Genomic DNA, 115343 nt, shown 5'->3' with positions numbered 1-115343 from the left:
TCGGCTCATCGTCAGCATCGAGGTCGGCGGCGTCCACGTCAGCGAAGACGGCGGCGAGACGTGGATCGACCGCAGGGAGAACATCGAAGACGACGTCCACCACGTCCTGCCGTTGACCGCGGACTGCTGGCTGGCGGCGACCGGTTACTTCGACCTCGAGCTCGAGCACGTCGGTCTCCAGACCGGGCTCGGCCACGCGACGGGCTGGGGCGGGCTGTACCGGACGACCGACGCCGGAAAGACCTGGAAGCGCCTGGATCCGGGCAACGAGTACTCCTACATCCGGCGGGCGTTTACCCACGACGGAACGGTGTTTTTCAGCGGCGCGAACGGCGCGCCGCCGGCCTGGGAGAACGACGACCACGAGGCGGCGCTGTTCGAGTCGACGAACTTCGGGCGCACGTTCGAACGCGTCTCCTATCCGGGCGAGCCGAACGAAGTGATCGAGGACTGGGTGGTCGACGACGACGGCACCGTCCTCTGTGGGGGCGGGCTGTTCGACATCCCGGATCCGCGCCTGGACGTCGACGGGCGGATACTGCGTCGCGATCACGACGGGGAGTACGAGACGGTCGGAACGGTGCCCTCGAGCGTCGGCCGAATCGAACTGGTGTGACGGGGTCGTCGCGACCGTCGTCGGACGCGGACGGAACTGCTTCCGTGGCCGACGACGAAAGAGGGGCTGGATTTATCACCGTTGGATCGGTACCAAACCCCATGAAAATCGGCGAACGAGTGATTCGGTCCAGCGGACGAGCGAACGGTCCCACCGGGCGGGCGTTCGCGGAGGGACCGCACCGATGACGGACGTCCTCGAGATGAGCGAGGCGATCTCGCGGACGGTCGAGGACGGACAGCGCATCTACCTCGGCGGGTTCACTCACCTGATTCCGTTCGCGGCCGGCCACGAGATCATTCGACAGGGGTACGAGGGGCTAAACCTGATTCGGGCGACTCCCGATCTGATCTACGATCAGCTGATCGCAGCGGGCTGTGCGAGCGCGGTGACGTTCTCGTACGCGGGGAATCCGGGCGTCGGAAGTCTCCGGGCGTTCCGCCGCGCGGTCGAAGACGGCGAGCCGAACGAGGTCGACCTCGAGGAGTACTCCCACTTCGGGCTCGTCTCGCGCCTCGAGGCGGGGGCGAAGGACCTTCCGTTCGTTCCGCTCCGGAGCTACGTCGGCTCGGACTATCCTGAGCACAACGACGCCATTCGGTTCGTCGAGAACCCCTACGACGACGGGATCGACGAGATTGCGGTCGTCCCGCCGTTGAAACCCGACGTCGCGATCGTCCGAGCCCAGCGAGCGGACGAGGACGGAAACGCCCACCTGTGGGGGATCACCGGCGAGATCGTGGAGGCGGCGTTCGCAGCCGACACGGTCGTGTTGTGCGTCGAGGAGATCGTCGACCGATCGGTGATCCGAAGCGACCCCAACAGGACCCACATTCCGGGCACCGTCGTCGACTGCGTCGTCGAGGAACCGTACGGCTCGCACCCGTCGTACGCCCAGGGGTACTACGACCGGGACAACGACGCCTACCTCGAGTGGGACGAGATCAGCGAGACGCACGAGTCGACCCAGGAGTGGCTCGCGGAGTGGGTCCACGGCGTCGACGGTCGCGCGGAGTACCTCGAGAAGCTCGGAACGAGGCGGCTGCTCGATCTGCAGCCGAGAAGTAACCTCTCCGTGCCGATCGACATGGGGGACTACTAAATGAGGGCGTACACCGACACCGAACTGATGATCTCGCGGGCCGCACAGGAACTCGAAAACGGCGACACGACGCTCGTGGGCGTCGGCGTCCCTAACCTCGCCTGCAACCTGGCGAAACGGACGCACGCGCCGGACCTCGAGATGATCTACGAGTCGGGGACCATCGGATCCGATCCCTCGCGGTTGCCGCTTTCGATCGGCGATCCGGTCCTCGCAACGAACGCACGGAGCGTCGTTCCGATGACCAAGGGGTTCGGCTACTACCTGCAGGCCGGCCGCATCGACGTCGGCTTCCTCGGCGGCGCTCAGATCGACCGCTGGGGGAACATCAACTCGACGGTCATCGGGGAGTACGACGACCCCGCGGTTCGGCTCCCCGGCAGCGGCGGTGCCTGCGAGATCGCGAGCAACACCGATCGGACGATCATCATCGCCCCACACAGCGAGCGCCGGTTCCCCGCGGAGGTCGACTTCGTGACGAGTCCGGGCTACGTCGGCGGTCGGGAAAATCGCGAGTCGCTGGGACTTCGGGGCGGTCCCGAGGCCGTCATCACCGACAAGGCCGTCATGCGCTTCGACGACGACGGCGAGATGATCGTCGCCTCCCTCCACCCGAACGTCTCGAAGACGGACGTCCGGAACGCGACCGGCTGGGACGTTCAGTTCTCCGCGGACCTTGGCGAAACGCGGACGCCGACCGACGACGAGATCGACCTGATCAGAAACGACCTCGATCCGGACGGCATCTACACGGGCGGGGACGGCGACTGATCGGCCGGTCCGACCGGCCTCCTTCCGCGACCGTCTCTCGAGACCGGATGACGAACGACGAAATCTACCGAAACGTCGACACGGGCTCGAGCACCGACGGCGACCGGCCGAAAGACACAATCGTTATAAATATGGGAAGTGATACCAGGACATGGTTCAGCGCATCGACGCGTTCGCACACATTACGCCGCCGGAGTTTTACGAGGAGATGAGCGAGGTTCACTCGACGCCCGCGCTTCACAACCTCTACTTCGAGCCGATCTGGAACGTCGACCGGCGACTCGAGGACATGGACGACCACGGCATCGACAAGCAGGTTCTCTCGCTCGCGAATCCGCCGATCTGGCGGGGGATCGACCCCGAGGACGCGCTCCCGCTGACGCGACTCGCGAACGACCTCGTCAGGGAGATCGCGGACGAGCACCCGGATCGGTTCGTCCCCACGGCGACGATCCCGTTTACGACCGACGCGTACGTGGAGGAACTCGAGCGCTGTCTCGGCGACCTCGACATGCGCGGCGTCCAGATCTTCTCGAACGTCGACGGCCGACCCGTCGACTCGCCGGGGCACATGGCGCTGTACGAGACGGCGGCGAACGCGGGCGCGCCGGTGTGGCTCCACCCGCAGCTCCACGAGTGGTACGACTGGCTCTCGGAGTACGAGGTCCACCGGACGATCGGCTGGCCGTTCGACACGACGGCCGCGATGATGCGGATGGTGTTCGGCGGCGCGTTCGAGGAGAACCCGGACCTCGACGTCATCGTTCACCACCTCGGCGGGATGGTTCCGTTTTTCATCGGACGCATCACGACGTTCTTCGAGGCCCGCGTGAACAACCCGGACATGTACCCGGAGTTCGAGGCACCGGAGTTCTCGACGACCGTTCGTGAGCAGTTCCAGAACTTCTACGGTGATACCGTGATCGGCGGCGAGCTCGCGCCGTTCGAGTGCGGTCGGAGCTTCTTCGGCGACGACGGCGTCGTCTTCGCGACGGACTACCCGTTCGGTCCCGAGGGCGGCCGTCGGTTCATGAAACAGGCCGTCGACGTCGTCGAAACCGTCGAGGACGAGGACGCTCACGAGGCGATCTCGAGCGCCAACATTCGGGCGCTGCTGTAATCTCCGGGAAACGACCGAGTAGACGGGATCGACCGTCGCGCTTCGAACCGAGCGGTGAGGGGGCGGCCGACCGGGTTTTCGGGCGAACAACGTTCGAGACGGCTCTCGCCGGCTCTGTAACCGCTCGAGCGCAACGACCGCCACTCTGCAAGCGGAAGAGACGGTGCGTATAAGTAGTTCTGTCCGGAATCACGGTATAGGTGTAACGTGTGAGCGAGCCACAAACGGAGACGCAGGTGCTGATCGCCGGCGGCGGCCCGACCGGGCTCTCGGCGGCCGCCGAACTCAACGAACACGGAATCGATACCCTGATCGTCGAACCGCGAACGTACGTCAGCCACACCAATCCGCGAGCGAAGCTGACGAACGTGCGGTCGATGGAACACTTCCGGCGATGGGGGGTCGCAGACGACATCCGCGAGGCGGCGAACCTTCCCGTCGACTGGTCACGGGAGGTGGTCTTTTGCACCAGTCTGTTCGGCGACGAGCTCGCCCGGTTCGACAACGTCTTCGGACAGAAAGAGTCCGAACAGTACGCCGAAACCGCCCAACAGATTCCGCAGTACCTCGTCGAAGACACGCTCCGGGAGTCCGTCCGCGAGATGCCGTCAGTGACGCTCGAGACGGGGTGGCGCGTCGAGTCCCTCGAGCAGGACGAAGACGGCGTTCGCGCGACGGTCGAAAGCTGTATCGAGCGACAGACCATCTCCGAGGGGGACCGCCGCGAGATCAGCGCGAACTACTTGCTGGGCTGCGACGGTGCCCGGAGCACCGTCCGCGAGCAGATCGGCTCCTCGTTCGAGGGCGACGTCAACCCGCGCAACAACCTCGGCGTCGTGTTCCGCGCTCCCGACCTCGCCGAGCGCCACCACCTCGGGCCGGCGGTTCACTACTGGACGCTGAACAGCGAGATCCAGGGCTTCATGGGCCGGCTGGACCTCGAGGACAAGTGGTGGCTGATCGCCGTCGGCGTCGACGATCCGAACGCCGTCGACCCGCGGGAGATCATCACGAAGATGGTCGGCGACGAAGTCGACGCGAAGGTGCTCACGACCGACCCCTGGTCGGCCAGAATGCTGCTCGTGGACGAATCCCGTAACGGACGGGTGTTTCTCGTCGGCGACGCGGCTCACCTCAACCCGCCCTGGGGCGGCCACGGCTACAACACCGGCGTCGGCGACGCGGTCGACGTCGGCTGGAAGGTCGCGGCGGTGCTGAACGGGTGGGGCGGATCCGAGCTGCTCGAGACGTACGAGGCCGAGCGTCGCGACGTCCACGCGGACGTCATCGACGTCTCCACGGAGAACATGCAGTCGTCGCCGGCCGACCTGATTTCCGACGAACTCGATGACGACGACAACGTCGACGAGGACGCCTACGAGAAAATCGGCCAGGAGATCTACGAGAAGAAGAAACTCGAGTTCCACAGCCTCGGACTCGTCCTCGGCTACCGGTACGACGACTCGCCGATCGTACTCGACGGCGAGACGCCGCCGCCGAAGTCGGGGACCGTGGAGTACTACCCGACGAGCTATCCCGGCTCGCGGCTTCCCCACGCCTGGCTGAACGACGGCAGGTCGATCTACGACCTGCTCGGCAGCGACCTCACGCTCGTCCGATTCGACCGGAACGTCGACGTCGCGCCCTTCATCGCGGGCGCAGAGCGGGCTGGCGTCCCGCTCGAGGTGGTCGACGTCGACGCCGACGAGGTGGCACACGAGTACAAGAAACCGCTTGTGCTCGTGCGGCCGGACCAGCACGTCGCATGGTGGGGCGACCGGTGTCCGGACGATCCCGCGGCCGTCCTCGAGCGGGTCAGCGGGCAACGAGTCGACCGGTCGTAACACGGAGTTCTGCGGAGGAACGGGTTCGCGCACGTTCTGCGAACGCGCGAGACGAATCCGACGAAGGCGAGACAAATGATTTATCTCGAGTCTCGCACTGTGTCGCGTATGGTCGTGTACTTCGAGGACGTCGAGGTCGGCTACGAGGCCGAGCTGGGAACCTACGAGATGTCGAAGGCGGAGATCGTCGAGTTCGCCGAGCGGTACGATCCGCTCCCGATCCACACCGACGACGAGGTGGCGAGTCAGTCCAGTCACGGGGGCGTGATCGCGAGCGGCTTCCACACGTTCGCCGCGGCGAACCGGCTCGTCACGGATCAGTTCAAGTCGAACCTGGCGGTCGTCGCCGGCCTCGGGATCGACGACCTGCGGTGGCACAACCCGGTGAGACCGGACGACGTGCTCACCGTTCGGATGGAGATCCTCGAGAAGCGACGCTCCGAGGGCGATCCGAGCCGGGGGATCTTCCGACTCGAGGTGACCGCCGAGAACCAGCGCGGCGAGGACGTCGTCTCGTTCGTCGATACGGGAATGGTTCGGGTTCGGGATTCGGACCCAGCGCAGTAGCGGGACGACCGGACGACGTGATGGAACGACGAGTTCGTGACCGCGACGAAACAGCTATGGACCTCGATGAGGTACGACAACATATGTCACTCGATGACGTCGAGGCCGACCTCGAGATCGATCCCGAAGAGACCGCCGTGATCGTCGTCGACATGGAAAACGACTTCGTCGCGGAAGGCGCTCCGCTCGAGACGCCGATGGGACGGGCGTTCGCCGACGAACTCGAGGCGTTCCTCGAGGGCTGTCGCGACGCCGGCTCGCAGATCATCTACACGACGCACGTCCACCGGGAGTCCGGCTGCGACATGGGGACGATGGCCGACATCTGGGCGCCGATCGAACAGCGCGCGGGGCTCGTCGACGAGACGGAGGGCGTCGAGATCTACGACCAGATCGCCCCGCAGGACGATGACATCCTGATCAAGAAACACCGCTACAGCGGCTTCTACGGGACGGACCTGGACATCATTCTCCGAAACTCCGGCATCGAGAACGTGGTCATCACCGGCGTCACCACCGAAAACTGCTGTGCGATGACCGCCCGGGAGGCGCAGTTCCGGGATTACCGCGTCGTCTTCCTCGCGGACCTGACCGGGACGTTCGACTACCCCGACCAGGGATTCGGCGAACGCAGCGCCCAGGAGATTCACGAGACGGTCTGTACGATCATAGGGACGAGCGTCGGAACGCTGGCGACGGCCGACGACGTGCTCGAGGCGTTCGGGACGCGGGCGGTCGCATCGGACGATTGATACGGTTTACTGTCCGTCAGTTCCGGCGCACCTGCGACCCGGGCGGCGGGCGCACCGGCACATCGTGACAGTAATCCGTATGAGGAGGACAACGACGGTCCGGCCGTCTCCGGCGAACCGCTTGGGTATCTTTATTCCGGACCCGGACGAACGACGGCGTAATGGTACGAGCAACGACGGACGGTCGAGTCCGGACGCTGACGTTGGATCGCCCGGAGTCGAAGAACGCGCTTACGCCCGACGCCGCGATCGAGACCGCCGAGGCCATCGAGGACGCCGTCGCCGCCGACGTGCGAGCGATCGTGCTCACGGGCGAGGGAGACGCCTTCAGCGCGGGCGGGGACGTCGAGGCGATGGACGAACGCGACGAGACGCCCCGCGAGTCCTACGAGCGGATGTCAGAGACGATGAACGCGGTGATCGAGACGATCCTGAACGCACCGGTTCCGGTCGTCGCGAAGGTCAACGGCGACGCCATCGGGGCCGGGACGAACCTCGTCGCCGCCTGCGACTTCGCCATCGCGAGTCGCGAGGCTCGCTTCGGCGAGGTGTTCGTCAACGTGGGGTTGATCCCCGACAGCGGCGGCACGGTGATCCTCCCGCGACTCGTCGGCCTCCGGACGGCCAAGGAGCTCGCGATGACCGGACGGATCTTCGACGCCGAGGAGGCCGAACGGCTGGATCTGATCAACAGGGCCGTCGGTCCCGACGACCTCGAAGACGAGGTCGACTCGCTGCTGGCGACGCTCGGAAACAGGCCGACGGAGACGCTCGCGCTGACCAAGCGGGGCTTTCACGGGAACGTCCACCGATCGCTCGACGAGGGCCTCGAGTACGAGGCGCTGTTGCAGTCGCTCGCTTACGGCACCGACGCCCACGATGAGGGCGTCGCCGCGTTCCTCGAGAAACGGGATCCCGAGTTCCGGTAGCGCCGCCACGAACCTCCAGGCATCGAGAATTCCCAGCCGATGGTATTCGGGAGAACCGTTATGTGACTCATGAGCCAGGTATCTGTCATGGAATCGAACGAATCCGTCGCGTGCGACCGCTGGGACAACGGCGACTGCACAGGAACGCCGTTCTGTCCGCCCCGCTGTCCCAGATTCGTCGACGGGGAGGGCGAGCCGATGCTCGTCGAGCCGGCGCGCGAGGACGACTACTACCCGCTCGTGAAGATGTACGACGAGATGGGCGCACAGGAACAGACGATGGGCATTCCGCCGCTAACCAGGAACAAAGTCGAAGAGTGGATCCAGCGGCTCTACCGACGGGGGTGGAATCTGGTCGCGAAACACGACGACCGCGTGGTCGGACACGTCGGCGTGACGCCGACGGACTCCGACGAGCCGCAGTTCGTGATCTTCGTCGCGCCCGGCTACCAGAACCGCGGTATCGGCTCGGAGCTGATGAAACACGTGATCGCTTACGCCTCGGACCGCGGCTACGACGCCCTCACGCTCGACGTCGCCCGGGAGAACCGTCGGGCGATCACCGTGTACAAGAACGTCGAGTTCGAGGTGACGGACTCGAAGGCCGGCGAGGTCGAGATGGCGCTCTCGCTCGAGAAATCGATCGCCGAGGAATCGAAGCTCCCGCCCGGAAAGCGGGATCAGTGCGCCTGATCGCGCGGCCGAACGCGGTCCCGTTCCGTCGGCGACTCCGTCGAGCGCGTTCCGATCGCTCGCGTCCTACCTCCCCTCCCACTCGGGTTCTCTGTCCTCGAAGAACGCGTCGATCCCCTCGTTTTTGTCCTCGGTGGCGAACAGCTGCGAGAACAGCTCCGCCTCGTACTCGATGCCGGACTCGAGGGGCATCGTCGCGCTCGCCGTGACGGCCTTCTTCGCGAACTCGAGGGCGATCGGGCTCTTGGTGGCCATCGCCTCGGCAAGGTCGTAGACGCGGTCGTCGAGTTCCTCGTCGTCGTCGCAAACCTCGTCGACGAGGCCGATGTCGGCCGCCTCGCCGGCGTCGATCAGTTCGCCGGAGAGGATCAACCGCAGCGCCTGGCCCTCGCCGACGAGCCGGGGGAGCCGTTGCGTGCCGCCCCCGCCGGGGATGAGTCCGAGGTTGATCTCGGGCTGGCCCAGCTTCGCGCGTTCGTGGGCGATCCGGACGTCACACGCCTGTGCGAGTTCGCAGCCGCCGCCGAGAGCGTGGCCGTTGAGCCGGCCGATCACCGGCTGCGGGAGATCGGCAACCAGTTCGTAGACGCGGGGCCGTTTGCTGACCTCGCGCTGTTCGATCGCGTTTCGCTCGCGCAGTTCGGAGACGTCCGCGCCGGCGACGAACGCCTTGGCCTCGTCGGCTCCCGTCAGTACGACGACGCGGACGTCGCTGTCCTCGATCGCGCGCATGGTCGCTTTGAGCTCCGAGCGGACGGTTGCGTTGAGCGCGTTGCGGGCATCGGGTCGATCGATCGTGACCGTCGCGACGTGCTCGACGCGGTCGCCGACGTCGACGTGGACCGTCTCGAACTCGTCGTCGACGGACTCGAGGTCGGCGCTCATCGGTCACCCTCCACGGCGTCGTCGACGATCTCGCCGTCCTCCCAGACGTAGAATCCCTCGCCGGATTTCTTGCCGAGGTTACCTGCGCGCACCTTCCGCTTGAGCGTCTGCGGCGGTTTGAACCGCTCGCCGAGTTCCTCCCGAAGGTACTCGAGGATCTCGAGTCTGACGTCCAGTCCGACCACGTCGGTCAGCTCGAGCGGGCCCATCGGGTGGTTGTAACCGAGTTCCATCGTGGTGTCGATGTCCCGCGGCGAGGCGACGCCCTCCTCGACCATCCGGATCGCCTCGACGCCGAGGGCGACGCCGAGTCGCGAGGAGGCGAAGCCGGGCGTGTCGGTCACCTCGACGGGAACTTTCTCGATCCCCTCGGTGAACTCGTGGGCGAACGCGACGGTCTCGTCGCTCGTCTGCTCGGCGACGACGATCTCGACCAGCGTCATGATGTGAACCGGGTTGAAAAAGTGCAGGCCGATCACCCGCTCTGGGTGGTCGGCGGCGCTCGCGATTTCCGTGACCGACAGCGAGGAGGTGTTCGACGCGATGACCGCGTCCGCGACCACGTTCTCCTCGACCGTCTCGAGGGTGTCGACCTTGAGCTCCATCCGCTCGGGGATCGCCTCGATGACGAGGTCGGCTCCCGTGACGGCCTCGGCGAGGTCGGTCGTCCCGCTGATCCGCTCGAGGGTTTCGTCGGCTTTCTCGCGGCTCACCTTGTCTCGGGCGACGCCGCCCTCGAGGTTGTCCTCGATCGCGCTCACGCCGTCCTCGACGAGCGACTCGTCGATGTCCCGGATGGTGACGTCGTGGCCACCCATCGCTGAAACCTGTGCGATACCGTGTCCCATCGTTCCGGCACCGAGTACGGTGACGTTCATACCTTCGTCTCTGTGAGCGGTCGATAAAGAGGTTATCATCGAGCGGACCGAGGTCGAAGAAGGTCGAACGGCCCGGTCTGGCTGCCGTTACCGCGGCCGCACTTTGAAGCCGTACCGGATGACGTCCTCCTGTTCGTAGATGCGCCGGATCGTCGCCTCGACGTGGTCGCCGACCTCGACCGAGCCGATCACCTGTGCGGGAACGCTCACCGTCTCGCCGCCCGGGCCGTCGAACGCGACGACGGCGCTCTGGAACGCGCCGTCTCGGGCCTGCTGTTCGACGAACTCCGGTGGCGCGCCGCCCTGCTGGATCGTCGTCACCGCCTCGACCGTCCCCGTTCCGGGCAGGCGGATCGGCTCGTACTCGACGAGACCGCCGCAGCCGTCACACGCGCCGTCGGGCGGGAACGACAGCACCCCGCAGTCGGGACAGACGCCCGCCTCGAGCCGGTGGCGCTGCGGAATCGAGCGCTTCCAGGTCGGGACGCTGACGTACGCGCCGCCGCCGTCGGGTTCGCCGCTCGTGAGTTCGCCGCGCCGGCGCAGGTAGCGGGCGTACGACAGGTCGTCGCCGTCCGCATCCGTCTCGAGGGTCGTCTCGACGCCGTCGTTCTCGACGACGAGCGCCGTGGCTGACGCGCCGCTGCCGTAGCCGGCGATCAGGACCCGCTCCGCGCCGTCGTCGACGGCGGCGGCGAACGAGAGCAGCGCGCTCGCCGCGCCGACGTCGCCGAGGTCGTGGACGGTCGCACAGCGCTGGATGTCGTCCGTCTCGACGCCGAGCGCTCCGGCGGCCCGGTAGGGCAGTTTTCCGTTCGGGGCCTGGACCGCGGCGGCGTCGATCCCGTCGACGTCGACGCCGTCCGCGGCGTCCCCCAGCGTCTCGGAGAACGACGACCGCTCGTAGGCGGTCGCGTCCAGACTCGTCGTCTCGCCGGAGCCGTGCGGGCGGAACCGGGTTCCGGGGTACGGCTCGGAGGCAGTCGCCCGGTCGACGACCGGCGCCGAGCCGTCGGCGGCGAGGACGAGCGCAACGGCGCCCGCACCCGCGGCGTGTTCGATCGCGCTGTCGGGCGCACCACGCGGCGCGTCGCTCGCGACGACCAGCGTGGCGGTGTCGTCCGTCCGCTCGAGGGCGCTCGTCAGCGCGTCGACGCCGGCGAGGGTACTCCCCGTCTGGAGTTCCGTCTCGACGCTTCGGTCGAGTCCGAGCATGCTCGCGAGCCTCGGCGTCGGGTCCTCTTCGTCCATCGGCGGCGTCGTGGTGGCGAGGAGGAGGCCGTCCACGTCGCCGGCGTCGACCGCCGTCGTCTCGAGGGCGATCGTCGCAGCCTCGGCAGCCATCGTCAGCGAGTCCTCGTCGACGCCGGGGACCGCCTTCTGCCGGATGCCCGTTCCGCCGAACGTCCCGAGCGCCTCCGTGAACTCCTCGGCGGAGATGCGGTCGGCCGGAGCGTACGCGCCGACGCCCGCGATGGAACGGTCCGTCATTCCGCCACCTCCCGTTCGAAGACGTGAACGACGGCAGCGCCGCCGCTTCCACCCACGTTGTGGGTCAGCCCGCGCCGGGGATCGTCGAGCTGTCTCTCCCCCGCGTTGCCGGTGAGCTGTTTGAACACCTCGGCGACCTGGCCGGTGCCGGTCGCGCCGATGGGATGGCCCTTGGATTTGAGGCCGCCCGAGGGGTTGACCGGGAGGTCGCCGTCGAGGTCTGTCGTCCCGTTCTCGAGCAGCGTGGGCGCTTCGCCGCGCTCGCAGAGTCCGAGGTCCTCGTAGGCGAGCACCTCCGCGATGGCGAAGCAGTCGTGGACCTCCGCGAAGTCGATCTCCGCCGGGCCGACGTCGGCCATCTCGTAGGCCGCCTCCGCCGCGCGCTCGCTCGCGGGGATCGCCGTGTACGTGTCGCGGTCCGCGAGTCCGACCGGGTCCGACGACGCCCCGACGCCGGCGACGCGGATCCGGTCGCCGTCGTAGTCCTCGAGGAACGCCTCGCTGGCGACGAGAGCGACCGCGGCACCGTCCGAGGTCGGACAGCAGTGATAGAGGTTCAGCGGATCCGCAACGGGGGCCCCACCCTCCGCGTCCTCGAGCGAGCAGGTAAAGCCCAGGTGGGCGTTCGGATTTTTCGCGCCGTTGGCGTGATTCTTTACGGCGACCCGCGAGAACGGTTCGGTGTCGACGTCGTAGCGGTCCATGTAGGCGCTGGCCATCTGGGCGTAGACGCCGGCGAAGGTGGTTCCGGTCAGGCGCTCCCACTCGGTCTCGCCGCTGACGCCCAGCCAGTACTTCGTGAGGTCGCCGCTCATGTCGGTCATCACCTCGAAGCCGCCGGCGACGACGAGGTCGGCCATCCCGCTTCGGACCGCCTGAACGGCCTGTCGAACGGCGTAACCGCCGGCCGCACAGGCGTTCTCGACGCGGGTGCAGGGCACTCCATCCAGACCGACGTGCTCGGTGACCGCGGGCCCGGAGAGGCCGAGCTGGCGGCCGCCGACGCCGAGCGTGCCGATCACGGCTTCGTCGACGTCGTCGGAGTCGATCGTTCCGTCCGTACTTTCGAGCGCCGACTCGTACGCTCGCTGGAACAGCGACCGATAACTCTCGTCGGCGAAGGCACCGAACGGCGTCTGTCCGGCACCGATTACGTACGCTTCCGTCATACCTGGGAGTACGCCGCTGCGAGCAAATAGTTTGGGATATTCGGTGTGACGGGGCGGTGCTCAGTTCGTCGACTGTTCCGCCCGCTTTCGAATGGAACGGCTGACGCCGCGCCACGCGCCGGTTCGGTAACGATAGAGCGTGATCGCCGCCGAGATGTACGTCTCGGTGAGCATGGCGACGTACAGCGCGGCCACGCCGAGCGGGGTGATCACGCCGAGATACGCGACGGGGATCGTGAACACGTAGAGACCGACGAGCGCACCGTAGAACGGCCAGCGGGTGTCGCCGGCCCCGCGGAGCGCGCCGGTCGCGGAGGAGTCGATGCCGAGGCCGATGGTCGCGAGCGCCGCGAGCTGAACGAACGTCGAGGCGTGCGAGAGCGCCTCCGGATCGTCGACGAACACGAGCGCGATCTGGTCGGCAAAGAGGATCACGACCGACGCGAACGCGACGTACGCGACGAACGAAAAGCGGATGATCTCGTCGCCGTAGTTCGTCGCCATCCCCTCCTCGTCGGCACCGAGGTGACGTCCGACGAGGCTGCTCGAGGCGATCGAAAAGCCCCACGAGAGGCTGTTCATCAGGTCGCGGACGCGACGACCGATTTCGTAGGCGGCGACGACGACGGAGCCGAAGAAGCCGGCGATGGCCAGCAGCGGGAACACCGCGACGGCGCGCGAAACCTCCTGAAAGATCAGCGGCGTGCTAACCCGGACCAGCGGCTGCAACAGGGTGGTGTCGATCGTCGGCCCCGAGAGCGTCAGCCTGACCGGCAGGCTCCCGCGGCGCGGATACGGTCGGCCGAGCAGTCCCCACGCCAGTCCGGCGGTGATGAGGACGGTCGCGACGACCGTTCCGATCGCGGCACCGGCGACGCCCATCCCGAATCCGAAGATCAACACCGCGTTGATGAGGATGTTGAGCGCCGCACCCCCCGCCCGGATGACCATCGGCGTGAAGGTGTCGCCGACGCCGGCGAACACCCTGCTCGCGATCTTGTTGTAGAACTCGAACAAAAGCGCCGGCGCGAGCAACGTGAGGTAGATCGTCCCGTACTCGAGGGCGGCTGGCTCGGCGCCGAGCAGGCCGATGAGCGGTTCCGCACCGAACCAGAACAGCGCGATAAACGGCAACGAAAACGCGGTCGCGAGCAGACAGCTCTGGGTGATCGCCCGGTTGGCCATGTCCGACTGGTCGCCGCCGTAGTACTGGGAGACGAGGCTGATCGTTCCGCCGGAGAGACCCAGCGAGAGGCGTTCGACCAGCTGCCAGTACGCGTAAGCGAACGCGAGTCCCGCGATGGCGGGAGCGCCGAGAACGATTCCGACCATCGCGACGTCCGCGGTCTGCTTCGAGGTGCGCGCGAATCCCGTCACCACCCGTGGCCAGGCGAGATCCAGAGTCGCCCGCAGGCGGGACCGCTCGATGACGTTTCCGCGCTCGAGGAGAGTCGCGAGGAAGGACGCGAGAGAGCGAAGCATTGGAATGGATAAAGGACCAAACTGCGGTTTAACGGTTGAGAAAGGGGCAAGCCCGAACCCTTGTCACCGGTGCAGCCGGAAACCGATCCTCACTGGGACCGGATCAACACGCCGAACACCGGGATCGGAGTCGACCCGTCGTGGCCGAATCGCCGCCGACTCTCGCTCGGTCGTCGCCGCGACCCGACTCAGATGCGGATGAAGCCGTCGTCGATGCGATCGTCCTCCTCGAGGATGCCCGTGTCGACCAGGACGTCCTGGCTGCGCTCTAAGTTCTCCGCCGGGATGTCCCCGTCGCGCGGCCAGACGTCGATGTCCCGAACCGTCTCGAGCGACCGCTCCCAGATGTCCTGTCCGTAGTCCGGGAAGACGTCGCCGCCGCCGGCCAGCGACTGCTCGGTCACCTCGACCAGGTCGCCGTCGTAGGTGGCCTCGTACGAGGCGCTGAGTTCGTCGGCCATCGTCCGATAGAGATCGGTGTTCTCGTCGTAGGTCTCCTCGAGCGTGATCCACGCCGAGGCGAGGTTCGACTGGAGACGCTCGTACTCCCAGGGTGCAGCCAGGATCGATCCGATCCCCTCTTCCTCGGCGTTGAGCGCGGCGCTGTAAGGAACGATCGCGGCGTCCACCTCGCCCGCCTCGAGCGCAGCGAGTCGGTCGGTCGCGCCGAGGATGTTGATCAGGTCGACCGCGTCCGATCCGAGCTCCTCGTCGATCATCACCTCGCCGACGACGGTCGACATCGAGTTCGGCGAGTGCGTCGCCGCCCGTCCGCCCTCGAGGTCGTCCCAGGTGTCGACTTCGGGACTCGAAATCATCACGAAGACGTACTCGTCGAGGAAGCCGCTGAACGCGACGACCGGGAAGCCCTCGTTGATCGCACCGACGATGCCTTCGACCGTGAGGTAGCCGAAGTCGATCTCACCGCTGATGAGCGCGGCCACCATCGGCGTGAATCCGTTGAACATCGTCCGCTCGAGCGTCGTTCCCTGCTCCTCGAGACTGGACTGGAACTCGCCGTAGATCGGGAACGCGTACACCGGCTCCGTCGGCGACGGCACGCCGATCTGAATCTCGTCGGGGAAATCCACGTCGTCTGCGCCGTCGTCGGTTTCGCCGTTACCGCCGTCGTCGGTTCCGCCGTTGCCGTCGTCCGTGCCGTCACCGTTTTCGTCGCCCACGCAGCCTGCGAGTCCCACCACGCTGGCACCGATCGCCGATTTGAGCACTGTCCGCCGGTCTGGGTACGTTACCATATCGCACAAATATATCGTCCCTGAATATGAAGGTTTCCACTCGCGTGCGGACAGGTCACCACCGGCAACCGAGTTGGGACGGAGAACGGGAGCGTGAAATCGAAACTCCAGACAAACGAAAACGACCGGTTCCATTTATCACTCCGGCCGCAGTCCTTCGATACGTATGTTCCACGTCGTAGCAGGCGTCGACGACAACGAAGAACGGGCACTCGAGCAAGCCGAGACGATCGCCTCGCTCCCGGCAGCGCCGGACGAGATCACCGTGACCGTCGTACACACGTTCACGTTCAAGGCACCCGACACCTCGATCGACGACATCGAGGCCGTCGCCGCGGTGGCAGAGACCCTCGAGGAACGGGGGATCCAGTGCGAGGTCCACGAGGGGAACGGAGAACCGTCGGAGTATCTCGTCCAGTACGCGGCAGAACAGGGAGCAGACCTCATCTGCGTGGGCGGGAGAAAGCGGACGCCGGCCGGGAAAGCGCTGTTCGGCAGCGTCTCACAGCAGGTGTTACTGGGTTCGGATCGGCCGGTCCTCGTCACGCCGAACCCGTAAGAACACCGACGAGTATTTTTCGTCACTAACGAACGTCACCGCGTCCAGAAGCCGTCCGGATCGAACTCGCGAACGTACTCGAGTTCCGTCGCCGTCGGTTCGGGTGTCGTCTCGACCGAGCCGTCGTCTCCCACGGTTTCCAGGTTCCAGGGAATCGTATCGCGAATCTCCTCGACGGTGACGCCGGGGTGGACCGACCGCAGAGTGAGTTCGCCGTCGCGAAAGCAGAAGACGCCCTTCGTCGTGATGAGGGCGTCGGGACCGCCGCCGCGGAGGCCGCGTTCTTCGCGCCAGTCGCCACCATCGCCGTGGCCGGGACTCGTCCGGTAGGTCACGGACTCCACGAACCGCCGTGATTCGTGGGGCATGATGATGACGGTCCGATCCGAGAGCACCGAGATGTCGCAGGCTCCGCCGCTTCCCGGAAGCCGAATCGTCCGGTCGCCGGCGCGGACCTGCGTCGTGTTGAGGTTGCCGTACCGATCGATCTCCGCGCCGCCGATGAAGCCGACGTCGACGTCGCCTCGCTGGAGGCGTCCCATGATGTCGAGCATGCCGGTGGTACTGACGGACCGATCGAGGTGTGCGAGGTCGCCCATCGTGTAGATGAGTTTCGACGACGGCGCGTCACGGATCGTGCCGTTTTCGAACACCGCGAGCGCGTTCGGCGCGTGCGTGCTGACGGCGACCTGGTAGGCGAGCAACGGAAGCCGCATGCCGACGAACGCGCACTCGTCGTCGCGGATCTCGTTCGCGGCGGTCGTCACCATCAGCTCCCGACTCGTGTACTCAGCGTCCATAGCGCACCTCCGCGGCGACCGTTTTCTCGAGATCACGCAGCTCCGAATCGACTCGATCGACGTACTCCTCGCGATCGACGCCGTAGACCCACTCGTCGGCCCACTCGCTGTACCCCTCCGGCGTCTCCGTCCGATCGTGATACGAGAAGTAGGCCTCGTGATCGCGTCGGTAGTAACCGGTCAGCGGGCTCGGATGTGCGCCCAGCGGACACTCGACGACGGCGTCGACCTGATCCCGGGCGACGACGACGCGGTCGGGGTCGCTCTTGATCGCCGAGGGCTCGACGAGTTCCTCGCAGGTGACCAGCACGCGATCGGCCGCACCGACCGCTTGCTCGGTGACCCCGAGACTTCCCCAGCAGTGTGCGTCGCCGTATCGATCGGCGCGCTGTGCGTGGACGACGGCCCAGTCGGGTTCGATCGCCGGAACGAGCACCTGTTGCTCGCCGGTGAACGGACACTCCGTCTCCCGGAACGGCGACTCCTCCGAGAGGAGGTCGCTTCCGAGCAACGACCGCGTCGGCAGGTAGGAGACGCCGAGCGAGCCGGCGTGCAGCGCCATCGCCAGGCTCAGATTCGAGTGGTCCTCGACGTCGAGCGCGCCGGATTCGACCGCGCGGCGAAAGCAGTAACCGCTTCCCGCGCTCGCGTTGCCGATCCACGCCGCGCGGATCCGATCGACCAGATCGGCACCGACGAGCTGGTCGAACAGCACATCGCTGATCGGCCCGACGAGCGTCAGCTCGTCCCGTTTCCGCCTGATCAGCTCGTGGCCGACCGCGAACGGGATCGCGTGCTCGAGGGCCAGTCCCATCGCGACCGTACTTCCAGGTTCGATGCGTCCGACTGCGTCCGAGAGCGTCGTGGATCTATCGCGTGGCATGTCAACGGTATACTACCCACGTACTGGCCGTCCACTATAAACCGTTTCGTCGCGTTCGCTTGCGGGTAACTCGCAAGCCAGTAAATAATACACACACTGAGGGTGTGTATTCCGGTCGTTTTCAGCCGTGAAGCGACACGAGCACGCCGCCCACGACGACGACGAGTGCCGAGAGAACGAGCGGAAGCGTGACGTTCTCGAGGCGCTTCAGGAAGACGAACGAGAGCACGGCGACGAGCAGCGGGCTCACCTGGATGATCGGAACGACTAACACGACGGGTGCGATCTCGAGTGCGGCGTAGTAGGCGAACAGAAACGCCGTGTTCGCGACGCCCGCGGCCACGTACCACCGAAGCGATCCCGATGCGAGGTCCGTCGCCGTGGGAAGCGCGTTTCGCCACCGGAGGTAGGCGAGAAAGCCGACCGTCGCCGCGACGGTTTTGATCGAGAGGCCGACGAGCACGGACGTCCCGTCGGCGAATCCGATCTTCGCGAAGATCGGCTCGACGCCGTAGAAAACGGCCGCGACGAACGGGAACGCGAGGTCGTACGTTCGTCCCGTGTACTCCATCGACGAGGACGCGGTTTCCCAGGAGATCGCGCCGACGCCGAGGACGATCAGCACGATCCCGACGAAGTGTTCGAACGTCAGCACCTCGCCCAAGACGACGATCGCCGCGAGCGTCGCGTAGATCGGCTGCGACGCGCGAATCGGCTCCGATCGACTCGCACCGACCCGTTCGATGCTCGCGTAGAAGAACGCTCGACCGACGAACGTTCCGACCAGTCCCGCCATCGCGAACGCGCCGATCGCGGTCGGCGTCAGTTCGGCGGTCGGATCCGCGATCACGACGGTGACGGGAACGAGAAGCAGGATGTTGACGAACAAAACGACGACGAGCGCGTCCACCGAGCGACCCGCGTCGGTTCCGACGCGAAGACAGATGACGGCGACCGAGAGCGCGACGGCTGCCGCGATCGCGAGCGATACGCCGACGACGTCGATCACCGGACGCCTCCCGCGGCCAGATCGACGTCGATCATCGGATGACCCCTCGTGCGGCCGTTTTCGGCGTGCCGGCCACGCGCGGAGCTTCGAACCCCACGCAGACGGCTATCCGCCGGCCGCGGCGTCGATACGAGCCGACGACGGTCGACCGCGAGATTCGGCGTCGACGCTCGCGAGCCGAGTTCCCCGGTCGACCCTCGCTCGAGGGGCGAAACGACTGCGGGTTCGCCCGCGGTCACTCGTGCATGCAGGTGACGATCGGGCGCTCGCTGTTGAGCAACACGGACTGGGTGGTGCTTCCGAACAGCGCCTTGCCGACCGGCGACCGTTGTCGACCACCGATGACGAGCATGTGTGCGTCGTGGCTGTCCGCCGTCCGGAGGATCTGCTCGGTCGGCTCGCCGACGCGTCCGTCGGTCGAAAACTCCGTTCCCTCCGGAAGCACCTCCTCCGCGAACTGTCGAGCGACGGTCGCGGCGTCTTCCGCCGCGTTGTCCACGGGATACCCCTCGGCGCTCTGTCCGCCGGTCGAGGGTGAAAACGATCCCTCCGACGGCGTAAACGGATAGCTCGGCGTACCGCTCGTCGGACCGCTCGCCCGCTCTGCGATTCGATCGTACTCTTCCTGTTCCATCACGTGTAACACGACGAGTTCCTCGTCGAACGCCCTCGCTACGTCGTGGGCCGTCTGCACGACCGTCCGCGACGACGGGGTGCCGTCGATTGCTGCGACGATTGCCATACCCGAACGATTCGCACACAGGGTGAAAATTGTTCCGTCTATTACCTTCGGGTAGGAACGCGCTGCGAGAGGAGGCCCACAGATTCGGACCGTTCGGCGGCTCCCACGAGCGATACCGGAGCCGCCGTATCGCGGGTTCGGTCCGTCCGGCTGGTCGAGAATACAACCGGTACTTCTTTCGAGGTGCCCCGAAAAGACGGAGCCATGAATCCGTCGCTCTCACAGGTGTATCTGATGGTGACCGACCTCGAGCGCTCGAGCGAGTTCTACGAGGAAGTGTTCGGGCTGACGGTCGAAGAGCGGGGTTCCCGAAGCGTCGCGTTCGATACCGGCGCCTGCGAACTCAAACTCGAACGGCAGTTCGACGACGAGACGCTCGACGCGTTCGGACTGACTCCCCCGGGCGACGACCGGGGCGACGGGGCGATCACAGTCCTGGAGGTCGACGACGTCGACGCGGTCCACGAACGTGCACAGGAGGCCGAAGCGACGATCCCCTTCGGCCCGGCGGACGTCGACTGGGGTCGCCGGATCCTCCTCGTGGAGGACCCCGACGGCTACGTCTTCGAGGTGTCGCGTCCTCTCGAGTGAGCGACCGTCCGGGATCGGAGACGGGAGGCTGCCACCAGGACGCGAATTGGAGAGAGGATTGCCGAATCACGAGCGTTAAGGACGGCTCACGACCCTGACTCGAGACGAACAGTGGAAGACAGAGGACCGACGCCCGGGACGCGAAACGATGAACGTGAGCGAGGCGGCTGTGGTCGTGAACGCGACCGTGAAGTAGACGGGGAAGAGTGAACCGATGGTCGACGTACTCGGAGTGACGTTCGCGTTGATCGCCGCGCTCTCGCTCGGCGTCACGTCGATCTTCGTTCGTCTCGGCTCGCGAAGCGGCAAGTCAAACGAAATCGTGATCGCGACGTTCGTCGCGAATCTCGCGATCGTCGTCCCGATCACGCTCTACGTCTACTACCCCAACTTCGGGTTGACGCCGCGGGCGATCGTCGCGTTCGCGCTGGCGGGGACGGTCGGGACGTTCTTCGGTCGCGCGCTGTTTTACAGGAGCATCGAGATAATCGGCGCGAGCAGAACCGAGCCGGTGAAAGCCACCCAGCCGCTTCACGCCGCTCTCGTCGCCGCAGTCGTCCTCGGAGAGGCGCTGACGGCGAGGAATCTCTTCGGCATCGTCCTGTTGATCGTCGGACTCGCGCTGGTGTCTCGAGAGATCGTCAACGACGACAGCGGGCCTACCAGCGTCTCCCCCGCCATGCTGATTTTGCCGCTCGGGGCCGCGTTCTTCTTCGGCATCGAGCCGACGTTCGCGAAGATCGGGTTCGACGAGGGGACGCCGGTGCTCGTCGCGCTCGTCGTGAAGACGGTGGCCGGACTGACCGCGATGTTACTCTACCTGCGGATGCGAAACTCACTCCCGTCGTTCTCGCTGCGATCGACGGAACGCAGCGTCCTGAAGTGGTACGTCCTCGCCGGCATTTCGAACACGATCTTTCTCACGTCGTACTACGCGGCGCTCGAGATCGCGCCGGTCATCCTCGTCGTCCCGCTCGTGCAGACGAGCCCGCTCGTCGTCGTCGTGCTCTCGCTGGCGTTTCTCTCGCACTTAGAACGGGTGACGCCGCGACTGATCGCGGCGGCGACGATCATCGTCGCGGGGGCGACGATCGTCACGCTCACGACCTGAATAGAGGTGGGTTACAGCTACCGAACTGAAACAGAGCTCGTACACTCGTCGACGGATATCGTCAGTACCGAATCGACTGATTCGAACAAAAGACAAGCATTATGAAGGTGTGCATTGTTATCTGGACTCATGGTCGGTCAACAGCGGTTAGAACACACGAAACTCCGAGTGTCGAACCTTGATGACGCGGTATCGTTTTATACGGACGTGATGGGAATGGCAGAGATCGAACGAAGTGAAGAAACGGTCTACCTGGGATGTGGACTGGACGAAAATTTCGATCTAGCGGTAACGGAAGGTGGAACAGGGGTTGAACACTTCGCGGTGCGAGTCGACAACAGCGATGAGATCGATCGATACGAGCGGCTCCTTACCGAGGAGGGAATCGAGACGAAACGCGTCGGTGGCGAAGAACCGAATCAGGTCGAAGGAATCCGATTCGAGATACCGATGGGCGTGGATGTGGAACTCGTTCTCGTCGACGACATGGAATACAAACATTCGAACGTCGCACGTGTGCCGGGTCGAACGAGCGTCTGTCCGCTAGATATAGACCACATCACGCTCGGATCACTGGATCCACGAGAGAACGTGACGTTCTTGGACACCGTTCTCGATTTCAACGTGTCGGAGGTGTTGTTGAAAGAGGACGGTAGCTGGCGCGGAGCGTTCACCCGGTGGGGCATGCACCACCACGACGTAGCCGTTCTCGGTCGTCCTGACGGTACCGACTACAACCTGCGTCACATCGCCTGGACGATGTCGAGCATCGACCACATGAAGGACTTCATCGACACCCTCTCGCAGGCCGGCTACCAACTCGAAGTTTCGATTCACAGACACCACGCCGGCAACAATCTCGCGGCGTACTTCTGGGAGCCGGGCGGAAACCGCTTCGAAATCTGTGCGGAGATGGCAACGCTCGATCCAAATACCCCCACGAACTACTGTGAACCCGGCGAAGGATTCACCGCGTGGGGTGGCGTCAACCCGCCGGAGTCGTATCGAAAAGACGGGTCGTAACGTTGAAGAGACCGGTTTCGGACGATTTGTTCACCTCGTCAGATCTTCGCGAGCCGTCCGTTCGTCTGTCAGGGTGATCGACAGCAACGAACCGCTCCCGTGATAAAAATGCTAGTTTACCCAGTGACACGAAAAGAAAGTGGACATACAAACGAATATTTTACAACAGTATGGAGGTAAACAAAACGAACAGGCAATTTACACAGTATACAATCATGTAGTTCTATTCTTCGACGTCCCCAGAGACGCGAACGACAGTTTACCACCTACTGCAGATAACGAGCAATCGTTCCGAGAAGCGCAAAATGCACACGGACGAAACCGTCGGAGGTCAATCGAATGGTCACAGACCACTAGAGATCCAGAAGCTCACGGGCCTGATCTGGGGTTGCGACTTCTCGGCCCAGTTCGCGGGCAATCGTTGCGATTTTATCCACGACCTGCCGGCAGCTTTCGATTGGTTCGTCCCTGTGCGGATAGAGCATCGCTGCATCTTCCATGCCGATTCGAACCGAATCGTATCCGAGCAAGATCGCTTCGACGATCAATGGTAACCAGTTTCGTCCCCCAACGATCGCCCCGAGGAAAGTGTCCTCGTCGGACAAGGGATGAGAATGTTTGTACGTCGTCAGGTACATTGACCCCCACGGATGCGGACTCGTCGGTCCGAAACAGAAGTACGCGTGATGTCCGGTAACGACGTTGATGTAGTACGGTTTCTCGAGTAGTCCCGGTTTCACGGCCCACTCGTTTGCCTGTTCCATCGCGCCGTAGCTATATCCCTGGAGTTCGGGTTTGACGTCGAGATCCTGGAGGTACTCGATCCACTCCCGGAGTACTGACGGATTCATCACGAACGGGGCGTTCGGATCACTCGCATCGCTATCGGGTGCAGTCGTTTCCATGTCGACGTAGTCACCTCCGTATTCTTCAGTCAATGCTCCGATCGACTCCTCGAGGAGAAGTTTTCCGTACGGTGAACCGCCGTGGACGTTCCCACGAACGTTGATACTGATCGCCGGATCGTACTCTTCCCAAATGAGGTCGATCGCCTGCGTCATGTTTTCCGGTCGCTGATCGGGAATGCTCTCTTCGTTTCGAACGTGAAGTGGCACATCGCAGCGCTAGCATCGCAAGCGCCTATTGCCTGCTCGGCGACCTCTTCTGGAGTGTACGCCTGATTCGGATTCGTGTCGCGTTTCAGAAACGAGCCCGTCGGGGCGACCTGAATGACGAAGGGTTTATCCAACGTCTCGATCGGTCCGCTTCGTGACCGTAGTAATCCTTTCCTCCGTAAAAGGTCTCATCTTTATGGGTACATAATAAACAACGGTGAATTATATTGTAAAACTTCCGGCGATATCTCGACGGAGACCAACACCGATGATACCATTCGTCCGAAGGAGCCAATCTAACCCGAACGGTGAGGTGATCGTTCTACTGACCACCGGTCGTCTCGCGTTATTCAATGTGCACTGTCACTCGAGATCGAATTCATCGATAATCACAAAGTCGTCACGGTTGACTCGGTCCTCTTCGTCCATCTCTTCGACATCGACGATCGTGTCTTGCACCTGCTCAATCGCGGCATTCGAGAGCCCGCCTTCCTCTGGCCACGTATTCAGGTTCCGCATCCTCTCGAAGACGTCGATTGCGATCTCTCTGTCGAGATCGCCGTAGGACTCCGGCCGATCGACCGGGATATCCAGGGCCCGATCGACGATGTCGTCCTCGTCGACCTCGTACATATTCGTCTGGGCCTCGTGGAGGGTGTTCACGATGACGTCGTACAACTCTGGATTCTGCTCCCAGTTCTGCCGCATCATCGTCCACAGCTGGAACGGTTCATCTCGCTCGAGGCCTTCCTCTAGGATGGTAAAACCGTCGCGCTCGGCTCGGGCGCCCAGCGTCGCGGACACCGTTGCAGCTACGACCTCACCGGCCTCGATGGCGGCGTACCGGCTGTCCGATCCGAAGATGTAATCGTAATCGACGGCATCCATGCTCCCGAGATTCTCCCGAACCATCAGTTTCACGGAGAACGTGGTGCCGGCCTGGGGATCGTGGAGCGCGATCGTCTCTCCTTCCAGATCCTCCCACGACTCGATTTCGGGAGTAGCCATTAGCGGCTGGGGGTATCCCTGAACGAAGCTCAGCGGACTAACGAGATCCATTCCTTCGTTGAGGGAGTTGATGACGGACAACGGCGCTTGTGGGGCAATGTGTACTTCCTCCTGGAAGAGGCCCGCGATCATCGAAGCGTAGCCGCCATAGTTAGTGAGTTCGACGGTGACTCCGTGCCGGTCCTCCATGAGTTCCTGAAACTCCGGAAAGACCGAAAAGTAATACAGCGGTTGGACGGGTGAAGGGGTACCAATTCCGATGGTGTCCGGTAACTCGGCATCGGAATCGTCGGTCGATCCATCGGCCGTTCCGTTTCCATCGTCGTCGTCCGCTGTATCGTCGTCACCGTTGGTCCCTGTACACCCAGCCAACCCCACAACTGTACCGACACCGGCTGCTTTTAAAAATCGTCGTCGACCCTGCGTGTTACTGTTAAGCATACCCACGTGAATGATGCGATCCATATCACTTAAAGATTCGCTCTTTCGCACAAGAATGTTGATCCTGTTCAGTTTCTTGTTCGTTCGATCGAGGCTGACGTGAAGAGCTACTCGCAGCCGGTATCGCAGTCCGAAGCACTAGCTGGAAAACCACACGAGTGCTCTCTCAACACTGTCCTACACAAGAGCGTATAGATTTCTGTTACAAGGTGTGATAACAAACTTGATCCAGCAGCGGTTACACCTCTCGCAGACTGTTTCTACCGGTCCGCCCCGTAAAACGACGGTCTCATCGAACGATCGAAAAGTCCTCCGCCCCCAAGAGTATCACCTAGACGTTGCCCTCCCCATTGAATCTCGGTCGAGAAGACGGTTGAGCGTTGAGCGCTTCGAAATGGGGCAAAAAGAACGATAGCTAATTGTTACCGATTCACAAAAGATATAAGTAGTCGACGTGGAAATCTGTGTCTCATGAGTACCGCGTTACGGGACCAGATCAAGGTCTCCCTGGAGGGAATTTTCAGCAGATCCCGGATATCGGTGGGACTGTGGGAGTCGATGGTAGGAATTCTCATCGGAATCCTGTTATGGGAGTGGTACGCAACTGATAAACCCGTCTTTTTCTTCCCAGGCTGGTTTGATATTCTCGATGCGCTATCCGTTCAATTTGCCGAAGGCGAGCTCATTCCCAGTTTACAGGGGAGCCTCCAGACGCTTTTTCTGGGGTTTTTCCTGGCCGTAATCGTCGGCGTTCCGCTTGGGTTGTCCATGGGAATGAACGAACGGCTCGCATCGCTACTGAATCCCTACATCAATGCGCTCTACGTCGCACCGATTTCGGCGCTCGTTCCGATTATCATCCTCGTCGGCGGTGCGAGCTTCGAGAGTCGCGTGGCCGTCGTGTTTCTGTTCGCCATCTTCGAAATAACGATCACGACCTACGAAGGCGCACGTACGACACCGAACCGTATCATTGACGTCGCCAAGTCCTTCGGCGCGAGTAGATACTTCATCTTCCGGAGGGTGGTGTTACCATACGATCTTCCCTATATTTTCGCGGGGATGCGACTCGGCGTCGGCCGGGCGGTAAAAGGGATGATCCTCGCGGAACTGCTGATCTCGTGGGCGAACCTGGGTGCGATGATTCGCACCGCACAGAACAATATCAACGTCGCTGGCGTCCTTTCGATCGTACTTCTGCTCATGATTCTGGGGCTAATACTCACCTTCGTCCTGAAGAAAGCGAGTCAGTACCTCACCCCGTGGCAGCCGGAGGTGAACGTGTGAATGGACCGACAGGGATACTTCGATCACGCGATATTTTTCATCGTCGTGATCACGCTGTATACGATCGGAGTGATGCAGACGACGTTTCTACCGACTCCCTGGGAGATTGGGTACGCCCTCGAGGAACAGTTCGAACAGGGGCTGTTGATCCCAGCACTGGAAGCCGCCGTATACGCGATAGCGGTCGGCTACTTCATCGCCGTAATCGTCGGGATTCCCGTCGGCGTCGCGATGGGGATCGACAGGCACGTAAACAGTTTCCTCAATCCGTACGTGAATGCCATCTACGTGGTGCCGTTCAGCGCGCTCGTTCCGGCGCTCGTTATCTGGTTCGGCACCGGCTACCAGGTCCGGGTGCTGGTCGTGTTCTTCTTTGCGGTTTTCCCGATCGTGATGAACAGCCAGGAAGGGGCGAGAACTGCGCCGGAAAACCTCATCGAAGCGGCGCGTTCGTTCGGCGCAGATCGGCTGTATATCATCCGAAACATCGTCTTACCTCACGAGATCAGTTACGTTGTAGCCGGTCTCCGTCTTGGTATCGGCCGCGCTGTCAAGGGACTCGTAATTACGGAACTGTTAATCTCGGCCACCGGTTTCGGACTACTCTTACACCGCTACAGCGCACGGCTGGAGTTTGCAGGCGTGTTCAGCGTCGTCTTGCTGCTCATGACGATGGGGATAGTCTCGGTCTGGACCCTCAAGCAGATCGAGAGTCGAATCGTCCACTGGGAAGCGTAACTGCAGTCATCAAACACGTTCGACTCACAGACAGATCTGGCCGTCGTCCGTAACTAATCGCGATCATCGTTCCTCCGAACAGCTATGTGGGTCGGTGCCAAGTTGCAGATATGCCGACTGAAATTGTCGACGGCGTCTACGACATCACGTGCAAGCACGACGAGTCGTACATGGGAGGGGCGCGTTACCGCGTGTTCCTATTCGACGGAGACGTACCAACGATCATCGACGCCGCGTTTCCGGACACGACGAACCGGCTAATCGATGGCATAGAGAAAACCGGCGTCGTCCCGGAACGACTGCTGATCACCCACGGAGACGGCGATCACATAGGCGGATACAACGCGCTCGTGGATCGGTACGGTGTCGAAACCTGGGTCCCTAACAACCTGTCCGTGAGCACGAGAACGGAGGGGGTCGGACTCGATACAGACCCGGATCACCGATTTTCCGACGGAGAGAGAATCGGACGGTTCGAAGCCGTTCACGTTCCGGGACACACCGAGGATTCGTACGCGTTCGTCGACGAACGCGACGGGATTGCGGTGATGGGCGATGTCGCCATGGGATCGGATCTGCGCGGATTTCCGCCTGGCTACTTCGTCCTTCCGCCGGAGGTGTGGGGCGGCGACGTCAACAGCGCCGAACGAAATCTCGAGAAATTGCTCGAGTACGAGTTTGAGGTGGGACTGGTGTACCACGGGTCGTCCGTTCTCGAAGATGCACGCGATACGTTAGAGGCGTTCGTCAATTTTCCCGGGAAAGTGTACTACGAGACAGTCGTTCGTAACAGGTAGGAACGAGAAGACGAACCATCAATGCCGGCAACGCCGGTGACTTCACCAAAACACGTATTGTGAACTAGCGTGATATTCCGACGATGAAAGCCGTTCGATACCACGAGCAGGGCGAACCGAGCGTGTTGCGCGTCGACGACGTTCCGCAACCGAGCCCCCAGAACGGGGAAGTGCTCGTCGAAGTTCACGCGGCGAGCGTCAATCCGATCGACACGAAGTTTCGGAACGGGTTCTACTCGCCGCCGGAGCTGCCGATGACGACCGGGTCGGACTTCTCCGGGGTCGTCGTCGAGGTCGGGGACGGAGTAGACGAGTTCTCCGCCGGTGATCGAATAATCGGCGACGGCCTCAACAAACGAAGCGGCTACCAGGGGTCGTTCTCGGAGTACGCGATCGCGCCGCTCGAGTCGATCGCACCGATTCCCGACGGCGTGAGTTTCGCCGACGCGGCGGCGCTCGGCCACGCCGGGCTCACGGCGTGGTGTGGAATCGTCGCATACGGCGACGTAACGATCGGCGACACGTGTCTCGTCCACGGAGGCAGCGGCGGCGTCGGACACGTCGCAGTCCAGCTAGCGCGCCAGAGCGGGGCGAAGGTCATCGCGACGGCCGGAACGGATCGCGGCCTCGAGCAACTCGAGGAACTCGACGTGGATCACGCGATCAGTTACGAGCGGAACGATCTCCAGGCGGCAATCGAGGAGGCGGGTGCACCCGACGTGATCCTCGATCCCCTGCTGGGGGAGTATCTCGAACTCGACATCGACGTCGCGGCGCCGAACGCGACGATCGTCGCGATCGAGGGGCGCGAGGTCACGTTCACGAACGCGCCGACGGCGCGGCGAAAGGATCTGGGCCTGTACCAGGTCGGTGCCGCGAGCCTGCCGGACGTCAGCGGGGCACTCGAGCGGCTGGCGATACTCCTCGATCGCGGACTGATCGAGGTCGTCATCAACCGGGAGTTCGAACTCGAGGAGGCGGCCGAGGCCCAGCGGTTTACGATCGAAGAGAACGACTTCGGGAAAGTATTAGTCCGGGTTAGATAGGGGGGAGCTGTTTTCGACGTGGTGAACGAGAACTGAGAGGCGGCCGACGAAACAGATAAGAGTCGTCCGCGTGATGCATTGGTCATGCGTCGTGTACGCTTCGAAACAGACGGAGAGGGACGAGACGGTCGCTTCGAGAACGACGAAATAATCACCGATTCCGAGACGTACGCTACGGACGAGGTGACGATTCTTCCTCCGTGCGAACCCTCGAAGATCATCGCCGCCGGAAAGAACTACCACGATCACATCGAGGAGATGAAAGAGAAGGGGGTCGGTTCCGGAGAGTTGCCCGAGCGTCCGTTTTTCTTCTACAAGCCGCCGAGTAGCGTAATCGGTCACGGTGACGCGATCGAGTACCCGGACGGTGCGGAGGTCGTCCACTACGAGGGAGAGGTCGGCGTAGTAGTTGGCGAACGGTGCCGAAACGTTCCGACCGACGATGCCCTCGACGTTCTCGCCGGTTACACCGCCCTCAACGACGTCTCCCACCGGGATTGGGGACGCAAAGAAGAGCAGTGGGTGCGACACAAGGGCCAGGATACGTTCTGTCCGATCGGACCGTCCCTTCAGACCGACGTCGAGGCTGACGTCGGCTTCGAAACGCACCTGAACGGAGAAAAGCGACAGGACAGCCGAACGTCGAACACCGTCTTTTCTATCGCAGAGTTAGTTTCGGACATCTCCAAGTACATGACGCTCGAGCCGGGTGACGTCATCGCGACCGGCACGCCGAGCGGCGTCGGTCAGCTCTCGCCTGGAGACACCGTCGAAGTGACGGTCGAGGGCGTCGGAACGCTCCGAAACGACGTCCGATAGGCCCGCTGTTATCGGTCGACGTGTCGAGCGCCAATTGACAGTGAGCCGGACGGGCACGTCCGTACAGTGTAGAACACAGTTACTGAGACGGACTGTTGGAAGTCGTTACCGGTTCAACCGCGATTGTCCTGCGGTTGAACCGGTAAATCGTTACAACAGATCGTCTGAGAGGAATCGGCGGCGAGCGCGTACCGTTCTCGAGGCGACGTGAACCGAACCGTCGCGTAATGATCGCGATCGATCCGACACCGATCGCCAGGGCGGGACGCGACTGCAGCGACGGCGAGTGCTCAACTGTCCGCGCCGGATCGCTCGAAAACGAAACCGATCGAATCGGTCAGAAGCCGGCTCGCTCGACGTCCCACCAGATGAGGCGGTCGTAGACCTTCCCCATCAGCCACGGGAGCGTGACGCCGAGGAACATCAACACGAGAACGACGCTGATGACGCCCTCGAGTCGGAACGCCGCACTCCAGTTCTGGATCAGCCCGCCGAGGCCGGTGACGGCGACAATAATCTCGACGAGGACGAGACCACGAACGGCGCGGCCGATCCCCATCCGGAGACCCGCCAGGATGTACGGGATCTCGTAGGGGAGCACGACGTTTTTCATCGTGAACAGCCAGCTCGCGTTGAACGACTCGGCGACCTCGAGCAGTCCTTCCGGCGTCGTTCGAGCTCCCTCGAAGGAGTTGATCACGATCGGGAAGAACGCGAACAGGAAACAGATCGCGACGCGGATGCGGATGCCGGTGCCGAACCAGACGATCAGCGCCGGAACGATCGCCGCGTACGGAACGACGTAGATGGCGTTGACGTACGGGTCGAGCAGTTCCTCGATCGTCCGACTGACGCCCATCAGGATACCCATCGGGATCCCCACGAGCGTCGCGAGGAAGAAGCCGATGAAGATCGCGTACAGCGCGTCCCACACGGCACCGAGGAGCCCTTCTTCGGCGATCTGAACCTGCAGCGCCTCGACGATCATCAAAATCGACGGGATCCGTTCGCTGGGATACCCCAGGTAGGCGAACGCCGAGTACAGCGCCAGCAGGAAGACGCCGAAGCCTGCCTGCAGGATGAGCTGGTGGTTTCTGTCGTCCATCGATAGCGTCAATCGCTGTCTGAGTGGGGATTCGTCTGCGGTTGCCATTATTTCTCAGCCTCCCAGTCGATGATCAGTCTCTCGAGCAGCTGGATCGCCCTGGTGAGGATGATGCTGACCAGCATCAACATCAGGACGATCGAGAGGACGCCGCTCACGCGGAACACGTCCGCCCACGAACGGATGATGCCGCCCAGGTTGACGAACTCGATCAGGATCTCCGCCAGGATCATCCCGTTGACCGCACGGCCCATCCCGAGTCGGAGCCCGGCCGTAATGTACGGCAGGTCGTGCGGGAAGATCACGTGACGGACGGTGTAGTACTTGCTCGCGCCGAACGATTCGGCGACCTGGAGGAGCCCCTCGGGCGTCGTCTTCACCCCCTCGTACGTGTCGATGAGGATCTCGAACACGCAAAAGAGGAAGACGATGAACACGCGCACCTCGAACGTCGGGCCGCCGATGAGGATGAAAATCGGCACCATCGCTGAAATCGGGGCGACGTACATCGCGTTGACGTACGGATTCAACATCACGTCCAGCTTCCGGCTGATCCCCATCGCGAGCCCGAGCGGGACGCCGACGAGCACGGCGAGAATGTAGCCGAGGAACATCGTCGCCATGCTGTTCGTGAACGCGCCGACCAGGTCGTCCTCGCGGTACTGCGTAACCAGCGATTCGAAGATCAGCTCGAGGCCAGGAAACAGATAATCCGGCTGGCCTCGCGCGTACAGATCCCAGATCGTGAGTCCCACGAGCACGGCGAAGAGCCGAATCAGAATCCCTCTGTTGCGTTCGAACCACGTGCCGGCGATCCGTTCTTTCACGCTCGTTCGAGCGCGTTCCCACGTCGATCGAACGGTAGTTAATGACTGTGTTGACATATCATTCCACGATTCGTGCGGCGTCTGTATCCAGGAACTCCGCCCCGCAGGTGGGACAGAGTAGTTCGGTACCACTGTTTCTGAGCTCCCCGTGGTGTGCGTGGAAGAGCTCGCTGCATTCGGGACATTCGGCCCAGAATATTCGTGCCATGATTATTCTATGTATTCTGACAGCGTCATCCGGTCGAGTGCATCCTCTGGGATGTCCAACACTGGCGGATACTGTTCATCAACGGGTTTCGTTGCATCTATTATAATTTTTGATGTTGCGACCTCGCCGCGGACGCTCGGGTCGAGCGTGTTCCCTTTCACCCCGTTGATGACGTCGACGTCCTCGTCAGCCCGCATTCGAGTCGACTGAGCCCAGAGGACGTCCGCCTCGTCGAAGGCGTCGACGTCCTCGTCGACGACGACGACGTGTTTGATGAAATCCGAACTGGCCAGCGCCTGTAACGCGGCGTGTTTGGCCTCGCCCTCGGTGGTCTGCTCTAAGCTCACGTAGCAGCGAAACCGACCACAGCCCGAACTGGGCAGGTGGACTTGCTCGACGCTCGGGACGCGGCCCTGGATGTCGTTGTAGATGCCCCCCTCTTTCGGAACGCCGCCGAGCGTCGCGACGTCTTTGTGGCCGACGAAGACGTGCTGGAAGATCGGGTTCGTTCGACAGACGACGTTTTTGACCTCGACGACCGGTTTGAGACGTTGCGGACCGTAGTAGCCGGGGAACTCGCCGAACGGCGCTTCGATCTCTCTGACCTCGGGGAGGACCTCTGCCTCGACGACGACTTCGGCGTCGGCCGGAACGAGAAACTCGTCACCCCACGTTTTCGACGGCGTCAGCCTGAGCGGTTCCCCGAACATCCCGCCGATCACGTCGTACTCGTCGACCTCGAATCCGGCGAGCGTCAGCGCACCGAGGTAGTAGCCGGGGTGGTGTCCGATCGTGATTGCCATCCGCGTCGGCTCGCCCCGGTCCTCGTTGGTCTTGAAAATCCGGAAGTTGTGTCGCGGGGACATGTGAATCCCCATCTTCTCCCCCCCTTTCACCATGTTACGGAGAAACGCGACGTTGTAGACGCCCGACTCGGGATCTTTCATGGAGGGCGTCATGTTGATGTACGGCGCGGGATCCAGCCGGTGGTGGCGAACGACCGGAAGGTGGGTCAGATCCGGAACCGAATCGTCCATGACGGGCGCGTCGTCGTTGTCGACGACGACGGGCTCCCGCCGGTTCGTCTCGCGACGGGCGTACTCGAGGCTGGTCTCCATTCGCCACTGGTCGGTGGGCAAATCGAGCGCCTGTGCGATCCGCCGTCGGTCCGCAAACAGATTACTGATGAGCTGAAAATCGGTCTCTCGGCCCTCGATGTCGGTCGGGTTCTCGAACAGGACGGCCGGGTACCGGTCCTCGTTCTCCAGGTTCTGGAGGATCGCCGTGACGTCGAACTCCGCGGGATTGACCGGCTTCGAGACGCGTTCGAGTTGATCGTCCGGAAGCGTCTCGAGGTACGATCGTAAATCCTTCATTGAACGACCTCTGGTTCCTCCTCGGCTTTGAGGCCGAGGCGCTCGCGGAGGAGTTGTTCGATCTCCGCGAACCGCTCGTCGTTTTCGATTTCGACGCGGCGCTTCCAGCGCGGACGCTCGAAGGGAATTTCGATGTCCTCGACGATCGAACTCGGCTTCGTACCCATCACGAGGACGCGGTCCGCGAGGAATATCGACTCGCGGATGTCGTGGGTGACGAAGACGACGGTCTTTTTCTCCTGTTCCCACAGCTGGAGAAGTTGCGTCTGCATCTTGTCTTTCGTCTGGGCGTCGAGGGCGCCGAAGGGCTCGTCCATCAGGATAACTTCGGGATCGACACAGAGCGCACGTGCGAGGCCGACGCGCTGTTGCATCCCGCCGGAGAGTTCGGACGGGTAGCTCTCCTCGAAGCCGTCGAGGCCGACGCGGTCGATCCAGGTCCTCGCGCGCTCTCTGCGCGTCGATTTGTCCACGCCGAGGATTTCGAGGCCGAGTTCGACGTTCTCGAGGGTCGTCCGCCAGGGAAAGAGCTCGAAGTTCTGGAACACGAGGGCCGCTTCGGGCGTCGGTTCGGTGATGACGTTGTCGCCGATTCGGATCTCGCCGGCGGAGAGGTCGATGAGTCCGTCCATCATCTTCATCAGCGTCGTCTTCCCACAGCCGGACGGACCGAGAATACAGACGAACTGTTTCTCGGGAATCGAAATGGAAATATCGTCGAGAACGTGAACGGCGTCTTCGCCGCTCCCGTACGTTTTTGACACTCTATCGACTGTGATTGACTTTGGCATAGTTCGAACCGTGATTGTTCAGATGAGGATTTAAACCTTTGGAGATGCTAGCGGACTTATAGAACTGTTATCACGAGAGCGGAGACGGCGGAGCGGAATCCGCCGAACAGCCGCGGTCAGCGGCCGGGTTTCGACGCGTTCGGTTCGATGCGTCTGACCCGACGCGTTCGTTACGGGTACGGTACCAGTTGGAGAGTGCGATCGAAACCCGACCTCGAGAGCCGCGACCGCCTCGGAACGGGGTTCGCCGACGAAGAGAACGATCATCTCCACTGTGGAAACCGCTCGTCGCTCTCGGACCGAACCGCTCGAGGCGATTACGCCGGCGGGTCGTCGACGTGAACGTCGAGAATCGCCGGTCGGCCTTCGTCCATCGCCACGACCGCCTCGTCGAGCGCCCCGATCAGCGCGTTCTCGTCGTCGACGATCGCCGTGTAGGCGTCGACGACCGACGCGGCGGCGGAGAGGTCGGGTGCAGGATCGAACGTCCGTTCGCGCAGACCCTCCGTGGCCACCGATCCGTCGGGATACTGGCTCAGCGTCGCCGACTGTACCGCGCGCCAGCCGGAGTTGTTGTAGATGACGGTGAGGGTCGGCGCGCCCATCGACCGCGAGAGCCACGCCGTCACCGACGGATGCGAGAAGAGATACGAGCCGTCGCCGACCAGCGAGAGGACCCGCGACTCCGGCCGAGCCAGTTTAGCGCCCACGGCGGCCGCGCCGGCCCAGCCCAGGCCGGCACCGCCCTTCCAGAAGTGACCGCCCGCAGTGGTGACGTCGACGTGCTCCAGGATCGCCGTCTGTGAAGTAACGGCGTCCTCGACGAGAATCGTGTCGTCCTCGACGACGTGGTTCAGCGCATCCGAGAGGACCGCGGGCGTGAGCAGATCGTCGGATCGGTGCCCCGCCAGCGTCTCGTCCGCTTCGCGCCGCCGATCGGCGGCCATCGATTCCCACGCCTCCCGTCCGTCCGCGGAGGACTCGAGCTCGGCCGCGAGCGCCGACAGCGTCGCGGCCGGATCGGCCTCGATCCGGAGGTCGATCCTGAAGTTCCACGACGGGTACTGTGCCTTCGTCGCGTTCGTGTCGAACTGGACGACGGGAACGTCGGCTGGCGGGCTACCGCGAGCGGGAATCCACGGGATGTCGATCGCCGCCAGCAGTATCAGGTCCGCCGTCTCGAAGACGTCGTTGGGGACGAACCCGAGGTGAAGCGGGTGATCGCGCGGGAAGCAAACCCGCGTCGGCGCGTGTTCGACGACCCCCGCGCCCGCCGCCTCCGCGAACGCGACCAGCGCGTCGGGATCCGAGTTCTGGCCCGTGATGACGACCGGATTCTCCGCGGCCTCGATGCGCCCTCGCAACTCCGCGAGCATCTCGTCGGTCGGTCTCGAGGGGGCGGCCCGTTCGATCGTCCGCGTCGACGAATCCCGGTCGTCGAACCTGGCCTCGAGCGCCTCGCGCGTCGCGGTGAGGTAGACCGGGCCGTTCGGTTCCGCGGTCGCACGCTCCAGGGCCCGTGCGACGACCGAATCGGGATCGGCCGGCGGCTTGTACTCGCCGACCCAGCGGCAGTACTCGCGGACGATGCCGGGCTGGTCGAAGACGTCCTGCTGGTAGTGGACCACGTGTTCTCGCGAGCCGAGGTAACCGGAATCGGTCGCGGGAGCGAGCCCGGAGATGACGAACACCGGTACGTTCGCCCGGTGGGCGTTGTGCATCGCGCCGCCGAGATTCTGCGTTCCGACGTCGACGTGAACCAGCACCGCCTGTGGCGAGCCGGTCACCGCGGCGTAGCCGTGTGCCGCGCTCATTGCGACGTACTCGTGCGGACAGAGGACGACCTCCGGTAGCGACTCGTCCTCGCCGCGCGCACGAATCCGACTGATCGCCTCGATCAACGGCGTGTGATCCGTCCCGAGGTTCGAAAACAGGTACTCGACGCCGTGATCGGCAAGCGACTCGAGTAACGCTTCGCCGCTGCTCACGAGGTCGGTCTCGTCGATGTCGTCGGCTGGTACGCCTGGAAACTCCATATCTGTGTGTCGAAGCTCTCGTCCATAACGTTTTGTATATCGTCGATCGCCGTCCCACGTCGTTTCGGATACACATGCTGAGGGTGTGTTAGAAGATACGAGCGACCGTGTCGTCAATACGTTCCCACAGCTGGCGTTCACGACAGACGCTCGAGACGCCGACGGGAACCGCGAAAGCGTCTCGACAGGACTTTGAGCATAAAAAAGTATTGATACATGTCGGTAGCTTTATATCTCTCGTGAATAAAGAACGATCCGTATGTCCGTTATCGACTCAGAGCAATTCCCGCTCACGGAAGAGATGGAGGAAGCGTTCGTCGTGGACGTCGACTTCCACTTCCGTGCGCCGGTCGACCGACTGATGCCCTACATGGATAGCGCGGTAGTCAAACGCAACCTCGACATCACGGGATTCCCGCCGACGTCGTGTTACTGGTTCCCCGGGTATTCGACGCCACGCGGTGCCGGCGGCCTCGAGGCGCACGGCAAACTCGAGACCGGCGAGGACATCGTGGAGGTGATGGAAGCGCTCGGGATCGACATGCCGATCCTGACGCCGGGGTACAACAAGCTCCCCGACTCCCAGAACGTCGTGATGAAAAACGAGATCGCGCGAGCGTACAACGACTACCTCCTCGAGGAGGTGCTGCCGACCGACGAGAACATCAAAGCGGTCGGTCTGATGCAACAGTGGGAACCCGAGACGGCCGTCGAGGAGATCAAGCGCGTGGGCGACGAGGAGGACATCGTCGGCATGTACGGCTTTTTCGGACACTACGATCTGCTCGGTCAGCCGAAGTACGATCAGGTGTTCGAGGAACTGGTCGCACGCGACCTGCCGCTTGCGCTTCACGGCGGTGGCACCGCCAACTGGCCGCAGAAGGACCTCATCGGCAACTCGCTTCGCACGTGGTCGGAGGCGTACGGCCTCGTTCACCCGTGTCGCGCGATGATGATGGTCGGCAACATGATCATGACCGGCGTCTTCGACAAGTACCCGGAACTGGAGGTCGTCATGATCGAGGGCGGCGTCAACTGGGTTCCGTTCGTCTCCGAGCGACTCGACGAGATGTACAACGACCACCCGGAGGACATCCAGATGACCGAGCGGATGCACCGGATGGGCCAGGAGTACCTCGACAAACAGCCCAGCGAGTACCTGCGGGACAACTTCTCGTTCTCGAGCCAGCCGATGAACATCCCGGACAAGACGAAGAACTTCGAGGCCATGCTCGACATGACCAACGCGCGGGACTCGCTGATGTTCGCGACCGACTACCCCCACTACACGGTCGAACTCCACAACTGGGTCCTCGAGTCCCCGGCCATCGACGACGAGCTCGCAGAACGAATCCTTCATAAGAACGCGGAGAGCGTCTTCAGAATATGACGGAACACGTCGTCGCATCAGTCGACGAAATCCCGAACGGGAACGGAAAAGCCGTCGAGGTCGACGGGTTGCCGATCGCCATCTTCAACGTCGAAGGCGACTACTACGCGATTTCGAACCGGTGTGTGCACATGGGCGGACCGCTCGGAGAGGGCGTTCTCCACTCCGAGTTGCCGACGGTCGACCCCGATCGGACGTCGGTCCACTGTCCGTGGCACTACTGGGAGTTCGACCTCGAGACCGGACGGAGCGTCGTAAACGACAAGACGGGGCTTCGCACGTTCGACGTATCGGTCGAGGACGGCGAGATCGTCGTCGATCTGTGACGGGAAACGGAGCGTGACGGGGGAAGGTCTGCCGGACGGGCGAGCCGGCGTCGTGGTCTCGATGTGGCTGTTGACCACGATCGCCTACGCCTACATCATCGTTCCGACGAGCGTGTTGCCGCTCATTCAGGAGTCGATGCTGATCGGTCCGCTCGCCGCGAGCGTCATCCTGAGCAGCACACTCGCCGCCCAGTCGATCTCGAACGTACCGGTCGGCGCGGTGCTCGATCGGATGGACAACGTTCGGGTCCTCGGCTGGGCGACGGTCGGACTCCTTATCGCCGGCGTGTGGGGGTGGCACGCCGCCGCCGCGGGCGACTACTGGTCGCTGATCGCGTCTCGAGGACTCGGCGGCGTCGTCACCGTGATCATGTGGACCGTCGGGGTCAACGTGACGACCGGACTCTACCAGCTCGATCGTCGCGCGACCGCGATCGGATTTTTCACGACGAGCGCGCCCGCGGGGTTCGCCCTCGGGCAGTTTTCGGGACCCATCGTCGCCAACGCGTTCGGCTGGCCGAGTACGTTCGCCGTCTACAGCGTGCTCAGCGGCGTCACGTTCGCGCTGGTGCTGATCGCGAGCGCTCGGTGCTCGAGTCCCACGACGCCCGACGCGCCGGTACCGACGGCCGACGAACTGCGCGCCGTGTTGGGCAACCACGACGTGTGGTTGATCTCGGTACTGGCCGGCATCTCGTTTTCGGCGTTTTTCGTCCTCAACAACTGGATGCCGAGCTATCTCGTCGACGAATTCGGCCTCTCGCTGGTACACAGCGGCGCGTTCGTCGCCCTCTTTCCGGCGATGGGGATCGTCTCTCGCTGGGGCGGCGGCTTCCTCTCGGACGCCTGGTTCGCGGGCCGGCGGCGGCCAGTCGTGCTCTGGTCGTTTCTGATCGCGACGCCGACGTTCGTCGTTCTCGGCGTCGTGAGAGAGCCCTCGACCACCGTAGTGACGCTCTGTCTCGCCGGCATCTCGATTCAGCTCGGAATCGGCGTCTTCTTCGCCTACGCCAGGGAGATCGTCGACGCATCCGTCTCCGCGACGGCGGTGTCGATCACCAGCGCGGTCGCCGTCGCCGGCGCCACGATCGGCCCGGTGATCACCGGCGCGCTGTTCGAGGCCTCCGGCTCCTACGCGAGCGTGTTCGCGTACGTAGTGGTCATCTCAACGATCGGAATCGGACTGGCCTACCGAGCGCCGGAGTCGAACGGCGGCTAATCTCCCGCGGCGTCGGGAGCCGACGATATAAGTCCCTTCGACGAAACACTCACGTATGGAACGACCCGGCGATCAGTTTCACTGTCCCCACTGCGACGAACCACACGTCGTCAAAGAGGACGAAGACGGTTTCTCCCCCGGACTCGAGTTCACAAAGCTGTACGTCGAGTGTCCGACGTACGACGGCGTCATCGTCTGGGCGGCCGTCGCCGAGTGATGAGCAACGGCGGTGCGTCCGACTGAGTTGCCGACCGGAACGAACCACCGACGAATCCGTCGAAACCGATCGATTAGTCCGGAATGACACCGATTTCTACATAGGAAAGACTTAAGTATGCATCCTACACCATTAATCTGTGTATGACTCGCAAGAGCAGCAGGCGGACCGTATTAACAGCCGTCGGTGCAGGCCTCACGGTAGGCCTCGCGGGATGTGCCGGCGACGATAACGGTAACGGCAACGGTAATGGGAACGGTGATGGGAACGGCAACGGTGCCGGGAACGGTGATGGGAACGGCAACGGTGACGGCGACGTGCTGCCGGACACACTGCGCATCGGTCACCCGGGTCCGACCCGTCCGACGTACGCCGCGCCGCCGTACTCGTACTTCTTAGAGGAGATGGAATCGCGCGGCGTGACGATCGAGCCGATCACGTTCGACGGCTTCGGCCCGATGATCGCGGGCATGATCTCCGACGACGTCGACATCGGCTACGTGACGCCGCCGTCGCTGACGAACGCGATCGCCGAAGGGTTCCCCGTCAGTTCGTTCATGGAACTCTCCCAGGCGTTCAGCCAGCAAGTCTGTACCGCGCCGGGGATCGACAGCTGGGACGAAATCGAAGGCGAGACGTTTATTCTCCACTCCCCGAGTTCGTTCTCCGCGATGGTCGGCCGTAGCGCGGTCGAGGCCAACCTCGGCGATCCCGAAGCCGTCGACTACCAGTACATCGCCGGAACGCCCAATCGGATCGCCGCCATCGAGGCGGGTGAAGGCGTCGCGACGACCGCGTTCCTCGCCGGCGTCCTCGACGCCGAAGAGGAAGGCATCATCCAGCACTTCTCGAACCCGAACGACGACTTCGACCACATGACGCTCGCGACGTGGGCGACGCTGGACGAGAACCTCCAGCAGAACGAAGAGATGCACCAGGAGATCGTCGACGTGATGCTCGCGTCCTACGAGGACATGTACGAGCGAGACGTTGCGGAGCTCGTCGAGTTCATCGAAACCGCGCCGACGGAGTTCCCCGACTACGGCGAGGACGTCTGGACGGAGACACTCGAGATCGCACGCGAAGACGAGATGTGGAACACGGACCTGAGCGATCATATCACGGACGAGAAGTTCACCACCTCGCTCGAACTGGCCGAGCGCGCCGACCTGATCGAGGAAGTGCCGGACGTCGACGACCTCGTCGACCGCCGATTCCTGTAGGAGCGCCTTTTTCGGGTTATTTTACCGAACCGAGGGAGCTCGACCGAACCGACGTGAACCAATTGACGCTACTCACAACCTATGACAACGTACGAAGTCGTCGACGCCGACGCACACTACTTCGAAACGCTCGATCACATCGCACCGTATCTGGACGAACCGTGGAAGACGAGACTCTCACAGAAGATCGACAGTCCGCAATCATCGATCTATCCGACGAGCAGCGGCGATCGGAACGTCTTCGGTCGAATCTCGCGAGACGAACTCTCGCTGTCGGAGATGACGCCGGAGGACATCCCGATGATCATGGATCACCTCGACGTCGACAAGACGATCATCCTCTCACAGAAGATGCTCTCGTTCGGCCGGATCAAAGGCGACGACGAACGCCCGGAGATCCTCGCTAACGGTTACGTCGATTACATGCTCGACAAGGTCGTCGACCCCGACGAGGGGATCTACACGATGATCCCCGCGCCGTACCAGGATCCCGAGGCCGCGGCCGACCTCATCTACCGGGTCGGCGACGAGGACGGAATCTGCGGCGTCTGTCTCGTCACCCCCGGCGCGGAGCCGCCGATGGGCAACAGAGCGTACGACGTCATCTACGAGGCAGCCGAGAAGGAGGGACTCGCGCTGAACTTCCACGCCGGCGGCGGCGGCCTCGACGAGTTCCACCTCAAGGGCTACGAGAAGTTCCTCGAGACCCACACGCTCGGCTTCCTCATGAACAACATGGCGCAGTTGACGAGCGTCGTGGTCCAGGGCGTCCCCGAGAAGTTCCCCGACCTCGAGATCGCGTTCCAGGAGTCGGGGATCTTCTGGGTGCCGCTCATGATGCGTCGGCTCGACGCCGAATATCTCAAACGGCCGTCGGAGGCGCCGCTGCTCGAGAAGCGCCCGAGCGAGTACATCAAGGAGTTCTACTTCGGAATCCAGCCGCTCGAGGTGCCGGAGAACGAGGCCGAACTCGAGGCCGTCATCGACACCATCGGTGGTGCGAGCCAGCTCATGTACGCCTCCGACTACCCACACTGGGACTACGACCTTCCGGAGGTCATCTCGGAGCGGCCGTTCCTCTCCGACGACGAGAAAGCTCGCATCCTGAGTGGAACCGCAAACGAGGTGTTCGGCCTGTGAGCGGGCGCGTCCGCGTCGGAACGGTCGACGAACTCGGACCCGGCGAGCGAACGATCGTGGAGATAGACGGCGAGGCCGTCGGCGTCCTCAACGTCGAGGGCGACTACTACGCGATCCAGAACACCTGCGAGCACATGGGCGGCCCCGTCTGTTCGGGACGCGTCCAGGGGAAGCTCGTCGCCGAGTTCGTCGAGCCCGGCAAGCGACCGGAGGAGGATTTCTCCGACGACAAGACGATCGCCTGCCCGTGGCACGGCTGGGAGTACGAACTCGAGACGGGCGAGCACATCGGCGACGACAGCATCTCGCTCGAGACGTACGACGTCGTCGTCGAGGACGGCGTCGTCTACGTCGAATAGCGGGGTCAGGGACGGCCGGCGATTCGCGAAACCGGAATCCGTCGACGCGAACTGACCGGGGTCGACGAAACTTCTTATTGGGTGGTCGACGAACCTGGAGCCATGCGCCTGCGAAACAGCACGATCGTCGTGACCGGCGCGAGCAACGGCCTCGGACGAGCGATGGCGACGGCGTACGCCGAGGAAGGCGCTCGAGTCGTCTGTGCGTCCCGATCCGCGGACCGACTCTCGACGATCGCGGACGAACTGAGCGAACGGGAGGGAACGGCAGTCGCGATTCCGACCGACGTCCGGTCCTGGGAGGACGTCCGATCGCTGGTCCGTGAGACGACCGAGCGGGTTGGGGAGATCGACGTCTTCGTCAACAACGCCGGAATCACCCAGTTGAACGTCGCCGGCGAGCCGTCCTACCGTCCGGTGTCGGACGTCCCGGTCGACGCCTGGGACGCGATCCTCGAGACGAACCTTCGCGGGCCGTTTCTCTGTACGAAAGCCGTCCTGCCCGGGATGCTCGAGCGCGACTCCGGCCGGCTGATCCACGTCTCCTCGGGTCACGGTATCCGCGCGCAACCGAACCGGTCGCCGTACGTGGCCTCGAAGTTCGGCCTCGAGGGGCTCCACGAGACGGTGAGTCGAGAACTCGAGGGGACGGGCGTGGACTCGATCGCGCTCCGGCCGCCGGACGGCGGGGTCTACACCGAGCGTAAAGGGGAGAACGACACCTCGCGGGAGACGTACCGCCACGAGAGTCCGACCGTGATAGCGAAAACGGCGGTCCGACTCGCCGCCGGCGAGGGCGAAAACGGCGGCCGGTACGTCGCACGCGCCGACGGTGAGACGTACACGACGTACGCGACGGGAGACGATCCGCGAGAAGAGTGAACACGCGAACGCAAAACGCGATCGGACACCACAGCGCGCCAGAGAACGAGCGGACTGCGGGAACGTAGGACGAACGCGAGTCGACGGAAATAGAGAACCGGCCGGTTACCAGACGTCCTCGAGCGCCGACTCGTACTCGTTGATGCGCTCCTCGGACGGCGACTGGGTGACCGCGGAGACGATGACCATCAGGATAAACTGGGTCACCAGTAGCGGGACGAACGGGTGGAATCCGAACGTGAGGCTGGCCGGTATCGGACCGAACTCGAAGAGCCAGAGACCGATGAATCCGTAGAGGAGTCCGACGTAGACGGCTTCCTTGGTCGACCAGCGCCAGTAGAATGCGGCGGCGAGCGGAACGAACATCATTCCGTAACCGGCGAACGCGAACGTCGCGGTGTCGACGATGGTGTCGGTCGTCAATAGCGCGCCGACGTACGCGAGCCCGAAGATCGTCACGAGGAACACGCGGGCGTACCAGACCGCCTGTTTGTCCGTGACGCCCTCGAAGAACTCGGAGACGACGTCCTCGGTGAAGAACGTACTCATGGTGAGCACCTGACCGTCGATGCTCGACATCATCGCGGCGAGGATACCGGCGAGCGCGATGCCGATGACCCACCACGGCAGGTACTCGAACACCATCGTCGGCAGGATGAAGTCGGGATTGTCGATGTCGGGCATCGCGGCGATCCCCCAGAAGCCGATCATCACGGCCGGGACCCACGCCAGCACGATGGCGATGGGATACAGAAGCGACGTCTGGCGCAGCGTCGTCACCGAACGGGCTGTCATGTACCGGATCACCAGGTGGGGGAACATGAACCCGCCGAGTCCGACGATGATTCCCTGCGAGAACCACATCCGTGGTTCGTACGGCGGGATGCCGGCTCGGTCGAGGAGAACGCCGTCGTTGATCTGTGCGACCGACTCGGTCGCGCTGCCGAATCCGCCGAGGCGAAGCGCGATGTAGGCGAACAGTCCCAGGAGGACGACCAGAAACACCATTCCCTGGAACGTGTTGGTCCAGCCGGTTCCGCGCATCCCGCCTGGGTAGACGTAGAGACCGACGACGACGATCACGATCAGCGCGCCGAGCCAGTACGGTACCAGTCCCTCGGTGAGCGCCTCGAAGACGATGCCGCCGCCCTGGACGCCGACCAGAATGTACGGGATCGTCCAGATGGTGAACATCACCATGAACAGGACGCCGAGGTAGTCGGCTTCCCAGCGGTGGTTGGCGATCTGACCCGGCGTGATGTGTCCGAACCGTTTTCCGATGAGCCAGATCCGGTAGCCGAACGTCATCAACAGGACCGGGAACAGGAACGCAAACAGCGCGACGAAGAATCCCAGCGCGCCTGCACCGGTCTGATACGCGAGACCGGGTGCGCCGATCATGACGACCGCGGTCATGTTCGTCGCGAAGAGGGCAAACAGCAACACGACCGTACCGAACGACCGGTCCGCCATCAGGAAGTCCTCGCGGGACGTGCCCGTCGCGCGGGCTGCCACCATTCCCACGCCGAGGACGACGATCAGGTAGGCGACCGTAATCGCGAGGATGACGATATTCTGCATCGACACCATTACTGATCACCCCCGACCGCTTTCGTTTCCGTCTCCTCTCCCCCCTCAATCGTCGGTTCGTGTTCCTCGGGTGGCTCCGGGGCCATCCGGTACATCGCGTACAGGATCACGACCCCCGAGAGGATCAGGGTGACGTCGTACGCGAGCTGGAGCGGAATCCAGCCGAAGACGAGCGTCGACGTCGACATCAACCCGAGCAGTTCGCTCTGGTGGAGCGGTATCATCACGAGCACTGCTAGTAGCAGTATCGCACGCGGCACTGTTTGTGGGTACCAGAAACTCCCCTTGAACATATAGCGGGAATTGATAGGGACATTAGTTAAAGATTTCCCCTCGAGGAACTGCAAACGCGGCTAGAAGTTCGCAATTGGGTCGAGATGAGTCCGGTCTTCCGAGGGATCACTCGCGCGACTTCTCGAAGCCGGCACCTGGCGCGTCGCCGAGCGTGACCGTGACGTTCTTCAGTTGCGTGTAGTGATCGATCGCCTGCTGGCCCTTTTCGCGACCCAGTCCACTCTCTTTGTACCCGCCGAACGGGGCCTGCGGAAACGTCGCCGGGTAGCCGTTGATCGCGATGCTGCCGGCCTCGAGTTCGTTCGCGACGCGGTGAGCGCGCTCGAGCGTGCTCGTGTAGACGGCGGCGTAGAGGCCGAACTCGGTGTCGTTGGCACGTTCGACGGCCGACGCTTCGTCCGAGAACTCGAACGCCGAAAGTACCGGCCCGAACACCTCCTCGCAGGCAAGCCGCGCGTCGTCGTCTACCCCGTCGAGGACCGTGGGCGCGTAGAAGTAGCCTTCGTCGCGCGGCCGTTCGCCACCGGTCAACAGGCGAGCGCCGTCGTCGACGGCCTCGGCGACCGCGTCGGCGACCGACCGGCGCGCCTCCTCGTGGATGAGCGGTCCCACGTCGGGGTTCTCGACGCCTGGACCGACCGTCATCTCGGAGACGCGAGAAACGAGCCGATCCACGAGGTCGTCGGAGATCGACTCGTGGACGAACACTCGCCGCGGGGCGAAACAGACCTGCCCGGCGTTGATGTACGCTTTCAGCAGGTCGTCGACGACGCCATCCAGCGACGCGTCGGGGAAAACCAGACACGGGTTGTTGCCCCCGAGTTCGAGCCCGACCGGCGTCACGTTGTCCGCGGCCATTTTCATGACGTGCTTGCCCACGGCCTTCGAGCCCGTAAACACCAGCTTGTCGACGCGGTCGTCGAGCGTCAACGCCTCGCCGGTGCGCGGTCCGTCGCCGGGAACCATGTTCAGCACGCCCGGTGGGAGCCCGGCGTCCGTCGCGATGCGGGCGAGTTCGAGCAGCGCGATCGGCGCTTCCGGCGCGGGTTTGGCGACGACGGTGTTGCCGGCCGCGAGCGCCGGTGCGATCGATCGGGCCGCGAGGATCGACGGTGCGTTCCACGGGATGACGTGGCCGGTGACGCCGAGCGGTTCGCGGCGCGTGTAATCCAGCCGATCGCCCGGAACGGGAATCGTCTCGCCCTCGATCTTGTCCGCCATGCCGGCGTAGTACTCGAAGTAATCGATCGCGTCGGTGACGATGCCGCGAGATTCCCGAAGCGGCCGACCGACTTCCGCCGTCTCGATGCGCGCGAGGCGATCGGACTCCGCACGGAGCGCGTCGACGACCGACCGAAGCGTTCGACCGCGTTCGGTGGCGTCGATCCCCCGCCACCCCTCGAGCGACGCGGACGCCGCCTCGATCGCCGCGTTCATCGCGGGTTCGCCGCCTTCGACGACCGTCGCGAGTTCGTCTTCCGTCGCGGGATCGACCACCGAGACGGTCCCGATTCCCTCTATCCACGATCCGTTCACGTACGCCTCGTAGTGCTGGTCGACGTCGGGCTCCATGGTACGGGATAACGGCATCTGGAGTATATATGTTCGCTTCGCGGACGACCGTGGCTCGCGTGTCTCGAACCCTCGAGCGCCGACGTGCCGGCGGTCGGGCCGCTGGAGGTCAGTTCCGGTGCGACCGTGGTCGATCTGCGATCGCACCGGAAAACGGTGACGACAACGCACTCGTACGGACTACTGTAGGTCAGTGCTGGTGGGACCGCAGACGGGTTGCGGTTCCACCGGTAACCCGGTACGAGAGACCGCCTCAGTAGTAGGTGACGCCTCCGTCCACGTTGAGCACCTGGCCGGTGACGCGCTCGCTGTCGTCGCTCGCGAGAAACGCGACCGCGTCGGCGATGTGTTCCGGTTCGATCGTCTCCTCGATCGTCTGTCTCGCCCGGAGCTGTTCCAGGTACTCGTCGCCGGCCTGCTGGGAGGCTTCGGACCAGGTGAACCCGGGCGTGATCGCGTTCACCCGGACCGGAACGGCGCCGAGTTCGGTCGCCATGGCGCGCGTCATGCCGACGATCGCCGCTTTCGAGGCGACGTAGTGGAGAAATCCGGGAACGCCGGTGTGGACCGTCGCCGAGGAAATATTGACGACGCTCGAGCCGGGTTCGAGTCGCGGCAAGGCCGCCTTGCTCGCCAGAAAGGTTCCGGTGACGTTGACCGCCAGCACGTCGTTCCACTCGTCCTCGTCGATCTCGTCGAATCGCTTTTTGTCGTCCACGAGCGGCGCGTAGTACGCCGCATTGTTGACGAGGGTCGCGATTTCGAGGCCGTCCATCGCCGCCTCCATGCTCGCGGCGTCGGTCACGTCGCCGGAGCGGTACTCCGCCGAGCCCCCGGCGTCAGTTATCGCGTCGACGGTTGCCGAGCCGTCGGCGACGTCGACCACGACGACGTGTGCGCCGTCCGCTGCGAGGCGTTTCGATATCTCACGACCGATTCCGCTCGATCCGCCGGTGACGACCGCGGTCCTGTCGGCTGTGGATGCCATGGATGAACGAGGCGTCCAGGGGGTAATATATCCTCGCCGTCCCGCCGCGGCGACTCGAGTCCGATGGCCGTCCGTCCAGGGGTCCGCCGAGTCGACCCGAATCCGTTCGGCAGAACGCCCGGTTAGGAACGCCAGCGGCGGTTTCGAACGCGATTCGGGCCGTCTCCATCAAAAATTCTTTATCCGCTCGGAGTGTACCGTCTTGTGTATGTCTGACACACAATCACAGGAAGCCGTCACGTTTCTGAACGAGACGACGGCGGAGTTCCGAAACGAGATGGGCGAACTCGTCGAGAAGTACTACTCCGACGAGTACTTCGACGAGATCGGCGGTCCGGAGGCGGTCGTCCACCAGGTCGTTCCCGACCTGGCCTGGCGCGAGTGGTTCAACGGGGCGATGATCCCCGCGAGACAGATGCACTACGTGTTCGAGCAGGGCGATCCGTACTACCGCGACCGCGACATCATCGTCGGCCTCTCCGAGCAGATCCGCGACGAGATCAAACACGCGAACACGCTCGCGAACATCTCTCGGCGCTTCGGCGTCGACATGGACTTCGCGCAGTGGGACCAGTGGCTGGACGAGGACGTCGCCGAGGCGCTCGTCGCCCAGCACCAGGCGGCGATGGCCCCCGACTACGAGGGACCGCAGTACTCGGCGGTCGGAATGCAGTGTTCCACCGAGATCATCGCCGTCCACACGCTCCACCGGATGGCCGAGTACATGGAGCCGTCGTACCCCAACGCGGCGGATCAGATGCGAGAGATCGCCAACGACGAAGACGACCACGTCCACGTCGGGCGCATGATCGTCGAACGCTTCTCGACGCCGGAGGACATCCCCGTGCTCCGGGAGATCACCGAGACGAAGCGCGAACGGATCGAGAACATGCTGCGGACGCGATACGAGAGGACGATGGACGAATGACGGACGCACAGCCGCCCGAATCGGCGTCGGAGGACGCCCACAAGCGCATCACCGAGGAGACCCAGATCGACATCTCCCAGCCGCTCGACATCGACGAGATGTTCCTCGAGGCGATGGCAGACACCGACATGTTGCACTTCGAGTACGACGAGGACGACGACGTCATCACCCGCTGCGAGATCGACCCTCGCGTCCTCCGGAGCGCGATGTTCCTGTACTCCTCGATGGAACGAACCCCCCACGATTGGCGATAGCCGTGCGCGCTCGGACGATCGACGTCGCCGTTCGAATCGGCGACGGATTTGCTTAGGTTTATAATGGTAAACGCGCATTCGTACACGTATATGCAAGAGAGCGCTTGCACACCGACCACCGACATCGAGGGGTACGTCCCGTTCCCGGACGATCGCTGTCAGGAGTACGTCGAGGACGGGTACTGGCGAAACCTGACGTTCCACGACGTGCTCGATCGCGTCGCGGACGACGCGCCTGAGCGGACGGCGGTCGTCGGTCCGCACCGGGAGCTGAGCTACGCCGAACTCGTCGAAAACTCGCGCGGACTCGCGACGTATCTCGCCGAGGAGGCGGGCCTCGAGCGAAACGACTTCGTCGTCTTCCAGCTTCCCAACAGCTCGGAGTTCCTCGAGGCGTTTTTCGCCTGTTCGCGGATCGGCGTTATCCCCGTGATGCTCCTGCCGCGCCACCGCGAGGCCGAGGCGCGACACGTCCTCGAGTTGACCGAGGCGAAGGCGGTGTTCGCCGCCGGCGATCGGTATCGGACCGGGTTCGATCACGTCTCGCTGCTCGACGACGTCCGCGACGATTTCGACGACCTCACGCACAGCTTCGCCATCGTCGACGACGAGGAGACGCTGCCGGACGGCTGGACCTCGTTCGACGCGGCCAGGGACGGCGAACTGGCCTCGGACCCGTCGGTCGACCTCGACGAGATCGAGGTCAACCCGTGCAACCCCGGCGTCCTGTTGCTCTCGGGCGGGACGACCGGCATGCCGAAGGGCATTCCGCGAACGTACAACGACTACGTCTTCCAGTGGGAGTACATGGCGGAGGTGTCGGGCATCGAGTCCGACTGGGTGGCGTTCCCGAGCGTACCGATCGGACACAACGCCTCGCTGAACTGCGTCATCGGGGCCGCGATCTGGGCCGGCGCGACCATCGCCGTCGAGCCGGTGCTCAAACCCGACGCGTTGATGTCGCTGATCGAACGCCACGGCGGCAACTACTCGCTCCCGATCCCGACCCAGCTGATCGACATCCTCGAGCATCCAGACCTCGAGGAGTACGACCTCTCGAGCCTCGAGGTGCTGGTCAGCGGCGGCCAAAAGGTGCGACCGAAGGCGGTCTACGAGTTCGTCGACCGGTGGGACATCGGCTTCTGTAACATCTTCGGCATGGCCGAAGGACCGCTCATCTGCACCCGACCCGCGGACGATGTCGACGTCCAGGCCCACACCGTCGGAACGCCGATCGCCCCCCACGCGGACGAGGTACGAATCGTCGACGAGTCGCGCGAAAAAGAGGTTCCACAGGGCGACGCCGGGGAGCTGTCGGTTCGCGGGCCCGGATTCTTCACGGGGTACCTCCGTCACGAGGAGGAAAACGAAGAGAACTTCGACGAGGACGGCTGGTTCTACACGGAGGACGTCCTGGCGTTGAACGAAGACGGCAACTACGAGGTGTACGGCCGGCTCAAGGACACGATTATTCGCGGCGGGGAGAACATCTACGCGCCCGGCCTCGAGGACGAGATCATCGAACACGAGAAGGTCGAGAACGTCGCCGTCATCGGCATTCCGGACGACAGACTCGGCGAGCGCGTCGGCGCGTACGTCGAACTCGTCGACGGCTACGACGACCTCACCGTCGAGGAGATGGGATCGTTCCTCGAAGACCAGGGGATCGCCGTGTTCAAACGTCCCGAACGGATCGAGGTCGTCGAGGAACTGCCGCGTACGGAGGTCGGCAAGATTTCGAAGACGGATCTCAGAGACGACATCGTCGACAAGCTGGAAAACGAGTAACTCCGTCACGAGACGGTCGCTCGGAACGCTCGAGCGGAAATCGGCTTCGACCACCCGAGAATTTTGAGACCCCGAGGCGTCGATCGTTGGAACTCGAGACGGGAGTCGACCTCGAATACTCGAGGGGGGTCGGATCTCAGCGATACGAGACGCGATCGGCAAAACGACGTCCGGTTTACGGAGTTTCGTCGGTGTAGACTTTGAGGTCGGACCGCGGCGTCGCGACGCAGGTGAGAACGTAGCCCTCTTCTTTCTCGCTCGGGGTAAGCATCATCGCGTCCTCCTGTTCGACGTCGCCTTCGATGCGAACGGCACAGATACCGCAGTGACCCATCCGACACTGGTAGGACGGATCGAGCCCGTGTTTCTCGGCGGCGTCGAGAATGCTATCGTTCGACTCTTCGCTCATCGTGAACGTGACGTCCTCGTTGACGAAGTGAACGGTGTGCTCGGTCATCGACTACTACCCTCCGCTTCGTACGTCGTTTCGATCTTCTCGAGTCCGTACTCCTCGTAGAGGTCGACCAGCGAATCGTTGTCCGTCAGGACGTTTACACGGTAAAACGGGAGATCGTGTTGTTCGGAAAACCAGTGTTCGGCTTCCTCGAGCAGCGCTTCTTCGATTCCGTTACCCTGGTACTCGGCACCGACGTGGTGGCCGAAGACGGCCCCGTGCTGGGAAAGTTGAAAGATCGGGTGCGCCCCCATGACACGAACTTCGATGACGCCGAGCAGTCCGTCGACGGACTCGGAGTCCGCGACGAGTACCGTCGCCCGAGAGCTGTCGATCATTCCGCCCAGGAAGTAGTTTCGCCACTGCTCGCCGGCGTCGTCTTTGTGCTGATACCGGTCGTCGACCGTCGAGAGCGTTTCCGAATACTCGTACCAGAGAGCGAGAATGTCGTCTGCGTCTTCCGGACGTGCTTGCCGAATCGTGTATTCGTTCATGAGTAGTACTTGCGTAGAGTGGTCAAATCGCTTTCGGGACGACCGAACCGAACGATTTCCTCAGCCGAGCGTTCGAGGGGTGATAATCCATCGGGGCGGTTCGGTACGCGAAAGCCGACCCGTTCGGTCCCATCGAAGTGGGCAGAGTCACCGGGCTAACCGAGCCTGCGCTTTCGACCATCTGTTCCATATCTGGCGAGCGACCGTTTATAATTTCTGGTGAGCACAGGCCGCCCATCGGCCCCGACGTCCCGTCAGCGGTACGTTTTTGGCCACACCACTCGTTGGCGCACGTATGCGGATCACAACCAACGGGATCGAAGTGGAGTGTCGCGTCGAGGGGCGCGGTCGAACCGTCGTGCTCGTCCACGGACTGGGAAGTACGCTCAACACGTGGGAAGGAGTCGCACGATCGTTGTCGTCGTCGTACCAGGTCGTCAGGTTCGACCTCCGTGGAAGCGGCCGGAGCGACGTTCCCGAGGGACCATACAGCATCGAGACGTGGGTCGACGACGTCGATGGTGTCCTCGACGAACTCGAGGTCGAGACGGCTCACTTCGTCGGCCACTCCCTCGGAAGCATCATCTCCACGAAGTACGCGATCGAACACCCCGATCGCGTCGCGTCGCTGTCGCTCGCCGCGGCCGGGCCCGGCATGCCGGAGGAGAAAGTCGAGGAGACGAAGGAGATCGTCGACGCGATCGAAGCCGACGGCATGGAAGCGCACGCGGATACCGAGGTCGAGGAGTCCCTGTCGACGCACACTCGTGAGACCCGACCCGAACTCGCTGGGCTCTATCGCGATCTGATCCTGCAGAACGATCCGGACGGCTACGTCGCTTCGATGCGCGGACTGATGAACGCCAACCTTCGTGGGGAACTCGAGGACGTCCCCGTTCCGACCCTGCTGCTCGCGGCCGAAAACGACGTGGTCACACCCCCCGTCGCCTCGTTCATCATGGCGGATCGGATTCCGGACGCCCAGGTGACGGTGTTACAGCGTGCGGGACACATGGCGCACCTGGAAGCGCCCGAGGAGCTTTCTCGGAGCGTCCACGACTTCATCGCGAACCTGTAACCCGACGACGCCTCGCAGACGCGTACCGGGTTCGACTGCGTAACCACATTCCATTACCGGACGGTCGTTTCGTCGATTCGACGAACGACTCGCAAAACGCACACAGCCCCGTCTCTTCTCCGCGAGGCTACTACGGAACTGGTCACCCCGAGACGAGCGCGATCGTCTCGAGGTGAACGGTAAGGGTTAAGACGTCGCCACGACGTTTCTCGGACGACATGACGTACGACGGTCCAACAGCGTTGTTTATCGACGGGGAATGGGTTTCCGCAGCCGACGGCGAGACGATCGAGACGGTCGATCCGGCGACCGAAACGACCTACGCGACGGTCGCTTGCGCCGGCGAGTCGGACGTCGACGACGCGGTCGCGGCGGCGGACGGAGCGGCGGAGCGCGACGCGGAGTGGCGGTCGCTCGATCCCGCAGAGCGAGGGCAGTATCTCGCCGCGATGGCGGACGAGATCGAGGAGTTGAAAGACGAGATCGTCCTGGTGGAGTCCCACGACAACGGAAAGACGCCGTTCGAGGCGACCCTCGACGTCGACATGGTAATCGACACCTTCCGATACTACGCCGGCTTCACCGACAAGGTCCACGGCGAGACGATCCCGGTCCCCGGCTCGCGGATCGACTACACGCGACGCGAACCGCTCGGCGTCACCGGCCACATCTCGCCCTGGAACTACCCGTTCCAGCTGGCTGGACGCAGCGTCGCACCCGCGCTCGCGTGCGGAAATACCGTCGTCCTCAAACCCTCGAGCACGACGCCGCTTACGGCGCTGTACTACGCGAAAGCCGCCGAGCGCGTCGGCCTTCCCGACGGGGTTCTCAACGTGATTCCCGGTTCGGGCCGGGAGGCTGGGACGGCGCTCGCGACCCACGAGGACGTCGACCACCTCGCGTTCACCGGGAGCACTGGCGTCGGAAAGTCGATCATGGAGTACGCCGCCGAGGACGTCTCCGGCATCACGCTCGAACTCGGCGGGAAGGGACCGAACGTCGTCTTCGCCGACGCGGACCTCGAGGCGGCGGCGAAGGGGTGTCACTACGGCATCTTCATGAACGCCGGCCAGATGTGCTGGGCTGGTTCGCGACTGCTCGTCCACGAGTCGGTCCACGACGAAGTCGTCGACCGTGTCGTCGAACGGGCCGAAAGCACACCGCTCGGGAGCGGTATCGACGACGACGGCAGGATGGGGCCGCTCGTCAACGAATCCCACCGCGACGACGTCCTCGAGTACGTCGAGACGGGCGTTTCGGAGGGAGCGACCCTCGCCTGCGGGGGCGACGTGCCCGACGACAAACAGACCGGCTACTACGTCGAGCCGACGGTGTTCACGGACGTCTCGAACGACATGACGATCGCACGCGAGGAGATTTTCGGCCCCGTGCTGTCCGTGATTCCCTTCTCGGACCGCGAGGAAGCGATCGAGATCGCGAACGACTCGCCGTACGGACTGATGGCCGGCATCTGGACCAAGAACATCGACGTCGCCCACGACACCGCAGAGCGCCTCGAGTACGGAATGGTCAGCGTCAACGAGTACCCGGTGACGTTCCCGCAGACGCCCTTCGGCGGCTACAAGCAGAGCGGATTCGGCCGCGAGCAGGGTACGGAGGCGATCCGCGAGTACACGCAGGTCAAAAACGTCAACATCAACGTCGATCCGCGGTAATCGCCGCGCTCGTCGGGGTTCGCCGAACACGCGGGATCGTCGATCCGATTCGGTTCCGTCATCCCGATTCACGGACGATTCGACGCACCGATTCGACGGCGAGTACGCGCGGAACGCGAACGATTAAGTGAGTGATCGTTCAATCGACAGCCGTCCATGTACAAGGCAATGTTCATGCTCTCGCGGTCGTCTGACCTCTCACAGGAGGAGTTCGTCGAGTACTGGGAGGAAGAACACGCACCCGTCGCCGAAGAGATCCCGAACCTAAAGCGGTACGCCATCTGTCCGGCGACGAACCCGGAGGACTCGCCCCACGACGGGATCGCGGAACTCGCGTTCGAGTCCGAAGAAGATCTGTACGCCGCACTCGACTCCGAGGAGTTCGGACGCGTCCAGCGCGACGCAGCGGAGTTCAGCGATCCGGACTCGGTCGTCTTCACCATCGTCGAAGAGCGCGTACAGCTGGACGACGCGTAATCCGTCGCCGCATTTTTCCGCCGACCGCGTCGGTCACAGCATCCGAGTCGTCGCGATTTCGTCACCGAGGCGAAACGACGAGCGCCGGATTCCAAAGCTATATCACACTAGATAACCCACTACACGTCAGCATGGCACGAGAAAACGGTAGCCGCGACCTTCGAAAATGGATCGATCAGGTCGACGAGGTCGGTTCGCTGCAGCGGATCGGCGAGGAAGTCGACTGGGACGAGGAGATGGGTGCGATCACCTACGTCTCCCACAAGAAAGAGGGCGCACCTGCGCTGTTGTTCGAGAACATCAAGGACTATCCGGAGGGCTATCGCGTCCTCTTCAACATCTTCTCCTCGAGCACCGAGCGCCTCGCGGTGACGATGAACGAAGACCCAGGCCTCGATGAACGACAGCTGATCCAGAAGGCGCGTTCGAAGCTCACCGCCCGCGAGGAGCCGACGCAGGTCGATCCCGCCGACGCGCCGATCTTCGAGAACACGGACACCGGCGAGGACGTCGACCTCTGGCAGTTCCCGGTCCCGAAGATGTGGCCGGGCGACGGCGGTCGGTTCATCGGCACCGCCGACCTGACGATCACGCGAAACCCCGACACGGGCGAACTCAACATGGGGACGTACCGGCAGATGATCCACAACGAGAACCAGACCGGGCTGTTCACCTCGCCCGGAAAGGACCTTCGCCTGCACCTCCAGAAGCAGTGGGCGAAGGGCGAGCCGCTCGAGGTCGTCGCCGTCTACGGCGTCCAGCCCGAGCTGTTCCTGGCGTCCCAGCTGACGTTCGGCGAGGACGTCTCCGAGCTCGAGATCGCCGGCGGGGTCCGCGGCAGTCCGATCGAGATGGTCGAGGGCGAGATCACGGATCTACCGATCCCGGCCAACGCCGAGATCGCCGTCGAGGGGAAGATGTACCCCGGCGAGACGAAGACGGAGGGGCCGTTCGGGGAGTTCACCGGCTACTACGGCCGTCCCGAGGACGACGCGGAGGTGAACACCGTCGAGGCGATTCACTACCGCGACGATCCGATCCTGACCTGTGCGCTGATGGCGGACTACCCGGGCTGTGACATCAACCTGACCTACAGCGTCGGCCGATCCGCGCGAATCTGGAACGACCTCGAGTCGCTCGGTCTCCCGGGCGTCGAGAGCGTCTACACTCACCCGGCCGGCGCGTCCGGGATGGCGATGACCGTCGTCTCGATCGACCAGCAGTACGCCGGCCACGCGAAGCAGGCGGCGACGCTGGCCGCGCAGTGTCCCGGCGGCGCGTACTTCAGCAAGTTCATCGTCGTCGTCGACGACGACGTGAACCCGGCGGACACCAACCAGGTCATCTGGGCGCTCGCGACCCGCTGGGACGCCGAGCGACACACCGACCTCCTGACGGACACCTGGAGCACGCCGCTCGATCCCTCGCGCAACCCGGCCGACGAGCGACCGTACGGCTCCCAGCTCATCATCGACGCGACGAAAGAACACAAGTACATGGACGAGTTCCCGCCGCGGACCGCCATCCGCGAGGAGATGTACGAGGAGGTCGTCGACCGCTGGGACGAACTCGGCTTCGACTACGAACCGCCGAGTCTGCCGATCTTCTACGGCGAAACGGGCAGTCACGGCGACAGCGACGAAGCGACGAGCGACGAGAGCGGCGACGGCGACGATTTCAGCATGACGATGTAACCTCGCCGACCGCGAGGTTCGATCTCGGCCGACGAGTCGAGCGTCGACGCGATCCGTTTTTCGGAACCGGCGTCGACTCCGCTGTCACAAGTTATAATTAGGTGCCGGCGGAATCTCTACCCGTGCCACAACGTATCGTCATCGGAATGACCGGGGCGACCGGTCAGATCTACGGAATCAGGGCCCTGCAGCTCCTTCGGGAGACGGAGTACGAGGTCCACCTCATCCTCTCGGACGCCGGAAAGATCAACGTCTCACAGGAGGCCGACTACGAGGTCAGCGAGGTCAGCGAGCTCGCCGACGTCGTCCACGACGTCAAGAACATCGGCGCCGAGACGGCGAGCGGTTCGTTCCGAACCGAGGGGATGCTGATCGCTCCCTGTTCGATGAAGACGCTGTCGAACATCGCCCACGGCAGTTCGGGCGACCTCATCACCCGTAGCGCCGACGTCGCGTTGAAGGAACGGCGACCGCTCGTCCTCATGCCGCGAGAGAAGCCGTTCAACAGGATCCACCTGAAAAACATGCTCGAGGTGACCGACGCGGGTGCGATCGTCTTTCCGCCGTTTCCCTCCTTCTACCAGGGACCGACGGACCTGGACGACATGATCACGCGGACGACCGCCAGAGCGCTCTCCCAGCTCTCGGTCGACGTCGAAGTAGACGAGTGGGAGGGGCTGAGTTCGTCACACAGCCCGTGACGGTTCCGCTCGAGAACCGCAGATGCGACGAATCGTCGGTCGGGACGATGCGGCCGGATGGGCCGAACTGTATTCGTCGAAGCAGGACGCCCGGAATGTCGATGATCCACGATATACTGAACGTAGCTCTCGCCGAGATCCTGAACACGTAGTACAGGGACGGATCCGCATATTTTTATACGTCAACGGTGAACATAGAGATGAATCGCAATGAGGCGAAGAACTTTCATTAGAGCGGGTGGTGCAGCGGGTGTCGGTATCGCCCTCGCTGGCTGTACGGGCAATGGTAACGGGAACGGCAACGGAAATGGAGCCGGAAACGGCAACGGCAACGGAGCCGACGACGGCGACCTCGAGATGCCAGATACGATCCGCATCGGGACGCCGTCGCCCGACGCGCCGACGTGGGAGATGAGCTCTCACCCGGGATTACAGTACGCGCTCGAGGACAGGGGACACGACACCGAACTCACGCGCGAGCAGTTCACCGGCTTCACCGGAATGGCCGCGGCGTTCGTCTCCGACGAAGCGGACATGGGCTACATGGGACTCTCGTCGCTGATCAACGCGATCGAGGAGGGATTCCCGCTCGTAGGCTTTGCGGGCTACATCAACGAGTACGTGTTCCCGGTGGTCGTCGCCCCGGAGATCGAAGAGTGGGAGGACCTCCGCGACGGCGACGTCGCGATCCACGACCCGGACTCGATCTCGACGCCGTCGGCACAGATCGCCATCAGGGAGGAACTCGGCTCGATCGACGACGTCAACTACCGGAGCATCCTGGGAACGACGAACCGCCTCTCGGCGCTCGAGGCCGGCGAGGTGCAGGGTGCCGCCGTCTTCGACTCCGGCGCGTACCAGGCCGAAGCGGAAGGGTACGGACGGGTGCTGTCACACCCCACCGAGTACGAGCAACTCAACCAGCAGACGGTCGGGCTGTGGGTGACCCTCGAGGAGAACCTCGACGAAAACGAGGAGGTGTACGGGGAGATCGCCGACTGCCTCGCACAGGGTCACGGCGAACTGTACGAGCGCGACGAAGACGAAGTGCTCGACGATGCCCTCGACAGCGGGATCTACCCGGACTTCGACCGCGATGCCCACCAGCAGTCGTTCGAAATCGTCAAGGAAGCACAGCTCTGGCCGGACGGAATCGACATCACCGAGGAGGAACTCGAGCGGTCGCTGGACGTCCTCGAGGCGACGGGGCTCGTCAGCGAGGATCGGCGGCTCTCGCGCGACGAGGTCTTCGACGACCGATTCGTCTGATCGGCGGATCGGGCTGTGGGGTATCGGCTCGAATAGACTCGGCGATCGATGGACCCTGAACTACCGGTGAACGGACGCATAACGGGCGGAGAGAAACGAGCGAGCGAGTTCGTCGCAGCCACTAGCGACCTCCTCGAGGACGCGCTCGGTTTCCGTCCGTATCCCGGGACGCTGAATCTGAACGACGTCGACTCGCTCGATCCGTTGCCGTCCGAGACGCATCCGGTTCCCGGCGACGATCACTGCGCCGGCATCGTTGCTCGATCCTGTCGGCTCGGTGGAATGCGAGCCGCGGTGATCCGGCCACTCGTTCCGGACTATCCCGAGGAGAAGACGGAACTCGTCGCCCCGGTCCGGGTTCGGTCCCTGTTCGGTCTCGAGGACGGCGACGCCGTTCGTCTCACGAGACCGGACCGCTGCGCCCACGCCGCGGCGACCGGCGAACGCGATGCGGATCGCGATGGACCGGAGCCGGACGTCGACGGACGAGCGGTGGACGCGTTCGACGCGGTCGTCTTCGACCTCGACAACACGCTGGTCACGCTCGACGTCAACTGGTCGGCCGTCCACCGCCGGGTCGAATCGCTCCTCGAGCCGGCGCTCGAAAAACCCCTTTCGGCGTACGACAGACTGGCGGTCTTCGAGCTGGCAGCGAAAACCGGCCGCGAAACGGTCCTCGAGTCGCTGTTACGCGAGGCCGAACTGGCGGGCGCGCGGACGGCGACGGCTCTGCCGGCGCTCGCCGTCGTCGACGAACTCGCGTGTCCCGTCGGCGTCTGTACGGCCAACGCCGAGCGCGCAGCGGAGATCGCGCTCGAACGGTTCGACGTCCGGGACGACGTCGGTGCGATCGTCGGACGCGATACGATCCCCGAGCACAAACCCCACCCCAGGACGCTCGAAACCGTCGCCGAATCGCTCGGCGTCGAGTGCGGTAACGTGTTGTACGTCGGCGACGAGGAGGTCGACGCGACGCTCGCGGTCGATGCCGGTGCGTCCTACGTCCACCCGGATCGGCTGCGAATCGAAACCGGGTGAGCGTTACTCTCCCGAGAACTCGGCGCTTCGCTTTTCCCTGAACGCCGCGATTCCTTCCGCGTGATCCTCGCTCGCGCCGAGGATCGCGTTGGCACGGGCCTCGTTCTCGAGGGCCTGCTCGAACGACGCGTTGACCCCCTCGTGGAGCAGGCGCTTCGAGAGGCCGAGCGCGCGGGTCGGGCCGTCGCGCAGCCTGTCGACGAGTTCGGATACCTTCTCGTCCAGTTCGTCGGCCGGAACCGCGTAGTTCACCAGTCCCAGTTTCTCGGCCTCCGTTCCGTCGACGGGGCGGCCGGTCATAACGAGTTCCTTCGCGACGCAGAGGCTGGTGTTTCGCGTCAGCAGGTACGAACCGCCGCAGTCGATCGCCAGTCCGACGTTCTTGAAGCCCTCGATGAGTTTCGCGTCCTCGGCTGCGACGATCATGTCGCATGCGAGCGCGAGATTCGCACCCGCACCGATGGCGTCGCCCTGAAGACGACAGACGACCGGCTTCTCGACGTCGACGAGCGCCTGGATCGGTCGGTGGATGCCCTCGACGATGTAATCGCGGCGTTCGACCGGCGTGACGTCGTCGTCGAGCAGCGATCCGAGTTTCTTGACGTCGCCGCCGCCACAGAAGACGTCGCCGTTCGCCCGCAGTACGAGGACGCGCACGTCGTCGTCCGCCGCGGCGTCCTCGACGTGCTCGGTGAGCGCGTCGATGACGTCCGCGTTCATCGCGTTTCGTGCGTCCGGTCGGTCGAGTACGAGTTCTGCAACGCCGTCGTCAACGGTGTACTGTACGTCGGACATATCCGCAGTATCGTCCACTCGAGCATTAAACCTGGCGATGAGGCCGTCCCGTCGGCGAAATCCGTTCGATTCGGTGGGAGATGTACGCGGCGAGTCGGAGAGACACGGTCGGAGTGCAGGCGAGCCGTCAGCAGTCGGTTCGATCGGACGCCTTCGTGCGATCCGCGAAAATCGAGGAGCCGGCGATCGGTGTTTAACACACACTAAGTGTGTGTAACACGGGTGGACTCAGGGCGTGTCTTCGGGGTGCAGTTCGAGATCGGACCGGGGTGTCGCGACGCAGGTCAGGACGTACCCCTCTTCTTCCTCGCTCGGGGTGAGCATCATCGCGTCCTCCTGGGAAACCTCTCCGGATGCGTGCATCGCACAGATTCCGCAGTGTCCCATCCGACACTGGTAGGGCATATCCAGCCCGTGTTTCTCCGCGGCGTCGAGGATGCTCTCGTCGCTGTTTTCGGGCATCTCGAACTCGACGTCCTCGGTCGGTATCTCGATCGAGTGCTCCGTCATGCTACAATGACGCCTCGTACGTGTACTCGATTCGTTCCAGGCCGTACTCGTCGTAGACGTCTTTGAGGTAGTCGTTCTGTGCGAGAACGTTCACCCGGTAGAACGGAAGGTTCTTCTCGTCGGTGAACCACTGCTCGGCCGCCTCGAGCAGCGCCTCCTCGATGCCGTTGCCCTGGTACTCCTCTCTGACGTGGTGGCCGAACACCATCCCGTGTTGATTGAGCTGGAAGATCGGGTGTGAACCCATGATCCGAACCTCGATCACGCCGAGCAGTCCGTCGGCCTCGTCGGAATCCGCGACGATGATCGCGGCCTTCGAGGAGTTGACCATCTGGTTCAGGAAGTAGTTTCGCCACTGTTCGCCGGCTTCTTCTTTGTGCGTGTATCGGTCGTCGATTCGCGAAAGTTGGTCGGAGTACTCGTACCAGAGATCGAGAATGTCGTCTGCGTCTTCTTCCTCCGCGAACGTTATTTCGTAGTTCATACAGGAAAGATCCGTATCCGAGTACAAAGTGATTTCGGGACGACGTGCTCGAAATGTTACCGGTTCGAGGGCGATATCATCGCATCGAGAGCGGAGACGGCGGATCGGGGAGACGTCTCGGAGGGTGACGGCGGAGAGGAGTCGCGAGCGCGGCGAGAACGGCGGTGAATCAGACCGAAATGCCGAGCGACTGGAGCTGCTGTTTGCCCGTCTCGGTCATCTTGTCTTTCGTCCAGACCGGGTCCCAGACGATGTCGACGTCGACGCTCTCGACGTCGGAGAGCTCGAGCAGGCGATCCTCGACTTCGTCGACCATGAGCTGTGCGGCGGGACAGCCCATCGCGGTCAGCGTCATGTCGACGTCGACGTGACCGTCGGCGTACTCGATGTCGTAGACGAGCCCGAGGTCGACGATACTGATCGGCAGTTCCGGATCCTGCACGTCCTCGAGTGCGACGCGGCACTTCTCGGCGGTGGATGTAGCTTCACTTTGCGCCATTACCCGCTCGTAAGGCCGTCTCGATAATATACCTTCGGGTCGAACGACGGTCGCACAAGTCGGACGATCAGTCCCACTCGTGGGCTTCGAGCGCCGTCCGGAACTCGTCGGGAATCTCGACGGTCGTCCCCGGCTCGCGGGTCGAGAGACAGACTCGCGTCAACTCGATCTCGAACGCTTCGTACCCGTTCGTCACGTTGTGAGCGAGCGCCCGCACGTCGAACGACTTCGTTCCGATCGAGTCGACGCCGACCTGAACCTCGACGTCGTCGCCGAGTTCGATCGGGCCCCGAAAGTCGCCTTCGGCGTGTGCGATCGGAAACAGCACGCCGAGTTCCTCGTCGAGCTTCGGAATCGGGTACCCCATCTCGTCGAACCACTCCTCTTCGGCGACGTGGACGTAGTTGAACAGTCGGCCGTAAAAGACGCGTCCGGCGTAGTCGATGTCTTCGAACCTGGCCGTCACGGTGTGCGTGAACATCGTCCGTGGGGTTTCGCTGTGCGGTGATGAATGTTCCGGACGACGCCGTCGGACCCACGGAACCGCGAGACCGCCGGTTTGCAACCACGTACTTGACCTCCTCCTCCGCGTTCACGCGGAGGAATCCCACCATGGGATTTCAGGCCGAGTGTAGCGGCCTGTTAGTTTCAAGACGCATACGTTCCACGTGTCACCTGCTGGGTTTCAGCATCTGTGTGGCTGTCTTGTGGCCCGGTCAAACAGGCCCCATCCGTAGCCGAGTCATCGTCACCGGCCTTCTGTGGGGAATCGTCTTCCCGGTCGATTTGGCGGTGACTCTCTCCACTACGGTAGCGGTCTGCAATGTTTATCGCCCCGTTCACATCAGCTTGGTACTCAGCGACCCAACAGCCGTCGTTCGAGCAACGGAACGTCGCCTGTCGTGGCCGGGAGCCGTGTTCTCCGCAGGCGTGGCACGCCTTCGACGTGTTCTGGGGATTCACCGTCTCGACGGGAATCCCCTTCTCGGCGGCTTTGTAGCGAATTTGTGCGTGGAGCTTGGCAAAACCCCATCCGTGCAACCGCCGGTTCATGTACGCGCCGTAGTCCATGTTCTCACGGATGTACGTCAAGTCTTCCAGCACCAACACTGGATCCTCGACAGACTCGGCGTACTCCACGACCTCGCGAGTTACACGGTGGAACACGTCGTCAATCTGGACCCACAGTGCGTCACCGTAGGACGCTACGATTCGCTCGCTGCCACGCTGCTGCAGCCGTCTTGTAGCGGTGAAGTAGGTCTTGCGGAGCCGACGAACGGCTTTGCCGTCGTCGGCCCACAGGTGGGGGCGAACTGGAGAACCGCTCTCATCACGGTGACACACCGTGACGAGACTCGCTTCTCCGATGTCCACACCAATCGGCGTTCGTTCGTCAGCGGACGTCTCGGATTGGACTTCTACGTCGCGGGTGGCAGTGACGTGGAGATACCACGTCCCGTCGCGCTCGAAGAGCCGACTTTCACCCATCTCGGCGTCGTCTGCGTACAACGCTTCGAGCCACTCTCGCTGGTCGGGATTGGCCTGTGCCGGAATCCAGAGGTGGTAGTCTTCGTGGTGTGGAATTTTGACGTACCACTCGAGAGCGTTCTGAGGCTGGTGGTCGAGTTGCAGTCCCTCGTTGGTGAACCGCACCGGGTGGTCGTCATGCAACTCGTCGGCGTCGTAGCTGTTGCCACAGAGTTGTGGAACGTACTTCTTGAGGGCGTTTTTCGCGTAGCCGCTCAGGTCGTACTCGACGACCACGTCGTTCGCCGCTGACTGTGTGTCACAGCCAGCGGCGAACGCCTCCTGAAGTGCCTGCTGGTAAGCGTCCCGCGTCTCACGAAGCTTCTGTCGCTTGTGGGCGTTTGGGTCCACAAGCTTCAGTTCGAGCGTCTTCGTGAGTTTACCCATCGTTGCCGTATAACACCGTTCGGTTGTGATCAGTAAATACGTCAGCCGTCCGGAGTGGAAGTGAAACTGTGGGGAAATCCGGCACTGCAACAGAACGGTGGATTGTCACATTATGCTGTCCGCTCGACCCCCGCCTGTTCGCTCCTCGGTTCCGACAGGTGTCGGAGCACTCCTCACTCACGGGAAAAAGGAGGTATGCGCTCGTCTCTCTATCAACGGTCGCGCAACTACAGCGCTCCTGCATTCTTAGCAAGAACTATATTGATGCAGCCACGAGTAGTAGGTGATATGGGCGTCGTAGAACGTCAGTTAGAGGAGCTCAAAGCTCAGTGTAAAGCCGACGATGACGAGGTCGTGAGCCGCGTCTCCCGCGGTGAGACGATCGAGACCATCGAAGAGATGAGTCCGGGGTACCTCGAGACGCTTGTCGAGTTCATGCTCACCCAGCACGACACGGAGATCATGAGCGCGTGTGCGTACCACCCCGCGGCGACGCAGAAGGCGCCGACGCTGGACGCCAAGATCTCCGGAAGCGCAGTCGTCCAGGACGAGATCGGCCACGCGAACCTGGGATACCGGGTGCTCTCCGACCTCGGTTTCGACAAGGAAGCGCTCATGTACGAGCGCGAGCCGACCGAGTGGCGAAACATGCGGGTCTTCGACGAGCCGTTCGAGAACTTCGCCGAATTCGCCTGCGGCGTCGGGTTTTACGACCGCGCCGGCACGATCCAGATCGGCGACATCGAGGAGAACTGTTCGTTCGGTCCGTGGCGGCGGTACGAACGAAAGGTCGTCGCGGAGGAGGGATTCCACAAGCGCCTCGGCGACATGTGGTTCAAACGCCTCGGCAGCGGCACCCCCGAGCAACAGCAGGCGCTGGAGGACGCCGTCGACAAGATGTTCCCCAAGGCCATCGCCTTCCTCGGCCACCCCGAGAAGGAAGGCAAAGCGATCCAGCAGATTCGCAAGTACAACCTCCGTGAAGGAACGAACTACGAACACCGCCAGGAGTGGCTCAAGCAGGTCTACCAGACGTTCGAGCCCCTCGAGGTCGACATCCCGATCAGCCACGACGAGGACGAAGACGAGTACGACGTCACCTTCGACATGGACTGGAAAGGCGTCTACAGCGAGTGGAAGGAATCGCCGGGACCGGTCGACCACATCCAGACCGTCAAGGGAGTCGCATGAAAGGAAAACGTACGTACGAAGTATTCGCACGGATCAACGCCGGCGAACCGCTCCAGTCGATCGGCAGCGTCGACGCGCCGAGCGACGAGTTCGCAAAGCAGTACGCGAAGATGTTCTACGACGAGGAGGACTGGGAAGTCATGTTCGTCGTCGACCGAAAAAACATCCTGAAAGTCAGCGGCGATCCGGGCCACGAGTACGACGACGTCGGCGAACTCGAAGCCCCGCCCGCCGGATTTACCACGCAGGCAGGTGAGCGATAATGAGCTCCGATACAGCACTCTCGAGTGAAGCGCGCGAAGCGGCGTACGATCTCGCGTTGACCCTCGCCGACACCGAGTTCATCACCGCACACCGGTACTCCGAGTGGGGAATGCTCGGCGCGCCGGACATCGAGGAGGACATCGCGCTCTCGTCGATCATCCAGGACGAACTCGGCCACGCCAGAGCCGCCTACAAGGCCGCCGCCGATCTCGGCGACACGTCGGTCGACGACCTCCTCTACGAGCGGTCGGTCGACGAGTGGCGAAGCCCGTCTGTGCTCGATACGGAACTGGACAACTGGGCCGAGATCATCGCCTCGCTCGCCGTCCTCGACTACGCGACCGTCCTCGTCTTCGAGAACCTGCAGAACAGCTCGGTCGACGAGCTTTCGGGCATCGCGGAGAAGGTTCTCCAGGAGGAGTCCCAGCACATCCAGCACGGGCAGGTTTGGCTGGGCGTCTACGCCGACGAGCAACAGGACGAGTTCCCGAAAGAAGAACTACAGGACGCCCTCGATTCGTTCGTTCCACAGGTCGCCCAGTGGCTCGGACGGGACGAGGGCAGCGAAGCGCTCGTCGACGCCGACGCGTTCGAACGCTCGAACAGCGAACTGCGCGAAGAGTTCCTCTCGGATATCACTTCCCTCCTCGAGTCTAACGGGTACGACGTTCCGGACGTCGATCTCGAGTGGGACGAGTGGGACGATTCGACGCGGCGACAATCACCACCGGAGTCAGCGTTCGAACGGACAGTCGACGAAGTAACGGGCCGCCAGCACAGGTACCTCGCCGGATAATGTCAGAGAATACGACCCGCTCTCGCGTCACGAATCAGCAAACGGACGGCGCCGAGTGCCCATACTGTGGTAGTACCGACACGTCACTCGAAAGCGCGTTCGGCAGCACGATTCTCAAGTCGCAATATCACTGCGACGAATGTATGAACGTGTTCGAACACATCAAGTGGGAGACCTAACGTAGGACGTGGAATAACCAAACATCTTCCGCCACACTTCCGTTAAATGTCGAAAGTGGCGACTCATATTCTGATTTTGGTGCTGATACGGAAAGAGACACATGGGTTCGTAACCATAAATAATCCGTTCTTATACCAGACCAGTCAGTAGTTTAGTACTTATCCCACGGCGTGTCGACGGGATCGATTCGGAATGGGCGAGAGTCTTTCGGCGAACGATGCGCTATTTACAATGTTCAATCATGTGGGCCAGATTTATGTATATGCACCGGCTACTTCCGTCCAATGAACGACGCGGACTGTTGTAAAGTCGGTACCCTTATCGACGACTACGATCTCGATTCACCGCGACCAGCAGACGACTCCCTCGACGACTACCTCCTCTCGCGATGGCTCGGAGACGACGACACGCAATCGGTCGGCTACAGAACGCTCACCGAGTGGTTCAACAAGCGACTCCTGAAACGAGCCTACGATCGATCCGGACGCAACGCGATGGGGAACAGACTCGAGAGCGACTTCGAGGCGCTGACTGACGACGGCCTCGTCAAAATGGACACGATCGACGATCTCGAGGCAGACGGCATCGACGCCGAAGCGCTGCTGGACGATATGATCTCCTGGAGTACGATGCGAAACCACCTCAACGAGTGTCTCGGCGAGGAAAAAGAGAAAAAAGAGGCCTCGACGAACTGGGAGCTAACCAGCGTCGACATCGCCTGCGATCGGACGAAACAGAAAGTCGAGAGCGCCGTCAACTCCCTCATGTCCAAAGGGAAGATCGACGAAGACGAAGACGTCGACGTCGAGATCAAAGTTCAGTTGTGCTGCGGACAGTGTCCGACGCGGGTTCCGTTCGACGTCGCGATGAATCGAGGCTACGTCTGTGCCGACCACCGTTCGGAGGCGGTCGAGGACGAGGCCGTCATCCAGGTCAACGATACGAGCAGCGAGGAGACGTTCTACTGGGCGACCTCGGTCCCGCGCCAGCAGATGCCCTCGTTCGGAGTCTGACGCGCGAGTTTCTTTGCGTTTTACGAGCAGTCCCGCCCGTTCGAGCTGAATTGTGTAACTCGCTCGAGGCTGTACCAGAGAGCCCGCACATTTAAGCTAGTGCGTGGACGACTGAAAGTATGAGCTGGACGCTGCAGATCGATCATATCGCGGGTATCCTGGAGGGGCAAGCGGAGATCGAACGGGGGTTGAACGCCGTCAGAGCCGAAAACTGGCAGGGGAAATCGAGTCTCATCATGGCGATCGAAGCCGCGATGGGGACCGAAAAGCCGTTGACCGAAAACGCTGACGAGGGGGAGGTCGTCCTCGAGTCCGACGACGGAGAGGTCGCCGTCTCTTTTACCGATCAGAACGGAACGATCGTCCGCCACGGAACGCCGTACCTGGAAAACGAGTACGATCGAACCTGTGCGGAACTCTACGCCTTTCTCGACGAATCGAACCCGATTCGGCGTGCGGTTCGAAACGAAGAAAACCTCGAGGAGTTGCTGACGAAGCCCCTCGACCTCGAAAACATCGACAACCAGATCGCCGAGTTGAAAGCCGAGCGAGACGCGGTCGAGTCGGAACTCGCCCGCGCGGAATCGGCCGCCGAAGAGCTGATCGCGGCGGAATCGGAGCTGACGACGCTGCAAGACGAACTGGAATCGCTTGAAGCTCGACGCGCGGAGGTCTCTCAGCCCGAATCGGATGGCACCGGCCGTGAGGAGCTGAGCAACGCCCGGACCCAGCGGGAGAACCTCCGCAGTCAGATCGATCGTATCGAGTCGAGCATCGACCGCATCGAAGGGAGACTCGAGGAGCGCCGAACCGAGCGCGAGGAACTCGAACTTCCCGAGGTCGACGGCGATGCGGAGGACGTCCAGGTACTCAACGAGACGCTTCAGCGTCTCGAAGCCGACGTCGAGTTGCTTCGATCGGTGTACACGGCGAACAAGCGGATCGTCGACGAGAACCGACTCGAGCTACTCGCCGACGTCGAGCGCGGACTGCTCGAGGATTCCTTCGACTGCTGGGTCTGCGAGGGAACGACCGACGAGGAAGCGGTCCAACGCTCGCTCGAGGCGTTACAGGGTCGCATCTCGGAGTTACAGGACGAAGCCAGCGAACTCCGCGAGCGCGTTCGGACCGCCGAACAGGCACAGAAAGACCGACGCCGGGCGAAGCGACGGGCCGAAACGCTCGAGAGCGAGATCGAAGACCTCGAGACGAAGCTCACGGATCGTCGAGAGACGCTCGAACAAACGCGGGAATCGCTCGAGTCGACGGAAGTCCGCATCGAGAAACTCCAGGAGTCGGTCAGCGAGACCGAAGACAAGGTGACGGAACTCGAAAGCGAGATCAAGTACACGAAATCGCGGATTTCGGACGCCGAAGGTCGGATTCAGACGCTCGAGGATCGCGCCGATCAGCGGCCGTCGCTCGAATCGGAGCGCGAGTCGCTCTCCGAGGAGATCACACAGCTCAGATCGCGACGAGACGAGATGAAAGCGAAGACGCGCGAGTCGTTCAGCGAATCGATCGCCGAAATCATCGACCGCTTCGACACCAGCTACGAGAGCGCCAGGCTGACCTCGAACTTCGATCTCGTGGTCGCACGCGACGGCCGCGAGGTCTCGCTCGAGGCGCTCAGCGAGGGCGAAGTCGTTCTGCTGGGAATCGTCGCGGCGCTGGCAGGGTACGACGCCTACGACGTCGACGAGCGCGTGCCGGTCATCCTGATCGACAGCCTCGGCGGACTGACCGATAAGAACCTGAATCTGCTCGTCGAGTACTTGCTCGAACGAACCGAACGGATCGTCTGTACGGCCTACCCAGAGCAGTCCTCGGTCGAGGGCCACGAAATCGATCCCGCTTCGTGGACGGTCGTCTCCGACGATTCGGTCACGGTACAGCCCTGACGACCCGGAGTTCGGACGAAACGGGTTTTTCGAATTCACCTCGAGATCGATCCTGAACCACACGAGACCGCGGCTGCCAACGGGTTCGGAGATTTCGAAATCGAACGTCAGTCGTCGAACGTAATTCCGTATCCCCACTCCTCGAGTTGATCTTCGACCTCGTCGAGGTGGTCGACGCCGACTTTCACGAGCGCCTCGCGGAGGTCCGTCAGCGAAACGTCGTCGTCGAACCTGTCCTCGAGTTCACGGAGTGCGTCGCGTTCGGCCGTCTTCGTTTCCTCGTGGAGAAACAGCGGGACGCGGTCGCGGCCGTCCTGGACGCCGTCCCGGCGGTACTTGTACGGGATCTGAATTCCGCCTCCGGAACTCGATCGGTCGGTTCGCGTCGTCTCGGTCACGTCCTCCGCGTCATCCGCGTCGTTCGAGCGATCGGAGTCGTCGGACGACGACTCCCGGCTCTCGGTGGATTCGACCGGAGCGGGGTCGTCGGCGAACGGATTCTCACCGGCACCCTCTTTCATGCCGGTCATGCGGAGGCCACCTCGTACTCGAGTTCGCCCGGCTCCGGCGGGTTCGGCGCCTCGAGTCCGACCGTCTGCTCGAGGTGGCGGGCGATCCGATCGAACTGCGCGAGCGTCTCGAGTTCGTAGTCGCGAGTTCGGTCGCGGTGCTCGCGGACGTAGGTGAACGCCGAGCACTGTTGCATCCAGCAGCCCTCCATCAGCGAGGCGCGTTCGCCGATCACCTCGGGGACCGGATACTCGATCTCGTCGAGGATCGTCCGCTGATCGCGGGTGTTCTTGAAGCCGATCGGGATCGCCGCGAGGACGCCGACCTCGACGTCGAGTTGGTCCTCGAGTCCGGCGACGAGCGACTCGAGACCTTCGACTGCGGCTCGTCCTTTCGCGCTCGGTTCGACGGGGATCGCCAGCGACCGGGTGGCGTGGATCGCGTTGTAGAGGTGGGGGCCTTCCGTCGCGGGCGGATCACAGATGAGCACGTCGTACGTTTCCGGAACGCCCGCCTCCCGCAGGACCCGCAGCAACTGCGCGTGCATGCCGAACGCCTCGCCCATCGCTTCGGCCTGATCTTTCTCGCGCTGGAGGTACTCGGTGAGATCCGAGAGCATGTTGTGTTCCGGAACGATGTCGACGCCTTCGACGGATCGAACGAGGTCGTCGAACTCGCCTTTGGGCCGGCGGATCATGTGCCGGACCAGGTTGTCGACCGGCTCCGTCCGCTGGTCGTCGACGCCGAACAGCCGCGACAGGTCGCCGTCCTGGGGGTCGAGCGGAACCACCAGCGGCTTGAGGCCCGCTCGAGCGTGTGCGACGGCCAGATTGGCCGCCGTCGTCGTTTTTCCGACACCGCCCGCCTCGCTGTACGTCGAGTACGCTAACATACGAACTCCATGAAGGTCATCCACCTTGAAAGTTCGTAAGACACATTCAGTGGAGTATATAATTTGTTGTGTCACCGAACAGGATTCATGAATACACACAATGAACACCATCGATGAACACAACTAATGAACACCATTCAGGAATGGGCTTAGTGAGAGAAATTCAGGAACTATGGTCGCGAGTGTGAGTAATGGGATGATCTCATTCACGGATGAACGTGTGTACATAGAGTGATGAGTGTGAATGATGGATGAGTTGGGTAGATGTAGCGAGGCTGATCAACGGCGGAGATTCAGTACGAGCGTTCGAGAACGAGTGGGACCGACGGAGTGCACCGGTGTACTCAATCGAAGACGTTCACGAACGGGAGCAGTGATCGACATCCACGACGGTTCACGAACAACGCTGGAAGTGGCGTGGCCGATTGAACGACGTGGATGAGGACGGTAGACGACAGCACAAACGGCGAATCGATCACGTCCCGATCGACGGCCGCGTACGGGAGCCGCGCTGAGAAGTGACCGAACGACTAGTCGATCAGTCGGCCGACGCCCCTTCGCTTCGGTCGCTCGGCTCACCGCCAGGATCAGGGCGGGGCATCGCCTCGAGTTCGCGAAGCTCCGGATCCTTCTCGAGTCGGTCGTACTGGCGCGTCCAGGAATCTTCTGGAAAGAGACCGTTGCGGTCGAACAGCTCCCTCGCGTCGTCGGTCAGCTGGTAGAACTTGTACGGGTAGCCCCGCGTGCGCTGGCCGACGGGAACGACGCGTTCCTCGACGACGTTCGCGTTCTTCAAGACGGAGAGATGCCCGCGAATGGTGTCCTTCTGGAGGCTCGGATTCGTCCTGGCGAGTTCGTCGACGCTCGGGGCACCTTTCGGATGACCGACGACGTCGGCGACGATGTTCGCACGGCTCTCTTCGGTCACCACTTGCAGGACGTGCCAGGTGTCGTCACCGTCCAGTTCGGTCGGCGGTCGCATACGCGACTCTACGAGCGCGACCCGCATAAACACTCCGATAGCTGAGGACAGTAATAACAAAAGACATCAGGACGAGAGTCGAGCTACTATTCGGACGGTCCGACGAAAGAACAGGTACAAATTCCGGGAGGTCATCGTTGAATCAATGAGCGACGACGGAACCGCTCCGGAGGGCATCGATACCGACGGACTGGCGCTGACCTACGAGGAACACGAACGGCTGAAGTCGCTCCTGCACGGTAACCGGTTCCGGACGATCGCGTACGCCGAACGACGATACCTCGTACTGGGTGCTGGGGGTGACGGAGACGTCGCCGACAGACGAATGCGCGTGTACGACCGCCTCGAGTCGCGCCCGGACGCGACGGCGTTTCGCCTCGAGGATTTCGAGTTGACGCCGGACGAGCTCGCACTCTGGGCGTCGCTGTACGAACACCTCTGTGACCGTGCGACCCACGTCGTACTCGTCGTCGAAGACTACGAGGGCGGCTACGTCTGGGAGATGGGATACCTGTTTCACGAGAACGTCCGCGGAAAAGTCTGGGTTCTCAAACGCACGTACGACGACGAGAAGACGGAGCGAACCCGCTACGACAACGGGATGGCGGCCTCACACCTCCGCTTGCTCGAAAACGCCGATCGAACCCACCGCTGGCGCGACGGCGACGACCTCGAGCGCGCTCTCGAGCGAGTCCCGTAAGCGAGAGGGAGTGGACGAACGTAGTTCTCACCCCCTGCGTACAGCGCGAACAGCCGGAACAGAGCACGGTTGATAGTCGGGAGAAACCAACGAACGTGATCGTTGCCGGGTACTTGCTTTTACTCATCGCCCACGTTCGGCGAGTATGCACAGCGATCACGAGCGGCGACTCAGAGCCGACCTGGTCGAGGCGATCAGCGCGGTGAATCACAGAACCGCGGTCGACGTCGAGGCGGTGAGCGAGTACCTACTCGAGGAAGATCAGATCAATCGTTACCTCGTCGGTCTTCAGGACGAATGTACGCGAGCGTCGTTCTACTGTACGGCGACGAGATCGATCGTGTACAAATCGATCACGGAAGAGCCGCCGTCTACGCTGGCGGGAACGGTACCTGACGTCGCGAATCGGCGACGACTCCGCGACTGGATCGTCGACCAGGAGTGGTCGTGGATCCACCCGCGCTATCGGTGGCTGCTCGATGGGTAGTCACTAAGCCGGGGAGCGCTCGAGGCGGGACCAAGGGCTGCAAGCACGGCCGGTATACGGATCACCGGACAAGATCGTGAGACGACCATGTCAGACACGACGTCGACGTTTAGTCGGAGACGAACGCTCAGGCTCTCCGGACTGATCGCAACCGGTTCGATGGCAGCACTCGCGGGATGCGGCGACGAGGGCCCCGGTGAAGACGGTGCAAACGATGACGACCAGCTCGATCATCCCGACGAAGCCGGCGATTCGAACGGCGGCGGTGGCGGCCCGATCGACGACGAGGATTCGACGGGAGGTGATCCCGAGCACGACGAAGACGAGGAGTGATGTTCCGCCCCGGTGCTCGGGGGCGAATCGCCTGGCGGAGGATGATAAACTGAATACCGCGATACGTTTTCTACTGCTCTCAGCACCACAATATCGGGATGTGAATATCTACAAACCACTAGAATGCATACAGCACACCTGGAAGACTTTGGGGGCGGACAAACCATCAACGTACGAATATTGGCCAGTTTGTCCACTGATTATAGTGATGATGTCGGTAGTACACCCAACTCGATCGATAGCTGCGTTTACCGATCGAGTCAAGTCGGTGAATCGACCGCACCCATGTGCTAGATCGGCTTACGGATCGAGTTTCTCCGCGAGTACCTTTGCGGCGGTGAGGATTGGATCCCAGACAGGACTGAACGGGGGCGCGTACGCCAGATCGAGGTTCTGGAGCTTGGAGACTGTTAACCCGGTTGTCACGGCGGTCGCGACCGTGTCGATTCGCTTTGTACCATCCTGGCCGGCGAGGCTCGCACCCAGTACGCGTTCGGTTTCCCGATCGGCAACCAACGTTACGGTGAGGTCAGTCGCACCAGGATAGTAGTGGGACCGCGTCGGCACTTCAATCGTCACATGAACCGGGTCGAACCCAGCCTCACGGGCGCGGTCTGGATCGGTCACGCCGGTTCGGCCGCACCGAGGTCGAACGCCTTGACGATCGCAGTGCCGGCCGTCCCGCCGGTCGGTGTCGGGTCGTCTGAGACCGTCGAACCGATCGCTCGGCCGGTTCGGTTCGCAGTCAGCGCCAGCGGGACGTGATCGGGTTCGCCAGTCACGACGTTCGTCGCTTCGGCGCAGTCGCCAGCGGCGTAGACGTCCTCAAAGTTGGTGCGTCCGTACTCGTCGGTCGCGATCGCACCCGTCGGACCGAGTTCGATCTCGGCTGCTTCCGCGAGTTCGACGTTGGGTTTGACCCCGACACCGACGATGACGATATCCGCCGGCACCGCTCCTTCGTCCTCAAGTTCGACCGAGTTGATCGCATCGCCGCCGGCGAACTCCTCGACGGCCGTTTCGAGGTGAAGGTCGACGCCCTGCTCGCAGAGGTGGTCCTCGACGACGCGGGCCGTCTCCTCGCCAAACGGCTGGAGGATGTGCGGGAGCATCTCGAAGATGGAAACATCGACGCCGCGTTCGACGAGTGCCTCGGCCATCTCGACGCCGACGTAGCCGCCGCCGACAATCGTCGCCGACTCCGGATCGATCGCGGTCACGTAATCTTCGATCGCGTCCGCCTCGTCCATGCTACGGAGGGTGAACACGCCCCCCAGGTCGATCCCGTCGAACGGCGGTTCGATCGCACGAGCGCCAGTCGCGAGCAGAAGATCGCCGTAGGGCTGATCGAACCGTTCACCGTTCGCCTCGACGGTGACGGTCTTCGCCTGAGGATCGATTGCGACGACCTCGTGGCCCGTTCGGAGGTCGACGTCGCGCTCTTGGCGGAACTCCTCTGGCGTCACGGCGACGAGATCCTCGAGGTTCTCGACAGTGCCTTTCACGTAGTAGGGCATCCCGCAGGCCGCATACGAGACCCACTCGCCCTTCTCGAAGACGATGACGTCTCGGTCTGGACCCTCGCGCTTTGCCTTGCTCGCGGCGCTCATTCCAGCCGCGTCTCCGCCAACGATGACGAACGGTGCTGTCATAGGCGACGGTACGACCGGGAGCACATGAAGTATTTCGTGGGTAACCCAATATTGGGAACTGCCAGCTAGAGCTACCGAACGGCGGCCTCGATCGGCGGTTCGGTCCGTTGGCGGACCGGGGTCTCTCGATTGGGGACACTCGCGTTCGACCGCGAAAAACTCGCCAGATTCGTTACTCGAGGGTGACGCGGCCGTCCGGGCGGATCGTCACGTCGTACCCGCAGTAGCGAAACGAGACGCTGCCGCGGCGGATGGCGTCGTCGCGTCCGGTCGGTTCGAACAGCCGATCGAGCGCGCTTGCGTCCACGACGTCGCCAAGCGGGGGTTTCAGTTCGGCTGGGTCGGTCCCCTCCGCCTCGGCGATCCGTTCGACGACGCGCAGGCTCGGTTTCGTCTTCGGTTCCGGCGGGTCGTCGTACGGTTCGGATTCGATCATGTGTCAGACCAGTAGCTGGATATCGGACTCGGCCATGTGCTGGAGTGCGGTCGCCGCGCCGACGCCGGTCGTCACGCCGTCGTAGAAGTCGTCCTCGTCGTATTCCATCAACTCGATCGTCATCTGGCAGGCCTGCAGGTCGACGCCCTGGTCGAGCGAGAGTTCGATCAGTTCCTCGATCGTGGCCGTCCCGTTCTCGTCGATTTTCTTCTCCATCATGCGCGTGGCCATCCGGTCCATGCCGGGGATCGCAGCGACGGCGTTCGGGACTGGCATATTCGGGTTGCCGACGGCGCTCAGTTTGAGGTTCTTCGACTTCTCCTCGTGGAGAATGTCGAGTCCCCAGAACGTGTGGAAGACGACGACGTCCCAGCCGAAGGCAGCAGCTGTACTGCCAAGGATTAGCGGCGGATACGCCATGTCGAAACTCCCCTGCGTGGCGACGATAGTCATCTTCTTCTGGTCGTCGCCCGTTTCTGCGTCAGCGATCGACTCCTCGAGTTCGTCGACGCGCTCGCGCAGCGCCTGCAACTCGGCGGCGTCGAACTCCGTCTCGGGGTCGGAGCCAGGATCAGCGTCGGCGTCCGTCGTCGATTGGTTGTCCGTGCTCATGTTACTCCGTTTTCTTGACGTAGTGGGTGTAGAGGTCCCCGTCCTCGACCTGGTCGAGGAGTTCGACCCCGTCGGTGCCATCCGCCCAACCCTGAATGTCGCTCATGCTGCCTGAATCAGTCGCCACGACTTCTAGCACGTCCCCAGCGTCGAGGTCGTCGATCGCCTGCTTGGTCTTGACGATGGGCATTGGGCAGGACTGGCCTTTCACGTCGAGCGTCTTCGTGGTGTCGTATTCCGAACTCATAGGTTATCTCTGTGCTCTGTATTGGAGCTATCACACAATATCGGACGCTCCCATAAAAGGATGTCGATTATTGCACTGTATACGAACATCCGTCTTTTGTGGGATACCTGTATTTGCGTCTGAAATGTACATACACGCGATATCTAAATTATTCACCCCCCTTAACCCCATAGCTGTATTGTATAGTTTAGGAAATACTATGCGAACGCTTAAGACCGCGGAGCCGATACTGAGCAGTGTACAACATGGACGACATGGACTTTCCAACGCCGGATGTCGAAATCGAATCGATGACCCCGGACGGGTTGAAAGGACGCATCGACGCAGGAGAAGACGTCACGCTACTCGACGCGCGGATGGAGTCGGATTACGAGGAGTGGAAGATCGACGGCGAGAACGTCGAGTCGATCAACGTGCCGTACTTCGAGTTCTTAGACGAGGAGATCGACGAGGACGTCCTCGCACAGATCCCGGAGGATCGGGAAGTGACGGTTCTCTGCGCGAAAGGCGGTGCCAGCGAGTTCGTCGCCGGTTCGCTCAAAGAACGCGGCTACGACGTGAACCACCTCGAAGATGGGATGAACGGCTGGGCGCGTATCTACGAGGCCGTCGAGGTCGAGCGCTACGACGGTGCGGGAACGCTGTACCAGTATCAACGCCCCTCGAGCGGTTGCCTGGGCTATCTCGCCGTCGACGGCGACGAGGCGGCCGTCATCGACCCGCTGCGCGCGTTTACGGACCGTTATCTCGAGGACGCGGCAGAACTCGACGTTGACCTAAAATACGCAATCGACACGCACATCCACGCGGACCACATCTCGGGCCTTCGAAACCTCGCCGAGGAGGGCGTCGAAGGCGTCATCCCCGCAGCCGCTGTCGACCGTGGCGTCACCTACGCCGACGAATTGACGCTGGCCGAGGACGGCGACGAGTTCCAGGTCGGCGACGCAACCATCAAAACCGTCTCCACGCCCGGCCACACCTCCGGGATGACCTCGTACCTGATCGACGGCGAACTACTCGCGACCGGCGACGGGCTGTTCGTCGAAAGCGTTGCCCGCCCGGACTTAGAGGAGGGCGACGAGGGCGCCGAAGACGCCGCCAAACAGCTCTACGAGTCCCTACAGGAGCGCGTGCTCTCGCTGCCCGACGAGACCCTCGTCGGCGGCGCCCACTTCAGCGACTCGGCCGATCCCGCCGAAGACGGGACGTACACGGCACCGATCAGCCAGCTCGAGGAGGAGATGGCCGCCCTGACAATAGACGAAGCCGAGTTCGTCGAGTTGATCCTCTCGGACATGCCGCCCCGTCCGGCCAACTACGAGGAGATCATCGCGACGAACCTCGGTCAACAGGAGACCGGCGACGAAGAAGCGTTCGAACTCGAGCTCGGCCCGAACAACTGCGCTGCCAGCCAGGAGTCGCTGGCAGGTGACTAACTCAACCCACGTTGAATGGTAACTGAACTCTTCGCACCCGCGCTGTACGAGACGCTGTTCCCCGTCGGCATCAGCCGGTACGCAGTCGGCGGGCTGCTCGTCGGCCTCGGGGCCGTCGTTATCTACCTCGGCACCGGTATTCCAGCCGGGGCAAGTACGTTCCTCGAGTCGACGCTATCCTACGTCTCGGATCAGTCGCGGTTCCAGCAGTACGTCAGTTCCCGGGACTGGCGGGTCGTCTTCACCCTCGGGATCATCGCCGGCGCGTTCGTCTACGCGCTGACCTTCCAATCGGGACTGGTCTCGAGCGGGCTCTACGAATCGGGGACAACCGGCGAACTGTACGATGTCGGCGGGTTCTCGCTCTGGCTGACCGACGTCCAGCCATGGCGGCTGTTCCTCGGTGGGATCCTGGTCGGCATCGGCACCCGTATCGGCAAGGGCTGTACCTCGGGCCACGGCGTCTGTGGCGTCGGCTCGGCCTCGAAGACGTCGATCGTCGGTGTGGTAACGTTCCTGATCGTCGCGATCGGGACGGCCCAGGTCGTGATGGCACTGGGGGTGAGTCCGTGATATGAGTCGAAATCGACACCCTCTGTTCATGCCGCTGATCTTCGTCGGCGGACTGATTTTCGGCTTCGGCCTCGGCTTCAGCCACATGGCCCGTCCCGAGGTCGTGCTGAACTTCCTGCAGTTCGAGGACTTCGGGTTGCTGTTCGTGATGGGCGGCGCGGCGGTCGTCACCGGGATCGCCTTCGCGCTGGTGCCCCGACTATTCGACCGCGCACCGCTGACGGGCGACACCTACGGCCGACGGCTGAAATCGTTCGATCGCAACGTCCTGATCGGCGGCGCGATCTTCGGCGTCGGCTGGGGCCTGTCTGGGATCTGTCCCGGCGCGGCCTATGCCAGCCTCGGCGTCGGTAACGTCACGATCCTCTGGGCACTCGCCGGCATGTTCGTCGGCGCCTACATCCAGGGCTACTGGCGGAGCCAGCGCGCCGCGTCGGAGACGGCGGCCGCAGGGGCTGACTAACACTTTTACACGTTTCGACCACCGATGGAACTCGCCACGGTACTCCTGTTTGTCCTCGCCGCGCTCTCGAGTCTGTTCATGGCCGGGCCCATTGGTGCTGGTTCGAGCGGCGATTCATAGATCATTGCCGGTTCACCTCCTGACAACAGGTGATGTACTGGCACCGATGGCAGCCGGCGTCGGGTAGACACGATTTCGGGCGTCGACGACGTTTCTGGCGAACGGATTCGAATCTGAAGGAGTGACTGTTCTCACACGCTCGCGGGGGGTACGAGCATCACGTTCCCGTTCGCCTGGGCGACCAGGTCTTCGGAGACGCTCCCGAGCAGGAGGCGTCGAAGTCGGCTGTGTCCCCGCGAACCCACGAGGATCGTCGTCGGTCGATACTCCTCCTCGGCAGCGAGGATCTCGTCTGCCGGGTCGCCTTGCCGAACGTCCGTCCGGGTCTCGATCCCCCAGCCCTCGAGCTGGTCTGCGACTTCGGCGAGGCGGTCTTCGGGATCGTCGTCGGCGAGACCGGGGTCTTTCGGCGTCTGGACGTGCACGAGGGTCGCCTCTTTCGTCGCCCCACGCAGGTACGAGAAGGAGTCGAACGCGTGGTCGGCGTTCTCCGAGAAGTCCGTCGCGAACAGCATCCGGCGGAACAGGTGTTCCCGGAGCACCTCGGGGTCGTCGGCCTCGCGTTCGATCCGGTTGACCAGCAGCGGCGTCACCGTCGTCCGCGCGAGGTTGCGCGCAGTCGACCCGATCACGCGGTTCTCGAGCGGACTCTGCCCGCGCGAACCAACGATCGTCAACGATGCACCGATCGTCTCGCCGATACCGCGGATCCGTCGGTGTGGCGTTCCCCGAACGACGTGGGCTTCGACGTCGAAGCCAGCGTCCTCGATGACGCGGCTGTAGCGCTCGAGAGCTTGCCGTCGGCGTTCCTCGAAGTCGATCCCGGGCATGCCCGCGTGGACGTTCGACGGGACGACCGTCACGAGGTGGATCTCGTCGATGCCGATTCGACCGATGCACGCGAGGCAGGTTTCGCTCTCGATGGTGGCCTCGCTCGCCGCCGACAGATCAGTGGCTACGACCGCTTTCATACGCGGTCTAGGGACGGACGGCATAATATTGTTTGGGTTGTCCAATACCCCTCTGTGGCGATCGGCACCGCTGGGGCGTACTCGTTCGACGGTCAGCGACGGTAGGACCGAGTCGGTCCCGAGTAGTTCAGTGGTACTGATTACCACTGGCACGGTGCGTCGGCGACGATTGGCAGGTGGACCACCCGGAGATGGCTCGAGCGCGCGCCGCGTCTCGAGACCGACACCGAGTGGCAGCTACGACGGCCCTATATCCAAATAACGTATTCAAATATTTCCGTTGGATAGGCGTGGGATTCTCTGCAGTAATATTGTGCAATGATCCCAAAAGCGTTATACCCGGTCATCGGGTAGATGTAGGTGAGCAACAATCCATGATTCGCACACAACTGCAATCGAACTGGAGGGATGACGTGTGATCGACGCGGCAATGGTTCCCGGACCGGTCCAGGCGATCGGGTTCGTCGCCCTCGTGTTCGTTCAGGCAGTCGCACTCTACGCAGGGTACGGCGTACTGGAGCGAACGATCGGGCCCGCCATCATCGAAAAACTCGGAAACGCATAACATGGAGGTACTGGGACTGAGTGTGGCGTATCTGGTGTTATTCGTTAGCTTCGGCTTTATGGTCGGGGTGTTCTTCGGGTTCTTCGGCATGGGCGGCTCGTTCCTCGTGACGCCCGCGCTGTTGATCCTCGAATACCCGGCACCGGTAGCGATCGGTAGTTCGATGGCGTTCGTCTTCGGGACGGCCGTCATCGCGACGATGAAACACCACGACGTCGGCCAGGTAGATTACAAGTTGGGGGCGCTGATGTTCGTCGGGATCGCCCTCGGGATCGAGGCGGGAAAGATGCTCGTCTACGGACTCGAGGCGATCGGACAGGCCGAGGTCGTCGTCGGCACCGCGTACGTGGTGTTGCTGGCGGTGATCGGCGTGCTGTTCCTTCGGAGCGCGATCAATCAGTCGTCGGACGACGGTGACGAACCGCAGAGTGGCGACGACATTCCGGAGATTGCAAAGAAGATCAAATCCTACAACATCCCACCGATGGTGACGCTGACCGACGGGAGCAAGGCGTCGATGTGGACGATCTCCGGTGTCGGTGGCGGCGTCGGGGTCGTCTCCGGCTTCCTCGGCGTCGGTGGTGGTTTCATCCGTATGCCCGCCATATACTACCTCATCGGCGTGCCACTCGCTGCAGCCGTCGGGACGAGCCTCTTCGGTGCCCTCATGTCCGGTGCCGTCGGGACGTTCACCTACGGGTTAGACGGCGTCGTGGACTTCGGCGTCGTGACGGCGCTGCTTGCTGGCAGCGCCCTCGGTGCCCGGATCGGATCCGGAGCCACGGCCTACGTCGACGAAGACGACGTGACGATCTACTTCGGTATCATGCTGTTGCTCGCGAGTCTCGCCGTCGGTCTCGGCGAACTCGCGAACTGGCTCGCGATGCCGATCCTCGACACCGCGAGTTTCGTCTTGCTCGTCGGTTCGTCGGCGTTCGTCACGACCGTTATCTTCTACTACGGTGCACAGGCAGTTCGAACGAAAGACGTGGGTCCATCGGCGACCGCAGGAGGACACGAGTAACGTGGGTCACAGGCCAGAACTGATGAACACGACCGATCGTTCCCCCGAATCCGACGACGGTGGTCACCCGTGATACTCGTCACTATCGTCGCGATCATCCTCGCTCTCGGCGTCGCCTCCCGCGTGCTCGCCGATCGATTCCGCATCCCGAGCGTGCTCTTCCTGATCTTCGCCGGGATCGCCATCGGCCCCGAAGTCTTCGGAATCGTCTCGAGTGAGACGTTCGGTGGCGGGCTCTCGGCGATGGTCGGCGTCAGCGTGGCGATCATCCTCTTCGAGGGGGGCTATCACCTTCGTCTCGAGAAACTCCGGGAGAGTCCCACCGCCCTCACCAGGCTCGTCACGGTCGGCGCGGTGATCACGTGGCTTGGAACGGCCGCCGCGGTCGTCGCGTTCCTCGAGACCAGCCTCGAGGTCGGCCTGCTGGTCGGCGCGCTGTTGATCGCGACTGGCCCGACGGTGATCGGCCCCATCCTGCAGGTCGTCACCGTCCGCGATCACGTGGCCTCGGTCCTCGAGGGCGAAGGTGTGATCAACGACGTGACCGCGGCGATTCTCGTCGTCGTCGTCTTCGAGGTGCTGATCGCCGGCGACGGGAGTATCACTCACCTCGTGGCCGATTTCGCCTGGCGACTGCTCGTCGGCCTCGCCGTCGGTGGGACCGTCGCAACGGCAATCTGGTTCATCCTCAATCGGGGCAACTCGCGGCCGTGTTCAGCGCCGCTGCACGCACGATTGATCGTCCTCGCAGGGATCGTCGTCGCCTACGGTGGGGCCGAATTCCTGGCCAGCGAGACGGGCATCGCCGCGGCCGCGATGGCCGGCTTCGCCCTCGGGAACGTCGATCTCCCGTACCACGAGGAAGTGATCGACTTCCTCGACGACGTTTCCGTGGTCGTCCTCTCGTTCGTCTTTGTCGCCCTGGCGGCACTGATCGACTTCCAGGACATCATGGCCCTCGGCCTGGCCGGCATCGCCATCGTCGTCGCGATCACGATGGTGCTCCGGCCGGCCGTGATCTACCTTTCCACGACCGGCGCGCGGTTTACGCGCAACGAGCGGCTCTTCCTCAGTGCGGTCGGCCCGCGCGGGATCATCCCCGCCAGCGTCGCCACGCTGTTCGCCGTCGAGTTGCAGGCGCTCGGCCGACCCCAGGAGGCCCAGTTGCTCGCCGGGACGGTCTTTCTCATCATCTTCGCGACGGTCGTTCTCCAGGCCGGCCTCGCACGACAGATCGCGGACGTACTCGAGGTATCACCAATGCGCACGATAATCGTCGGCGGGGGACGGGTCGGCCTGTCTCTCGCAGAACGGCTCGAACAGGACGGAGAGAACGTACTACTGATCGATTTCGATCCCGATGCGGTCGAGAAAGCCCGCAAACGCGGTCTCACCGCGCTTGAGGGCGACGGCACCGATGCCGACGTTCTCGAGCAGGCGGGCGCTGACGACGCGAAGACGGTCATTGCAACCACGCCCGACGACGACGTCAACCTGCTGGTCTGCCAGCTCGCGAAGACGACATACGACGTCGAGAGCGTCGCCTCTCGGGTCAACCAGCCTGACAACGTCGACGCGTTCGAATCGCTCGGCGTCCACGCAATCGACCTCTCGATGGCGACCGCGTGGTCGCTCGAGAACGTCCTCGAGCGTCCGTCGCTGTCGGCGTGGATGAACGAACTCGGCCGCACCGGCGACGTCCAGGAGATCGAGGTGACGGCCACGGACCTCGTCGGGAAGACGATCGCCGACCTCAACGCGGAGATTCCCGACGGTGTCATCGTCGGGTTGCTCACCCACCGGAACGGCGCGACGGAAGTTCCGACAGGCGATCACGAACTCCGGGAGGGTGACCGTGTGACGTTTCTCGGCCAGACCGACGCCGTCGATCGCGCCGTCAAGCGGTTCCACCCACACGACTGAAATGAAAGGCGTACCGATACACCGATGCAGACACTGTTCATATCGCGGTCGCACCCGAAATAACTGCCTGTGTTGGAAGCGTCAGTCAGCGTCCTCGTCGCTCGCCAAACTAGTATTGTACGATACGCACAAATCTTATGCCAGCGCGCCGCTTACGTTCGAGTATGACTAGGCAGTCGTCGATAACCGATCAACTGGAACGTGATATTGCCTGTGAAGGGCTGCTCGAATGCTTACACGGGCTCAAACCACTCGACAGGGATTGCTACCGCGTGATGGTCGAGAGCAACGACCCGCTCACCATCGACGAGGTTGCACACCGGATCGACCGCGAACGCTCGACCGCGTACCGCTCGATCCAGCGGTTGCTGGGACGTGGCCTGCTCGAAAAAGAACAGATCAACTATGATCAGGGCGGCTACTATCACGTCTACTCCCCGACTGATCCCGAGCAGATTGCGACTGGTATGCGACGCCAACTCAATGACTGGTACGCGAAGATGGGCCAGCTCGTCCAGGAGTTCGAGGACAAATACGACTCCATCGACGAACCGACGCCGGATGAGGCGTTCTGACTGACTCCATGTCCAGTCGCGAACGTCCGCCCGAAATTCCTCGGGAACGGCTGGTTGAAACGACGCTCGACCTCGTCTCCTTCGATACGTCGAACCCGCCAGGTGATACCCGCGAAATCGTCGACTGGATCGAATCGGCACTCACCGACCTCGGTCTCGAAACCGAACGGGTGGCGACCGATCCGACGAAACCGAACCTGCTTGCGACGCTCCCCGGCGAACGATCGACGACGCTGCTTTACAGCGGACATCTCGATACGGTCCCGTACGATCCCGACGGCTGGTCGTACGACCCGCTCGGCGAGCGCATCGATAATCGCCTCTACGGGAGAGGGACGACGGACATGAAAGGCGGAGTTGCCGCAATGCTCGAACTCGCCCGCACTTACGTCGTGGCCGACCGACGCCCGCCCGTGACGCTCGCGTTCGCGTTCGTCAGCGACGAAGAAGTGGCCGGCGACGCCGGATTACAGGCGGTACTCGATGCAGGCCGACTCACGGCCGATGCCTGCGTGATCGGCGAACCGACCGGTCCACTGAATGCCCCGTCGATCACCGTCGCCGACAAGGGTAGCCTCTGGTTGACGCTCGAAGCTACCGGTGAGGCGGCCCACGGTTCACGGCCGATGCTCGGCACTAATGCGATTGATACGCTCTGGGACGCCCTCGAGACGATTCGGGCACGACTCACAGACTATCCCATCACAGTCCCCGCGCCGGTCGACCCGATTCTCGAGGAGTCGATCGACTACTACGGAGAGTCAATGAACGAGGACACAGCCCGACGCCTGTTCGATCAGCCGACAATGGCCGACTCTACATTTACCAGACGGTCTATGACTTCACCCAGAGCAAACTCGCAGATCGCCTTGCGAATCGCCCAGCACTTCTGAAAGGCTTCGGAATGACCAGGCCACCGGCTTAACAGAACATCTCGTACGTCTGGTGCCAGTTCAGTGCTCAGACAAAAACCACGCTTGAGGCCGCTGCACGGGGAATACTCTTGGAAGCCCACGATCAGGGCCTCATCACCGACGTATTGCTTCCACCACAACCCGATGAAAACGATATCGAGGAGACTGAAGATCGGTCAACAGCGACACGTGAGTACGTACACGACCATGGCAGCAAGGTCGTTGAACTCGCTCGTCGCCACGGCTTCGTCGAGTTCGACTCTGGAAGGGCAGGAAACAGGATCTAAGAGGATGAACAGATTCTCGATCTGTTCGCCAACGCATGTCTGACACAAGGAAGTGCCCACTCAGAAGGTGAAGCTGGCTGGTTCCTCGACGAGAACGACGTCTGTGATGATTCAACGTTTCTGCGAGTGATCAAGCAGTTCTCGATGCCAGCCGATCAAGACCTTCCACAGCCACTCCAAGAGTACAGTATCGAGGATATCGTCGCCTTCACTGAGGAATTCCGTGAGACTCTGATGGATTCGTTCGACGCTGCAACCGAGAACGTTCTCAGCACGATCCGCCACGAGGATCCGTTCGACGACCGCCACGTGACAGCAGCTATTGACTTTACACACGTCCCGTACCACGTCTGGCCGTGGATCGACAAGGAAAGGCAAATTCCGAAGGCAGACTATTCACCGATGGTCAGCGGGTACAAAGACAATGGCGAAATCAAGCACGGGTATACGTTTGCGACGCTCACGATCGTCGGGAACGATATCCCGATCATCCTGGGTATCGAACCAGTCAAAGAACGCTCTGCGTGGGAACCAGAAGATGCTCCAGCCGATTCGAAGGCGGACGTAGTTGATAGACTACTGGAGACTGCCCAGTAGTACGTCGATCTCGACGAAGTGCTCCTCGATCGAGGATTCTACAGTAACGAGGTATACGCAACGATTCACGACCGCGGGCTTGTGTACATGACGCCAGTGCCAAAGTATGAAGACGATTACGAGGCGATCGGGAAAATCAAGAGCAAAGAAGGAGTTGACGCCGCTGTCAAGCATGATGTCCCGTTCGCTATCAATGGTGAACTCCACCACACCACCGGATTCCTGTACGTGCCAGCAACTGACGAGGGGGCAGACGGCAATTACGCCGTATTCGTGACCAACCGTGACCACGTCGCTCCCGACGAGATCAGGCACGTCACCAACAGCTACAGCCGACGCTGGGACATCGAAAACCAGTACAAGTCGGTGAAGGCATTTCTCCCGAAGACGTCCTCGAAGGACTACCGTGTGCGGTTGTTCAGCTTCACGTTCGCAGCCCTGCTGTATAACCTCTGGCGACTCACAGATTATCTGGTGAAAGTCGGGATGGGCCGTGATATTCGCTCCCCACCGGTCGTGACCGCCAAGACGTTCGTCCGGGCGGTCGGACGATATCTTCGCGAGGGCGGCTGAAGCTGCGATCACGCTCCACAGGCAGCTCGTGGAGAGCCGCAGCACTCGTACTCTCCGCGAGATCTTGCGTGTTGTGTTGTCGTTCACTGTCTATTACCGGTCGTCAGCGAACTACACCTGCCGATCCGGGCGCAAATGACTCAAATCGAGTGACTTGCCGTCCGATCTCGTTTGTAACGGTGGTAGATCCCGAAAACGTGCAGCACGGAACGACCGTGGTACGATGCGCATCCCGGGCTCGCGATCGAATCGACCGGAGGTCGGGCCGGAAAACCCTATAAGTAGCTGTGCTCGAATGACCCACCATGGATTCGATCTCCGCCGTCGTCCTCGCAGCCGGTGAGGGAACGCGGTTGCGGCCACTGACCCGCCATCGGCCGAAACCGTTGCTGCCGGCGGCGACGACCCCGATTCTCGAGCGCGTCTTCGATCAGCTCATCGACGTCGGGGTGACGGACATCACCGTCGTCGTCGGCTACGGAAAGAACCGGGTTCAGGCGTACTTCGGTCCGACGTATCGGAACGTTCCATTGACGTACGCAATCCAGGAGCAACAACTCGGAAGCGGACACGCACTTCTCGAAGCCGAGTCTGCAGTCGACGGAACGATACTGGTCGTCAACGGCGACCAACTCGTCGCGAAACGCATCATCAGCGACGTCCTCGAGGGTCACACCGAAACAGCCACAGCGACGGTCGGGGTTCTCAACAATCGCGACGTCGAGGAGTACGGCGGCGTCCTCCTCGAGAACGGCGACGTCACCGACGTCACCGAAAATCCCGAAACGGACGGAAATCATCGGTTGAACGCCGGTGTGTACGTCTTCGAGCCGGAGATCTTCGACGCGATCCGTTCGGTCGGAGCGCGTGCGGGCGAACAGTCGCTACCGGATGGAATCACGGAGTTACTCCGGTCCGACGCGATCGTTCGCGGCGTCGTCTCGGACGGGCTCTGGGTGGACGCGACGTATCCGTGGGACCTGCTCGACGTCTCGTTCGACCTCTTCGAGAGCGGGCTCGTCGACGGACGTCGACGGGAAAGTGTGGCGACCTCGGCGACGGTTCACGAGTCCGCAGTCGTCCGCGAACCGGTCATCATCGCACCGGACTGTGAAATCGGCCCGGGGGCCGTCGTCGGACCGTACGCGTGTCTGGGAGAGAACGTAACGGTCGAATCGAACGCCGTCGTCGAACGGAGCGTCGTCGACATGGACGCGCGAATCGGCCCGAACGCGACGGTGGTCGAGTCCGTCACCGGCGTCGGAGTCGTCGTCGGAGCCGGGACGACGATTCCTGGCGGACCCGGCGACGTTCGGGTGGGTGACCGCGTCTTTCAGGACGAGCGCCTCGGCGCGTTGCTGGCCGACCGCGTCCACGACAGGGGCGCGAACACGTACGTTCCGGGAACGATCGTCGGGCCCGATTCGAACGTGTCCGCCGGTACGACGGTTCGAGGAACCCTACCCGAGGAAACCGAGGTACGAACGTAATGTGCGGAATCATCGGCTACACCGGAACGGACGAGAGCGTCGTCGACGTTCTCATGACCGGGCTCTCGGGGCTCGAGTACCGGGGCTACGACTCCGCGGGCCTCGCCGTCTCGAACTCGTCGCTCGCGATCCACAAGCGAGAGGGGGAAGTGACCGCGCTCGAAGCCGCAATCGCCGACGAGCGACTCGAGGGAACGTCCGGAATCGGACACACGCGCTGGAGCACACACGGCCCACCGTCGGACGAGAACGCACACCCCCACACCGATTGCGTCGATTCGATCGCGGTCGTTCACAACGGAATCATCGAGAACTACCGGACGCTTCGATCGGAACTCGAGGCCGACGGACACGAGTTCGACAGCGAAACGGACACGGAGGTCATTCCGCACCTGATCAAAGCCGCGCGCGCGGAAGGCGCCGGTTGCGAGGAAGCATTTCGGCAAGCGATCCGACGGCTGGAAGGGAGCTACGCCGTCGCGGCCGTCTTCAGCGGCGGCGAAACGGTCTACGCCGCCCGTCACGAGTCGCCGCTCATCCTGGGAATCGGCGACGAGGGCTACTACCTCGCGAGCGACGCTCCGGCGTTCATCGAGTACACCGACCGCGTCGTCTACCTCGAGGACGGGCAGTTCGCCCGCGTGGATCCGACGGGGTACGTCGTCACGGATCCGCGCGGTGCGGTCGTCGACACGGCCGTGGAGACGATCGAGTGGGATCCCGAAGACGCCGGCAAGAGCGGCTACGACCACTACATGCTCAAGGAAATCCACGAGCAACCGAACGCGATTCGAAAGTGCCTCCGCGAACGCGTCACCGAGATGGACGCGACCGTCTCCGTCTCGGAGTTAGACGAACTGGACCACGACGGGCCGGTGCAGTTCGTCGCTTGCGGAACGTCGTATCACGCGTCGCTGTACGGGGCGCGACTGCTACGCGAGCAGGGAATCCGCGCGCAGTGTTTCCTGGCGAGCGAATACGACACCGAGATGCAACCCGTCGGAGGCGACACGCTCGTAATCGGGGTCACTCAGAGCGGGGAGACGGCGGATACGATGAACGCATTGCGGGCGGCGAACCGTGCCGGTGCGACGACGCTCGCACTCACGAACGGCGTCGGCAGTTCGGCCGCACGGGAGTGCGATTACGTGATGTACATCCGGGCCGGTCCCGAGATCGGCGTCGCCGCGACGAAGACGTTCGCGAGCCAACAGGTATCGCTCGCGCTGCTTACGGGCGTCCTCTCGGGACAGTACTCGAGCCAGGAGATCAGACGACTGCGAGATTTACCCGACCAGCTTCAGCGAGTGCTGGACGAGTCGAACGCACGGACGGTCGCGGAAGCCTACGCGGACGCGGAGGCGTACTTCTTCATCGGACGCGGGTACGACGCGCCAGTTGCTCTCGAGGGCGCGTTGAAGATGAAAGAGATCACGTACAAACACGCCGAAGGGTTCGCCGCCGGCGAGCTCAAACACGGCCCGCTCGCGCTCGTAACCGAGAACACCCCCGTGTTCGCGACGATCACCGGCGACGCGAACGCGTCCAAGACGCTCGGAAACGTCAAAGAAGTCGAGGCGAGGAACGCGCCGGTCGTGGCGGTGACCGATTCGTCCTCCGACGTCGCCCAGTACGCGGATCACGTTCTCGAGGTTCCCGCGGCGGGTCCCCGATTCACGCCGATCCTGGCCAACGTCCAGTTACAGCTGGTATCGTACTGGGTCGCGAACGGGCTCGGTCGGTCGATCGACAAGCCCCGAAATCTGGCGAAAAGCGTCACCGTGGAGTGACCGGATCGATCAGCCGGATCGGGTTTCGAAGCGGCACGTGACGAGCCAGTCAGCCCGTTCCCCGCCGGGCGCGACCTCGAGTCGAACCGGGCGCTCGAGACCGACCGCGAGACCGACCGCGAGAAACGCCGGAATCGGGTGATCGAACCGATCGAGCGATCCGAACGCAGTATTTTCGACGGCGACGGTAACGCGACCACCGGCTGGATCGACGTCCGGGTCCGCGCTCGCGGCGAGTTCGAACTGTTCGACCAGTCCGTCACAGAGTTGCGCGGCGATCGTGGTCGGCGTCGCACCGAGTTCGCCCGGCAATCCCGCTTCGAACTCCGCGAGCAAGGGAGCGCCCGTCGACTCGAGGAGAACGCCGCGTCGCGGCTCCGACAAGACGAACGGTCCGTCGGTCGTCGCTCGACGATCGGCGACGGAGTCGAGGTCGGGATCGCTCGAGGACGGCACGTACAGTCGCGCACGTCCGTCGCCGTCCGGAAGATAGAGACGATCGTCACGCAGCCCGAGTTCGTCGACGATCTGGGCCCCATTGGTCGCGTGTGCGGCGTAGATACGATCGCCGACATCGGCCGAGACGAACCGCCCCGGCGTGAGGAAGTAGGTGACCGCCGCGGCGAACACCCCCGTCATCCCGAGGGTGATCAACACCTCCCGAACCGAGGGGGCGAGAGCGCCCAACGCGAGCGCGAGGAGACCGACGACGGCGAGCGCGGCGGCCGTCTTTCGATACCGGGACCGCCTGGATCGGGCGTAGGCCTCCCGGAGGCGACGGTTCTCCGCTGCGAGTAGCTTCGCCCGCGTCGCGTCGTCGATTTCGTCAGCGGCGTTCGATTCCGTCGGTGACAGATCCGCGTCGGCGTCGGTCGGCTCGATCGTCGTCTCGTTGGTCATAACTCCGTCTCGGAAGGCGTCGTCTCGGTCGTCTCGTGATTCGAATCGGGAACGAGCTCGAGCGCGACGAGTTCGTACCGATGGAGGACGTAGCTCGCGCCGAAAAGCGACAGAAGCGTTACGGCGGCGGCGATCGGAAGCGAGCGGTCGGAGACGCCCCAGGCGATCGCGCCGCTGCCGATAACCGCGCACAGCGCAACGAACACCTCGGGGAAGGAGGCTCGAGCGGCACCGACGCCGACGACACAGAGCGTGACGAAACCGGTTATCACGATCGCGACGTCGATACCGCTCCCGAAGTCACCGGCGACGAGTACGACTAACAGCACGTGGCCGACGGCGAGCGCATAAGGGACGCCGAGGGCGTACCAGACGATGGCCGTCGTGATTCCCGCGAGAGCCCCCGGTGGACCGAACGCGACGGTGAAACAGCCGACGACGACGAGAGCCGCGGCCGTCTCCAGCCGGTCACGCACCCAGGCGAAGATCGACGCGCCGACCGTCGATCCGACGTCCGCACCACCGTCTTCGATCGCATTCCTGCGGTTTTCGTTCGCGTGCTCCCGGCCACTGCCCGAGCGGTCACGGTCTGCGTTCGAGTGACCACGATCGTCACTCGTGCCCCCGTGGTCGTCGCTCGAGTCAGCCCAGTCACTGCTCGAGTTGCCGCGATCGCCGATCATCGCTCACCCTCCGCGACGGCTGCTCGCCGGCGCTCGCGTCCCGCCGCGAGCAGGGTCGCGATCCGATCGTCCGGCGCGACCTCGAGTGCGGTGACGCCGTCGAGTCCATCCAGGTGGCGTCGGAACTCCTCGAAGGCGAGGTACGACTCGTACGCGGCCTCGAGATCGGACAACTCGCCGGGTTCGAACAGGACGGTCGGCGCGAGTAACACCAGCAGTTCTCGATCGCGTTCGCGAGCGATTCGAATCGCGTCGCGCAGTTCCCTCGGACTGGCGTCGTCGGTACACAGGATGAGCCACGGGCTGGATCGTCGATCCTCGAGCGTCGACCGAACGGCCGCCGCAAGCGGATCGCCGTCGGTGCGCTCGCGATACCGTCGCCGATCCGCGTAAAACGGACGGAGGGTTCGACCAAACGCGTCCCGTTCTCCGCCGTCGAGCGTACGGACCGCTTCGGATGCGGGCGTTGGCTCGAACCGCAGTGTGGCACTCGCTGTACCCACCAGCGACGCGGACGGTAATCGCTCCCGTTTCGATCGCGGGGACGAAGCCTCCGGACCGATCGATCGCGACGGTTCGCCGGCGGTCGGCTCGAGGTCGAAGAGTCGGGTTCGAATCCGGCGGTACTGCGCCGGCTCCGTCGAAAGTGACACGCGTTCGGTGATGCCCTCTTCGCCGACCGTGACCAGGGCGAGCGGATCCCCCAGCTCGCGAGCACTCCGGACGATCGTGAGGGCGACGTCACGGAGGTAGTCGAGTTTCGTCTCGTCGGTCGGTCCCGTCCCGAGGGGGTCGCGGTGGTCGACGAGCAACACGGTCGGTCGATCGGTTTCGGATTCGTACTCTCGAACGTGGGGCGTCGACAGACGCGCGGTCGCGTTCCAGTCGATCCTGGCGACCGTGTCGCCGGGGACGTACTCGCGGAGTTCCGCCGGCGTCAGTCCCGATCCGGTCCGGCCGGAGTCGTGTCGCCCCTGTACGACCGACGCACGGTCGCCGCCGGCGCCGACGTGGACGGTTCGGGGACCGCGTGGCTCGACCGTGATCGTCGGCGTCGAACCGGCCGGAATCGATTCGGTGAACCAGCCGTCCGTCGCCGTCACGGTCGCGGGTTCGAACGGCTGTCGGCCGACGACGGGACAGGTGACGGTCACCGTCCTGGTGGCTCGCGTCTCGCCGGGCTCGAGCGCGAATTCGAGTTCGTCGGCGGTGGACTCCGTCGTGTCGGCAACCGTCACGCCGGTCGGCAACCCCGGCGAGAGTTCGAGCGCGAGCGGCGACGGCTCGAGCGAGGCGACGATCGTCACGTCGATCGAGTCGTCCCGACGAACGCTCGCGGTCGTCGGCGACTGCTCGACGGTCAGCGTGTCGTTCACCCCGGTGACGGCTCGAACGAACCGATACTGTCGTCCGACGAGGAACGCGCCGATAGTCGCCGTCGCGCCGAGTAAGATGGGCTGGTCGAACAGAACGGCGAGGGCGGCCAGGAGTACCGCGAGGAGGCCGCTTTCCAACGATCGGCGCGTCGGACGCATATTCCAGATGAGTCACGGGGCCGTGTTGAACTTACTGGTTACGAGCAGCGACGTCCGTCGATCGGACGCGAGTGCCCACAGTCTCCGACCGAAGCCGTCGCTCGGGCGGACGATCCGAGCGCCACTGTCAAACCGGGAATGTTACTTTGCTGTAGCCGTCTGTCATCCGTATGGCTGGTCCCGCGAGCGCGAATCGAGCGTCCCCTCCACCGGTCGCGAGCGCGACAGACGTGACGAAAGTGTTCATCCGCGGCTCCGAGCCCGGCCGAATCGGTCGACTCCTCGGCCGATCGGCTCCGCCCACAGTGACCGCGGTCGACGACGTCTCGATCGAAATCGAAACGGGCGAAATCGTCGGCCTGTCCGGCCCGAGCGGGAGCGGGAAGTCGACGCTGCTCCACCTCCTCGCCGGTCTCGAGGTACCGACGGAGGGAACGGTTCGATTCCAGGGACGCGACGTCGCGTCGCTGTCGAACCGACAGCGAACCCGACTCAGACTCGAGCACGTCGGCATCGTCTTTCAACACTTTCACTTGCTCGAGTCGCTTTCGGCGCGGGCGAACGTCGCGCTGCCGCTGGTCGAACTGGGCGTCGGACGACGGACGCGACGCCAGCGGGCCGAAACGTTGCTCGAGCGCGTCGGCCTCGGGGATCGAACCGGACACCGACCGGGTGAACTCAGCGGGGGCGAACAGCAACGGGTGGCGATCGCACGGGCGCTCGTCACCGATCCGACGCTCGTCGTCGCCGACGAACCGACGGGGGAGCTGGACACCGACACCGGCCGGCGGGTGCTCGAGGAGTTCGAGCGCGCGACCGACGACCGGGCGATCGTGCTGGCCTCCCACGACGAGGAGACGCTGGCGATCTCGGATCGGGTAGTGAAACTCCACGACGGCCGCGTCGTCGACGATCCACGGCCGGACGAGAAAGGCGTCGTCGACCACCGCAGCGGTGAACGGACCGTCGCCGAGTTCCACGAATGAGCATTCGAACGCGTTTGACGCGGATTGTCGGCTTCCTGTCGGTGGGCGTCCGCCGAACGGTCGCTCGAGCGACGGCGACGGATCGACAGCGCGTTCAGTTCACCGTCCTCGGGGTCGCTGCGACGATCGCACTGCTGGTCGTCGTGACCGGAATCGGCGTCGGGCTCGCCACCGGAACGACGGTGTACGACGACGACGTGGACTACTGGATCGTTCCGGAGACGGACGGGGAGCGCTCGCTGCTTGTCGCAACCGACCAGCCGCAGTTCGGATCCGTTCACGAAACCAACGATCGGATTCGGAGCTACGAGGGCGTCGACGTTACGTCGCCGGTGCTGGCGGAAGTGTTGCGGATCGAACGCGACGATCGATCCGAATTCGTCCTCGTCGTCGGCGTCGTCAACGCTCCCGGCCTGGAGAGCGTCGCGGGCGTCTCGACCGACGCGCTTAGCCACGACGACCCGCACTACGCGAACGGAACCTACGACGGCGAGTGGACGGGCGAGGTCGTCCTCTCGAGCGGCGCAGCCGGATTACTCGACGCCGAGCGAGGCGACGAGATCGCGATCGAGGGGGAAGAGCGGTTCGCGGTCCACGACGTCGACGAGGGCTCGAGCGCCGGCGGCAACGTCCCTGTCGCGGTCGTTCAGTTGAGCGAGCTACAGACGCTGACCGGCGCCAGCGAACACGATCAGGCCGACCAGTTCGTCGTGGGGACGACGACGCCGGCGGTGCGGGACGACCTCGAAGGGGTGTATCCGACTTCCGAGGTACTCACGCGCGGCGAACTGACGGCGACGCAGGTCGCGGATTCGGATCTCTCGCTCGCGCTCGCGCTGACCGCACTCGTCGTCGCGATCTCCATCGGGACGCTGTTCGTGCTGACGACGACCGGCCTGGAGATCGTCGCCGACCGAAATCAACTCGCGACCATGTCAACACTCGGAATCACAACCCGAAGTCAGCTCACGCTGACGGGCGTCCAGACGGTGATCGTGACCGCGATCGGCGGGCTCGTCGGCTCGGTCGGTGGGTTGGGAGTGATCCGGGTGGTCAACGAGATCGCGACGAGGACGGTGACGACCGAACCGATCGCCGTCTCTCACTATCTGTTCGTCGTCTACGGGACGGTCGTCGCCCTGGCGGTCGGAATGCTCTCGCTCCCGTACGTCATGCTGTTGACCAGGCACGTGACCGGAGGTGTCCCGGAATGAACGGGATCGGAGGGTGTGCGTGATGGAGGCGGGACGCGCAATCGTTCGATGGCTCGCACGCCTCCGGACGGCCGGAGAAATTACCGTCAGTCAGCTTCGTCATCACAAGCTTCGACTGGGCATGGCGATCGTCGGCATCGCGCTCGCGGTGCTCGCGATGACGCTGCTGGCCGGGGTGGGGATGGGCGTCGTCGAAACCGGCGAACAGCAGTTCGAAACCGCCGACCGCGACCTGTGGGTAACCGCCGGCGAGACGCGAATCACCCCGGTCGGCGGCGGCGGATTCGAAAACACGCTGTACGATTCGCGAAACGTCTCTGCGGCGATCTCCGAGCACGAGGGGGTCAGAAACGCCGTTCCGCTGGCGTTCGAAACGGTCTACGTCGGAACGGGCGACGGCGAGTTCCGAACGTTCGTCGCGACCGGGACGACCGGTGGCGGATCGACCGTCCAGGTTACGGACGGAGAGCTGTTTCCCGGCGATCCCCACTACGCGGACGGAACGTACGAGGGCGACCGAACGAACGAGGTCGTGATCGACGAAGAGACGGCGCGACAACTCGGGGTCGACGTGGGGGATACGATTCACGTCGGCGGCTCGTACGCCGTCGCGCGGGAGAACGAAGTCACCGTCGTTGGCATCTCCCCGACGTTCGAGCGGATGCTCGGCACGCCGACGGTCGTCATGCCGCTGAGTGAGCTTCACCAGGCGACGGGAACGACCCACACCGAGCCGGCAACGTTTATCACGGTCACGCTCGAGGACGACGCCGATCCCGAAACCGTCCAGCAGGATCTCGAGGAGACACACCCCGAATACGAGATCCGGACCAACCAGGAGCAACTGGACGCCGTCCTCCAGGAGCAGGTGCTCGTGCTCGCGGCCGGCGTGACGCTGGTGATTCTCGCCGTCGGTGCGGGAATCGCGCTGACGGCCAACCTGCTCGCGCTCGTCGTCTACCAACAGCGGCGGGCGTTCGCCGTCCTCAGAGCACAGGGGATCTCCGCGACGCTGTTGATCGCGTCCGTCGTCGGTCAGGGAATCGCGATCGGTACGCTGGGCGGGGCACTCGGCGTCGCGCTCAGTTCGCCGTCCGCCCACCTCCTCGACCGACTCGCGAGCGCCGTCGTCGGATTCGACGGACTGGTTCAGCTGTCGCCGACGATTCTCGCCGGCGGATTTCTCATCGCCGTCGGCATCGGCACGCTCTCTGCGGCGCTGACCGGCTGGCGGATCAGCCGAACGCCGCCGCTCGAGTTGCTCTGATTCGAACGGTTGTGTTGGGTCCGGAACGCTTGCGTTCGTCCGACTCGAGCGTCCCTCTCGATCCGCTGACTCGTGCGTCCCTCGAGTGCGCGCGTGGGACGCGAATTCTGGTTCATCGAATCCGTGGTCGGCTGGCTGCGTCGCCACCAGCGGCCTCGAAGAGTGAGTGACTGGACGGGATGTAGTCCCACCGTCTCTAGCGAGCCGCGACGGTCGGCGGGACGTTTCCGTCGATGGGAGACAGATCAGGAGCAGTTGTCGTTACTCGAGGGCACGAGGTAGGGCCGTCACTCGAGACGATCGGGAACCGTTGCCATCACTCACTTGAGGCGTGGAAAAAGCGGGTCGAATCAGACGAGCGGTGAATCGAAAACCAAGCGCGTAGCGCTAGTTCAGTTGCCGGATCGCGATCAGTGCGATCGACAGCAACGCGACGAGCATCGCGGTGACGCCGAATCCGGGGATGGTGTCATCGGCGGTTTCCGGCGGCTCGTCGTCGGTCGAGTCGTCGGTGACCGGTGCGTCGTCGTCAGTTTCCACGGGTTCGTCGTCGGTCACCGGCTCGTCGTCATCAGTCACCGGCACGTCGTCGTCGGTCACCGGCTCGTCGTCGGTGACGTCATCGTCATCGTCGTCGGACGGCGGTGCCGGCGAACCGCCACCGCCGGACGGCGGCGTGTACTCGTCGACCGTAATCGACTTCGAGTCGTCGTCATCGTCGCTCGCGACCGTCGCGGTGAGACTGCCGACATCGCTTCCGGACGTCTCGTAGGTGAACGTGACACCAGTGCTGGCACCCTCGTCGAGCTTGACAGACTCGGTATCTTTCTGTGTCCCATCGATCAGGAACTCGATGGTCTGTTCGTCTCCATCGTCGTCGCCGATATTCGTGATCGTCGCTTCGACGGTCAGGTCGTTACCTTCCGTCACCGAATCGTCAGTCGCGCCCTCGTCGATCGACACGCGGTAGAACGAGTCGCCGGGATCGAGGACGGCGAGCGTACCTCCGTCGCTGTCGTCTGCGCTCACGATGTCGACGTTGTGGATACCGATGTCGTCGAGTTCCTCGGTCGTGAGTTCGACCTCCGCCGAGTCGCCCCCGGCAAGGTAGAGATCACTTTCAGTGGCGTTCGAGTATCCGTTGACCTCGAGGTGGATCGTTTGCGTGTCCTCGAGATCGCCGGTGTTTTCGACCGTCGCCGTCGCGGTGGCCGTTTCACCCTTGTAGATCTCGTCGTCGTCCAGTTCGAAGTCGGTCACTTCGAAGTACGCCGGTTCCTGGACCGTGAAGCCGGTCGAGAGGCCGTCGGGATCGGTCTCCGAAACCATCGCGGCATCGAAATCACCGGCGTCGGTGGTCTCGTACTCGAGAGAGACCGTCGTATCCTCACCGGGATCGAGTTCGACTTCGTCTTCCGTGGCGTTGACCGAGGTGCCGTCGACCTCGAGGGTGATGATCTCCTCGCCGCCCATGTCGCCTTCGTTCTCGACGGTTGCGGAGACCGTTATCGTCTCGCCTTTCAGGACGGTTTGCGGATCGACGTCGACGCTTTGGATGACGTACTCCGCGGGGTCGTTGGGTTCGGTCGATGTGTTCTGTTCGTTGATACCCGAGTTGATATTCAGTGCGCCCTCGGGTTGGTAGACACCGTCGGCGGTGAAGTCGCTGAGACTCCCCGGCCCTTCAGCGAGCGCAACGTCGATGTCGTTCGTCCCCACCACGCCGAGGTTGTCGTCGGAGCCGGCGTGGAAGTTGCTCGTCTGGACGACGCTCTCGTTGCTGTTTTCGGAGTGGATCGCGACTGCGGTACCGTCGTCACCGTCTTCGTCGGGATCGGTGACGATCGTGTTGTAGATGATCGTCGTTCCGTCCTGTCCGGGTTCACCGGTCAGGTCGATGGCGGTCTCGGCCGGTTCGCTCTCGGCCTCGACGACGTTGTTTCGGATCAATGTTCCGTCTCCGGCGACGTTAATCACCGGATCCATTCCATCGGCGACGAAGTCGTTCGATCGAATTTGCGTGTCGTTCGCATCCGTGGCGACGTCGATCGCCGTCGATGCGTCCGTGAACGTCAACCCGCGGACGACAACGTTGTCCGAATCGAGCGTGAAGATCGGGTCTTCGTTACCGGTCTCGTTTGCGACCGTGATATCGTCGCCGACGCCGCGGACGCGAATCGCCTCCTCGATCACGACGTTTTCTTCGAACGTGCCATCACCGACGGAGACCGTATCGCCTCCGGTCGCGCTATCGACGGCATCCGCGATGGAACCGTAATCGATCTCGATCGATTTGGAGTCGGTGTGTAGCGTTTCACCGGAGGTACTGTCGGCGACTTCGAGTTCGGCCGAATCGGTGAAATTACCGGCTCGGGTGTCTTCCAGGCCAAACGTAGCGGAGATAGATTTCGTCTCGCCGTCGTCGATGCTAACGCTGTCGTTCACATCGACCTCGTCGTTGAACGCGTGCTGAACGTCGATGGTTCCCGGTTGGTCGCCGGTATTTGCTATTTCGGCGGTGAGCGTGATCTCGTCGGTACCGACGTCTTCAGTGTAGCTGGTGACATCGAACTCGGCCGGATCCTGCTCCAGAATCTTCGCAGACGCCGAGTCGCTGTCGTCGTCGCTTGCAACCGTGACGACGACGCCGGGTGCGTCACCGACTTCGGTCTCGTACTCGAAGTTGACGTTCGTCTCCTCGTCCGCATCGAGTGCGACGGTCTCGCTGTCCACCACGTCACCGTCGACGCGGAACTCGACGTTCTGTTCACCGTCGGTCGTTCCAGTGTTTTCGATGTTCGCGTCGACCGAGACGTTTCCGTCGCCTTCGACGACGCCGTCGTCATCGACGTTCGTGATCTCGACGTCGAAGTTGACGTCGATCTCGTCGTACAGGTCGATCGTACCGGTGTTCGTCTCGAGCTGGTCGCCGTCTTCGTTACCCGCCACGTGGATCCAGCGGTACTCGCCTTCCTCCCACTCCTCGAGCGTGCCGACGTCGATCGAGGCGGAGTCGTCGTCGACGACGAGCGCGGTCGCGGAGGCGTCCAGAACGGTGGAACCGGCTTCGACCTGATCCTCGTCGAATCCGGTCTGATCGGACGTCGCGGCGACGACGTCGAGGATGCTCACCATGCCGGTTTCGCTGCCAGGTCCGCCGGAGAAGCCGAACAGCTCGAGTTCGTCCTCGACGGAGAACTCGCCGTTGAGATCACCGATGTCCGAGTGAATCGTGACGTTGTCCGTGGAAATGTCCGCGCTGATCTCCTCTTCGATCTCGATCAACGTGCTCTCGTCGAGGAAGGTGTCCTCGTCGTAGAGGACGATTCCGTGCTGAACCGGCTGATCGATTCCGCTCGGTCCCGCCGTGAACTCGACGTCGTCGCCGAGTTCAGCGGCCGACGGATGATCGACCGTGGACGGACCATCCTGAACGACGAAGCTCTCGAGGCCCGCGATCGTCGTCTCGCTCTCGACGGTGAGATCTCCGCCGTCGATCTCGAGACCGTCGGTCGCGAGTATCGCGACGTACTGTCCAGCCTCGTCTCCGGACGCGTCGTACGTCACGACGCCGTCACTGACGTCGGGATCGTTGTCTTCGTGCTGGAAGTCGACGTTCTCGTTGAGCGGATCGAGCGAATCGCCGCCGAACGCGGTCAGGAGATCGACGACGCTGGTTCCCTCGTCGGGATCGACCTGGCCGACGATGAGATTGAGGTCGGTGAGATCGGATTCGTCCCCGTGATACTCGAGCGGAACGGTATCCTGAGAGAAGACGCCGAGGTGATCGTAATTCGCGTCCAGTGTCACTTCGGTCGTGTCGTGTACGAGAACCGATACGTCCTGATTATCGACGACGGTGTTCGCGTTCTCGCTCGTGTAGTCGGCACGGAGCGTGAACGGTGCGTTCTCCGAAACTGAGAGGTCCTCGATTCCCGTCTCGAGGTCGTCGCTCGAGACCGAGGCTGATTGAGCTGGCGGAGGCGCGGCACCCACAACACCAGCCAGCGGTGCCAGTATCAGGATGAGCGTCATCCCTACAGTGACAGCTGACTTAGACATGGTCGGATGACTGTCTCCAGCATAGTTATCTTTTTCCATTTGTCACATCGTAATTCGCTTGAGAATATGGACGAGGAACAGGAAGGCAACGATTGGACCGGTACGTTCACGTAATAGTATTCGCATTCAGCGGGTATGCGACTCCCCGCAACACGCCCGTTCCGCAAATCATGAAAACGAAATCTCGTCGTCGGACGACACGTTTGGTTCTGGTAGCAGCCCTCACCGCCGGACTGGCAGTCGGAACGGCCGTCGTCGTAGCGGACGACTACTCCATCTCGGTCGACGGCGCGATCGATACGCCGACGGAGACCGTGACGTACGACGGGACGCAGTACGAAATATCGGCGCTCGGCACGGTCGAACACGGCGAACCCGTAGCCGCATCGGTGTCGATACCGGCGGATACGAACTACGACGTCAATCTCCTCGATTCGGAAGGCGGCGTCGAGGCGTTCGCGAGCGGAACCGGGTCCGAAGCTGTCACGTTCGAGACCGACGACGTCGATCCGGGATCGTACGCACTCGTGTTGTACGTTGACGGCGCAAATCCGGTCGACGTCCACCCAGTCGTCGTCGACGGCTACGACGTGTCGCTCGAGCACTCGACCGCCGTCTCACAGGGCGACGAGATCGAGATCGGGGTCACCGTTGCCGAGGGCGAGCTCACTCACGATCCGGACGACGTCGAGGTGGCGGTCTGGGACGACGACACGGTCGTCCGGGAGAACGCCGCCCACGATTCCGGCGACGCGTACGCGGCGTCCGTGTCGACGTCGGAGCTCGAGGTCGGATCGACCTACGCCGTCTACGCCGTCGCGCAGGGCGAGGACGACCTCGAGATGGCCAACGAGCCGGAGATCCTGGCGGTGAGCGACGAGAGTACGGTCGAAATCACCGACGCGGACGACGGCGACGACTCGACCAACGGAGACGGACCGGGCGGCGGTCAGGAACCGGGAGGCGATGAGCCGGTCGACGACGAGAAGGGCGCGGACGACGACCTCGAGGATTCCGACGACGACGGCCAGGACGACGAGCCGACGGACGACGAGAGTGACGACAAAACGGAGTCCGATGCTGACGACGACCCGCAGTCGGAGAGCGACGATTCGTCCGACGACGGGATTGCGGACGACGACGGTTCCGACGGCGACGAGACGGCCGACAACGTCGTCCAGCCGAACGAGGACGACTCGAGCGACACCGGCGCGGGCGACGGGACTGCGGGAGACGCCGACACCGTTCCGATGACCGCCGCGTTGATTCTCGCAGTCGCTGTGTTACTGTTCGGGCTCGAGCGACGCGTCTTCCGGTGATCACGCTCGAGTACGTGCGAGATCGAGATCGGACGGTGTGAGGTCATCGGCGACCGAAACGCGAACGGTTCGCCGGTCGTCACCGGTCGAGACATTTACGGTGGTGCCCGCCACCTCTACGAGTAGATGCCGACGCGTCGTCGTCACCAGTTCGTCTACGGACAACTCGCGTGGATGGTCGCGACCGTCCTCGTGTTGACAGTCCTCGGCGCGCTCTCGTACGAGCTGTTTTTCGTCCTCTCGTTGATCGGCGTTTTGATCGTTACCGAGCTGACGGCCCCGGTCAACGTGACGCCCGCCTGGCGACGCCGACTCCGGTGGCTGATCGCGATCGGACTCGCCGGGTTCGCGATCGTCGTCACGCGACGGATTCTCGAGATCCTGCCGCCGGAGGTCGTGCCGATATGAGCGTTCGGAGCTTGATCCGCCGTCGAACCGGGTACGACCTCGAGTGGCCGACGGTGCTTCTGGTCGCGATCACCGGTGCGGTCGTACTGACGGTACTCGTCGGCGCAAGCACGTCCGGCGCAGCATTCGGACTCTACAACCCGGCGTGGGACGGCTCGGGTGAGTTCCGCGACGCGATCGACTCGGATCCCGACACGGAGCTCCTGATGATCGAGGAGACGAATGCGTATCCGACGGACGAATCGGCGGCAGATACCGTCGCGTTCGTCGTCGCACCCGAGGAGTCGTACGGCGGCGAGGCTGCGGATCGACTCCGCGAGTTCGTCGAACGCGGTGGAACGCTGGTCGTCCTCGACAACCTCGAGGCGAACGCCAACCCGCTTCTCGAGGACGTCGGTGCCGAGGCGAGAGTCGACGGGCGACTCGTCCTCGACGAACGCCACAACGAGCGAGGACCGGCGATGCCCATCGCGACGGCCGACGGGAACCACTCGCTGGTCGAGGAAATCGACGAGCTCGCGTTGAACCACGCGACGTCGATCGAACCCGGAAACGCGACGGTGCTGGTCCGCACGAGCGAGTTCTCGTACCTGGGAACGTCGCCCGACGACGAGCCCGACGACGACGCGAACCTGACGCGGTATCCCGTCGCCACGGCGGAACCGGTCGGCGACGGCCATGTCGTCGTCGTCGGCGATCCGAGCGTGACGATCAACGCGATGTTCGCGCAAGCCGACAACGAGGCGTTTCTCGTGGGAACGTACGACGGGGCAGATCGCGTACTGTTGGATCGCTCTCATTCGTCCGGGCTGCCGCCGTTGATCGCTGCGGTGGGGGCAATTCGGTCGATCCTCCCGTTGCAGTTGGTGCTCGGCCTTTGCGCGATCGGTGCCGTCGCCGTCGGGATCAACCCGCGATTCGAAACGGTGCGGTCCGTGATCCGAGCGCGGATCGAATCGCTCGGCGAGACGGAATCCGCTACGGTCGGTGTCGATTCCGTTCTCACGGAAGACGAACTCGCCGCCGCGGTCCGCCAAGCGCATCCGGACTGGGACCAAAGCCGGATCCAGCGCGTGATAGCAGCGTTTAACCGACCGGACTCGAAAGACGGTGACCAATGAGTGAGACGGACCAGGCGTTGGACTCCGATTCTCGAACCCCCACGGACGTCTACGAGGCGATCGAGCGGGAGATCGGAACAGTGCTGGTCGGGAACGAAGCCGCGATCGAACTCCTCACAGTCGCCGTGTTCACGCGCGGACACCTCCTCGTCGAGGGGGTTCCCGGCGTCGCGAAGACGACGCTCGCGAACCTGTTCGCTCGAGCCGCGGGCCTAGAGTACCGTCGAGTCCAGATGACGCCGGACGTCATGCCGGCGGACATCACGGGAACGCACGTCTACCGAGAAAACACGGGCGAGTTCGAACTTCAGAAGGGGCCGGTCTTTACGAACCTGGTCGTCGCGGACGAGATCAACCGCGCGACGCCGAAGACCCAGAGCGCGCTGCTCGAGGCGATGGCGGAGCGGCGCGTCTCGATCGAAGGAGAGACGCTCGCGTTGCCGGAGCCGTTCATGGTGATCGCGACGCAGAATCCAATCGAGATGGAGGGGGTCTTCGAGCTTCCGGAAGCTCAACGCGATCGATTCCAGTTCAAACTCACGATCGACCTTCCGGATCGCGACGAGGAGATCGAATTGCTGGATCGGTTCGACGACGATCCGGAACTCGGTCCCGATAGCGTCGATCGAGTGGTCGATCCCGAGACGCTGGTGTCGGCCCGAGAATTCGTCTCGAACGTCTACGTCGCCAGACCGGTCAAGGAGTACGTCCTCGATCTCGTCGGGGAGACGCGCGATCATCCGGACACGGTTCACGGCGCGTCGCCGCGTGCGAGCCTCACGTTTATGAACGGCGCGAAAGCGCTCGCGGCGATCCGGGGTCGGGAGTACGTTCTTCCGGACGACGTGAAAGCGCTCGCGCCGTCGGTGCTCGCACACCGACTCGTCTTGAGCACCGAAGCTGATCTCGCGGCCGTCGATCGGACGGACGTCGTCGCGGACGTCGTCGACGCGGTCACGGTTCCCGACGCGAGCGACGTGCGGGCCGCGTCCCGCTAGTGGCCCGAATCCGACGATCGTGGTGAACGCAAGGGTTGTCGGGACGAACGCCCCCCTTGCAATTCACGGCAGACCGCTCGAGCGCGAGCAGACACCTTTTTGTCGAGACCGACCAATCACCGAGCGTGCACGGTGTCGTCGTCCGAACGCTCGCGGTCGTTTTCCTCGTCTGCCTCGTCGCAATCACGGCCAGCGGTGCGACCGTCGTCCACGACGAACGAGCGAGTGTCGGCGTCGTCGCAGCCGATACAGACGACGACAACGAGACGATTCGTCACCAGAATCCCGACGAGTACGACGGCGACGGCGGAACCGACGCGACCGAATCCTGGCTGGCGGATCAGCTCGGCGAGCGACTGAGCGACAGCGCGATCGCTCTCGATCGAGGCGAGTACGAGCGGGCGAGCGAGTACGTCGACGAGGAGTACTACGATCGACTCGAGCAGTACGTCGACGTCGCCGGCGAAACGGGTGGTGAGGAGGACGGCGACGGGGCGACGGCCGGACAGTCGTACGAGGAAACGGCCGAGGAGCAGAGCCAGTTCGCTAACCGAACCGAGCAATACTACGAGACGAAATCCGAGTACGAGACGGCACGAGAGGAGGGGGACCGGACGCGTGCTCGCGAACTCGCACGCGAACTCGAGTTGCTCGCCGGCGAGATCAGCGATCTCAACGAAAGCGTCAGCGGCGGATACGACCGACTTACGGCGGAGACGGACCGAGACTTCGATCCTGCGAGCGAGGCGACCGCGAACGTGAGCGCGACCGTCGAACGGGAGCAAGCAGTCATCCGGGAAGCGGAGTTCGTCGAAACCGAACTCGTCCTCGAACCGGACGGGGAGCGCGCGTCGTTTCTGGAGCCCATGACGGGACAGGCGGAGGTACGGACCGCCGACGGAGAGCCCGTGGCGGGGAACGGAGGGCAGCTCGTCGTTCGCGACAGGCCGCTAGAAACGACGTTTCACGGTAATGGAAGCCTCGAGTTCGCGTATCGGCCGGTGCTCGAAGCGCTCTCGACGGAATCCGTCGCGGTCGAGTACCGTCCGGATCCCGGCTCGGAATACCTCGGTTCGCGGGCGTCGATTCCCGTCTCGATCGAGTCCACCGAGGTGCGGATCGAGAATCTCGAGACGGAGTCGTCGATTGGCTACGGCGAGCTGGTCAGGGTAGAAGGCGATTTCGAAACCGACGCGGAGTTGCCGGTCGACGACGTACCCGTGACGGTCACACTCGGCGAGCACGAGCTTGACGAACTCAGCGTCGAAAACGGATCGTTCTCGGGAACGGTACCGGTTCCGGCCACCGTCACCGACGGCGACCGGACGCTTCGAGTTGGGTTTCCCTTCGAAGAGCGAGCCCTGTCGTCGGCCGAAACAGAGCGAACGGTGACCGTCCGGGAGACGGACACCGAGATCTCCCTCGAGGCGGAGCGAACGAACGATTCGAGCGTTCTCCTCGACGGCAGGCTCGAGACGGAAGGCGGGGAAGGAATCGAAGGACAAGAGATCGAGATCCGGACGGACGGACTGTCGATGCAGACGGTGGGAACCGACGAGGACGGCAACTTCACGGGGACCGTTTCGGTCGGAGACGCGGGAGCGGACGAACGAACGATCGTCGCCACCTACGACGGGTCGGGGACGAACCTGGCGAGTACGGAAGCGACGGTGACGATGGACGAGGGAGCGGAACGAAGCGTTCCCGGATCGGCAGCCGCGTGGGCACTGTCCGGACTCGTGGTGACGGCGATCGGACTGGGACTCGCACGTCGGTATCGGAATCGAGATAGCGGTGGCGAGCGCGACACGACGGCTCGCGAACCCGTACGCGAAAGCGCGCCCGTGGAACGATCGCCCCTCGAGGAACGACGATCCGTCGTCGAGTCGTTGCTCGAAAGCGCAGACGACCGCCTCGAAAGCGGGGATCCGGACGCGGCGACGCGACTCTGTTACGCCGCGACCAGAACGATCTGTGAGTCGTCGCTCGAGACTGCCCGACCGGGGACGCTCACCCACTGGGAGTTCTACCGACGATATCGCCAACTCGATGGAGAGGTCGATTCGCTCGAAGAGATCACGCAAGCGTACGAGCGCGCGACTTACACTCCCCGGCGGACGTCCGTCGAAGACGCCGAGCGCGCTCTCGAAACGGCGCGCCGACTGTACAGACGGGAGGTCGCGGGCGAGGGGATCGGGTGATCCGGAGGACCGTTCGGGACACGGTCGGAGGACGTTCGTTTCGGGACGTGCACACACCCCACATATTCATTCCAGCTGCTGGTATTAGTTTTCCAACATTTTTGGATAGATAGAGGTGAAACTCGTCCCTAGCGGGGTTGGGGGACTCGTCACTATCCACACCGACAGTAGCCCCCTCTCGCCCCGCTACTGACACCCAAAGAACACCGGCTCTCGTGCCGGTGTTTCACAGAGAGCAGCGAAAGGGGATTGACGCGATGGTCTACCGTCGTTGGATCGTTTTGACACTGGGTTCGCCGTGACGGCGAGACCGACCGACTTTTATCGTCGTCGATCCGTTGCTCGAGTGAATGGTCGACCGACGGTCACTGTGGTTGCTCCTGCCACGACCGGTCCGTGCGTTGCCCGCCGATCTCGGCTGCACGCTCGTGGTGACGCTACTGGTGAACGTCGCCGTCTTCGCGCCCGTCGTTCGCGAGACGCCGCTTCGGATCCCGCTCGGTCTGCTCTTCGTCCTGTTCATACCGGGGTACGTGTTCATCGCGGCGCTGTTTCCCGAAGCCGGTGAGAGAGCATCCGGCGACGAACGGGCGGGGTCGACGCCGGACGAGAAAGGAGTGTGGGGCGAGCAGGTCGACGAATCGCGAGAGAACGACGTATCGGACGGAGACGGGACCGGGTTGTTTTCCGACGCGCCGTCGCGGTCGGGAATCGACGGCATCGAGCGCGTCGCGCTAGCGTTCGGACTCAGTATCGCGATCACGCCGCTAATCGGTCTCGCGTTGAATTTTACCCCGTGGGGGATTCGGCTCGCGCCCATCATGGTCGCGACGACCGGATTCACGCTCGCCGTGACGGCGATCGCCGCGATTCGTCGGTGGGACCTCCCGCCGGAAGATCGGTTCCGAGTTCCGTACCGGGAGTGGTACGAGAGCGGACGGACGGAACTGCTCGAACCGGAGTCCCGGACCGACGGGCTGTTGAACGCGTTGCTCGTGCTGTCGATCGTGTTGGCCCTCGGAACGGTGACGTTCGCTATCGTCGTCCCGCCACAGGGCGAAGAGTTTTCCGCGGTGTACATTCTCACGGAAGACGACGGCGAACTCGTCGCGGACGGCTATCCGACCGACCTGTCGGCCGGGGAGAGCGCCGAAATCGTTCTCGGCGTCGACAACCACGAACACCGGACCGTCGATTACACCGTCGTCGTCCTCGAGCAGGAGACCGATCAGGTGCCGAACGAGTCGGGCATTGTAGACGAATCCAACGAGAGCGTGCTGAACGAAACGGTCGTGACGAACCAGCGCGAACTCGATCGGTTCGAGACCCGTCTCGAGCACAACGAGTCGTGGCACCACGCACACAGCGTCGAACCGTCGCTCACCGGCGAAAACGTCCGGATCGTCTGGTTGTTGTATCCCGACGGAGGGGTGCCGTCGGAACCCACGATGGAAACAACTGACTACAGCGTCCATCTCTGGGTCAACATCGACGAAAGCGCCGAACAGAACTGATCGCACGTCGAACACGGTCCAGAGATACCGGTGCTCCAGCTTTAGCATCCGGCTATATAATTCGAGATATTGATTCCAATATTAGTGGTAGGTAGTTGATGGACAAGAATCTCGAGACATCGACGCCGATCGTCGACCCAGTGGATCGGCCGGGCAAGGCCGGCGAGAAACGATTGGCAGCGATTACCCCCCCTCCCTCGCGTGCAATCTTCTGTAGACCACGCCCAGTAACTGAAGACACGAAAATCGTGAAAACATCACTCGCTTTCTGAATCGGCCAATTCCACCGAATTCAACACGTTCGCGGAGAACGCCTCAGGGGTAATCTCCCCCGCTTCGAACTCCTCGGCCCACGTCGATCGAACGTACCACGTGGCAAGCGGGTCGCTTCCGTCGGTAACTGTCGATTCGAGTCGATCCGTTTCGAGTCCGTGATCTCGTGCGAGAATGTATCCCCCGGCGATGGTTCCGATTTCGTCGGCGAGTTGTTGGTCGGTAGCCGCCTCGGTGGCGTACACTAACTCGACGGTTCTCTCAGCGGTCTCGAGAGTGACAACCGAGACGTCCACGTCGTCGAGATGCGATCGGAAGAACTCGAGTGCATCGTCGTCCGCACTCGCACCTTGTTCGTTGTCTTCACCGCGTTCATCGCCCCTATTTGCACCCCGTGATCCGTCGTCTTCGTTCGCGGCGCGTTGGTTGTTCTCGCCCGTACATCCAGCGAGAACGATCGTCGATCCGACAGCCACAAGCACGTCACGACGGGATCGGAGCCGAAAGCGAACACGGGAGGGGGACGTGGGTGTATCCATTACTTACTGTAACTCACGAGTTCGGATTACAAACGCGAGTCCGGCGAAGACGGCGAAGATAGTGATGCTAATGCCCAAGCCGGGAATCGTGTCTTCGTCTTCGGCGGAATCGTCAGTCGCTGGATCCGGAGTTTCTGCGTCATCTTCGGCGGAGTCGTCAGTGGTCGGTGCGGGAGTTTCCGAATCATCCTCGACAGAATCGTCAGTGGCTGGATCGTCAGTCACCGTGTCATCCGTTTCTTCATCGTCGTCCGAATCGGAAACGGGCGGAGCGCCTCCGCCGCTACCGCCGCTACCGCCGTTAGTAGGCCCGCCGTTGGTATCGGAGTCGATCTCCAGCGTCAAATCGTCGTGGTCGTGATCGATCGCCTCGCCATCGACATCGGCGAACGTCTCGATCGCCTCGATTCGGAGATCGGTCTCACCGTCGGCGATTCCGGTGACGGTCAGTTCGGCGAGCATCAGTGTTCCCGGTGTCTCGTCGACGTCACCAGTGTACCCGACGACGGTCACCGTATCGCGTTGGTTTTCCTCGGTCTCCGATTCGACGATGAACCGGTCAGTTCCGGAAATATCGAGAGCGACGGCATCTGGATCGTACGAGACCTCGAGTTCGTACGCTCCGACGCCCGTGTCAGCCGGAACATCCGTCACGATCAGGTTTGCGTCAGCACTATCGTCAAACTCCTCTGGATCGTCGAACGTCACCGTCGCGTCTGCGGCGACGCCGCCGGCTGCAACGACTGATGCACAGATTGCAAGTACGCAACACACGGCGAATAGCCTGAGCGCTCGAGTTGACAATCCGGCTTCCAGTGCGGCGTGAACGCGAGTAAGTGAGATCGCCATTTTCAGGCACCTCCAGTCACGTCGTACGATTCATCGCGATTGCCGTCGTGATATTGCTGAATTTTCATCGCGTCGACTGCCGTAATCTCCCCGTCATCGGTCACATCACCGTACTCGAGTGTCGCGTCGCCAGCTGCGAGGTTTGCAGCGATCGTCGCTGCGTCGTCGTCCGTAACGGTTCCGCTGAGCGTAACGTCCCCGATCGGATACCCCTCGAGCGTCACTGACACCGTCTCGTCGAAGTCACCGTCGAGGGTGACGGTGGAAACTCCCGAGCCGTCGCTTCGGGCGAGCCATTCGCCGTCGTGGACGCTGTGACTATCGAGGCTGTGCATCGGGAGGGTCGGTTCGTCTTCGAGTGCGAGGACGGCCGTTCCACCACTGTTGGTCGCGTCGAATTCGACGGTCTGGAGGGTGTTGGTTTCGGCGTCACCGCGGGTGACCGACCGGGAATCGCTGTTTCCGATCACCTCCGCATCGTCCGTCTGGGCGATCACGATCGGAGTGGTCGCCGAGCCGGGGTCGGCGTCGGAGAACGCGACCGATTCGGTCGCATACTCCGCGACTCCCACGGAGTCGATCGTCAGCTCACCGTCGAGGAGCGACAACTCCCCGGTAACGTCGTACTCGAAGCCACCGGGGACGTCTACGACGAGGCTACCTGTCCCAGTCTCGTCGATTTCATTGCCGGAGATTTCGATAGCACCGTCTGCCGTTACCTCGAGCGTTCCGAAGGCGACGGGATCGACGGAGACGCTCTCACGGACGTTATTTTCTTCGTTGTTGAGCGGTCGAACGTCCGCTTCGATCGTCACCTCGTTCGTAGAGCTTACGGTCAGGTCGAAGACGTAGGTTCGGGTTTCTCCGGCCTCGATCATCTCGCCCTCGATGAACAGGGAATCGCCGGTTCGAAACGTGCTATCGTCGACGAATGCACTTCGATCCTCGACGGAGCCATCGACGTGAACCGCGACGCCGTCGACGAACTCCGTCCCTCCCTGGACGGAGCGTCGATCGTCGGGAATCTCGAGACCGTCTCGGAGTGGCACCTCCACAAGCGGGAAGATGAGGTCAGCGTCGTCGTCGTTTGTTACTTCGACTTCGACCGTTTGACCGTCACCCTCGAACGTCGGATCGGCGGGGTCGATTTCGACCGTCAGGTCGGTATCTTGCGCAGCGACGCCGCCGACGGCGACGACTGAAAGGACGCAAGCTGCAATGATTGCGGTCACGAACACGAGCAGCGGTCGCGAGTAGGACATCAGTTCTCACCTCCGATTGCGTCTTCATGGACCTCCTGAGTCGTCTGCACGGCGACGATGACCGTTCCGGAGCCGTCTTCACTGGAGTCAGTGACGCTAACGGTCACATCGTTCAACTCGTCGTTGTCCTCTCTGAGTTGTGCCAGTTCGCCCGTAATCTCTTCGCTCGCCTGTGGATCGTCCGCATCGACGGAGATTTCCGAGACCACGTCAGCGGATCCTTCTAGCGTCACTTCCATCGTTCGATCGGCGTTCTCGTTGGTCAGTTCGGTAAGTGCCGTCAGCGCCATGTTCGTTGCTCGTGGGTAGCCCCAGGAGCCGTCCGTTTCGTAGACGTCGATCAGATAATCTACTCCTGCCTGGACTTCCGCGCCGTATTCAACTTCGTCAGCGGCATCGAGGGCGAGCATCGAGATAGCAGTCGATTTGCTGATGTCTCCCTCGTTATTGTACCACGGTGATTGGTGGTACGGGTCCCACGATCCGTCCTCGTTCTGGTTGTCCGCTAACCACGCGGCACCGTCTTCGACTGCGTTTTCGATCTCCTGACGCTGTTCGTCGTCTTCGTAGGCCTCTGCGTCCAGGACAATCTGGAGGCCGTAGACCGCGAAGGCCGTCGATCGGTGATTCTCGTCGTTCCACGTCGGACTGTCGTCGTCCTGAATCTCGAGCAGTTCGTCCGCTGCGTCGGCGTAGGTTTCGTCGATTAGCTCTGCAGACTCCTCGGAGGTTCGCTCGCTCTCTGCTGCCTCCTCGAGCGAGATTACTGCGAAGCCAATCGCGCTGGCGTCGTCGTTGAGGTAACCGTCCGTGCCGGCCCAGTTATCGTCCGCAGCAAGCCACTCGACCGCGTCGTCGAATTCGACGTCATCGAGCCGCTCCTCGTTTTCTGGACCGTATTTGTCGTCGTTGTCGACCTGCGAGAGTCCGTACAGTGCAAGCACGCTGAAGTAGGACTGGCCAGACTGCCAGGAGCTACCCCACTGGTTCCACGAGCCGTCGTCTTGCTGTTCCCGGATACCACCGGGGGCCAGTCGATCGACACCCTCCTCGATACTACCGTCGATCACCTGTTGACGGTCCGGATCGATGTCACCGTCATCTCGGTCCTCGTAGTACTGATGCGTGTTCAGCGCGCCGAGGAACGCTGAAGTCGTCTGTTCGACACAGCCGTACGGATAGTTGACCAGGTACTCGAGTCCCTGCAGGGTTCGGCCTTCCGGTCCACCTTGGACAGCAATCGAAACGTTGTGGCCTTCACTTACCTCGTCACCGTATACGCCGATTGTAGAGGTGACGGTGTCTTCGGTCCCGTCGTAACTGATGGCCGTCTCGTTGGTCACGGTCTCGGTTACGATCGAGATGTTCGTCCGGGCAGTGGTGTTATCCTCGACGTCCAGCTCGAGGGTGTCTTCGACGGTGAAATCGAGATCGACTGGGTCCTCGCTGGCCTCGACCGCCGTGAGGTCATAGGCAACTACGTTGGTGATTCCTGCGCGTGGACGAACGGTGACCGTCTTCGTCTCAGGATCGTCACCATCGACAAACTCGAGTTCTTCGGGTAACTCGAGGGTCGCGTTGACTTCTGCATTGGTGTTAGCCTCGTAACCAAAGACGGCAGTGAAGTTCTGACCACGGTTGACGTCACTTGGAACGGACGTCCGGTTCTCGTCGACAGTGAGTTCGTACGGTTCGACGGCGAATTCGGTCTCTGACTCACCGGGGAAGAGGTCATCAATGACCTCAACTGTGAGCGTGTAATTGCCCGGACCGAGCGGTTCATCAAACCGGTTTCGCTGCCGTTCACCCGGATCGAGGGCGTCAACGGTGACGCTTTCATTTTCGAACACGGTGTTGTTATCCTCGTCGGTGACGGTTACCGAAGCGACCGTCTCTTCGCTCGTCGCGGTACCGGCGTTCGCCACATAGGACCGGAGTGTGGTGTTTTCACCGTGTGTGACCTCGGAGGCGTGCGTACTAGCGTTGAACTCGGCGTACACCACCTCGATCGTCGCCGCGTCAACGTTGTTCTCGAGCGTCGTTTCGGAGATGTTGTCCGCCGGATCAGCTTCGACACGGAGGTCGAGGTCGCCGATGATACGGTGGTTCTGGACCCACTCACTGAGATCGAAGGTAACGGTCGTCGACTCGTCTTGGCTGAGCTCCTCGTCGATCTCCTTTTCGAGGTCGGTCGTCTGGAACTCTCCCTCGTACGTCGTCCCGTTAGCAATCAACTCGACGGCGAACGAATCGTCGACGGTCCGCGAGCCGAGATTCGTCACCTCCGCGTCGGCGTTCACGCCGTCGCGGATGTTCTGTTCGTCGTCCACATCGAGGTCGATCGCCAGATCCGTATCGTCGCTGATCGAAAGCGATTGGGATGTGGCGTCCGTGTTACCGCTCTCGTCTGTTACTGTGACCTCGAGTTCGTACTCACCGCGATGGGGGACCGAGAACTCGTAGGCCGGCGTGTCAGTGGTGGTACTGAAGACGACCGATCCGTCCTCGTCCGTCAGTACCCACGTGTAGTCGGCGATTCGATGATTGTCGGTCGATTCGCTTGCATCAGCGGTCACCGTCTGATCGACGGCAGCGTTTGCGGGTGCATCGAGACGGGCAACAGGGTCGGTCGTGTCGACGACGTCGACGGTGACGGTCTCTTGTGCGGGGTTCATTTCGCTCTGCAGTTGGACAGTTGCCTCGAATTCGCCGAGTTCGGAGTAGGTGTGCGTGTACGTCGGTTCGTCCGCGTCCGTCACTTGCTCGGGTTGGCCGTCGCCGGTGACGTCCCACGCGTAGCCGAACAAGTGATCGTCATTTTCCGCCCCCTCGACGGTGAACGTGACCTCGGTGACGTTGACCTCTGCAGTCGTCGGTTCGGCCGTCAGCGTAATCGCTTCGCTGACCTGCAGTTCCCGGGTGTAGGTCTCCTCTACCCCACTGGCTTCGAACGTGGCACTCGCCGCGTACCAACCGCTCTCAGCGTACGTGTGCGTTACGAGTGGCGTCTCCGCCGGATCATCGACTACGGTCGTGTTACCGTCGCCGAAGTCCCAGGTGATCGAATCGAACTCGATCTCCTCGTCGCCGTCGAACGCCGCTGCATCGGATGCGTCGAACTCGATCTCGTCGCCCACTTGCCATCCAATCTGTCCTTCTATCTCGAAATACGGCTCGATAACGACATCGTCACGGGGCTCGTCGTCCGTGGACAGATCGATCACGACGTCTTCGGTCGCGGTTACGTCAACGGACTTGATGTTTGGTTCCTCGCCGAATTCAGAGGCCGCCATCACGGCCACTTCCCCGTTGAGTTCGAGACCGCCGTCGCGAGCCAACAGCGGCGTTCCGTTCTCGTCCGTTTTGGTGGTAACCGTTGCGACCCCACCAGTATCCGTGTCCGTGTGTTGATACCCGACAGGGGCGCCTTCGACTGGGTCCCCGTCGTCGACAACGGTCACGTTGACGACGTGGCCAGCTGGGACGGTAACCGTCCCGATGTCGGTGTCCTCGGTAGCGGCGACCTCATCGATTCCGTACATGTCGACGGAGCCGTCACGAGGGAAGACATCAGCAGGTAGGTCGCCTTCCAGTTCCTCGTAGTAATCGACCTCCTCTGCCGTGACGTTCTGGATGCTGACCGTTTCGAAGACCGTTTCCGGCGCCTGATAGTATCCGACGTAATACGGCCGATCGCCTGGTTCCACCTCGACTTCGAACACACCATCCGAGTCGGTCCCCACCGTGGTTGGGTCCTCATCCTCCCCGGCGAATAGGGCTACCGTACTATCGGCCGCTGGGCTCCCGTCAGCGAGAGTGATCTCTCCGGAAATCGTGATCGATTCACTCGGTGATTCAATCCCCGTTGCGCTGCCGGAGACGACCGTGTGTGAGTCAAAGAGAACGTAATACAGTACGTCATCGATGACTTCTGGAGAGCCAACCGTGTCCTCCGGGTGTTCACGGGTGTCTTCTAGGTCACCTGTTTCCGCATCGAATGTGTAGAGCGTTTCACCAAATCCGCTTGCGTACAGTACGCCATCGTGTTCGGTTACTTGATTTATCCCGTGATCATCCGACTGCCACAGTTGTTCGCCATCATCGGCATCCAACGCGACGACAGTACCGCTATCGACTTCGTACAGCGTCCCGTCTTCCACATCGTGAAGATTTCCTTGTTTTTCTAGGACAACATCACCCGTTTCAATGTCGACTCCGTACATCATATTGGGATCATGCTGGCCGGGGCTACTACTCGTGTACACCACCCCATCATCGACCCTCGGCGTCGAAACAGCTGGCCCATCGAGATTCACAGACCAGAGGGAGCCACCAGTATCTACATCGATCGCATACAACGAACTAAACTGTGCATCGTTCGTGAAGATAATCCCGTCGTGATACGTGAGTGATCCCTGAATTTCGTCTCCCGGGTTGGTGAACGACCACTCTTCTTCTCCAGTTTCAACGTCGAACGCGTATACGTTATCCCAGGCCGCTGCATAAACCGTTCCGTCCTCAACGACTGGGGGGGTATGGACGACAGACCCGCCTGTGTCGTACTCGTCCAGTACTTCCCCCGTCTCAGCGTCCGCGACGTGCAAGTTGGCCTCACCTTCGATACCGTAGTACAGGATCCCATCAGCGACCGTGGCACTGACAGGTACGTCCTCCACAGTCGTCCGTGTCTGGACCTCACCAGTCAGGGTATCGTATCCGTACATCTCACCCAGGTCGGTCGTTACGTAGGTGGTACCGTCATCGATAGCCCACGGAGACGGCGATCCGATCGTATTTACCGTCCAGTTTCCGGGTGTGGATTCGTCGGGTAGTATGAACGACCCCAGGATTTTAAAGTCGTCATCTTTCACCCAGAGTACTGTGAGTTCCTGATCCTCAGTCACGTCCGTAATTTCCACAATCGCGTCTCCCTCAGAAACCGATTCTTCGAGTACGACCGCCGTGCCGTCTTCCGTGGAATCAACTAGCCACGTTAGTTGATCCTCCTCGAGTCCAAAATTGCCCTCGAAGCCCATCGCATCCGTATTATCCGGTGTGAGATCGCCGCCGCCGTCGTGAACGACCGTCACCGTATCCGTTTGTGGGTCGTAGTTAAACGCAAGTTCGGGATCGGGGTCAGGTCCGTCGTCGGCTGCACCAGCGCCCGCGAAAATCACGGATATTGCGATTACCGACAGGACGACGATCGCGACCAGTAACGCCGTGCGAAGGTACTCGTTTACCACCCTAACCCTTTTCCCACGTCCGAACCGCACCCCGAATAAACATCTCCCGCAGTGACTTTCGCTACTCATGACACGTAACTAGCTGGGGGGGTAATAAAACCGGAGGATACTGTAGCGATCTGTACGCTGACCGTCCATGTACAATACGTTCGACTACGCAATCCACGACTGGCCAACGGGGAGATCGAACCAATCGAAGTTACCGGGATATCAGTCGACTATCCGTCTTTAGCTAAGCGAGAAACCACGTGACAGCGGCGGCTTATCGAGGCATCTTTTCGAGAGGAATGAGGAGGCGACGAGTGTGCACAACGAAGCCTCCTCATCTCGGATTATGCGTCGGCTC

General features: G+C 62.7%; 106 protein-coding genes and 5 pseudogenes (1 of these 111 running past the window's edge). 65 read left to right on the top strand and 46 right to left on the bottom strand.

Annotated elements, in window-relative coordinates; translation table 11 throughout:
• The 9 genes from EA472_RS03365 to EA472_RS03325 all read left to right on the top strand — a co-directional run.
• Nucleotides 1-616 carry the 3' portion of a WD40/YVTN/BNR-like repeat-containing protein gene (locus EA472_RS03365; RefSeq protein ID WP_124190099.1) on the top strand. Its footprint begins 446 nt before the window's first position, so the window shows 616 of its 1062 coding nt (coding positions 447-1062); the start codon falls outside the window, past its left edge; it ends in the stop codon at nt 614-616.
• Nucleotides 617-800: 184 nt separating this feature from the next.
• Nucleotides 801-1718 (top strand): CoA transferase subunit A, encoded by a 918-nt coding sequence (locus EA472_RS03360; RefSeq protein WP_243637766.1) that lies wholly within the window; start codon nt 801-803, stop codon nt 1716-1718.
• A complete protein-coding gene (locus EA472_RS03355) occupies nt 1719-2489 on the top strand; it encodes a CoA-transferase subunit beta (protein WP_124190098.1) in 771 nt (256 codons plus the stop codon). It abuts the gene before it with no gap.
• A 151-nt stretch (nt 2490-2640) separates the two neighbouring features.
• Nucleotides 2641-3609: an amidohydrolase family protein gene (locus EA472_RS03350; protein WP_124190097.1), complete on the top strand. Its 969-nt coding sequence runs from the start codon at nt 2641-2643 to the stop codon at nt 3607-3609.
• A 209-nt stretch (nt 3610-3818) separates the two neighbouring features.
• Entirely contained in the window at nt 3819-5453 is a 1635-nt protein-coding gene (locus EA472_RS03345) for an FAD-dependent monooxygenase (RefSeq protein WP_124190096.1), read from the top strand.
• Between the two features lie 108 nt (nt 5454-5561).
• Nucleotides 5562-6020 carry a MaoC family dehydratase gene (locus EA472_RS03340; protein WP_165874807.1) on the top strand — a complete coding sequence of 153 codons (459 nt, stop codon included), beginning with the start codon at nt 5562-5564 and terminating at the stop codon, nt 6018-6020.
• Between the two features lie 83 nt (nt 6021-6103).
• Nucleotides 6104-6772 (top strand): cysteine hydrolase family protein, encoded by a 669-nt coding sequence (locus EA472_RS03335; RefSeq protein WP_165874806.1) that lies wholly within the window; start codon nt 6104-6106, stop codon nt 6770-6772.
• Nucleotides 6773-6933: 161 nt separating this feature from the next.
• Nucleotides 6934-7701 (top strand): enoyl-CoA hydratase/isomerase family protein, encoded by a 768-nt coding sequence (locus EA472_RS03330; protein WP_124190093.1) that lies wholly within the window; start codon nt 6934-6936, stop codon nt 7699-7701.
• Nucleotides 7702-7788: 87 nt separating this feature from the next.
• Nucleotides 7789-8394, top strand: a complete 606-nt coding sequence (locus EA472_RS03325; RefSeq protein WP_124190092.1) for a GNAT family N-acetyltransferase — start codon at nt 7789-7791, stop codon at nt 8392-8394.
• A 66-nt stretch (nt 8395-8460) separates the two neighbouring features.
• Here EA472_RS03325 and EA472_RS03320 read toward each other — a convergent pair whose 3' ends face one another.
• The 6 genes from EA472_RS03320 to EA472_RS03295 all read right to left on the bottom strand — a co-directional run bounded on the left by EA472_RS03320 (nt 8461) and on the right by EA472_RS03295 (nt 15555).
• Nucleotides 8461-9279 carry an enoyl-CoA hydratase/isomerase family protein gene (locus EA472_RS03320; RefSeq protein ID WP_124190091.1) on the bottom strand — a complete coding sequence of 273 codons (819 nt, stop codon included), beginning with the start codon at nt 9277-9279 and terminating at the stop codon, nt 8461-8463.
• Nucleotides 9276-10157: a 3-hydroxyacyl-CoA dehydrogenase family protein gene (locus EA472_RS03315; RefSeq protein ID WP_124190090.1), complete on the bottom strand. Its 882-nt coding sequence runs from the start codon at nt 10155-10157 to the stop codon at nt 9276-9278. Before EA472_RS03315 ends, EA472_RS03320 begins: the two co-directional genes overlap by 4 nt.
• An 87-nt stretch (nt 10158-10244) precedes the next feature.
• Nucleotides 10245-11648 (bottom strand): zinc ribbon domain-containing protein, encoded by a 1404-nt coding sequence (locus EA472_RS03310; protein ID WP_124190089.1) that lies wholly within the window; start codon nt 11646-11648, stop codon nt 10245-10247.
• Nucleotides 11645-12817: a thiolase domain-containing protein gene (locus tag EA472_RS03305; protein ID WP_124190088.1), complete on the bottom strand. Its 1173-nt coding sequence runs from the start codon at nt 12815-12817 to the stop codon at nt 11645-11647. Before EA472_RS03305 ends, EA472_RS03310 begins: the two co-directional genes overlap by 4 nt.
• A 60-nt stretch (nt 12818-12877) precedes the next feature.
• Nucleotides 12878-14299 (bottom strand): MATE family efflux transporter, encoded by a 1422-nt coding sequence (locus tag EA472_RS03300; protein WP_124190087.1) that lies wholly within the window; start codon nt 14297-14299, stop codon nt 12878-12880.
• Between the two features lie 188 nt (nt 14300-14487).
• Complete coding sequence (locus tag EA472_RS03295) at nt 14488-15555, bottom strand: ABC transporter substrate-binding protein (RefSeq protein ID WP_165874805.1); 1068 nt, start codon at nt 15553-15555, stop codon at nt 14488-14490.
• Between the two features lie 166 nt (nt 15556-15721).
• On the opposite strand from EA472_RS03295, the gene EA472_RS03290 reads away from it, so the two are divergent.
• Nucleotides 15722-16114 carry a universal stress protein gene (locus EA472_RS03290; RefSeq protein WP_124190085.1) on the top strand — a complete coding sequence of 131 codons (393 nt, stop codon included), beginning with the start codon at nt 15722-15724 and terminating at the stop codon, nt 16112-16114.
• 35 nt (nt 16115-16149) lie between these two features.
• Here EA472_RS03290 and EA472_RS03285 read toward each other — a convergent pair whose 3' ends face one another.
• From EA472_RS03285 to EA472_RS03270, 4 genes are all read right to left on the bottom strand, one after another.
• The gene (locus EA472_RS03285) at nt 16150-16914 is read right to left on the bottom strand and encodes a CoA-transferase subunit beta (protein ID WP_124190084.1); all 765 of its coding nucleotides are present in this window, start codon (nt 16912-16914) and stop codon (nt 16150-16152) included.
• On the bottom strand, nt 16904-17797 hold the full coding sequence (locus tag EA472_RS03280) for a CoA transferase subunit A (protein ID WP_124190083.1): 894 nt from the start codon (nt 17795-17797) through the stop codon (nt 16904-16906). Before EA472_RS03280 ends, EA472_RS03285 begins: the two co-directional genes overlap by 11 nt.
• A 121-nt stretch (nt 17798-17918) precedes the next feature.
• Nucleotides 17919-18806 carry a DMT family transporter gene (locus EA472_RS03275; protein WP_124190082.1) on the bottom strand — a complete coding sequence of 296 codons (888 nt, stop codon included), beginning with the start codon at nt 18804-18806 and terminating at the stop codon, nt 17919-17921.
• Nucleotides 18807-19041: 235 nt separating this feature from the next.
• Complete coding sequence (locus EA472_RS03270; protein WP_124190081.1) at nt 19042-19548, bottom strand: universal stress protein; 507 nt, start codon at nt 19546-19548, stop codon at nt 19042-19044.
• A gap of 204 nt (nt 19549-19752) precedes the next feature.
• Here EA472_RS03270 and EA472_RS03265 point away from each other — a divergent pair, with 204 nt between their 5' ends.
• The 3 genes from EA472_RS03265 (at nt 19753) to EA472_RS03255 (ending at nt 22273) form a co-directional block, all read left to right on the top strand.
• The gene (locus EA472_RS03265) at nt 19753-20139 is read left to right on the top strand and encodes a VOC family protein (RefSeq protein ID WP_124190080.1); all 387 of its coding nucleotides are present in this window, start codon (nt 19753-19755) and stop codon (nt 20137-20139) included.
• 214 nt (nt 20140-20353) lie between these two features.
• On the top strand, nt 20354-21250 hold the full coding sequence (locus EA472_RS03260; RefSeq protein WP_124190079.1) for a DMT family transporter: 897 nt from the start codon (nt 20354-20356) through the stop codon (nt 21248-21250).
• A 129-nt stretch (nt 21251-21379) separates the two neighbouring features.
• Nucleotides 21380-22273 (top strand): VOC family protein, encoded by an 894-nt coding sequence (locus tag EA472_RS03255; RefSeq protein WP_124190078.1) that lies wholly within the window; start codon nt 21380-21382, stop codon nt 22271-22273.
• Between the two features lie 353 nt (nt 22274-22626).
• On the opposite strand, the pseudogene EA472_RS03250 reads toward EA472_RS03255, so the two are convergent.
• Both EA472_RS03250 and EA472_RS03240 read right to left on the bottom strand, forming a co-directional pair.
• Nucleotides 22627-23522: pseudogene (locus EA472_RS03250) on the bottom strand (3-keto-5-aminohexanoate cleavage protein).
• 229 nt (nt 23523-23751) lie between these two features.
• Nucleotides 23752-24861: an ABC transporter substrate-binding protein gene (locus EA472_RS03240; protein ID WP_124190076.1), complete on the bottom strand. Its 1110-nt coding sequence runs from the start codon at nt 24859-24861 to the stop codon at nt 23752-23754.
• Nucleotides 24862-25308: 447 nt separating this feature from the next.
• Here EA472_RS03240 and EA472_RS03235 point away from each other — a divergent pair, with 447 nt between their 5' ends.
• From EA472_RS03235 to EA472_RS03215, 5 genes are all read left to right on the top strand, one after another.
• Nucleotides 25309-26124: an ABC transporter permease gene (locus EA472_RS03235; RefSeq protein WP_124190075.1), complete on the top strand. Its 816-nt coding sequence runs from the start codon at nt 25309-25311 to the stop codon at nt 26122-26124.
• 72 nt (nt 26125-26196) lie between these two features.
• Complete coding sequence (locus EA472_RS03230) at nt 26197-26862, top strand: ABC transporter permease (RefSeq protein ID WP_165874803.1); 666 nt, start codon at nt 26197-26199, stop codon at nt 26860-26862.
• Between the two features lie 110 nt (nt 26863-26972).
• Nucleotides 26973-27659, top strand: coding sequence for an MBL fold metallo-hydrolase (locus EA472_RS03225; RefSeq protein WP_124190073.1), 687 nt, complete (start codon nt 26973-26975; stop codon nt 27657-27659).
• Between the two features lie 83 nt (nt 27660-27742).
• Entirely contained in the window at nt 27743-28705 is a 963-nt protein-coding gene (locus EA472_RS03220; RefSeq protein WP_124190072.1) for a quinone oxidoreductase family protein, read from the top strand.
• 84 nt (nt 28706-28789) lie between these two features.
• Complete coding sequence (locus tag EA472_RS03215; protein WP_124190071.1) at nt 28790-29524, top strand: fumarylacetoacetate hydrolase family protein; 735 nt, start codon at nt 28790-28792, stop codon at nt 29522-29524.
• 337 nt (nt 29525-29861) lie between these two features.
• Here the strand turns inward: EA472_RS03215 and EA472_RS03210 are convergent, their stop codons facing one another.
• The 5 genes from EA472_RS03210 to EA472_RS03190 form a co-directional block, all read right to left on the bottom strand.
• The gene (locus EA472_RS03210) at nt 29862-30677 is read right to left on the bottom strand and encodes an ABC transporter permease (protein ID WP_124190070.1); all 816 of its coding nucleotides are present in this window, start codon (nt 30675-30677) and stop codon (nt 29862-29864) included.
• Nucleotides 30677-31513: an ABC transporter permease gene (locus EA472_RS03205; protein WP_124190069.1), complete on the bottom strand. Its 837-nt coding sequence runs from the start codon at nt 31511-31513 to the stop codon at nt 30677-30679. The genes EA472_RS03210 and EA472_RS03205 overlap by 1 nt, the downstream gene beginning before the upstream one ends.
• Before the next feature lie 153 nt (nt 31514-31666).
• The gene (locus tag EA472_RS03200) at nt 31667-33040 is read right to left on the bottom strand and encodes a UbiD family decarboxylase (protein WP_124190068.1); all 1374 of its coding nucleotides are present in this window, start codon (nt 33038-33040) and stop codon (nt 31667-31669) included.
• The gene (locus tag EA472_RS03195; protein WP_124190067.1) at nt 33037-33831 is read right to left on the bottom strand and encodes an ABC transporter ATP-binding protein; all 795 of its coding nucleotides are present in this window, start codon (nt 33829-33831) and stop codon (nt 33037-33039) included. The genes EA472_RS03200 and EA472_RS03195 overlap by 4 nt, the downstream gene beginning before the upstream one ends.
• A gap of 317 nt (nt 33832-34148) precedes the next feature.
• Entirely contained in the window at nt 34149-35867 is a 1719-nt protein-coding gene (locus EA472_RS03190) for a thiamine pyrophosphate-requiring protein (protein ID WP_124190066.1), read from the bottom strand.
• A gap of 259 nt (nt 35868-36126) precedes the next feature.
• Between EA472_RS03190 and EA472_RS03185 the strand changes: the two genes are divergently transcribed.
• The 8 genes from EA472_RS03185 to EA472_RS03155 all read left to right on the top strand — a co-directional run bounded on the left by EA472_RS03185 (nt 36127) and on the right by EA472_RS03155 (nt 42623).
• Nucleotides 36127-37257, top strand: a complete 1131-nt coding sequence (locus EA472_RS03185) for an amidohydrolase family protein (protein ID WP_124190065.1) — start codon at nt 36127-36129, stop codon at nt 37255-37257.
• The gene (locus tag EA472_RS03180; protein WP_124190064.1) at nt 37254-37583 is read left to right on the top strand and encodes a Rieske (2Fe-2S) protein; all 330 of its coding nucleotides are present in this window, start codon (nt 37254-37256) and stop codon (nt 37581-37583) included. Before EA472_RS03185 ends, EA472_RS03180 begins: the two co-directional genes overlap by 4 nt.
• 13 nt (nt 37584-37596) lie before the next feature.
• Nucleotides 37597-38802 carry an MFS transporter gene (locus EA472_RS03175; RefSeq protein ID WP_124190063.1) on the top strand — a complete coding sequence of 402 codons (1206 nt, stop codon included), beginning with the start codon at nt 37597-37599 and terminating at the stop codon, nt 38800-38802.
• A 55-nt stretch (nt 38803-38857) separates the two neighbouring features.
• Nucleotides 38858-39019 (top strand): hypothetical protein, encoded by a 162-nt coding sequence (locus EA472_RS22350; protein ID WP_165874802.1) that lies wholly within the window; start codon nt 38858-38860, stop codon nt 39017-39019.
• Between the two features lie 143 nt (nt 39020-39162).
• Entirely contained in the window at nt 39163-40242 is a 1080-nt protein-coding gene (locus tag EA472_RS03170; RefSeq protein ID WP_124190062.1) for an ABC transporter substrate-binding protein, read from the top strand.
• A gap of 81 nt (nt 40243-40323) precedes the next feature.
• Nucleotides 40324-41382: an amidohydrolase family protein gene (locus EA472_RS03165; RefSeq protein ID WP_124190061.1), complete on the top strand. Its 1059-nt coding sequence runs from the start codon at nt 40324-40326 to the stop codon at nt 41380-41382.
• The gene (locus tag EA472_RS03160) at nt 41379-41741 is read left to right on the top strand and encodes a Rieske (2Fe-2S) protein (RefSeq protein WP_124190060.1); all 363 of its coding nucleotides are present in this window, start codon (nt 41379-41381) and stop codon (nt 41739-41741) included. The genes EA472_RS03165 and EA472_RS03160 overlap by 4 nt, the downstream gene beginning before the upstream one ends.
• A gap of 102 nt (nt 41742-41843) precedes the next feature.
• Nucleotides 41844-42623 carry an SDR family NAD(P)-dependent oxidoreductase gene (locus EA472_RS03155; protein ID WP_124190059.1) on the top strand — a complete coding sequence of 260 codons (780 nt, stop codon included), beginning with the start codon at nt 41844-41846 and terminating at the stop codon, nt 42621-42623.
• Nucleotides 42624-42728: 105 nt separating this feature from the next.
• Here EA472_RS03155 and EA472_RS03150 read toward each other — a convergent pair whose 3' ends face one another.
• From EA472_RS03150 to EA472_RS03135, 4 genes are all read right to left on the bottom strand, one after another.
• Nucleotides 42729-44213 (bottom strand): sodium:solute symporter family protein, encoded by a 1485-nt coding sequence (locus tag EA472_RS03150; protein WP_124190058.1) that lies wholly within the window; start codon nt 44211-44213, stop codon nt 42729-42731.
• Nucleotides 44213-44506 carry a hypothetical protein gene (locus EA472_RS03145; protein WP_124190057.1) on the bottom strand — a complete coding sequence of 98 codons (294 nt, stop codon included), beginning with the start codon at nt 44504-44506 and terminating at the stop codon, nt 44213-44215. Before EA472_RS03145 ends, EA472_RS03150 begins: the two co-directional genes overlap by 1 nt.
• 106 nt (nt 44507-44612) lie before the next feature.
• Nucleotides 44613-46079, bottom strand: coding sequence for an aldehyde dehydrogenase family protein (locus EA472_RS03140; RefSeq protein ID WP_124190056.1), 1467 nt, complete (start codon nt 46077-46079; stop codon nt 44613-44615).
• A 253-nt stretch (nt 46080-46332) separates the two neighbouring features.
• Nucleotides 46333-47067: an SDR family NAD(P)-dependent oxidoreductase gene (locus EA472_RS03135; protein ID WP_124190055.1), complete on the bottom strand. Its 735-nt coding sequence runs from the start codon at nt 47065-47067 to the stop codon at nt 46333-46335.
• Nucleotides 47068-47275: 208 nt separating this feature from the next.
• On the opposite strand from EA472_RS03135, the gene EA472_RS03130 reads away from it, so the two are divergent.
• From EA472_RS03130 to EA472_RS03120, 3 genes are all read left to right on the top strand, one after another.
• Complete coding sequence (locus EA472_RS03130) at nt 47276-47995, top strand: hypothetical protein (RefSeq protein WP_124190054.1); 720 nt, start codon at nt 47276-47278, stop codon at nt 47993-47995.
• Entirely contained in the window at nt 47992-48249 is a 258-nt protein-coding gene (locus EA472_RS03125; RefSeq protein ID WP_124190053.1) for a hypothetical protein, read from the top strand. Before EA472_RS03130 ends, EA472_RS03125 begins: the two co-directional genes overlap by 4 nt.
• Nucleotides 48250-48339: 90 nt before the next feature.
• On the top strand, nt 48340-50037 hold the full coding sequence (locus EA472_RS03120) for an AMP-binding protein (protein WP_165874801.1): 1698 nt from the start codon (nt 48340-48342) through the stop codon (nt 50035-50037).
• 175 nt (nt 50038-50212) lie between these two features.
• On the opposite strand, the gene EA472_RS03115 is transcribed toward EA472_RS03120, so the two are convergent.
• The gene (locus EA472_RS03115; RefSeq protein WP_124190051.1) at nt 50213-50494 is read right to left on the bottom strand and encodes a 2Fe-2S iron-sulfur cluster-binding protein; all 282 of its coding nucleotides are present in this window, start codon (nt 50492-50494) and stop codon (nt 50213-50215) included.
• Nucleotides 50491-50985 (bottom strand): GNAT family N-acetyltransferase, encoded by a 495-nt coding sequence (locus EA472_RS03110; protein WP_124190050.1) that lies wholly within the window; start codon nt 50983-50985, stop codon nt 50491-50493. Before EA472_RS03110 ends, EA472_RS03115 begins: the two co-directional genes overlap by 4 nt.
• Before the next feature lie 295 nt (nt 50986-51280).
• On the opposite strand from EA472_RS03110, the gene EA472_RS03105 reads away from it, so the two are divergent.
• The 7 genes from EA472_RS03105 to EA472_RS03075 all read left to right on the top strand — a co-directional run bounded on the left by EA472_RS03105 (nt 51281) and on the right by EA472_RS03075 (nt 58918).
• Nucleotides 51281-52063 carry an alpha/beta fold hydrolase gene (locus tag EA472_RS03105; protein ID WP_124190049.1) on the top strand — a complete coding sequence of 261 codons (783 nt, stop codon included), beginning with the start codon at nt 51281-51283 and terminating at the stop codon, nt 52061-52063.
• A gap of 218 nt (nt 52064-52281) precedes the next feature.
• Entirely contained in the window at nt 52282-53739 is a 1458-nt protein-coding gene (locus tag EA472_RS03100; RefSeq protein WP_124190048.1) for an aldehyde dehydrogenase family protein, read from the top strand.
• Between the two features lie 156 nt (nt 53740-53895).
• Entirely contained in the window at nt 53896-54216 is a 321-nt protein-coding gene (locus tag EA472_RS03095) for an EthD family reductase (RefSeq protein WP_124190047.1), read from the top strand.
• Nucleotides 54217-54347: 131 nt separating this feature from the next.
• Nucleotides 54348-55910 carry a UbiD family decarboxylase gene (locus EA472_RS03090; protein WP_124190046.1) on the top strand — a complete coding sequence of 521 codons (1563 nt, stop codon included), beginning with the start codon at nt 54348-54350 and terminating at the stop codon, nt 55908-55910.
• Between the two features lie 122 nt (nt 55911-56032).
• Nucleotides 56033-56611 (top strand): UbiX family flavin prenyltransferase, encoded by a 579-nt coding sequence (locus EA472_RS03085; RefSeq protein ID WP_124190045.1) that lies wholly within the window; start codon nt 56033-56035, stop codon nt 56609-56611.
• Nucleotides 56612-56821: 210 nt separating this feature from the next.
• Nucleotides 56822-57880, top strand: coding sequence for an ABC transporter substrate-binding protein (locus EA472_RS03080; protein ID WP_124190044.1), 1059 nt, complete (start codon nt 56822-56824; stop codon nt 57878-57880).
• 66 nt (nt 57881-57946) lie between these two features.
• Nucleotides 57947-58918 (top strand): DUF120 domain-containing protein, encoded by a 972-nt coding sequence (locus EA472_RS03075; protein ID WP_165874800.1) that lies wholly within the window; start codon nt 57947-57949, stop codon nt 58916-58918.
• A 3-nt stretch (nt 58919-58921) separates the two neighbouring features.
• Here EA472_RS03075 and EA472_RS03070 read toward each other — a convergent pair whose 3' ends face one another.
• The 6 genes from EA472_RS03070 to EA472_RS03045 form a co-directional block, all read right to left on the bottom strand.
• Complete coding sequence (locus EA472_RS03070; protein WP_124190042.1) at nt 58922-59713, bottom strand: enoyl-CoA hydratase/isomerase family protein; 792 nt, start codon at nt 59711-59713, stop codon at nt 58922-58924.
• Nucleotides 59714-59941: 228 nt separating this feature from the next.
• Entirely contained in the window at nt 59942-60223 is a 282-nt protein-coding gene (locus tag EA472_RS03065; protein WP_124190041.1) for a 2Fe-2S iron-sulfur cluster-binding protein, read from the bottom strand.
• A 1-nt stretch (nt 60224) separates the two neighbouring features.
• Nucleotides 60225-60707 (bottom strand): GNAT family N-acetyltransferase, encoded by a 483-nt coding sequence (locus tag EA472_RS03060; protein ID WP_124190040.1) that lies wholly within the window; start codon nt 60705-60707, stop codon nt 60225-60227.
• Between the two features lie 169 nt (nt 60708-60876).
• A complete protein-coding gene (locus EA472_RS03055; RefSeq protein ID WP_124190039.1) occupies nt 60877-61206 on the bottom strand; it encodes a metal-sulfur cluster assembly factor in 330 nt (109 codons plus the stop codon).
• 67 nt (nt 61207-61273) lie between these two features.
• Nucleotides 61274-61687 carry an acyl-CoA thioesterase gene (locus tag EA472_RS03050; protein WP_124190038.1) on the bottom strand — a complete coding sequence of 138 codons (414 nt, stop codon included), beginning with the start codon at nt 61685-61687 and terminating at the stop codon, nt 61274-61276.
• A gap of 167 nt (nt 61688-61854) precedes the next feature.
• On the bottom strand, nt 61855-63120 hold the full coding sequence (locus EA472_RS03045; RefSeq protein WP_124190037.1) for an RNA-guided endonuclease InsQ/TnpB family protein: 1266 nt from the start codon (nt 63118-63120) through the stop codon (nt 61855-61857).
• 288 nt (nt 63121-63408) lie between these two features.
• On the opposite strand from EA472_RS03045, the gene EA472_RS03040 reads away from it, so the two are divergent.
• From EA472_RS03040 to EA472_RS03015, 6 genes are all read left to right on the top strand, one after another.
• Nucleotides 63409-64311, top strand: coding sequence for a 1,2-phenylacetyl-CoA epoxidase subunit PaaC (locus EA472_RS03040; protein WP_165874799.1), 903 nt, complete (start codon nt 63409-63411; stop codon nt 64309-64311).
• Nucleotides 64308-64574 (top strand): hypothetical protein, encoded by a 267-nt coding sequence (locus EA472_RS03035; protein ID WP_124190035.1) that lies wholly within the window; start codon nt 64308-64310, stop codon nt 64572-64574. The genes EA472_RS03040 and EA472_RS03035 overlap by 4 nt, the downstream gene beginning before the upstream one ends.
• Complete coding sequence (locus EA472_RS03030) at nt 64574-65371, top strand: 1,2-phenylacetyl-CoA epoxidase subunit PaaC (protein ID WP_124190034.1); 798 nt, start codon at nt 64574-64576, stop codon at nt 65369-65371. The genes EA472_RS03035 and EA472_RS03030 overlap by 1 nt, the downstream gene beginning before the upstream one ends.
• A complete protein-coding gene (locus EA472_RS23495; RefSeq protein ID WP_124190033.1) occupies nt 65371-65550 on the top strand; it encodes a PaaD-like zinc ribbon domain-containing protein in 180 nt (59 codons plus the stop codon). The genes EA472_RS03030 and EA472_RS23495 overlap by 1 nt, the downstream gene beginning before the upstream one ends.
• Before the next feature lie 285 nt (nt 65551-65835).
• A complete protein-coding gene (gene rdfA / locus EA472_RS03020) occupies nt 65836-66564 on the top strand; it encodes a rod-determining factor RdfA (RefSeq protein ID WP_207891116.1) in 729 nt (242 codons plus the stop codon).
• Nucleotides 66565-66683: 119 nt separating this feature from the next.
• Nucleotides 66684-68465: an archaea-specific SMC-related protein gene (locus EA472_RS03015; RefSeq protein WP_124190032.1), complete on the top strand. Its 1782-nt coding sequence runs from the start codon at nt 66684-66686 to the stop codon at nt 68463-68465.
• Nucleotides 68466-68572: 107 nt separating this feature from the next.
• Here EA472_RS03015 and EA472_RS03010 read toward each other — a convergent pair whose 3' ends face one another.
• The 3 genes from EA472_RS03010 to EA472_RS03000 form a co-directional block, all read right to left on the bottom strand.
• Complete coding sequence (locus EA472_RS03010) at nt 68573-68995, bottom strand: hypothetical protein (protein ID WP_124190031.1); 423 nt, start codon at nt 68993-68995, stop codon at nt 68573-68575.
• Nucleotides 68992-69867, bottom strand: coding sequence for a ParA family protein (locus tag EA472_RS03005; protein ID WP_124190030.1), 876 nt, complete (start codon nt 69865-69867; stop codon nt 68992-68994). Before EA472_RS03005 ends, EA472_RS03010 begins: the two co-directional genes overlap by 4 nt.
• A 538-nt stretch (nt 69868-70405) precedes the next feature.
• Nucleotides 70406-70849: a helix-turn-helix transcriptional regulator gene (locus tag EA472_RS03000; protein ID WP_243637765.1), complete on the bottom strand. Its 444-nt coding sequence runs from the start codon at nt 70847-70849 to the stop codon at nt 70406-70408.
• Nucleotides 70850-70994: 145 nt separating this feature from the next.
• Here EA472_RS03000 and EA472_RS02995 point away from each other — a divergent pair, with 145 nt between their 5' ends.
• The 3 genes from EA472_RS02995 to EA472_RS02985 all read left to right on the top strand — a co-directional run bounded on the left by EA472_RS02995 (nt 70995) and on the right by EA472_RS02985 (nt 72369).
• Nucleotides 70995-71549 (top strand): hypothetical protein, encoded by a 555-nt coding sequence (locus EA472_RS02995; RefSeq protein ID WP_124190028.1) that lies wholly within the window; start codon nt 70995-70997, stop codon nt 71547-71549.
• Nucleotides 71550-71694: 145 nt separating this feature from the next.
• Nucleotides 71695-72036 carry a hypothetical protein gene (locus tag EA472_RS02990; RefSeq protein WP_124190027.1) on the top strand — a complete coding sequence of 114 codons (342 nt, stop codon included), beginning with the start codon at nt 71695-71697 and terminating at the stop codon, nt 72034-72036.
• An 87-nt stretch (nt 72037-72123) separates the two neighbouring features.
• Nucleotides 72124-72369, top strand: coding sequence for a hypothetical protein (locus EA472_RS02985; protein WP_124190026.1), 246 nt, complete (start codon nt 72124-72126; stop codon nt 72367-72369).
• Between the two features lie 300 nt (nt 72370-72669).
• On the opposite strand, the pseudogene EA472_RS02980 reads toward EA472_RS02985, so the two are convergent.
• The 4 genes and pseudogenes from EA472_RS02980 to EA472_RS02965 all read right to left on the bottom strand — a co-directional run bounded on the left by EA472_RS02980 (nt 72670) and on the right by EA472_RS02965 (nt 75316).
• Nucleotides 72670-74021, bottom strand: a pseudogene (locus tag EA472_RS02980) (FAD-dependent oxidoreductase).
• A 172-nt stretch (nt 74022-74193) separates the two neighbouring features.
• The gene (locus tag EA472_RS02975; protein WP_124190025.1) at nt 74194-74457 is read right to left on the bottom strand and encodes a HalOD1 output domain-containing protein; all 264 of its coding nucleotides are present in this window, start codon (nt 74455-74457) and stop codon (nt 74194-74196) included.
• 3 nt (nt 74458-74460) lie between these two features.
• Entirely contained in the window at nt 74461-75069 is a 609-nt protein-coding gene (locus EA472_RS02970) for a DsrE/DsrF/DrsH-like family protein (protein ID WP_124190024.1), read from the bottom strand.
• Nucleotide 75070: 1 nt separating this feature from the next.
• Nucleotides 75071-75316: a sulfurtransferase TusA family protein gene (locus EA472_RS02965; RefSeq protein WP_124190023.1), complete on the bottom strand. Its 246-nt coding sequence runs from the start codon at nt 75314-75316 to the stop codon at nt 75071-75073.
• Between the two features lie 245 nt (nt 75317-75561).
• Between EA472_RS02965 and EA472_RS02960 the strand changes: the two genes are divergently transcribed.
• Genes EA472_RS02960 through EA472_RS02950 form a run of 3 tightly spaced genes read left to right on the top strand, consistent with a single transcriptional unit; the run spans nt 75562 to nt 77791 of the window.
• Complete coding sequence (locus EA472_RS02960) at nt 75562-76755, top strand: MBL fold metallo-hydrolase (protein WP_124190404.1); 1194 nt, start codon at nt 75562-75564, stop codon at nt 76753-76755.
• A 15-nt stretch (nt 76756-76770) separates the two neighbouring features.
• Nucleotides 76771-77328 (top strand): YeeE/YedE family protein, encoded by a 558-nt coding sequence (locus EA472_RS02955; protein ID WP_124190022.1) that lies wholly within the window; start codon nt 76771-76773, stop codon nt 77326-77328.
• Nucleotide 77329: 1 nt separating this feature from the next.
• Nucleotides 77330-77791 carry a YeeE/YedE family protein gene (locus EA472_RS02950; RefSeq protein ID WP_207891115.1) on the top strand — a complete coding sequence of 154 codons (462 nt, stop codon included), beginning with the start codon at nt 77330-77332 and terminating at the stop codon, nt 77789-77791.
• Between the two features lie 251 nt (nt 77792-78042).
• Here EA472_RS02950 and EA472_RS02945 read toward each other — a convergent pair whose 3' ends face one another.
• Nucleotides 78043-78882, bottom strand: a complete 840-nt coding sequence (locus tag EA472_RS02945) for a universal stress protein (RefSeq protein WP_124190021.1) — start codon at nt 78880-78882, stop codon at nt 78043-78045.
• A gap of 415 nt (nt 78883-79297) precedes the next feature.
• On the opposite strand from EA472_RS02945, the gene EA472_RS22345 reads away from it, so the two are divergent.
• The 8 genes and pseudogenes from EA472_RS22345 to glmS all read left to right on the top strand — a co-directional run bounded on the left by EA472_RS22345 (nt 79298) and on the right by glmS (nt 88620).
• Entirely contained in the window at nt 79298-79447 is a 150-nt protein-coding gene (locus EA472_RS22345) for a DUF7512 family protein (RefSeq protein WP_165874798.1), read from the top strand.
• 1 nt (nt 79448) lies between these two features.
• Nucleotides 79449-80471, top strand: coding sequence for a sulfite exporter TauE/SafE family protein (locus EA472_RS02940; protein WP_124190020.1), 1023 nt, complete (start codon nt 79449-79451; stop codon nt 80469-80471).
• 72 nt (nt 80472-80543) lie between these two features.
• Nucleotides 80544-82394: a cation:proton antiporter domain-containing protein gene (locus tag EA472_RS02935; RefSeq protein WP_124190402.1), complete on the top strand. Its 1851-nt coding sequence runs from the start codon at nt 80544-80546 to the stop codon at nt 82392-82394.
• 164 nt (nt 82395-82558) lie between these two features.
• Entirely contained in the window at nt 82559-82969 is a 411-nt protein-coding gene (locus EA472_RS02930) for a helix-turn-helix domain-containing protein (RefSeq protein ID WP_124190019.1), read from the top strand.
• A gap of 8 nt (nt 82970-82977) precedes the next feature.
• A pseudogene (locus tag EA472_RS02925) lies at nt 82978-83778 on the top strand (M20 family metallopeptidase); the annotation flags it as partial.
• Nucleotides 83779-83780: 2 nt separating this feature from the next.
• Nucleotides 83781-85340, top strand: a pseudogene (locus EA472_RS23375) (transposase); the annotation flags it as partial.
• Between the two features lie 305 nt (nt 85341-85645).
• Nucleotides 85646-86830, top strand: coding sequence for a sugar phosphate nucleotidyltransferase (locus EA472_RS02915; RefSeq protein WP_124190017.1), 1185 nt, complete (start codon nt 85646-85648; stop codon nt 86828-86830).
• Nucleotides 86830-88620, top strand: coding sequence for a glutamine--fructose-6-phosphate transaminase (isomerizing) (glmS, locus tag EA472_RS02910; RefSeq protein ID WP_124190016.1), 1791 nt, complete (start codon nt 86830-86832; stop codon nt 88618-88620). Before EA472_RS02915 ends, glmS begins: the two co-directional genes overlap by 1 nt.
• A 9-nt stretch (nt 88621-88629) precedes the next feature.
• Here glmS and EA472_RS02905 read toward each other — a convergent pair whose 3' ends face one another.
• From EA472_RS02905 to EA472_RS02895, 3 genes are read right to left on the bottom strand one after another with little or no spacing between them, the layout of a single operon-like run.
• Entirely contained in the window at nt 88630-89520 is an 891-nt protein-coding gene (locus EA472_RS02905; protein ID WP_124190015.1) for a hypothetical protein, read from the bottom strand.
• Nucleotides 89517-90203: a hypothetical protein gene (locus tag EA472_RS02900; protein WP_124190014.1), complete on the bottom strand. Its 687-nt coding sequence runs from the start codon at nt 90201-90203 to the stop codon at nt 89517-89519. The genes EA472_RS02905 and EA472_RS02900 overlap by 4 nt, the downstream gene beginning before the upstream one ends.
• Nucleotides 90200-91738 carry a DUF58 domain-containing protein gene (locus EA472_RS02895; protein WP_124190013.1) on the bottom strand — a complete coding sequence of 513 codons (1539 nt, stop codon included), beginning with the start codon at nt 91736-91738 and terminating at the stop codon, nt 90200-90202. The genes EA472_RS02900 and EA472_RS02895 overlap by 4 nt, the downstream gene beginning before the upstream one ends.
• Nucleotides 91739-91908: 170 nt before the next feature.
• On the opposite strand from EA472_RS02895, the gene EA472_RS02890 reads away from it, so the two are divergent.
• From EA472_RS02890 to EA472_RS02880, 3 genes are read left to right on the top strand one after another with little or no spacing between them, the layout of a single operon-like run.
• On the top strand, nt 91909-92724 hold the full coding sequence (locus EA472_RS02890) for an ABC transporter ATP-binding protein (protein WP_124190012.1): 816 nt from the start codon (nt 91909-91911) through the stop codon (nt 92722-92724).
• On the top strand, nt 92721-93938 hold the full coding sequence (locus tag EA472_RS02885; RefSeq protein ID WP_124190011.1) for an FtsX-like permease family protein: 1218 nt from the start codon (nt 92721-92723) through the stop codon (nt 93936-93938). Before EA472_RS02890 ends, EA472_RS02885 begins: the two co-directional genes overlap by 4 nt.
• Nucleotides 93939-93960: 22 nt before the next feature.
• Nucleotides 93961-95205, top strand: coding sequence for an ABC transporter permease (locus tag EA472_RS02880; RefSeq protein ID WP_243637761.1), 1245 nt, complete (start codon nt 93961-93963; stop codon nt 95203-95205).
• Between the two features lie 387 nt (nt 95206-95592).
• Here EA472_RS02880 and EA472_RS02875 read toward each other — a convergent pair whose 3' ends face one another.
• The gene (locus EA472_RS02875; RefSeq protein WP_165874797.1) at nt 95593-99267 is read right to left on the bottom strand and encodes a CARDB domain-containing protein; all 3675 of its coding nucleotides are present in this window, start codon (nt 99265-99267) and stop codon (nt 95593-95595) included.
• A 203-nt stretch (nt 99268-99470) separates the two neighbouring features.
• Here EA472_RS02875 and EA472_RS02870 point away from each other — a divergent pair, with 203 nt between their 5' ends.
• The 6 genes from EA472_RS02870 to EA472_RS02845 all read left to right on the top strand — a co-directional run bounded on the left by EA472_RS02870 (nt 99471) and on the right by EA472_RS02845 (nt 106828).
• The gene (locus EA472_RS02870) at nt 99471-100586 is read left to right on the top strand and encodes a hypothetical protein (RefSeq protein WP_124190009.1); all 1116 of its coding nucleotides are present in this window, start codon (nt 99471-99473) and stop codon (nt 100584-100586) included.
• 126 nt (nt 100587-100712) lie between these two features.
• Nucleotides 100713-100994, top strand: coding sequence for a hypothetical protein (locus EA472_RS02865; protein ID WP_124190008.1), 282 nt, complete (start codon nt 100713-100715; stop codon nt 100992-100994).
• Nucleotides 100991-102115 carry a DUF4350 domain-containing protein gene (locus EA472_RS02860; RefSeq protein ID WP_124190007.1) on the top strand — a complete coding sequence of 375 codons (1125 nt, stop codon included), beginning with the start codon at nt 100991-100993 and terminating at the stop codon, nt 102113-102115. Before EA472_RS02865 ends, EA472_RS02860 begins: the two co-directional genes overlap by 4 nt.
• A complete protein-coding gene (locus EA472_RS02855; RefSeq protein ID WP_124190006.1) occupies nt 102112-103113 on the top strand; it encodes an AAA family ATPase in 1002 nt (333 codons plus the stop codon). The genes EA472_RS02860 and EA472_RS02855 overlap by 4 nt, the downstream gene beginning before the upstream one ends.
• A gap of 125 nt (nt 103114-103238) precedes the next feature.
• The gene (locus tag EA472_RS02850; RefSeq protein WP_124190005.1) at nt 103239-105314 is read left to right on the top strand and encodes a DUF4129 domain-containing protein; all 2076 of its coding nucleotides are present in this window, start codon (nt 103239-103241) and stop codon (nt 105312-105314) included.
• Nucleotides 105315-105664: 350 nt separating this feature from the next.
• The gene (locus EA472_RS02845) at nt 105665-106828 is read left to right on the top strand and encodes a DUF1616 domain-containing protein (RefSeq protein WP_124190004.1); all 1164 of its coding nucleotides are present in this window, start codon (nt 105665-105667) and stop codon (nt 106826-106828) included.
• Between the two features lie 257 nt (nt 106829-107085).
• Here EA472_RS02845 and EA472_RS02840 read toward each other — a convergent pair whose 3' ends face one another.
• The 5 genes and pseudogenes from EA472_RS02840 to EA472_RS23370 all read right to left on the bottom strand — a co-directional run.
• Nucleotides 107086-107577: a hypothetical protein gene (locus EA472_RS02840; RefSeq protein ID WP_124190003.1), complete on the bottom strand. Its 492-nt coding sequence runs from the start codon at nt 107575-107577 to the stop codon at nt 107086-107088.
• Between the two features lie 66 nt (nt 107578-107643).
• Nucleotides 107644-108489: a hypothetical protein gene (locus tag EA472_RS02835; protein ID WP_124190002.1), complete on the bottom strand. Its 846-nt coding sequence runs from the start codon at nt 108487-108489 to the stop codon at nt 107644-107646.
• 2 nt (nt 108490-108491) lie between these two features.
• Nucleotides 108492-109751, bottom strand: coding sequence for a dockerin type I domain-containing protein (locus EA472_RS02830; RefSeq protein ID WP_124190001.1), 1260 nt, complete (start codon nt 109749-109751; stop codon nt 108492-108494).
• Nucleotides 109751-113494 (bottom strand): PKD domain-containing protein, encoded by a 3744-nt coding sequence (locus EA472_RS02825; RefSeq protein ID WP_243637760.1) that lies wholly within the window; start codon nt 113492-113494, stop codon nt 109751-109753. Before EA472_RS02825 ends, EA472_RS02830 begins: the two co-directional genes overlap by 1 nt.
• Nucleotides 113495-113653: 159 nt before the next feature.
• Nucleotides 113654-114475 (bottom strand): annotated as a pseudogene (locus EA472_RS23370) (outer membrane protein assembly factor BamB family protein); the annotation flags it as partial.
• Nucleotides 114476-115343 lie beyond the last annotated feature (868 nt).

This window comes from Natrarchaeobius oligotrophus, from assembly GCF_003841465.1.
GTDB lineage: Archaea > Halobacteriota > Halobacteria > Halobacteriales > Natrialbaceae > Natrarchaeobius > Natrarchaeobius oligotrophus.
The sequence above is the reverse complement of the archived record's forward strand: the minus strand, read 5'-3'. Positions and strand labels throughout refer to the sequence as shown.

Coding starts and splice junctions, on each gene's coding strand:
- EA472_RS03240 (WP_124190076.1), bottom strand. CDS start 24,861: ATGGATCGCATCATTCACGTGGGTATGCTTAACAGTAACACGCAGGGT.
- EA472_RS03005 (WP_124190030.1), bottom strand. CDS start 69,867: ATGTTAGCGTACTCGACGTACAGCGAGGCGGGCGGTGTCGGAAAAACG.
- EA472_RS03290 (WP_124190085.1), top strand. CDS start 15,722: ATGTTCCACGTCGTAGCAGGCGTCGACGACAACGAAGAACGGGCACTC.
- EA472_RS02970 (WP_124190024.1), bottom strand. CDS start 75,069: ATGAGCACGGACAACCAATCGACGACGGACGCCGACGCTGATCCTGGC.
- EA472_RS03035 (WP_124190035.1), top strand. CDS start 64,308: ATGAAAGGAAAACGTACGTACGAAGTATTCGCACGGATCAACGCCGGC.
- EA472_RS03355 (WP_124190098.1), top strand. CDS start 1,719: ATGAGGGCGTACACCGACACCGAACTGATGATCTCGCGGGCCGCACAG.
- EA472_RS02940 (WP_124190020.1), top strand. CDS start 79,449: ATGGAGGTACTGGGACTGAGTGTGGCGTATCTGGTGTTATTCGTTAGC.
- EA472_RS03190 (WP_124190066.1), bottom strand. CDS start 35,867: ATGGAGTTTCCAGGCGTACCAGCCGACGACATCGACGAGACCGACCTC.
- EA472_RS03090 (WP_124190046.1), top strand. CDS start 54,348: ATGGCACGAGAAAACGGTAGCCGCGACCTTCGAAAATGGATCGATCAG.
- EA472_RS02905 (WP_124190015.1), bottom strand. CDS start 89,520: ATGACCAACGAGACGACGATCGAGCCGACCGACGCCGACGCGGATCTG.
- EA472_RS03135 (WP_124190055.1), bottom strand. CDS start 47,067: ATGGCATCCACAGCCGACAGGACCGCGGTCGTCACCGGCGGATCGAGC.
- EA472_RS03205 (WP_124190069.1), bottom strand. CDS start 31,513: ATGTCAACACAGTCATTAACTACCGTTCGATCGACGTGGGAACGCGCT.
- EA472_RS03030 (WP_124190034.1), top strand. CDS start 64,574: ATGAGCTCCGATACAGCACTCTCGAGTGAAGCGCGCGAAGCGGCGTAC.
- EA472_RS03315 (WP_124190090.1), bottom strand. CDS start 10,157: ATGAACGTCACCGTACTCGGTGCCGGAACGATGGGACACGGTATCGCA.
- EA472_RS03200 (WP_124190068.1), bottom strand. CDS start 33,040: ATGAAGGATTTACGATCGTACCTCGAGACGCTTCCGGACGATCAACTC.
- EA472_RS02965 (WP_124190023.1), bottom strand. CDS start 75,316: ATGAGTTCGGAATACGACACCACGAAGACGCTCGACGTGAAAGGCCAG.
- EA472_RS03130 (WP_124190054.1), top strand. CDS start 47,276: ATGTCTGACACACAATCACAGGAAGCCGTCACGTTTCTGAACGAGACG.
- EA472_RS02860 (WP_124190007.1), top strand. CDS start 100,991: ATGAGCGTTCGGAGCTTGATCCGCCGTCGAACCGGGTACGACCTCGAG.
- EA472_RS03045 (WP_124190037.1), bottom strand. CDS start 63,120: ATGGGTAAACTCACGAAGACGCTCGAACTGAAGCTTGTGGACCCAAAC.
- EA472_RS03310 (WP_124190089.1), bottom strand. CDS start 11,648: ATGACGGACCGTTCCATCGCGGGCGTCGGCGCGTACGCTCCGGCCGAC.
- EA472_RS02895 (WP_124190013.1), bottom strand. CDS start 91,738: ATGCGTCCGACGCGCCGATCGTTGGAAAGCGGCCTCCTCGCGGTACTC.
- EA472_RS03235 (WP_124190075.1), top strand. CDS start 25,309: ATGAGTACCGCGTTACGGGACCAGATCAAGGTCTCCCTGGAGGGAATT.
- EA472_RS02990 (WP_124190027.1), top strand. CDS start 71,695: ATGCACAGCGATCACGAGCGGCGACTCAGAGCCGACCTGGTCGAGGCG.
- EA472_RS03065 (WP_124190041.1), bottom strand. CDS start 60,223: ATGACGGAGCACTCGATCGAGATACCGACCGAGGACGTCGAGTTCGAG.
- EA472_RS03305 (WP_124190088.1), bottom strand. CDS start 12,817: ATGACGGAAGCGTACGTAATCGGTGCCGGACAGACGCCGTTCGGTGCC.
- EA472_RS03150 (WP_124190058.1), bottom strand. CDS start 44,213: ATGGTGTCGATGCAGAATATCGTCATCCTCGCGATTACGGTCGCCTAC.
- EA472_RS03265 (WP_124190080.1), top strand. CDS start 19,753: ATGAATCCGTCGCTCTCACAGGTGTATCTGATGGTGACCGACCTCGAG.
- EA472_RS03105 (WP_124190049.1), top strand. CDS start 51,281: ATGCGGATCACAACCAACGGGATCGAAGTGGAGTGTCGCGTCGAGGGG.
- EA472_RS02955 (WP_124190022.1), top strand. CDS start 76,771: ATGGTAACTGAACTCTTCGCACCCGCGCTGTACGAGACGCTGTTCCCC.
- EA472_RS03145 (WP_124190057.1), bottom strand. CDS start 44,506: ATGTTCAAGGGGAGTTTCTGGTACCCACAAACAGTGCCGCGTGCGATA.
- EA472_RS03050 (WP_124190038.1), bottom strand. CDS start 61,687: ATGTTCACGCACACCGTGACGGCCAGGTTCGAAGACATCGACTACGCC.
- EA472_RS02865 (WP_124190008.1), top strand. CDS start 100,713: ATGCCGACGCGTCGTCGTCACCAGTTCGTCTACGGACAACTCGCGTGG.
- EA472_RS03060 (WP_124190040.1), bottom strand. CDS start 60,707: ATGAACTACGAAATAACGTTCGCGGAGGAAGAAGACGCAGACGACATT.
- EA472_RS03070 (WP_124190042.1), bottom strand. CDS start 59,713: ATGTCCGACGTACAGTACACCGTTGACGACGGCGTTGCAGAACTCGTA.
- EA472_RS03165 (WP_124190061.1), top strand. CDS start 40,324: ATGACAACGTACGAAGTCGTCGACGCCGACGCACACTACTTCGAAACG.
- EA472_RS03230 (WP_165874803.1), top strand. CDS start 26,197: ATGCAGACGACGTTTCTACCGACTCCCTGGGAGATTGGGTACGCCCTC.
- EA472_RS03220 (WP_124190072.1), top strand. CDS start 27,743: ATGAAAGCCGTTCGATACCACGAGCAGGGCGAACCGAGCGTGTTGCGC.
- EA472_RS03360 (WP_243637766.1), top strand. CDS start 801: ATGACGGACGTCCTCGAGATGAGCGAGGCGATCTCGCGGACGGTCGAG.
- EA472_RS03320 (WP_124190091.1), bottom strand. CDS start 9,279: ATGAGCGCCGACCTCGAGTCCGTCGACGACGAGTTCGAGACGGTCCAC.
- EA472_RS03185 (WP_124190065.1), top strand. CDS start 36,127: ATGTCCGTTATCGACTCAGAGCAATTCCCGCTCACGGAAGAGATGGAG.
- EA472_RS02915 (WP_124190017.1), top strand. CDS start 85,646: ATGGATTCGATCTCCGCCGTCGTCCTCGCAGCCGGTGAGGGAACGCGG.
- EA472_RS02880 (WP_243637761.1), top strand. CDS start 93,961: ATGGAGGCGGGACGCGCAATCGTTCGATGGCTCGCACGCCTCCGGACG.
- EA472_RS02995 (WP_124190028.1), top strand. CDS start 70,995: ATGAGCGACGACGGAACCGCTCCGGAGGGCATCGATACCGACGGACTG.
- EA472_RS03295 (WP_165874805.1), bottom strand. CDS start 15,555: ATGGTAACGTACCCAGACCGGCGGACAGTGCTCAAATCGGCGATCGGT.
- EA472_RS02900 (WP_124190014.1), bottom strand. CDS start 90,203: ATGATCGGCGATCGCGGCAACTCGAGCAGTGACTGGGCTGACTCGAGC.
- EA472_RS22350 (WP_165874802.1), top strand. CDS start 38,858: ATGGAACGACCCGGCGATCAGTTTCACTGTCCCCACTGCGACGAACCA.
- EA472_RS03095 (WP_124190047.1), top strand. CDS start 53,896: ATGTACAAGGCAATGTTCATGCTCTCGCGGTCGTCTGACCTCTCACAG.
- EA472_RS03155 (WP_124190059.1), top strand. CDS start 41,844: ATGCGCCTGCGAAACAGCACGATCGTCGTGACCGGCGCGAGCAACGGC.
- EA472_RS03140 (WP_124190056.1), bottom strand. CDS start 46,079: ATGGAGCCCGACGTCGACCAGCACTACGAGGCGTACGTGAACGGATCG.
- EA472_RS03010 (WP_124190031.1), bottom strand. CDS start 68,995: ATGACCGGCATGAAAGAGGGTGCCGGTGAGAATCCGTTCGCCGACGAC.
- EA472_RS03180 (WP_124190064.1), top strand. CDS start 37,254: ATGACGGAACACGTCGTCGCATCAGTCGACGAAATCCCGAACGGGAAC.
- EA472_RS03110 (WP_124190050.1), bottom strand. CDS start 50,985: ATGAACGAATACACGATTCGGCAAGCACGTCCGGAAGACGCAGACGAC.
- EA472_RS02835 (WP_124190002.1), bottom strand. CDS start 108,489: ATGGCGATCTCACTTACTCGCGTTCACGCCGCACTGGAAGCCGGATTG.
- EA472_RS02830 (WP_124190001.1), bottom strand. CDS start 109,751: ATGTCCTACTCGCGACCGCTGCTCGTGTTCGTGACCGCAATCATTGCA.
- EA472_RS02960 (WP_124190404.1), top strand. CDS start 75,562: ATGGACGACATGGACTTTCCAACGCCGGATGTCGAAATCGAATCGATG.
- EA472_RS03350 (WP_124190097.1), top strand. CDS start 2,641: ATGGTTCAGCGCATCGACGCGTTCGCACACATTACGCCGCCGGAGTTT.
- EA472_RS02890 (WP_124190012.1), top strand. CDS start 91,909: ATGGCTGGTCCCGCGAGCGCGAATCGAGCGTCCCCTCCACCGGTCGCG.
- EA472_RS02885 (WP_124190011.1), top strand. CDS start 92,721: ATGAGCATTCGAACGCGTTTGACGCGGATTGTCGGCTTCCTGTCGGTG.
- EA472_RS03080 (WP_124190044.1), top strand. CDS start 56,822: ATGAGGCGAAGAACTTTCATTAGAGCGGGTGGTGCAGCGGGTGTCGGT.
- EA472_RS23495 (WP_124190033.1), top strand. CDS start 65,371: ATGTCAGAGAATACGACCCGCTCTCGCGTCACGAATCAGCAAACGGAC.
- EA472_RS03300 (WP_124190087.1), bottom strand. CDS start 14,299: ATGCTTCGCTCTCTCGCGTCCTTCCTCGCGACTCTCCTCGAGCGCGGA.
- EA472_RS02845 (WP_124190004.1), top strand. CDS start 105,665: ATGGTCGACCGACGGTCACTGTGGTTGCTCCTGCCACGACCGGTCCGT.
- EA472_RS03210 (WP_124190070.1), bottom strand. CDS start 30,677: ATGGCAACCGCAGACGAATCCCCACTCAGACAGCGATTGACGCTATCG.
- EA472_RS03255 (WP_124190078.1), top strand. CDS start 21,380: ATGGTCGGTCAACAGCGGTTAGAACACACGAAACTCCGAGTGTCGAAC.
- EA472_RS02945 (WP_124190021.1), bottom strand. CDS start 78,882: ATGAAAGCGGTCGTAGCCACTGATCTGTCGGCGGCGAGCGAGGCCACC.
- EA472_RS03170 (WP_124190062.1), top strand. CDS start 39,163: ATGACTCGCAAGAGCAGCAGGCGGACCGTATTAACAGCCGTCGGTGCA.
- EA472_RS02875 (WP_165874797.1), bottom strand. CDS start 99,267: ATGTCTAAGTCAGCTGTCACTGTAGGGATGACGCTCATCCTGATACTG.
- EA472_RS03325 (WP_124190092.1), top strand. CDS start 7,789: ATGGAATCGAACGAATCCGTCGCGTGCGACCGCTGGGACAACGGCGAC.
- EA472_RS03330 (WP_124190093.1), top strand. CDS start 6,934: ATGGTACGAGCAACGACGGACGGTCGAGTCCGGACGCTGACGTTGGAT.
- EA472_RS03260 (WP_124190079.1), top strand. CDS start 20,354: ATGGTCGACGTACTCGGAGTGACGTTCGCGTTGATCGCCGCGCTCTCG.
- EA472_RS02975 (WP_124190025.1), bottom strand. CDS start 74,457: ATGATCGAATCCGAACCGTACGACGACCCGCCGGAACCGAAGACGAAA.
- EA472_RS03125 (WP_124190053.1), top strand. CDS start 47,992: ATGACGGACGCACAGCCGCCCGAATCGGCGTCGGAGGACGCCCACAAG.
- EA472_RS03215 (WP_124190071.1), top strand. CDS start 28,790: ATGCGTCGTGTACGCTTCGAAACAGACGGAGAGGGACGAGACGGTCGC.
- EA472_RS02985 (WP_124190026.1), top strand. CDS start 72,124: ATGTCAGACACGACGTCGACGTTTAGTCGGAGACGAACGCTCAGGCTC.
- EA472_RS03055 (WP_124190039.1), bottom strand. CDS start 61,206: ATGGCGCAAAGTGAAGCTACATCCACCGCCGAGAAGTGCCGCGTCGCA.
- EA472_RS03100 (WP_124190048.1), top strand. CDS start 52,282: ATGACGTACGACGGTCCAACAGCGTTGTTTATCGACGGGGAATGGGTT.
- EA472_RS03340 (WP_165874807.1), top strand. CDS start 5,562: ATGGTCGTGTACTTCGAGGACGTCGAGGTCGGCTACGAGGCCGAGCTG.
- EA472_RS03285 (WP_124190084.1), bottom strand. CDS start 16,914: ATGGACGCTGAGTACACGAGTCGGGAGCTGATGGTGACGACCGCCGCG.
- EA472_RS03120 (WP_165874801.1), top strand. CDS start 48,340: ATGCAAGAGAGCGCTTGCACACCGACCACCGACATCGAGGGGTACGTC.
- EA472_RS02855 (WP_124190006.1), top strand. CDS start 102,112: ATGAGTGAGACGGACCAGGCGTTGGACTCCGATTCTCGAACCCCCACG.
- EA472_RS03040 (WP_165874799.1), top strand. CDS start 63,409: ATGGGCGTCGTAGAACGTCAGTTAGAGGAGCTCAAAGCTCAGTGTAAA.
- EA472_RS03335 (WP_165874806.1), top strand. CDS start 6,104: ATGTCACTCGATGACGTCGAGGCCGACCTCGAGATCGATCCCGAAGAG.
- EA472_RS03225 (WP_124190073.1), top strand. CDS start 26,973: ATGCCGACTGAAATTGTCGACGGCGTCTACGACATCACGTGCAAGCAC.
- EA472_RS02950 (WP_207891115.1), top strand. CDS start 77,330: ATGAGTCGAAATCGACACCCTCTGTTCATGCCGCTGATCTTCGTCGGC.
- rdfA (WP_207891116.1), top strand. CDS start 65,836: ATGAACGACGCGGACTGTTGTAAAGTCGGTACCCTTATCGACGACTAC.
- EA472_RS03195 (WP_124190067.1), bottom strand. CDS start 33,831: ATGCCAAAGTCAATCACAGTCGATAGAGTGTCAAAAACGTACGGGAGC.
- EA472_RS03280 (WP_124190083.1), bottom strand. CDS start 17,797: ATGCCACGCGATAGATCCACGACGCTCTCGGACGCAGTCGGACGCATC.
- glmS (WP_124190016.1), top strand. CDS start 86,830: ATGTGCGGAATCATCGGCTACACCGGAACGGACGAGAGCGTCGTCGAC.
- EA472_RS03000 (WP_243637765.1), bottom strand. CDS start 70,849: ATGCGACCGCCGACCGAACTGGACGGTGACGACACCTGGCACGTCCTG.
- EA472_RS02930 (WP_124190019.1), top strand. CDS start 82,559: ATGACTAGGCAGTCGTCGATAACCGATCAACTGGAACGTGATATTGCC.
- EA472_RS03270 (WP_124190081.1), bottom strand. CDS start 19,548: ATGGCAATCGTCGCAGCAATCGACGGCACCCCGTCGTCGCGGACGGTC.
- EA472_RS03015 (WP_124190032.1), top strand. CDS start 66,684: ATGAGCTGGACGCTGCAGATCGATCATATCGCGGGTATCCTGGAGGGG.
- EA472_RS03115 (WP_124190051.1), bottom strand. CDS start 50,494: ATGACCGAGCACACCGTTCACTTCGTCAACGAGGACGTCACGTTCACG.